The organism is Mycobacterium sp. UM_11 (assembly GCF_001414075.1).
Classification (GTDB): domain Bacteria; phylum Actinomycetota; class Actinomycetes; order Mycobacteriales; family Mycobacteriaceae; genus Mycobacterium.
In genome coordinates this window covers 56,414-140,750 of sequence record NZ_LATC01000001.1, presented here as the reverse complement: position 1 = coordinate 140,750, position 84,337 = coordinate 56,414, and the positions used below count along the sequence as shown (strand labels likewise).

The following is an 84,337-nucleotide window of genomic DNA, read 5'->3' as shown; positions in this document are numbered from 1 at the left end:
AGATGTGTATAAGAGACAGGCACCGCGATGTCGACGCCGCGCTTCGAAAAGAGTTCGCTGGCAACGAATTCCGGGTCCGAGCCGGGGTACTGGCGGTCCGGGCCCTCGGTGTCGGGCGCGTATTCACCGCCCGGTGCCCCGTACCAGTCCATCTCGTAATCGGGGAAGCCGCGGCTCTTGAACGGCTCGCGCAGGGTCTCCCGCAGCGCCTTGTTGGACGGAAAGAAGATGTGCACGCTCGCGTCGATGAGCGGTGTGCGGGTTCCGTCGGCGTGTTCGATCACGAAGGCCATCCATCGGCAGTCGAAGCGACCCCACTCGGGTCATATGATAGATAATCTAACATTTTCTTCAGCGGTCCATCAATGTGTTTCCCGTAAGCGTTTCGTTTAACCATCGTCCCTGGTGGAGGGCACTTTCGCAGTTAGCGTGCAAGTATCGTTCTTAAATCGGAATAATACCATTCTCGTCGTCGCGACCGCAGGTCCGGCGCCGGTCGAAGCGCGCCGACGGACTTACTCGTTCGGGCTGCCCACGGTCACCCCGGCGGCCTTCTCGAAAGGTTTGATCACCGCGGTGAAGTCGGAATCGGCGCCCTGGTCATCCGCGGTCCGCTCCCAGAGGCGGGCGATGGTTGCGGCGACGTCCGTCGGCACGCCGAGCGCCTCCGCCTCCTCCAGATACAGGCGCACGTCCTTGACCATCAACCCGGTGGCAAACCCGTAGTCGAAGGTCCGCGGGAGGATCGCGCGGGGGAATTTGTCGCGGCTCGCGCTGGTCGCGCCCGAGCCGGCGTTGAGCACCTCGATCATCACGCCGGGGTCGAGACCGGCCTTGACGCCCATCACGACGACCTCTGCGGTGGCGGCCAGGACGTTGGCCGCCAGGATGTTGTTGGCCAGCTTCATCGTCTGCGCCGAGCCGGGTTTGGGCCCGACGTAGAAGGGCCGGCCGATCACCGCGAGTGTGGTTCGCACAGCGTCGAATTCGGCGCGCGGGCCGGACACCATGACCGCGAGCGCGCCCTTCTCCGCTCCGCCGACCCCGCCGCTGACCGGACTGTCGAGTGCCGCGATGTTTCGCTCGGCGAGTCGGTCATGGATCTGCACGGCGGTGCGGCTGCCGACGGTGGACAGGTCGACATAGCGCTTGACCCGCGCCCCCTCGAGAACGCGCGTCGCGACCTCGAGCGAGGCGAGCGGCGTCGGGAGGCTGGCCATTACGGTTTCGGTACGGTCGGCGACTTCCTTCGGTGACGACGCGGCGCGCGCGCCGAGGTCGACGATGCGCCGCAGCGCCGCCTCGCGGGTGTCGAAGGCGACGACCTCATGGCTTTCCTGAATCAGGCGGCGCGCCATGGGAAAGCCCATGTTGCCGAGCCCGATGAATCCCACCTCCACGACGCGGCCCTAGTCCCCTAGCTCGGCGAAGGCCTCGCGCGCGATGCGGAAGCTGTCGACGGCCGCCGGCACCCCGGCGTAGATCGCCACCTGCAGGAAGATCTCGCGGATCTCCTCGCGGCTGACGCCGTTGGTCAACGCCGCCTTGACGTGCGTGCGTAATTCGTTCGGCCGGTTCAACACCGAGATCATCGCCAGGTTGAGCATGCTGCGCGTCTTCCGGGGCAGCTCTTCGCGACCCCAGATGGCTCCCCAGCAGTATTCGGTGACGAGATCCTGTAGCGGCCTGGTGAAGTCGTCCGCGTCGGCCAGGGCGCGGTTGACGTACTCCTCGCCGAGCACCTCGGAGCGGACGTGCAGTCCCCGCTGGTAGGTTTCGCGATCCAATGGTCTTCTCCTTCGTCGTGGAGGCGTCGGCGCTTGTAATCGCCCCGAGCGCAGTCTTCCATCGCGGCCCTTGCCGCGCGGTCTACAGTCGAGGGTCAATGCACCTTGTTCGAGCTTTCGCGGGCTCACACCACATCCGCCCCGGACTCGCCGTCGACCAATTCAGCTGTCCCCCTTCAGATTCGCGCGGTGATCGGAGCAAGCGCTGACGTCCGGGAAGTGATGTCGACGGCGCGGACCATCCGACGTTTCACCGACGAGCCGGTCGACGACGCGACGCTGGCGCGCCGCCCGGAGGCGGCCAGGTGGGCGACCTCGGGCGCGCGGTGTCACCTGCGGCTGGTGAGCCCATGACCGTATTCCGAGATTATTACTTTCACATCGGAGAATGTTATTCTCGCAATGGCGGTGACGACAGGAGGCGGCGCGGATGCTGTTGGAATTCGATGCTGATCAGCGGCTGTGGCAGAGCACCGTGCGCGACGCCGTCGCCAAGCAGTGCCCGCCCTCGCTGGTCCGGAGCGTGGCCGAGGACAAGGGCGACCCAACGCCCCGCTGGGAAGGATTGTGGAAGGCCTACGTCGACCAGGGTTGGACCGAGCTGAATGACCCCGAGAGCACGGTGGAGCTCGCCATCATCCTCGAGGAACTGGGGCACGCCACCGATCCCACCCCATTCCTGGCGACGATGAGTCAGTTCGCGCCGCTGGCGGCCGAGCACTTCGATCCGCACCAGTCGGGCACCGCCGTGTACGCCGGTGTCGTGGCGCACCGGGACGCCGAGGGTTGGGTGCTGGACGGGACCGCGCGCCATGTGCTCGACGGCGATCGGGTCGACCGGCTGGCGGTGGTGACCGACGCCGGGGTGTTCCTCGCCGGGGCCAATCAGGTAACCGCCCGGCGGGTCGCGGTGTTCGACCCCGTCCTGCACGTCGCCGACTTGTCGTTCAACGAAGTCCGCGTACCCGACACCGCCCGCCTCGCCGTCGATTGCGAGCGCGCGAGGCATATTGCCTTGACGGGCATGGCGATCACGATGGTCGGCGCCTGCCAACGGATCCTCGATCTGGCGCTCGAACACGTGCGTAGCCGTCAGCAGTTCGGTGTGCCGATCGGCTCGTTCCAGGCCGTCCAGCACAAGGCGGCCGACATGCACGTCGCGGTGGAACGCGCCCGCGCGCTTGCGTACTTCGCTGCGCTGACGATCGCCGCCAACGATCCGCGCCGCCGGCTGGCGGCGGCGATGGCCAAGGCGTCGGCGGGGGAATGCCAGTCGCTGGTGTTCCGGCACGGCCTACAGCTGCATGGCGCAATGGGATTCACGTGGGAGAACGATCTGCAGTTCGCGCTGAAGCGGGCCAAAGCGGGTGAGCTGATGCTCGGCGGCGCGGCCGAGCACCGGGCGCGGATCGCGGAGGAATACCGTGCAGCTGACTTTTGATTCCGACGTCGAGGAGTTCCGGGCCGAGTTTTCGGCGTTCCTCGACGAAAACCTGCCCCCCGCAAGCGAAACGCTCGAGCGACCGCGCTCCGTCTCGCACATGCCGCAGTGGGCGCGCGACTGGCAGCGGCTGCTGTTCGACAACGGCTGGCTGCTGCCGAGCCAGCCGCCGGAGTTCGGCGGCCGCAACGCGACGGTCATCCAGCAGTTCGTTTACCTCGAGGAACTCAGCCGCCGACGGATCTACCACAGCTTCAACCCGCAGGGCGTGAATATCGTTGCCGCTTCGCTGTTGTCGTTCGGAAGCGACGAGCAGAAGCGGCGCTGGGCCGTGCCCATCCTGCGGGCCGAGATCACCGCGTCGCTGGGGATGAGCGAACCCAGCGCGGGCTCCGATTTGGCGTCGCTGCGCACGCGCGCGGTGCTGGACGGTGATCACTTCGTGGTTAACGGGCAGAAGGTGTGGACCTCGGGCGCCCACGATGCCGACGTCCTGCTGACGTTCGTTCGGACCAATCCAGATGTGCCGAAACACAAGGGAATCAGCGTGCTGATCATCTCCACCGACACCCCCGGTGTGGTGCGCCGGCCGTTCCCGTCGATCTGCGGTGCCGACGACCTGGATTTCAATGAGGTCTTCTTCACCGATGTCCGCGTGCCGGCGGAGAATCTGGTCGGTGAACTCGACCAGGGCTGGCGGGTCGCCAACGGTTCGCTGGGCCACGAACGCACGATGATGTGGCTGGGTTTCGCCGATCGACTCGACAACATGATCGACGACTTCCACCCCAGCACGGAGGTCGAGCGCGATCAGTACGCCAGCACGATCATGGACAAGCAGGCGCTGCGGCTGCTGGGTTCAGTGGCCCTGGCCCGCGCCGCGCGCGGCGAAGATGACGTGGCGGCGATCTCGGTCCTGAAGCTGCTCGGATCCGAGGCCGAGCTGCGCGGCATGGAGCTCGCGCTCACGTCGGCGGGATCCGACGGGCTCGTCCATCCCGGGCTGACGGGGCCGTACGCGCACATGAACCTCGACCACTACTTCGCCAGTTGGTTCGAGCGCTACGCCCGCAGCTTCTCCGGCACGATCGCCGGGGGCACCTCGGAGATCCAGCGCAACATCATCGCCCAACGGGTGCTCGGGCTCCCGCGAGGCTAGCCGCCCCGGGCAACGCGGCTGGCTAGACCGGGTCGAATTTGGTGATCAGCCACTGGCCGTTGACCCGGGCCAGACTCACCAGCACGCTGCTGGACGCCATCGCGGGGTCGGGGTTGTCCTTGCTGGTGGTGCTCTGGTCGACCAGCACCAGCACGACCGCCGAGTCGGGCCGCAACTCCGAGACCGCGGCGCCTATCACCCGGGCGCTGGTTTTCAGCGACTTCTGTTTGGCCGCCGGAGCGACGATCTGGTCGGTGAACTGGTTGTAGTACGACAGGAAATCGCCGGACAGGTGCGTCTTGGCGGCGGCGAAGTCCTTGTCGAGGGTGTCGGGCGAATACGACAGCAAGGCGACCGTTCCGTCGGACGCCGCGCTTACGACCGTGTTCGCGACGCGGGTGTCGGTTTGTTTATCGGGCCGGTATTGCTTGAAATACAGCCAGGTCGCCACGCCACCGGAAATCAACAGCAGTGAAATCAGGATGACGGGAACGGCTTTCACTTGCCGCCGCGCGCGAGGCTCGCTGCTTTCACCGCGGTCGGTCTGTTCGGCAGAGTCGTCGGCGGTGTCGGTGCTCTGCTTGTCCTCGCTCATGGGATGAACTCCACGTTGGACATCTTGTATTGCCCGGCTTCGTCTTTGACGGTCACCTTGAGTCGCCAATTGCGCGGTTCGTCTTTGGCGCCCGCTGCGTTGGTGATGTGCGATGTCGCCGCGACGAGAACCAACGCGAAATCCCCGTTTATGGATTGCACGGCCGCCGCATTCACGGTTCCCTGCGTGACCACTTTGGACTGCTCGACGACGGTCGTGAAATCCTTTGCACGGGCCTGGAAGTCGTCCCGGAACTGGCCGGTCGAGCTGTCGATCACCCGCTGGACATCCTCCTTAGCCTTGTTGAAGTCCATAGAGGTCAAGTTGACGACACCCTGGCGGGCCCCCGCGATGAAGTTCGCGGCGCGCTGATTGCGCTCGACGGTTTCATGGCGGTTCCACATCATGTATCCGCTGGCCGCGGTGAAGGCAACGATGAGCACGATGGCGGCCGCTTTCCACGCCGCCGACAGCGATGGCAGGTGCAGCCGCCGCCGGGACCGTGCGGGCTCGGCCTCCGATTCCGCGTCTTCCGGGGGCTCGTCGGACGCTTCCTCCTCGGTCTGCGGTTCGTCGCCATCCGTGGCTTCGACAGTTTGGGTGACGTCGTCCTCGATCTCCGCTTCGGCGGTGCCGGTTGCGTCCTGGCCGGCGTCGGGCGATTTGTCCTCGCCGGCTTCGGCGGCCGCAGCGTCCTCGGCCGCCTGCGCTTCGCGGCGGAGCCGGGCGGCACGAGCGCGGGCGCGCGCCGCGGCGGCCAGCGCTTCGGCTTCGGCTGCCTCGGCCTCGGCTTCCTCGAGTAACGCCTTCACGTCAGTTTTCGAAGTGGCCGAATCGTCCCGCGTTTTCTTTGCCTCAGCCATCGTGCTTACTGCCCGCAGCCCTCATGATCAACCGACTCCTGTACCTCTCACGCGGCTACCATCGCACGAGCGAGAAGGGCCAACTGCTGGTGCCCCCCGGTCCGCCGCCGCAGCCGGTGTCGAACGTCGAGTCGACTTGACCCGCCAGCGTCACCGCATCCCACGAGTACACGTCGTGCGAGGGAAAGAACTGGACCACGCAGCGCACACCGTCGGGCACATCAACGGACAGGGTGTAGCGGCCGTTGGACAGACGGGCGTCTCCCCGGTAGGGCGCCGCTTGCCCGTTGGGCTGCGGAGTTGCGTACACGCTCACGCATTCCGGCTCCGGGTGGGCGCACGGGTTGATCGACCAAATCCAGCTGTGGCCGGGGTCCCGGGTCGTGTCCACCCTGTAGTTGGCATACGGCATGCCCGCGTGGGCGCTGGGCGGGACAGTCAGCGCGACCATGGCAAGCGCAAGGCTCACTGCGAAAGTCTTCACCGATGCGTCTCCCATCTCTGCATACGCGCTTGGCCCAAATATAGGGTGCGGCCACCGTGAACATGGCTACTCGTAATAATTGGCGCCGTCGGCGTCCGGCTGTCGCCGGGGTGAAGTCGCGCGCCCACCTAGTCGATAACCGCGGCTTCCTTGCGTTCGGTGATCGGCCTGGCGAGCTCTTGTTCGTCGCAGATGCGCTGCAGCTTCTCCAGCGTCGCGTCCAGGCCCTCGCCGATTTTTCGGCCGGGGGTGAAGGTGGCCGGCAACTTGCGCATGCCCTGGATGACGCCGATGGTCTCGTAGTGAACGGTGCCCTCGGGGTCGCACTTGTAGTCGGGTATCCGGTCCAGAACCGCGGTCAGCATGGATTTGAACACGGTGCGTGCCACGTTCGATCCGGCGCACCGGTGCACGCCCAATCCGAAGCTGAAGTGGCGGTTGCCTTTACGGTCCAGGACGATGTCGTCCGGGTCGTGGAACACCGCCGGGTCGCGGTTGGCCATCGCCCAGGAAATCCATAGGCGCTCCCCCTCTTTGAATCGCGTGCCGTCGAGTTCGACGTCGTCGGAGAATGTCCGGCCGTCGCCGGGCGCGGGGGTGAAGTAACGCAGGAATTCCTCGGTCGCGGGGTCCAGCAGCGTCTTGCGTTGCTCGCTGAGCAGTTCGCGTTCGGCGGGATGCTCGGAGAGCCATTCCAGCGAGTGGGCGGTCAGCGCGGTGGTGGTGTCGAATCCACCCCCGATGACCAGGCCGAGGTTGCCGAGGATCTCCAGATCCGGGGCGGGCTCGCCGTCGATGCGCATCTGCAGCAGCGCGTTGACGATTCCAGGCCGCGGGTTCTCGCGAATCTCGATCATGGTGTTGACCATGTCGAGCCCCATCTGGCGGTGCATCTCGGTGACGCGCTCGATGTCCGGGGAGTGCTCGGGGGTGTAGACCGCGGCGTGCACCGGCTCGCTGTACATGTTCCACTTCTTCAGCGGAATGCCCAGCATGGCCAGCGTCAGGACGGCCGGCACGATGTTGGCCAGGTCGTCGACGAAGTCGATCCTGCCCTCCTCGATCTTCTCGTCCAGGCAGGCGCGCGTCACGTCGTCGATGAAGGGTTCCCAGCGCTTGACTGCGGCGGGCGACAGGTAGGGGTTGAGCACCGTGCGATAGATGCGGTGCTCGGGTTCGTCCATCTCGAGGATGCCGCCCCGGACCGCGCTGACGCGGCTGGCGGTGGGGATCGAAATGCCTTTATAGCCGCGGCGTTCCCCGTGGATGTCGTGATCGTTGGACACCGCGGGGCAGCGGGCCAGCTCGAAGACCTCGTGGCTGCCGGCCGCGACCCAGTGCCCGCCGTAAGTGTCACTCCATGCCATCGGGCACTTGGCGTGCATCTCCTTGGTGATCGCCTTGAACTGCGACCGGTACTCCGGCGAATGCCGGTCGAAGTGGAAGGTGTTTTTCTTGCGGTCGCTGCCGCTGACGACGTCGTCGACACTCAACGCTCTGTCTCCCTACGTGTTTCGTCGGTCAGTATCTGCCGGCTCAGGCGTCGTCGGTGATGATGATGGCCTGCTCCGGGCAGGATTGCGCGGCTTCACGAACCTGGTCCTGCCGATCTTCCGGCACCACTTCGTCGACCGCGGACGAGCTGCCGTCGATGTCGCTGAGCTCGAACGACTCCGGCGCGATCATCGCGCACAGGGTGTGGCCCTGACAGCGCTCCGGATCAACCCAGACCTTCACGGTGTCTCCTTGCGGTGGTTCGTTGGGGCTCGAGTACGTAGCCGAGGCCGGACGGCTCAGGTGTTGCGCCCGCCGTTGACGCCCAAGATCTGCCCGGTGATGTAGCCGGCTTCCTCGGATATCAGGAAGGCGCAGGCCGCCGCGATGTCTTCCGGCCTGCCGATCCGGCGGACAGGCGTTCGGGCGATGGTTTCGTCGATGTCGCCCAGGAATCCCTTCTCCGCCGCGGCGCGCAGCATCGGGGTGTCGATGAAACCGGGTGGCACGGCGTTGACGGTGATGCCGCTGGGGCCGTATTCGAGTGCCAGGGATTTGGTGAGCCCGTTGACGGCGGACTTGGCCGCCACGTAGTGACTCATGTAGGGCGCGCCGGAATGCGTGCTCGACGACGAGATGTTGACGATCCGCCCCCACTTCGCCTCGAGCATGTCGGGCAACACCGCCTGGATGGTGTGGAAGACCCCGTTGAGGTTGACGTCGATCACCCGCTGCCAGTCGTCGAAGGTGATGTTGTTGAAGCGCTTGAATCCGTCCAGCCCGGCCGCGTTGACGAGCACGGTGACCGGCCCGAGCTGGGCGCGGATCGCCGCCAGGGCGGCATCCACCTGCGATCGGTTGGTGACGTCCGCGGTGAAAGAGTGGTCGTCGTCCGAGGGCCGGAGGTCGATCGTGGCGACGTCCAGCCCGTCGGCGCGCAGCCGTTGCACGACGGCAAGACCGATGCCGGACCCGCCACCGGTGACCACCGCAGTCTTCACGTTGAGACCTTTACTCCCGAGGTGACCGTCTCAGCCACAAAGAATCTCGCTTACAATTATGAGAACCTTACTCTCAGGCCGAAGCGGCGTGCAACACACTCGGGAAACCGTGTTTGGCCTGCGTCAAACTGCGTTGTCCGGCGCCCCGCTTGCGGTTGCGGCGCTGGTCAGTGGCCCGGTCCCATTCCTGAGAGTTTCTTGAATTATCGAGACTCGAATGTAAGATTCGCCGGGAAGGAGAATGAAATTATCGTGACCGTCACCACATTAGGGAGTGCGGATGCCGGCCCAGAACACGGCAGAGCCTGCGATCACCGCGAGCATTGAGAACGCCGCGCCCGAGTCACCCGTCGACCGCCGGCTCTTGATCGGTGGCCGACTGGTCGCCACCGACAGGACGTTCCCGTCCAGCAATCCCGCGACCGGCGCCGTCATCGGGTACGCCCCTGACGGGGAGTTCCTGGAGCGCAAGACGTTTGCGGTGCCGGCGGCGGTGGCCCGGGCATGAGGCCGCTGGAGGGGATCCGCGTCCTGGAAGTGGCCATGTACGGCTTCGTCCCTTCGGCCGGCGCCGTGCTCGCCGAGTGGGGCGCGGACGTGGTCAAGGTCGAGCACGCGGTGACGGGCGACCCCCAGCGCGGACTGCGCCAGACCGGCATGCTGCGCGTCGAGGGCGACCCGAACCCCAACATCGAGCACGCCAACCGGGGCAAGCGCAGCATCGGCCTGGACATGTCCGTGCCCGAGGGCAAGGAGGTGCTCTACGAGCTTGCCCGCCGGGCCGATGTGTTCTTGACCAGTTTTCTTCCCGCTCACCGGAAGAAATTCGGCATCGACGTCGAGGACATTCGTACGGTCAACCCGAAAATCGTCTACGCCCGCGGGAGCGCGCTCGGTCCGCGCGGCCCCGAGTCAGAAAAGGGCGGCTACGACATGACCGCGTTCTGGTGCAGGGCCGGAACCGCCGCGACCATCACCCCGGCGGGAATGCCCGGCATGATCGCGCCCCCCGGCCCGGCCTACGGCGACACCATCTCAGGCACCAACCTCGCCGGCGGCATCGCGGCGGCGCTGCTCAAGCGCGAACGCACCGGCGACCCGTCGGTCGTCGATGTGTCGCTGCTGGGCAGTGGCTTCTGGGCGATGGGCCACACGGTCGCGCTGACAAAGCACTTGGGACAGCGGATGGAAGCGCCGCCGCCGGGCGTGCACGGCGCTCCGAACAATCCGTTGGTGGGCCTGTACACCACCTCCGACGGCCGCTACATCTCGTTCGTGATGATGCAGCCCACCAAGTTCTGGGCCGACGTCTGCCGGCATGTCGACCTGCCTGAGCTGGCCGATGATCCCCGCTTCGTCACCGTGGAATCGATCGCCGCGAACACCGCGGACGCCGTGGAGATGCTGACGAAGGCGATCGCGACCCGCACGCTGGCCGAGTGGAGCGAACGCTTCGCCACGCTCGCCGGGCCGTGGGCCCCGGTGCAGGACACCCTGCAGGCCGCGGACGACGCGCAGATTCGGGCGAACGACTACCTGGTGCGCGCGGGCGAGCTGGAACTGGTCGCCAACCCGGTCCAGTTCGACGTGGCGGCGCCGCAGACCGGTCCCGCGCCCGGCTTCGCCGAGCAGACCGACGAGATCCTGATGGAACTCGGGCTGGACTGGGATCGAATCATCGAACTGAAGACGGCCGGCGCCGTCACTTGAGTACGACAGCGACCGGAGGTGTCCCACATGTTCGAGCCAACCGTCGCGCCGGTTGCGACCAAGCTGCCCCGGATAAGCGGTGTGCTGATGGCTTGTCGGATAACGGTTATGCGTTTTCCATTCCGCCCGGACTCGGCATGAGTCATAATCGCCGGACGCTTCAAGACATGGGGCCCCACGTTTTGATGCGGCGACTCACGCAACAGAACGGAGGGCCTGGCGTGAGGATGGACAGTGCTGTCATGCCCGACGAGGTCGCTGAATTCGGGCTGCCGACTGGGCTTTTCACCGTCGACCGCTCGCCCTCTTGGCTGTTGCTTGAGCCGAATCTACCGCAGCACGCGGCGCACAACAAGACCATCGGTCTCATAACTCAGGAAAGGGTTTGAGGCCGATGGCAACCAGGGGAGCAGACCGCTGGTCGGCGGGATTGCCTCAGCTGAAACTGAAATGGGACATTTCGGGGCCCATGCAGGCCGTCGGAGCCTTATTCGCGATGTCGGCCGATGCGGTCAAGTTCGCATTCCGCCGACCGTTCCAGTGGCGCGAGTTCTTGGAGCAGTCCTGGTTTGTCGCGCGAGTGTCGCTGGCCCCCACCTTGTTGGTCGCGATCCCGTTCACCGTCCTCGTCAGCTTCACGCTCAACATCCTCCTGCGGGAACTGGGCGCCGCGGACCTATCGGGTGCGGGCGCCGCGTTCGGTGCGGTCACCCAGCTCGGACCACTGGTCACGGTGCTGATCGTGGCGGGCGCGGGAGCCACCGCGATGTGTGCAGACCTGGGGGCGCGAACAATTCGCGAGGAAATCGACGCGATGGAAGTGCTGGGCATCAACCCGGTGCAACGGCTCGTCACCCCGCGCATGCTGGCCTCCGGGTTGGTCGCCTTCCTGCTGAACAGCCTCGTCGTCATCATCGGCGTGCTGGGCGGCTACGTCTTTTCGGTGTTCGTGCAGGACGTCAACCCCGGCGCTTTCGCCGCGGGCATCACCTTGCTCACCGGCGTGCCCGAGGTCATCATTTCGTGCGTCAAGGCAGCGCTTTTCGGCCTTATCGCGGGCTTGGTCGCCTGCTATCGGGGTCTGTCGATCACCGGCGGGGGCGCCAAAGCCGTTGGCAACGCGGTCAATGAAACCGTGGTTTATGCCTTCATGTCCCTGTTCGTCGTCAACGTGGTCGTCACCGCGATCGGCATCAAGATGACGGCGAAGTAGGGGCTGCCAATGGCGCTGAGGGCCGCATACCCGCGTTTGTTCCGCCAATTCGAGAGGCCGGTCGCCTCGTTGGGCCGGATTGGCGACCACACCCTGTTCTACGGCAAGGCACTCGCCGGGGTGCCGTTCGCGGCCACCCACTACACGCGCGAGGTCGTTCGGCTGGTGGCCGAGATCAGCATGGGCGCGGGCACTTTGGCGATGATCGGCGGCACCGTGGTGATCGTCGGCTTCCTGACGCTGGCGGCGGGCGGCACCCTGGCCATTCAGGGTTACACCTCGCTGGGCAACATCGGGATCGAGGCGCTGACGGGCTTTCTGGCCGCGTTCATCAACGTGCGCATCGCGGCGCCGGTGGTTGCCGGGATCGGCCTGGCGGCGACCTTCGGCGCCGGGGTGACCGCTCAGCTGGGCGCCATGCGGATCAACGAGGAAGTCGACGCGCTGGAAAGCATGGCCATTCGGCCGGTTTCGTACTTGGTCAGCACCAGGATCCTGGCGGGAATGATGGCGATCACGCCGCTGTACAGCATCGCCGTGATCCTATCGTTTTTGGCCAGTCAGTTCACCACGACGTTCCTGCTCGGTCAGTCGCAGGGGCTGTACCAGCACTACTTCAACACGTTCCTGAACCCGATAGACCTGTTGTGGTCGTTCCTGCAGGCCATCCTGATGGCGCTCACCATCCTGCTGATCCACACGTACTACGGCTATTTCGCCTCCGGCGGGCCGGCCGGTGTCGGCAACGCGACCGGCAACGCCGTGCGCACCTCGCTGATCGTCGTGGTGTCGGTAACGCTGTTGGTCTCGCTGTCTATCTACGGTACGAACGGCAACTTCAACCTGTCCGGTTAGTAAAGGAGGTGAAAGGGCAGTGACGCAGAGTGTGCCAGCGGGTCGCGGCGCCGTCGGCGGCCGGCACCCGCGCGCCGGTCACGCCCGGCCACCGGTCGGACGCAACTACCTGCCGCCCCTGCTCGGGTTGGCCACGGTTCTCATCATTGGCGTGATTTTCGCCGTGGCGGTCGGTCTGTTTCAGGGCTCCTTCACCGAAACCGTGCCGGTGACGGTGATCTCGCAACGAGCCGGCCTTGTCATGAATCCCGACGCCAAGGTCAAGATGCGCGGCGTGCAGGTGGGCAAGGTCTCCTCGATCGAGCCGCTGCCCAACGGCGAGGCCGCCATTCATCTGGCGATGGACCCGTCGCAATTGCGCTTCATCCCAAGCAACGTGCTCGTCGACATCGCGTCGTCGACAGTGTTCGGCGCGAAGTCCGTCCAGCTGGTGGAGCCCGCCCAGCCCGCGGCCCAGCGTCTGCACGGGGGCCAGACGCTGCAAGGCCAGCACGTCATGGTCGAAATCAATACCGTGTTCCAGCAACTGGTTTCGGTGCTCAGCCACATCGACCCGCCCAAGCTCAACGAGTCACTGGGCGCCCTCGCCCAAGCGTTCAGCGGGCGGGGCCCACAGCTTGGTCAGTCGCTGAGCGACCTGGATTCGTTCCTGGCCAAACTGGAGCCGAGCCTGCCCGCGTTCCGTCATGACTTCTCGGTCTTACCGGCGGTAGCCAACGCCTATGCCGACGCGGCACCCGACCTAGTGAAGACCGCGGCCAACGCGACCCGAATCAGCAAGACGATTGTCGATGAGCAGCACAACCTGGATGCGTTGCTGATCAGCACGATCGGCTTGGCCGACATCGGCAACGACGTCCTGTCGACGAACCGCCAACCGCTGACGGACGTCATGCATCTGTTGGTGCCAACCACCGATCTGACCAATGAGTACAACCCCGCGCTTACCTGCGCTTTTGGCGGACTCGTACGCCTATCGCACGCGGCGCCACTGTCGGAACCCAGTATCAACATCTCGGCGAGTCTCGTCTGGGGTGCCGAACGTTATCGGTATCCGACGAACCTGCCCAAGGTTGCGGCGACGGGCGGTCCGCGCTGCGTGGGTCTGCCGTCGCTGCCGTTCAATACGGCTCCCCCGCAGCTGATTGCCGACATCGGCGCGGACCCGGTGGTGTACGGAAATCCGCAGCTGATGATCAATTCCGATCTGCTCAAAGAGCTGCTGTACGGACCGATCGCCGGACCGCCGCGCAACTCCGCCCAGATCGGACAACCGGGATGAGAACACGCGCCACGCTGGTCAAATTCACGATCTTCGCGATCGTGATGGCGACGCTGACCGCCTTCCTGTTCTTCATCTTCGGCCAGTACCGGACGGGTGCGACGAACGGGTATTCGGCGGTGTTCACCGATGTTTCGCGTCTCAAGCCGGGGCAGTCGGTGCGGGTCGCCGGGATCCGGGTCGGCACCGTCAACGGCGTCTCTCTGCAGCCGGACAAGAAAGTCGTGGTGAAGTTCGACGTCGACCGCAACATCGTCTTGACGGAGGGCTCCCGGGCGGCGGTCCGCTACCTGAACCTGGTGGGCGACCGCTACCTCGAACTCGTCGATGGCCCGGGCTCGACCAAGCGGCTGCCGGCCGGCGGGCAGATCCCCGTCAACCGGACGGCGCCAGCGCTAGACCTCGATCTGCTACTCGGTGGACTCAAACCCGTCACCCAAGGCCTGAATGCGCGTGACGTCAACGCGTTGACCGCGGGATTGTTACAGGTTTTCCAGGGGCAGGGCGGGACCCTCGACTCGCTGTTCGCCAAGACGACGTCGTTCTCAAACGCTCTGGCCGACAACGATCAAACCGTGCAGCAACTGATCGACAACCTCAACATCGTGATCGGCACGGTTTCCAAAGACGGCAAACAGTTCTCTGGCACGATCGATCGACTCGAGCAGCTTGTCAGCGGCCTGTCGAATGACCGCGACACGATCGGCTCCGCCATCGACGCCTTGGACAAGGGAACCGCGTCATTGGCGGATCTGCTTGCCGAGGCCCGCCCGCCGCTGTCTGGCACAGTAGCTCAGCTGAATCGGCTGGCGCCGATTCTCGACGGCGACAGGGACCGCCTCGACGGCGCACTTCAGAAGGCGCCGAAGAACTACCGCAAGCTGGTCCGGCTGGGCGTGAACGGCGCCACCATCCCGTACTACCTCTGCCAGTTCGGGATCCGCGGCACAGATCTTCAGGGCAAGACAGTGCGCGCCAACATCTATCGGTCAGATGCAGGAAGGTGCACGGAACCCTGATGCTCAAGTATCGCGGAGCTCAGCTCGTCAAGCCTGGCTTCATCGGCGTCATCCTGGCGGTGATGGTCATCCTGGTCGGCCTGTCACCCGACCGATTCATCCAGTGGGCGACGATGGTCAGGTACCAGGCGCTGTTCACCGAGGCCGGCGGCCTTGCGAAGGGCAATCCGGTAATCGTGTCGGGGATGAAGGTCGGCACGGTGTCGGACGTGAAGCTGCGGCACGGCGACGCTCTGGTGACGTTCGCGATGAAGGGCAACGTCCTGCTCGGCTCGGAAACGTCCGCCCACATCCGCACGGGCACGCTGCTCGGCGAGCGCATGCTGACGGTGGAGTCCGCCGGCACCGGCACGATGCACCCGATGGCTCTCATCCCCGTCTCGCGCACCTCTTCTCCGTACTCGCTGACGGAAGCGGTCAGCGACTTCACGTCGGATACGGCCGGCACCAACACCGCCGCGCTGAATCAATCGTTGGACACGCTGGCGGCCACGCTCGACCAGATCGCACCCCAAATGGGGCCGGCCTTCGACGCGCTCACCCGGCTATCGCGAACCCTCAACAGCCGCAACAAGAACCTGGGCGAGTTATTTAAAAGCGCCAGTGATGTCACCGGGATACTTTCCGAACGCAGCATGCAGGTCAACAAGCTCATCCTCAACTCCGATTCCCTGCTCCAAGTGCTGGTCGCACGCCGGCAAGAGATCGTGGACCTGCTGGCCAACACCTCGGCAGTGGCCAAGCAGCTGACGGGCTTGGTGCACGACAACGAAAGCACCTTGGCGCCAACGCTGGAGAGGCTGAACAGGGTCCTCGCGGTCTTGGAAAAGAACCGCGACAACATCGGCAAGGCGCTGCCGGGCCTCGCCAAATTCCAGATCACGGTCGGTGAGGCCATCGCCGGTATGTACGCCTACCAGGCGTTCGTCCCCAACTTCCTTGTCCCGCAACTTTTCCAGGAGTTCTTCGACTACCTCTGGGGATTCCGCACCTTCGATACTTCAAAGGGTCCGGGCTTCCCGTCACCGGTACCTCGGGCGCTGACCCCCTGGCCGTACAACTCCATTCCGCAGTGCCCTGGCTGCACGTTGGGCGGACGGATCGGGGGATCACAATGACCTCCCGGATTCCGCGCAAGCGGCTGGCGGCCGTCACGGCGGTTGTCTTGGTCGGGCTGACAATTGCCGCCGCCGCCGTGCTCGTCCGTAATACGTTTTTCGGCCCACGAACGATCACCGCCTACTTCACCACCGCCACCGCGATCTATCCCCATGACGAGGTACGGGTCTCGGGCGTCAAAGTCGGCAGCATCAAGTCCATTGCGCCGCAAGGCACCCAGGCCAAAATGGTCCTCACGGTCGACCGCGGCGTGCCCATCCCGGCCGACGCGAAGGCCGTTATCGTCGCCCCGAATCTGGTGGCTTCCCGCTACGTCCAGCTCACGCCGGCTTACCGCGACAGCGGGCCGGTGATGCGCGACGGGGCGGTCATCGGAGTCGAACGGACCGCGGTGCCGGTTGAGTGGGACGAGGTCAAAACCCAATTGATGCGGCTGGCAACGGATTTGGGGCCCAAGAGCGGGGTATCGGGCACGTCGGTGGGCCGATTCATCGACAGCGCCGCCAATGCGCTCGACGGCAACGGCGACAAGCTGCGCCAGACACTCGGTCAATTGTCGGGCGTGGGCCGGATCCTCGCCAACGGCAGCGGCAACATCGTCGACATCATCAAAAACCTGCAGACCTTTGTCGGCGCGCTGCGCGACAGCAACGTCCAGCTCGTGCAGTTCAATGACCGCCTGGCCACGCTCACCAGTGTGGTCAATGACAGCAAATCCGAACTGGACGCGGCTCTGACCGATCTGTCGACGGCGGTCGGCGAGGTGCAGCGATTCATCGCCGGGACTCGCAACCAGACCAGCGAGCAAATCGCCAGGCTGGCCGATGTCACGCAGAACCTGGTCGATCACCACATGGCCCTGGAAAACATTCTGCACGCGGCGCCGAACGCGTTCGGCAACTTCTTCAACGACTACAACGCCGACACCGGAACCATCATCGGAGGATTCGGGCTCATGAATGCGGCGAATCCGACATGGGGCGGTCAGGTTCTGCTGTCCGTACCGGGCTGCACGCAAATCGGCGCCATCGAGAACATCACGGCGGTCGAATCCGGCAAGCTGTGCTCGCTGTTCCTCGGACCCGGACTGCGGCAGACCAACTGGAATAACTCGCCCATTCCCATCAACCCGTTCCTACACAAGTCGATTGACCCGTCCAAGGTTCTCTACACCGAACAGCGCCTGGCGCCCGGCGGCGAGGGTCCGAAACCCGGACCGCCCGAGATCCCGCCCGCGGTGTCGGCCTACACCGGGCTGCCGGGCGATCCGGTCGGCCCCCCGGGGGCGGTGCCGCCGGAGCGGATACCGGGCGCGGCGATGCCGCTGCCGCCCCCGCCTTCGACACCGCCACCACCGCCGGCGCCCAGCGTGTCGGGCATGCTGCTGCCAGACGGAGGGCCACAACAATGAGCGCACGGGTTGCGGCCAAGCGGGTATTCGCCACCGGCTGTTGCGTGGTGGTGACGGCCACGGGATGCGCATTCCACGGCCTGAATTCGCTACCGCTGCCCGGCGCGGTCGGACGCGGGCCAGGGGCCAACATCTACCACGTCGAACTCCCGAATGTCGGTACGATGGAGTCGAATTCGCCGGTGATGATCGATGACGTCGTCGTCGGCAGTGTCGGTGCGATGAAGGTGCAAGGCTGGCACGCGGACGTCGAGATCTCGGTCAAGCGCGATGTGGTGGTCCCAGCCAATGTGGTAGCCACCGTCGGTCAGACGAGCCTGCTGGGCTCGATGCATGTGGAGCTCAATACTCCGCCGGGTCAGCAGGGAAGCGGACGGCTGCAGCCGGGCGCCACCATCCCGCTGAGTCGGTCATCGGCCTACCCGTCGACCGAGCAGACGCTGTCGTCGCTGGGCGCGGTCGTCAACGGCGGTGGACTGGGACAGATCGGGGAGGGCATCCATAACTTCTCGGCCGCCCTGTCCGGGCACGAGGGCGCCGTGCGTGATTTGATTACCCGCCTGGACACGTTCGTCGGGACTTTGGACGACCAGCGCGACGACATCGTCGCCTCCATCCAGGCGCTGAATCGGCTGTCGGCAACGTTCGCCGACCAACGCGACGTTCTTACCGATGCGCTGCGTAAAATACCGCCGGCGCTCGAGGTGTTGACCAGGGAGCGGCCTCGTCTGACGGCCGCCCTGGACCACCTCCGTGTGTTCAGCAACACCGCCAACAGACTGGTCAACGATGCCCAGGCCGATCTGGTCACGAACCTCAAAAACCTGGAGCCGACCATCAAGGCGCTCGCCGACGTCGGACCGGAGTTCGGCGCGGCCATCGCGGGGTCGTTCGTGTTCCCGTTCACTCAGAACTTTGTCGACCGAGCGGTCCGAGGCGACTTCTTCAACCTGCATTTCGACTTCGACCTGACGATTCCCCGGCTTAAGCGAGGACTGATGCTGGGGACGCACTGGGGACAGCTGGATATGCCCGAGCCGCCGGTGCCCGGGGACCCGTATCGCCTGAATTACACACTCGATCCGCTGCATAACCCGCTACGGCCGCCGTGGATCGATCCCAATGCATTACCGCTGCCCCCGCCACCGCCGGGTGCGGTACCCGGACCGGGGCTGGGGAATTATGGACCGCTGCCCGGACCTCCGCCGGCTGCGGCCTCGCCGCCCGACGCGGGTCCTGGTCAGACGCCGGCGCCCGCAGAGGCGCCTGGAACGGGAGCCGGTGGTTAGATGCTGACGCGCTTCGTTCGGATCCAGCTGGCGATCTTCGCGATCGCCGGGACCATTGGCGTGATCGCGATGGTCCTGTTCTACATCCAAGCGCCGACGCTACTGGGCATCGGTCGGATGACGGTGACGCTGGAGCTGCCGGCCACCGGCGGCCTGTATCGGTTCTCCAACGTGACCTATCGTGGAGTTCAGCTCGGCAAGGTCACCGCCGTGGGTTTGACGCCGACCGGCGCCAAAGCGACGCTGTCGCTTAGCACTTCACCCAAGGTCCCGGCGGACTTGACCGCCGAGGTGCTCAGTGTCTCCGCGGTGGGTGAACAGTACGTGGACCTTCGGCCCAGGAACGACTCGCCGCCCTACCTGCACGACGGCTCGGTTATTGCCATGCGCGACACGACAATTCCGCAACCGGTCGCCCCAATGCTCGAGCAGGTCAATGCGTTGGTCCAGAGCATCCCGAAGACCAAACTCGGCCAATTACTCGACGAGTCGTTCCAGGGCTTCAACGGTTCCGGTTACGACCTGGGGTCACTGCTCGACTCGTCACAGACGTTGTCCCGCGACGCCAACGGCGTGGTCGATCGCACCCGGGCCCTCACCGAAGACACCGGGCCGCTGCTGGACAGCCAGGCGCGCACCCTCGATTCGATAAGAACGTGGGCGCGTAGCTTCGCGGGCATTTCGGATACGCTGGTGACCAACGATTCTCACTTCCGCACCATCCTGCAAACGGGTCCGGAGACTGCGAACGAAGCATCCCGGCTTTTCGAACAAATCAAACCGACGCTGCCGGTGTTGCTTGCCAACCTCACCACCATCGGCCAGATCGGCGTCACCTACCATCCCTCGCTCGAGCAGCTGCTCGTATTGCTTCCGTCGGGCGTGGCAATCGAGCAGGCCGCTGCGGGTGAGAACCACCCCGACGGTAGGGCTTACGGTGACTTCGCAGCCACGGTCGAGGATCCACCCATCTGCACGGTCGGCTTCATGCCGCCCAACACATGGCGATCCCCGGACGACCTCACCGACATCGACACACCGGACGGGTTGTATTGCAAACTCCCGCAGGATTCACCGATCGCGGTTCGCGGCGCCCGCAACTACCCCTGCATGGGTCACCCGGGTAAGCGGGCGCCGACCGTCGAAATCTGTAACAGCGACAAGCCGTTCATGCCGCTGGCGATGCGCCAGCACGCCCTCGGTCCCTATCCGCTGGATCCGAATCTACTATCCCAGGGCGTCCCGCCCGATGACCGGATCACCACCAACGACAGGATTTTCGGCCCAGTCGAGGGAACGCCGCTGCCGCCTGGGGCCGTACCGCGCGGCTCACCCGCGGGGCCCCGGGGCGAAAATCCCCCACCGGGCACGGTGGGAGCTGCTGTACCGCCCGTGCCGTCGTCCGGACCCCCTGCGCTGGCGCCCATGTCGAGAATGTCGGCGGACCTTCCGCCCTTCGCGCCACTCGACGTCCCTGCGCCGGGAGAGCTTCCCGCACCGCCCGCTGCGCCAGCACCGCCGCCGGCCCCGCCCGTTCCTTCCGATCCGGCACCGGCAGACACAGCTGGCGGCGGAGGACCCCAGGCTGCGCCAAGCTCGTTCGGAGCCAACGCATCCAAACCCGCGCCCTCGGTCGTGGTGGCAAAGTACGATCCGCGCACCGGTCGTTATATCGGCCCGGACGGGAAGCTGTATCAGCAGTCGGACCTCGTTGCTCCAAAAGCGCCCAGGACGTGGAAGGACATGCTCCCCACCTGAATTCGCCCCGACATGAAGCGGTCGGCAGGGCCGGCCTGCGGCTACGACCGCCCGGTCAGGAGAGCTGGTCTAGGCGCAACGGCATCGTGATATCAAGCCAATTGTTCTGCCCGCAGGCGCCGCTTGGGCCGACCGTCTTGTCCTTGCCCGAGAAGACGCGCGACCCGAGTTGGAATCCACCATTGTCATTCACCGGATAGAAAAAGAAGGCCTGCATCCCGGAAAACGCGGTACCGTCTTCGCACCGCTCCCAGTTCGGCACTTCGTGTTTCACCTTCCACATCTGGCCATCATTCATATACATGGGCGCGCTCCAGCCCTGGTCGCTCGTGACCGTGCCATGGCATTCCTGGGTGGTTTCGCACGTCGAGTTGATGGTCCACACTTGGTAGACCGTCGGTTCGCCGAAGTACTGGTCATTTCTCTGGGCCCAGTCGCCGATGGACGTGGCACGGTAAGTCCCGTTGATCGCCACGTCTTCCTTGGTAATAGCCTTGGCCGTGGATGCAGTGCTCAGACCGCCGAAGGCGGTGAGAGCCACCAGCGTTGCAGTGCTGAGTGCTTTGGCTGGACGCATCGGCTGCTCCTCGAACCGGGTAATCCGAGAGTGCCTGTGGCACCTTTTCGCCGTCGGTTGCGGCGCTCTTGAGCGATGACGTTACACCGCTTCGGGCCGCCGGTTAACGGTTAGGGCAAGATCAGCCGCGCTTATCCGGAGGGGTCGAATTTCGCGATCAGCCAGGAGCCGTTGACTTTCGACAGCGTGACCAGGACGCTGCTCTGCGTGTTCTCAGGATCCTTCTTTTGCTCGCTTTTCGTCGTCTGGTTGACGAAAACCAGCACGACGGCCGAATCGGGATGCAATTCCGAGACCGCGGCCCGAATCACCTTGGCAGACGCCGTCAGCTGTCCCTTCTGCGCCGTCGGCGCGACGACATCGTCGCTGAATTTGCTGTAATACCGTAGAAGGTCACCGGTGAGATGTGACTTCGCGTTGGTGAAATCGCGGTTCAAATGGTCATAGGAATACGACAACACCGCCACGGCGCCATCTGACGCCGCCTGGATCGCCCGGTGCGCCGCCACATCGTCGACCTGCTGATCCGGCCGGTACACGATGAAGTACACGCCGCCAGCGACTCCCAGTGCGGCAATAACCAACGTTGTCGCGACGATCGAACGCCAACTCGCCGCATACCGGCGGGCGCGGCGCCCGATCTCGGCCAGCCGGTGCAAGCGCGCCGGTCCCACTCCAGCGCGCGCCAGTTCGTCCTCGCCGTCGGGCGAAGTATGGGCGCCGTCAATCGCCTTTCCGGTCCCGTCCGGCGGCGAGCCGGGTTCGACAGTCATCGCACGAATTCAACTTTCGACATCTTGAGCTGGCCGCCGTCGCGGTCCATATTGACGCTGAGCCGAAACAGTGCGGGCGGCGGTTTGGCGGTATCTGGCCCAATGGGATCGGTTTTCGCCGCCACAAGCACGACTCCGGAATTGTCGCTAAACGACTGGACGGCGACGGCTTCGATGGTGACCTTGGCGCCGACCTTAGTCTCCTCGGCCCTCTTGACCATCAGGGGCGACAGCACGGAGAGCTGGTCCTTTTGGTCGCCCGTGGAGGCATCGATGGCGCGCTGGACGCTCTCCTTGGCGCGATCGGGGTCAATCGACATGAAGGCCGTAATCCCTTGCCGGGCGGCTGCACTGAACTCCGCGGCGAGTTGGCGATTATGCAACGCGGTGTGATGCTGCCACAGCATGTAGCCGCTCGCGGCGAGAGAAGTGGAGAAGAGAACGATGCCGATGCCGGCGGCTACAGTCTTCCGCCCTGGGCGCCGTAGCCACCGTGGCCGCCTGGGTCGTCGCGGCAAACGTAGCCGTTTCCGGGTGGACGTCGCCGATCGCTGCTCGACGTCGTGGGCGTGGTCCTCCGCGTCCTCGGTTTCGGCTGCCCCGCGCAGGCTTTCCAAGCGCGCCCGAGCCGCCGCGGCACGCGCTTCGGCGTTGGCAACTTCGTCTTCTTCCGGATGCTCTCCGGATGCGGCCGCTACGTCGCCGCTCTCAGCCCCTGCGTTTGACTGCGGTTCGTCGGGATCGGTCACATCCGTCGGGTCACCACAATCGTCGGTGTCGGGTCCCACCGGATCGTGCACGGGGAGGAAGCTTATCACTCCGACCTGGGGTCAACGCCTTCACCGGACGGCTGGGTTGCGCCCCTGACATGCGGAACTGCTCCCCCCGGGAGGCGCGCGGAGCGGCGTTCGAGACGGCCCGGCGCCCACCCCCGGTCGCCCGAAGTGATCTTCTCCAAGCAGGAGAATTTTCTTTTCGGGTGTGGCAAAGTAATTGGGTGCGATTCATCGTGGCGATGGCGGCCGCGTTGGTCGGCGTCGGCCTGCTGGCGGCGCCGCCATCCTTTGCGGGGCCAACGGTCTGCGACTACCCCGCCTGCACCCCGGGGATCATGCCCCACCAGGTTCTAGGTGCTCCTTGCGAAAACACCACCTACTACGCCTTCGGTGTCGCCGACGGATACGTGTCGTTCGCCTCGGAGCCCGGACGGCTGATGTTCTGCGGTTCCCCTAGGAGGTACCAGCCCCGATGGTTCCGCTCACCTCCGATGGCGGGGGTCAAGGATGAGAACGCAAACTGCCAGAACTACCTCAACTACGTCGCGCAGGCACCTGACGGTCTGTTCCTGATCTGTATCGCTCACGACGGCATAGCGAGTTGGGTCCGCGCCGACACCTAGCCACTGCGTTTCCGGTCAGCCGGGCCCGCCCCGGGGCAAACCGAGCAGGCGCCGGCTCAAATCGGTGACCCTGTCGAGCAACGTCTCGTCGTCGATGTCGGCGACCAGCGGATGCATGACGGCGGTGCTGAGCGCGCCAGAGAACATGGCCGCCTCGATCCGTCCGTCAAGGCCCGCGTCGCTGAGCAGCACCCGGTACAGGCGGTCCATGAAGACCTGAAAGGGCTTGTGCTCGGCCAGCAATCGGACGACGACGGGATCGAATTGCAGCGTGCGCACTAACCGGCGGTCGCGCACGGCCATCTCAATCACGCTGACCAGCAGGGCATCTCGCGCTTGCGGCCCGTCGCCGTAGGCCTCGGCCTCCTCGAGCGCCGGCTCGAGCCGGCCGAGCTCGCGCTCGGTCACGGCGATGACGATCTGCTCCTTGGTCCGGAATTGGTGGTAAACAGCGGCTTTGGTGATACCGACGGCGTCGGCGATCATCTGCAGCGACGTACCGCTGACGCCGTGAGTGGCGAACAGATCCAGCGCGGCGTCGAGTACCCGCGTCCGGGCCGGGCTGTGCTCGATCAGCCAGAATTGCTCAGCGGTAACTGGTCGCCGTGCTGTTCCCACGCACCGAGACTAGACGACTCTCTTGACCCAGGCTAGCCGATCGGCTAGCTTCGCAGACGAACCGTGTGGGGTGCCGATCTGAAGGGGTGCTGATGTCCGACGCTGACGGGGGGGATGCACCGGGCCGGGGGGCGACGCGGGCCGCGCCGCGGCGGACCGACGGTGAGCTGATCCTGCTGTGGACGCTGCCCGCGGCCCTGATCCTCTGGATCGCGGCGTTCTTTCTCTTCCCGGGTTTCAACCCGCCGATGTCGCCGTCGATGCCCGCGGAACAGGTCGCCGCGTTCTACCGCGATCCGGCCCACCTGCCGGAGATCCGTTACAGCATGATCGTGTTCAACTGGTTCGGCGTATGCCTGGTTCCGATCCTGGCCCTGATCGTGCTGCAGATCCGCAGGATGGCGCACCGGACGCCGATCTTCTCCTACGCGATGCTGGGTTGCGCGGCCGGCGGCCCGACCCTGTTCCTCGTCGCCAACGTCTGCTGGTTACTGGCGGCCTTTCGGCCGGAGCGCAGTCCCGGGCTGACCCAGCTGCTCAACGACCTCGGCTGGATCACCTTCACGATCCTGGTTCCTTTCCTGATCGGCCAGAGCGTGATCCTCGCCCTGGCAATCTATTTCGATGATCAGCCGCGCCCGGTGTTCGGCCGCTGGGTGGCTTACTTCAACCTTCTCGTGGCCGCCGCATTGGTGCCCGCCGCGTTCGTCGGCGTTTCGCTGACCGGGCCGCTGGCGTGGGACGGCTTTCTGTCGTTCTGGGTGAAGAACACCGCGATCGCCGTCTGGATCGTCGTAATGGGCGTCGTCCTGGCGCGCGCCGTTTATCGCGAGCGCGCCGAGAACCTCGGGCGCTCAGGCGAACTGGTTGGCGCATGAGCGCGGTGATCACATCGCCGACATCCGCCGCCCCACCACCCACGGGGGCGCTGTACCGGCGGATCCGCTGGCACGTCAGGCATAACCCCAAGCGAGAACTGTGGCTGGCTTGGGGCTTCCTGATGGTGTTCTACACCCTCTTCTTCCCGATGTTCTTCATCGTGGCGCAGGTCCAGCCCCCGCCGGAGCCCAGCTGGGATCTCGCCACGCAGGCGCACTGGTTCTCCGAGCGCCACCTAGGGATACCGGTCGGCTTCGGCGTCATCTTCGCGATCAGCGGCATGATCGCGTTCAACAATGCGATCATCGCGTACTCGATGCGGCGCATGTCGGTGAGCCGCGCCTTCGCGTATTCGTATCTGCTCATCTATTCGCTCAGCGCGGTTCCCGGCATGCTGCTGCTCAACATCGCGCTGATCGTCGGCACCCTGCGACCCGAGCGCGACCCCGAGGCGATCGGCTGGCTGTACGACTTCGCCTTCTTGTCCTTCGACGGCACCATGGGGGTGTTCCTGATCGGCTCGCTGATCTGGATGCTCGCCATCCTGCTCGACAAGAATCGGGTGTTCCCCAAGTGGTTCGGGTATTTGAACCTGTGCAACGCGCTGACCGAGGTGGTGGTGGCGCCGTGCTGGATCTTCCGGCGTGGCGTGTTCGCGTGGGACGGCGAGATCGCCTGGTGGCTGGACATGGTCGTATTCGGCGTCTACCAAGTAACTTTCATCGTGATGCTGTTTCGAATGATCCGCCGCGAAGACTTCGGTACCGGACCACTGCCCGAGCTGCCGGCAAAAGAGGCGCCCGCCTGATGACCGAGACGGCCGACGGGAACCGACGGGTCAGATTCGTGCCCGGTCAACCCGACATGTGGGCGTTCGTGCTGTTCGAGACCCTGGTCTTCACCGCGTATTTCGGCTTCTACCTGTTCTCCCGGGCTCGCAACCCCGAGCTGTTTCTGCAATCGCAGGCGCAGCTAGACCTTCGCGTGGGCGTCGTCAACACCCTTGTGCTGCTGCTGAGTTCGTGGTCGGTGGCGCGGTGTGTCCAGTCCGCCCGCGCCGGCGCCTACCCGGCGGCGCTGCGGGACGCCTTCATCACGGCCGGGTTCGCGGTGCTCTTCCTGCTCGGCAAGGTTTTCGAATGGGCCCGGTTGGTCCGCATGGGAAATGGCCTGGGCAGTAACGATTTTTTCACCTACTATTTCTTCCTCACCGGCATCCACTTCGTGCACCTGCTGATCGGTTTCGTTGCCCTCGGCGTCATCGTCTACCAACTTCGCGTCAAGGCGCGAAAAGCCCACGAGTCGAAGGAGTCTCAGCAGCTCGTCGAAACCTGCGCGACCTACTGGCACACCGTCGATTTCCTGTGGGTGCTCATCTTCGCGCTGCTCTACGTGGTGAGGTGATCGGAATCAAATTCAACAAACGTTTGCTGGTGGTGTGGCTGATCCTGGCGTCGCTGACGCTGGCGTATCTGTGGATAGACCATTCCGCCGGCGGATCGCTGAGATCCAGCGCGGTGGTCACGTCGAGCGTCATCGTGATCGCACTTGTCAAGGTGCGCATCATCTTTCGCGAGTTCATGGAGGTCCGCAACGCTCCGGTGGTGCTGTGCCGGCTCACCGACGCGTGGGTTGCGGTGATGGCCGCCGCGATGCTCGGCTGCTACTTCGTCGGCTTGAACCTCTGAGTCAGCCCGCGACCGCTACCGCGTCCGCGGTGGTGAACCTCAGGTGCAATTCGCTCAGGCCGCGCAGGATGTACGTCGGCTCGTAGGTGTAACGACGGCCGGCGCTCGGCCCGTGGTGGGCTTCGTCGATCTCGATGTGCGACATCCGGTCCAGCAGGCGCTCGATCGAGACGCGGCCCTCCACCCGGGCGAGCGGTCCGCCGGGGCAGGAATGCACGCCGCGGGCGAACGCCATGTGCTCGCGCACGTTGCGCCGGTGCAGGTCGAATTCGTGCGGGTTGGAGAACCGGCGCGGGTCGCGATTGGCCGCCCCCGGCAGCACCATGACGACCGTGCCGGCCGGAATGTCGACTCCGCCAACGGTGGTGGCCCTTCTGGCCAGCCGGGAGTCGCTCTTGACCGGGCTGTCCATCCGCAGCGATTCCTCGATGAACCCGGGGATGAGGCTGCGGTCGTCACGCAGCTCCTGCTGGATGTCCGGCCGGTCGCCGAGCACCTGCAGCGCCGCGCTGAGCAGCTTGGCCGTGGTTTCCTGGCCGGCGGCGAAGAGGAACGTCGCCGAGCGGACGACTTCGATCACGGGCGGCGTCGAGCCGTCGGGGTACTTCGCCGACGCCAACGAGGTCAGGACGTCGTTGCGCGGCTCGCGCCGCCGATCCTCGATGTAGTCGCAGAACTTCTCGTCGAGCCACTCCAGCGGGTTGATACCGACCGACTCGTGGTCCAGCGCTCCCACCCGGGCCTCGGGGCGATCGGCACCCAACACGCTGCGGAACTCCTTGTGGTCGGATTCCGGCACGCCCAGCAGGTCGGCGATCACCAAGGTGGCGAACGGCTTTGAGTATTCGGCGATGAATTCGCATTCGCCGTTGTCCAGGAATTCGTCGAGCTGCCGGTCAGCCAGGCGCCACATGAACTCCTCGTTGTGCTTCAGCCGGCTTGGGGTCAGCAGCTTCGCCAGCACCGACCGCGCCTTGGTGTGGTCGGGCGGATCCATGGTGACCATGTGCTCGTTCATCGGGAAGGAGCTGCGGTGCGCATCGATCTGGGCGCTGATGTCGTCGCCCTCGGGCTGGAACGGCAACGGGGGGAACGGCCCACCGAGCGCGACGATGTTGGAGAACGTCTCCGGGTCCTTGTAGACCTCGCAGGCCTCGTCGTACCCGGTGACCGCGACGACGCCGTAATGGGGCAGCCGCAAGACCGGGTTTTGACTGCGCAGGTAGTCGAAATAGGGGTGCGGGTCGGGGACGAGAGACGGATCGGTGAAGAAGTCGATCGACTCGTAGTTACTCATCGGATTGCGTCTCCCTGGGCTGGGTTACCGGTCATGTTCGGCGGCAGGAAGTGGCGCCGCGGTCATTCCGAGATCGAAAAATCTGCTGAGCACCTGCTTAGCATGGCGGTAATGTCAGGGTCAAGGTCGGGGCCGGCGCGCCACGATACGATCCGAGTGGTCGGCACGGGATGGCACACAGTACGGAGCGGGGACATGACATCTGCCTCTTCCGGGGCCCGCAGGATCGGGGCACCGGACGCGAAAAATCGCGGCCTGTTGCTCGATGCCGCCGAGCAGCTGATGCTCGAGGAGGGCTATGCCGCGGTGACGTCGCGACGCCTGGCGAGCAAGGCGGGGCTGAAACCTCAGCTCGTGCACTACTACTTCCGCACCATGGAGGAGTTGTTCGTCGAGGTCTTCCGCCGCCGCGCCGAGGAGGGCCTCGAAGTGCAGGCCCGAGCGCTGCGGTCGGACCAGCCATTGTGGGCGCTTTGGCGGTTCGGTACCGATCCGGGGTTCACCCGGATTTCGATGGAGTTCATGGCGCTGGCCAATCATCGCAAAGACATGCGGGCCGAAATCGCTTACTACGCCGAACGTTTTCGCGACGAGCAGCGCAAGACGGTGGCCGCCGCGTTACAGCGCTACGGCGCGGAGAACGAAGATGTGCCGGCGGTGGTCTGGACGGTGCTGATGACCAGCTTGTCGCGAATGCTGGTGCTCGAGCAGGCGATCGGCATGTCCGGCGGTCACGCCGAGACCGTGGCGTTGGTCGAGGAATACCTCCGCCGCCTGGAAGGCGACCCGCGACCGATCGAAGGTGTCCCGCCGACCTGGGTGGTTCACCAGTTGCGCAGTGAGCAGAGCACGCCTTTGGGGCCGTCTTTGGATACGACGACCGCTCCGTCCACCGCCAGATCACAGTGAAGCCCAGGCGTGCCGGGCTCGGTGCCCGTGCTCGCCACGACCATCGCGTAGTCATCGGGGTTCGACATGTCCAGATCGAAGCTCCACGGTTTGCCCGGGCCGAGATCAACGTCGACGTGCGGTGTGAACGAGTAGGGGTTGTGGCTGTAGTCGGAGAACTTCTCCGGCTGGTGGTCCAGGTAATAGATGTCGGTGTAGATCGGATTCTGCGCCATGACGGTGTATCTCACGTGGTGCATCACCGGGTCGGCCAGGGCGTGGCCGGCGCTCACGACCGAACCGGTCGCAGCGGCCAGCAACGCCGACAGGGTCGCGGCGCCCACGCCCAACCGTCTGCCCGTCATCTCGCTCCTCCGACGGCCCGTGGCGCACTTGCGGTGCGGTTCATCACCCGCTCTGCGGCCCGCCAGTGCGCGTCGGCAACCCACAGCCGTGCAAAGGATGCTATCGCTTCGTCCGCCGAAACCCCGCTGATTACGCGCTTTATCTCGACCCCCGGATGGCGGGCCAGCGACCTGGCAACCGACTGCCAACCCTGGTCGAACGAGGCGCGGGGCAGCACCCGGTCCACCAGGCCCACCCGCTCGGCCTCCTGTGCGGTGAGGGCGGTTCCGGTGCCGGCCAGCAGCAGCGCCCGGCTCTTCCCGACGAGCGCGGCCAGCCGCTCGGCGCCGCCCCAGGCCGGCATGATCGCGAGTTCCACCTGGTTGAAGGCGATCTTGATGTCGTCGGCCGCCAGCCGGATGTCGGCCGCGACGGCGACCTCGGCGCCACCGCCGAAGGCGTGGCCGTTCAGCGCGGCGATCACCGGCGCGGGGAAGCTGGCCAGCTGATCGCAGATCGCGCGCATCCGCTTGGCCATCGCCGCGGCATCCTCCTCGGTGCGCAGCGCGCGCAACTCCTTGAGGTCGCCGCCGGATACGAACGCCCGATCGCCCGCGCCCTTGATCACCAAAGTCCTGGCGCCCGCCGCCGCGTCCAGCGCCTTCTCCAGCTGCTGCATGGTGTCCAGCGCGATCGCATTGCGTGCGTGCGGCCGATCGATGGTCAGCACCGCCAACCCGTCATCGATCTCCAGGTCCACCATGCGTTATTGCTCCTTGGACGAGAACGGACGATATTGGCATTCTCCCGGTGCGAGAATAACATCGTCGCTGCAGGCCGAAGAGCTATCGGCAGCGAAGATAGGAGTGCCGGGTGCCGGACCGAAGGACGGCCGCGGTTGTCGCGGCACTCGCCGTCGCGCTGCTTGGGGCGTGCTCCTCGCGACCACCATCCCAGATCGCCAGCACGGCGTCGGTGACCATCGACGGCAACGATCGGAATTTCCACATCGTCAAGTGCGGCCAGTTGGAGTGGACCCGGACGATCGACATCGGCGGCGACTTTGCCGGGGCCAAGGTCGTCATCGACGAGAGCGGGCAACAGCCCGCAGCCACGTCCGTACACATCCGAAACCTGGGCGGGTTCAGCGGGATGTACTCCCGGGGCGGCGACGGCACCGCCGATACGAGCATGAGTGGCGGCAAGTACACCATCAGCGGCACCGCCAACGGTTACAAGACCGACAAACCCGGTGAACCAGCTAGCGCGCCGTTCAAAATCGTCGTGACGTGCTGACGACGTAGAACCCGATTTCAGGGGGCGCGTTGCGGTCGGGCGCCCGTAGAGAATACAATTCTCAAAAATCGCGAAGGAGGATCTCATGGGCCAGTTGTCGCACCGGGAGGACGTCCCGTTTCCGATCTTTGACGCGGACAACCACCTCTACGAGCCGCCGGAGGCGCTGACCAAATTCCTGCCCAAGGAGTACAAGGACTACGTCCAGTACGTCCAGATCAACGGGCGGACGAAGATCGCGATCCGCGGCCACATCAGCAACTACATCCCCAATCCGACCTTCGAGGTTGTCGCCCGGCCGGGTGCCTGGGAGGAGTACTTCAAGTACGGCAACCCCGAGGGCAAGAGCAAGCGCGAGCTGTTCGGCGAGCCGATGCGCGCGATCCCGGCGTTCTTCGAGCCCGGCCCGCGCCTGGAGAAGATGAACGAGCTGGGTCTGGACCGCACCCTGATGTTCCCGACGCTGGCCAGCCTGCTCGAGGAGCGGTTGCGCGACGACCCGGTCGCCATCCACGTCCTGATCCACGCGCTGAACGAATGGCTTGACGAGGTCTGGGGCTTCAACTACCAGAACCGCATCTTCACCACCCCGGTCATCACCCTGCCGATCGTCGAGAAGGCGATCGAGGAGCTGGAGTGGGCCGTCAAGCGCGGTGCGCGTTGCATCCTGATCCGCCCGGCGCCGGTTCCCGGCTTCCGCGGCCCCCGGTCGTTCGCCGTGCCCGAGTTCGACCCGTTCTGGGAGCGGGTCGTCGAGCACGACGTGCTGGTCGGCATGCACTCGTCCGACAGCGGCTACTCCCGCTACACCTCGGAGTGGGACGGTGCCGAGCAGGAGATGCTCCCGTTCCAGACCAACGCGATGGGCATCCTCAACGAGTGGCGGCCGATCCAGGATGCGGTGGGGTCGTGGGTGATTCACGGCGCGCTCTACCGGCACCCCAAGCTGAAGGTCGCGATCGTCGAGGCGGGCTCGAAGTGGATGACCCCGCTGTTGGACGGTCTGACCGAGGTCTTCCGAAAGGCCCCGGAAGCCTTCCCGAGCGACCCCGTCGAGATGGTCAAGAACCGGATCCACGTGAGCCCGTTCTTCGAGGACGGCATCGACGACCTGATCAACCTGGTCGGTGTGGATCAGGTGCTGTACGGCTCGGACTGGCCGCACCCCGAGGGACTGGCCGAGCCGACCTTCTACGTCAACGCGTTGTCCCACCTGTCCACCGACGACCAGGCAAAGATCATGGGCGGCAACCTCGGTCGGCTCGTCACGGTGTGACACGCCGACCAAATCAGGTATGGCAGACCATCCCCGAGATGGTCTTGAGCGCGGCGGACCGCTTCGGCGACGCGGAGGCGGCCGTCGACGGTCCGCTGCGCTTCACTTTCACCGAGCTCGTCGAGCGGATTCGTTGTGCCGCGGGCGCATTCGCGGACCTCGGCGTCGGCAAGGGTGACCGGGTCGCCGTTTGGGCGCCGAACTCCGTCGAGTGGATCATCGCGGCCTTCGGGCTGCTCACCGCCGGCGGTGTGCTGGTGCCGGTCAACACTCGGTTCAAGACGGAAGAGGCCGGCGACATCATCGCCCGCAGCGGCGCGAAGGCCGTCCTGGTGCAGAAGGGCTTTTTGGGCCAGGACTACACCGCGCCCGCCGGGACGCCGGTCATCGATCTGAAATCCGACTTCCTTTCCAGCGGTTCGCCGTTCGAGCGGGCGGTGAGCGGGACCGACATCTGCGACATCATCTTCACCTCGGGCACGACCGGTCGCCCCAAGGGCGCGATGATGAATCACCGCCAGACGCTGCGCATGTACTCCGAATGGGCGACGCTCGCGGATCTGCGCGAGGGTGACCGCTACCTACAGATCAACCCGTACTTCCACACGTTCGGCCTCAAGGCGGGACTCGTCACCTCCTTCCTGCGCGGTGCGACGATGCTGCCGGTCGCGGTCTTCGACGTCGACACGGTGGTGGATCTCATTGACCGCGAACGCATCACGATGCTGCCCGGCCCGCCGACGCTGTATCACTCGCTGCTGACGGTGCGTGACAAGGCCAGGCTGTCGACGTTACGGGCCGGCGTGACCGGCGCCGCCGACATTCCCGTCGAACTGGTGCGCCGCATCCACGGCGAACTGCCCTTCCAGACGCTGATGACCGGCTACGGGCTGACCGAGGCCGGCAACGTCACCCTGTCCCGGCCCGGCGACTCGTTCGAGGACGTGGCCACCACGGCGGGCCTGCCGTGCGACGGGGTCGAGGTGCGCATCGCCGACGACGGCGAGGTGCTGGTTCGCGGTTACGGGGTCATGCAGGGCTACCTCGACGACCCCGAGGGCACCGCCGCGGCGATCGACCCCGACGGCTGGTTGCACACCGGCGATCTGGGCCGCCTCGATGCCGCCGGCCGGCTGCGGATCGACGGCCGCAAGAAGGACATGTTCATCGTCGGCGGGTTCAACGCCTACCCGGCGGAGATCGAGGGCTACCTGCTTCAGCATCCGGCGGTGGCGCAAGCCGCTGTCATCGGGGTCCCCGACGACCGCCTCGGCCAGGTCGGCAAGGCATTCGTGGTGGCGAAAAGCCAGGTCTCCGAGGAGGACCTGCTGCTATGGTGCCGAGAGCGGATGGCTGGATTCAAGGCGCCGAGATCCATCGCGTTCCTCGACCAGCTGCCGCTCAACGCCACCGGAAAAGTGATGAAGGACCAACTCCGTTGACTGACGGCGACATTCATTCGATGGTGATCGCGTCGGACTATCGCGTTCCCGATCCCAGCCGGGTATGGCCGCTGCTCGAGCGCCGCAAGGCGGCCTTGGCCGACATCGGCGCCCACCACGTGCTCGTCTACACCTCGACGCATGACTACGGCCGCGTGCTGGTGATGATCGGAGTGCACAGCCGCGAGCCGATCGTGGAACTGCTGCGCTCCCGGGTCTTCTTCGACTGGTTCGACGCGGCGGGCGTCGACGACATTCCCGCGGTCTTCGCCGGCGAGATCGTCCACCGGTTCGTCCCGGCGCCCACGGCCAGCCCCGAGGCACCCGGCGTCGTGGTGGCCACCATCGCCTCGGTTCACGACGTGTCGGCGCTGACCGCCGAAGTCGCCTCGGCCACAGACAGATTCGTAGCGGCCGGCATCCGCAAGACCTGGATCTTCCAAGCCTTCGACGATGAGCACGAGGTGCTGATCATGTCGGAGTTGCCCGACGAAGAGAGTGCGCAGCGGTGGATCGAGCATCCGGACGCCGCGGCCGAGTGGATGTCCGGTGCCGGGGTGGGGCCCTATCCGCCGATTTTCGTCGGCCAATTCACCAACATGATGCGCATCGAGGCGGACTGAGCGGCCACCTGGATGTTCGTCTGCCTGTGTAACGGAGTCACCAGCCAAACGGTGGCCGAGGTGGTAGAGGCCGGGGCCTGCACGACCAAGGACGTCGCCCGGGCCTGCGGGGCGGGCGCCGACTGCGGGCGCTGCCGGCGAACCGTGCAGGCGATACTGCGATCGTCCGATCCGAACGGCGCACCCAGCAGATCCTGACGCGGCGGCCTCAGCGGCGAACGCTGCCGTCCGGTGACATCGGCTGGACGAGTTCGACTAGCAGCGGCGGGATTTCGAGCCGCGGCAAGACCACCTCGACGAGCACCATCCGGTCCTGGTGCAGCGCGGCGGCGGTCAGGGCGTCATCGAGCTCACCGAAGGTCCGCACCCGGAACGCCAGGTGGTCGGCGACGCCCAGCGCGTTCGGGATGTCCGTCCACCTCCAATTGACAATGTCGTTGTAGGGCGCCGACTCTCCGTGGATCGCGCGCTCGACGGTGTACCCGTCGTTGTTGACCACCACGATGACCGGGGACAGCCCCTCCCGCGAGAAGTTGCCGAGTTCCTGGACCGTTAGTTGCGCCGCGCCGTCGCCGATCAGCAACACCGTCCGTCGCTCCGGATGCGCCACCCCGGCCCCGAGCGCCGCGGGCAGCGTGTAACCGATTGAGCCCCAAAGCGGTTGACCGATGAAGGTCACGCCCTGGGGCAGGCGGTGGTCGGCCATGCCGTAGAACGAGGTGCCTTGATCGGCCAGGACCACGTTGCCCGGCGTCAGGGCTGTGCACAGGCGGTCCCACAGCAGCTGTTGGGTCAGCGGTTGATCGCGCGGCGGAGGCGGGGGCAGGGCGGCGGCGGGCGGCGACACCACCGGCGGCGACGCGATTTTTCGCCGGGACAGGATGGTGGCCAACGCTTCCAGTGCGGCTCCCATTTCCAGCGGCGCGAAAACCTCGCCCGCCACACTGCTTTGGTACTGCCCGACGTCGATCGTCCGCGCCGGGTCGATCCGCTGGCTGAAGAAGCCGCTGACCATGTCGGTGAACACGACCCCGGCGGTCACCAGAACCGGCGCCTCCTCGATCGCGGCGCGCACCGCCGGGGCGCTTGCCGATCCGGCGTAGATCCCCAGGTAGTTCGGCGAGCTCTCGTCGAGCAGGCTCTTGCCCCACATCAGAGTGGCGTAGGGCACCACGTCGGCGGCCAGCAGGGCTTCGAGTTCCTTGACCACCTGTAACCGATGGACCAGCAGGTCGGCCAGCACGGTCAGTTGGTGATCGGCGATGAGATCGGAGGCGGCCTCGACGAACAGCGACAGCGCGCGGGGGCTGGTGCCACCGGTGTAGCGGGGTAGCGGCGCGCCGGGGGGCTCGGTGGGGAAACGGGCCACGTCTGTGGACAGCAGGATGTAGCCCGGCCGCTTCTGCTCGCGCACCTCGGACAACACCCGGTCGATCTCGCGGCGGGCGGTCGCGGGCATGAGGTTGGCTTGGGCACAGGTGATCTCGCGGCTGACGCGCAGGAAGTGCTCGAAGTCCCCGTCGCCCAGCGAGTGGTGCAGCGCGCGCCTGGTGCCCTGGGCGTCCTTGGAGGGCCCGCCGACGATGTGCACGACGGGCACCTGCTCGGCGTAGCTGCCGGCGATGGCGTTGGCAGCCGACAGTTCACCCACCCCGAAAGTCGTTACCACTGCCGACATTCCGCGCAGGCGACCGTACCCGTCCGCGGCGTAGCCGGCGTTGAGCTCGTTGGCGTTGCCCACCCAGCGGATCGCGGGATGGGCGACGATGTGGTCCAGGAATTCCAGGTTGTAGTCCCCGGGTACGCCGAAGATCTCGGTGACGCCGAGTTCGGCGAGGCGGTCTAGCAGATAGTCGCCGACGGTGTAGAGGGGCTGGTTGACGGCGTCAGTCACAAGCACGACGGTACCTGCCGAATTCATTCCGAGCGGGACGCCGTTTCAGTATCGTGCGGGCCATGGCACTCAAAGAATCCCGCGACATCGTCATCGAAGCCAGTCCGAAGGAGATTCTGGACGTCATCGCCGATTTCGAGGCGATGCCCGAATGGTCCGAGCCGCACCAAAGCGCGGAGATCTTGTCGACCGGCGACGACGGGCGGCCAAGCCAAGTGAAGATGAAGGTGCGGGTCGCCGGCATCACCGACGAACAGGTGGTGGCCTACACCTGGACCGACGACGCGGTGAGCTGGAAGCTGGTGAGCTCCTCCCAGCAGAAGGCGCAGGACGGGAAGTACACCCTGATCCCGCAGGGGGACGCCACGCTGGTCAAGTTCGAACTGCTCGCCGACCCGAACGTGCCCTTGCCGGGCTTCGTCCTGAAGCGGGCGGTGAAGGGGACGATCGATTCGGCGACCAAGGCGCTGCGCGAGCGGGTGCTGCAGGTGAAGAAGGGCAAGTAGCCGCGGTGGGCGGCGGCGGGCCCCTGGCCGGGGTGAGGGTGATCGAGCTCGGCGGAATCGGACCGGGACCGCACGCGGGCATGATGCTGGCCGACCTGGGGGCCGACGTGGTGCGGGTGCGCCGGCCCGGCGGGTTGACGATGCCGGCCGAGGATCGCGATCTGCTGCACCGCGGGAAGCGGGTCGTCGACCTGGACGTCAAGACCCAACCGGGGGTCCTGCTCGAGCTGGTCGCCAAGGCCGATGTGCTGCTGGATTGCTTCCGGCCCGGCACCTGCGAGCGACTCGGCATCGGTCCGGACGAATGCGCGGCGGTCAATCCGCGGTTGATCTACGCGCGGATCACCGGCTGGGGGCAGGAGGGACCGCTGGCCCGCACGGCGGGCCACGACATCAACTACCTGTCGCAAACCGGCGCCCTGTCCGCCCTGGGCTACGCGGACCGGCCGCCGATGCCGCCGCTGAACCTGGTCGCCGACTTCGGTGGCGGTTCGATGTTGGTGCTGCTCGGCATCGCGGCCGCGTTGTACGAGCGGGAACGTTCTGGCAAGGGGCAGGTCGTCGACGCGGCGATGGTGGACGGCGTCAGCCTGCTGGCCCAGATGATGTGGACCATGAAGTCGACCGGGTCGCTGCGTGACCGGCGCGAGTCGTTTCTGCTCGACGGTGGCGCCCCGTTCTATCGCTGCTATGAGACCGCCGACGGCGGGTACATGGCGGTCGGCGCCATCGAGCCGCAGTTCTTCGCGGCGTTGCTGAGCGGGCTCGGGCTCTCGCCCGAGGAGGTGCCCGGCCAGCTCGACATCGGCTCCTACCCGCGGATGTACGACGTCTTCGCGAAACGCTTCGCCAGCCGCACCCGCGACGAGTGGACGGCCACCTTCGCCGGCACCGACGCCTGCGTCACCCCGGTGCTGACGTGGAGCGAAGCGGCCACCGACGAGCACTTGCGGGCACGGTCCACGGTGATCACCGCCCACGGCGTGGACCAGGCCGCGCCCGGACCGCGCTTCTCGCGCACCCCGGCGGCTCCGGTCGGGCGGCCGCCGGCGGCCACCACGCCCCTTTCCGAAATCGATTGGTAGCCAACGTCTTAGACGGTATCGACCCCGCCGGCGCTCCGATGTTGCTAGGTTGAGCTCAGTGGCCGTAAAAGCATCACGCGAATTCGTCGTCGACGCGCCGCCAGAAGTGGTCATGGAGGCGCTGACAGATGTCGGCGTCCTGTCGACGTGGTCACCGTTGCACAAGAACATCGAAGTGATCGACCGTTATCCCGACGGTCGGCCCCACCACGTCAAGACCACGATCAAGATTCTGGGCCTCGTCGACAGGGAGATCCTGGAGTATCACTGGGGCCCCGATTGGGTTGTCTACGACGCGAAAGGGACCTCCCAGCAGCACGGCCAGCATGTCGAGTACAACCTCAAACCCGAGGGCCTCGACAAGACCCGGGTGCGCTTCGATGTCACGGTCGAACCGGGCCGGCCCATGCCCGCCTTCATCGTCCGGCGCGCCAGCGAAAGCGTGCTCGACTCGGCGGTAAAGGGATTGTGCGAATTGGTAAAGCGCGGCAACGACGCGGAGTCGGAATAGCCTTCGGGAGGGCCTGAGCGGTTGCTAACTTATTAGCAGTGGCCGTCCAAGCATCGTCGGAAATCGTGATCGACGCGCCTCCGGAAGTGATCCTGGAGGCGCTGGCCGACATGGACGCCGTCCCGTCATGGTCGTCGGTGCACAAGCGGGTCGAGGTCGTCGATAAATACCCCGACGGTCGCCCGCACCATGTGAAGGTCACCATCGCCGTCACGGGCATTCACGACACGGAACTGCTCGAATACCACTGGGGCCCGGACTGGATGGTGTGGGACGCCGCCCGGACGGCTCAGCAACGCGGCCAGCACGGGGAGTACAACCTGAGCCGGGTGAGCGACGACAAGACCCGGGTCCGATTCACCATCACGGTCGAACCGTGGGCGCCCCTGCCCGAGTTCTGGGTCAACCGGGCCCGCAAGAAGATCCTGCATGCCGCGCTGGAGGGTCTGCGCAAGCGCGTGCTCGAGGGCTTCGGGCCGGCGAGCTAGGCGGACGTCACCGCAGGACGGCCAGCCGCCGGATCGCCTCGTCGAGGGTGTCCATTCGTTTGCAGAAGGTGAAGCGCACCAAGTGATTCCACACTTGGGCCTGTACCGAGGCGTGCGCGGCGGCCGGGTCGCAGAAGGGTGAAAGCGGGATGGCGGCCACGCCCGCCTTCTCGGGCAGGGCCGCGCAGAAGGCGGTGCTGTCGTCGTAGCCCAGGGGGCGCGGGTCGGCGCACAGGAAGTAGGTGCCGGCGCTGTCGTGCACCTCGAAGCCGATGTCGGACAGCCCGGCGGCCAGCCGGTCACGTCGCGCCGCCAACGAGTTGCGCAGCTCGGCCACCCACGCGTCCTCGGTGTCGAGCGCCAGGGCCACCGCGGGCTGGAACGGTGCGCCGCCGACGTAGCTCAGATACTGCTTCGCCGCGCGCACCCCGGCGATGAGTTCCGCTGGGCCGCAAGCCCATCCGATCTTCCAGCCGGTGCAGTTGAACATCTTGGCCGCGCTGGAGATGGTGACCGTGCGCTCGGCCATCCCCGCGAATCCGGCCAGTGGCAGATGCCGGTGGGCGTCGAACACCAGGTGCTCGTAGACCTCGTCGGTGATCACCAACAGGTCAGCGGCGACCGCGACCTCGGCGATGGCCCGCAGCTCCGCCTCGCTGAGCACGGTGCCGGTCGGGTTGTGCGGCGAGTTGACGATCAAAGCGCGGGTACGCGGCGTCACCGCGGCGCGCAGGGCGTCGGCGTCCAGGGCGAAGCCGCGGCCGTGCGGGACCAGCGGCACGGCCACCCGGTGCGCGCCGGCCATCGCCAGCACCGGCGAGTAGGAGTCGTAGAACGGCTCGACGAGCAGGACCTCCGAGCCGGGTTCGATCAGGCCGAGCACGGCGGACGCGATCGCCTCGGTGGCCCCAACCGTCACCAGCACCTCGGTGTCCGGGTCGTACTCGATGCCGAAGTGCCGCCGCCGCTGGGCGGCGATGGCGTGCCGCAGCGACGCCACCCCGATGCCGGGCGGGTACTGGTTGTTGCCCTCGGCGATGGCGTCCTGGGCGGCCTTCAACATGGCCGCGGGCCCTTCCTCGTCGGGAAAACCCTGACCGAGGTTGACCGCACCGACGCGCGCGGCCAGCGCCGACATCTCGGCGAACACCGTGGTGGCGTACGGACGCAGGCGCGAGACCGTCATGGGGGTCGAGCTTAGGGGGCCGTCATGCTCGAGCGTCACGCCAGTGTGGCGTGCGTGCGTCGCGGCCACGCTGGCGTGACGCTCGTGACCGGGGGACGCCCGCGCTCGAGCTGCGCCGATCGGCCCAACCAACAGGTTGGCCGGGCACTTTGTTAGGGTGCGGTATCTGGACCTACCTTTAATACGGATCCGAACCCCCATTTGCGAAGAGGAACTCGACATGTCCGAAGAAGCCTTCATCTACGAGGCGATCCGCACGCCCCGCGGCAAGCAGAAGAACGGCTCGTTGAACGAGGTCAAGCCGCTTAACCTGGTCGTCGGCCTGATCGAGGAGCTGCGCAGGCGCCACCCCGATCTGGACGAGAGCCTGATCAGCGACGTCATCCTGGGCTGCGTCTCGCCCGTCGGTGACCAGGGCGGCGACATCGCCCGCACCGCGGTGATCGCGGCCGGCATGCCCGACACGGTCGGCGGCGTGCAGCTCAACCGGTTCTGCGCCTCCGGGCTGGAGGCCGTCAACACCGCCGCCCAGAAGGTCCGCTCCGGCTGGGACGACCTGGTGCTCGCCGGCGGCGTCGAGTCGATGAGCCGCGTCCCGATGGGCTCCGACGGCGGCGCGATGATGGCCGACCCGGCCACCTCCTACGACGCCTACATCGTCCCGCAGGGCATCGGCGCCGACCTGATCGCCACGATCGAGGGCTTCTCCCGCGACGACGTGGATGCCTACGCGCTGCGCTCGCAGCAGTTGGCGGCCGAGGCATGGTCGGGCGGCTACTTCGCCAAGTCGGTGGTACCGGTCCGCGACCAGAACGGTTTGCTCATCCTCGACCACGACGAGCACATGCGGCCCGAGACCACCATGGAGGGCCTGGCCAAGCTGAAGCCCGCGTTCGAGGGCCTCGCCGCCATGGCGGGCTTCGACGACGTGGCGCTGCAGAAGTACCACTGGGTCGAAAAGATCAACCACGTCCACACCGGGGGTAACAGCTCGGGAATCGTGGACGGCTCGGCCTTGGTGCTGATCGGCTCGGAAAAGATGGCGAAGGCCGGCAGTTTGACCCCCCGCGCCCGCATCGTCGCCACCGCCACCACGGGCGCCGACCCGACGATCATGCTGACCGGCCCGACGCCGGCCACGCAGAAGGTGCTCGACCGCGCCGGGCTGACCGTCGACGACATCGACCTGTTCGAGCTGAACGAGGCGTTCGCGTCGGTCGTCCTGAAGTTCCAGAAGGACCTGAACATCCCTGACGAGAAGCTCAACGTCAACGGTGGCGCCATCGCGATGGGCCACCCGCTGGGCGCCACCGGCGCCATGATCCTGGGCACCATGGTCGACGAGCTCGAGCGCCGCGGCGCCCGGCGCGCGCTGATCACGCTGTGCATCGGCGGCGGCATGGGTGTCGCCACCATCATCGAGAGGGTTTAAGACCATGGCAGAGAACACCATCCAGTGGGACAAGGACGCCGACGGCATCGTCACGCTGACGTTGGACGACCCGACCGGGTCGGCCAACGTGATGAACGAGCATTACAAGGAATCGATGCACAAGGCCGTCGAACGTCTTGTCGCCGAAAAGGATTCGATCACCGGTGTGGTGATCACCAGCGCCAAGAAGACGTTCTTCGCCGGCGGTGACCTCAAGAGCATGATCACCGCCGGACCCGAGAACGCCGGTGAGGTCTTCGCCGAGGTCGAGGACATCAAGCGCGACCTGCGCACCCTGGAGACCCTGGGCAAGCCGGTGGTGGCCGCCATCAACGGCGCGGCGCTCGGCGGCGGTCTGGAGATCGCGCTCGCTTGCCACCACCGCATCGTCGCCGACGTCAAGGGCGTCCAGCTGGGTCTGCCCGAGGTCACGTTGGGCCTGCTGCCCGGCGGCGGTGGCGTCACCCGGGTGACGCGGATGCTCGGCATCCAGAACGGCTTCCTCAACGTGCTGAGCCAGGGCACCCGGTTCAAGCCGGCCGCGGCCAAGGACAACGGCCTCGTCGACGAGATCGTCGGCAGCGTAGACGAATTGGTGCCCGCGGCAAAGGCGTGGATCAAGGCCAACCCCGAGTCGCACACCCAGCCGTGGGACGTCAAGGGCTACAAGATTCCCGGCGGCACGCCGTCGTCACCGGCGCTGGCGGCCATCCTGCCGTCGTTCCCGTCGCTGCTGCGCAAGCAGCTCAAGGGCGCGCCAATGCCGGCGCCGCGGGCCATCCTGGCCGCGGCCGTCGAGGGCACGCAGGTGGACTTCGACACCGCCACCCGCATCGAGAGCCGCTACTTCACCGAGCTGGTCACCGGCCAGGTCGCCAAGAACATGATCCAGGCGTTCTTCTTCGACCTGCAGCACATCAACGGTGGCGGTTCGCGGCCGGACGGCATCGCGCCGGTCAAGATCAACAAGATCGGTGTGCTCGGCGCGGGCATGATGGGCGCCGGCATCGCCTACGTGTCGGCCAAGGCCGGCTACGACGTGGTGCTCAAGGACGTCAGCCTCGAGGCCGCGCAGAAGGGCAAGGGCTACTCGGAAAAGCTTGAGGCCAAAGCCCTTCAGCGCGGTAAGACCACCGAGGAGAAGAGCAAGGCGCTGCTGGACCGCATCACGCCGTCGGCCGACCCCGCAGATTTCAAGGGCGTCGACTTCGTGATCGAGGCGGTGTTCGAGAACCAGGAACTCAAGCACAAGGTGTTCCAGGAGATCGAGGACATCGTCGAACCCAACGCGCTGCTCGGGTCCAACACCTCCACGCTGCCGATCACCGGCCTGGCGACCGGCGTCAAGCGGCAGGAGGACTTCATCGGGATCCACTTCTTCTCGCCGGTCGACAAGATGCCGCTGGTCGAAATCATCAAGGGCGAGAAGACTTCCGACGAGGCGCTGGCCCGCGTGTTCGACTACACGCTGGCCATCGGCAAGACCCCGATCGTGGTCAACGACAGCCGCGGTTTCTTCACCAGCCGCGTCATCGGCACCTTCGTCAACGAGGCGCTCGCGATGCTCGGCGAGGGTGTCGAGCCGGCCAGCATCGAGCACGCCGGCTCGCAGGCCGGCTACCCGGCGCCGCCGCTGCAGCTGTCCGACGAGCTCAACTTGGAGCTGATGCACAAGATCGCCACCGCCACCCGCAAGGGCGTGGAGGACGCCGGTGGCACCTACGAGCCGCACCCGGCAGAAGCCGTGGTGGAGAAGATGATCGAGCTCGGCCGCCCCTCGCGGTTGAAGGGCGCCGGCTTCTACGAGTACGTCGACGGCAAGCGCACCGGCCTCTGGCCGGGCCTGCGCGAGACGTTCAAGTCGGGCAGCGCTGAGATTCCGTTGCAGGACATGATTGATCGCATGCTGTTCGCCGAGGCGCTGGAAACCCAGAAGTGCCTCGATGAGGGCGTGCTGACGTCGACCGCCGACGCCAACATCGGCTCGATCATGGGCATCGGCTTCCCGCCGTACACCGGTGGTAGCGCGCAGTTCATCGTCGGTTACCAGGGGCCGGGCGGCATCGGCAAGGAGGCCTTCGTGGCCCGCGCCCGCGAGCTGGCCGCCAAGTACGGCGACCGCTTCCTGCCGCCGGACTCGCTGACGTAGTTCTGCCGAGCAGACGCAGAATCGCGTAACGCGGGGCCTCCGCGTGCGATTCTGCGTCTGCTCGCGGTCGGAGGGGTCGGAGGGGTCACCCCTTGAGGGCCGCGGCGATCCGGCGCCATTCCTCGCGCGGAAAGGCCTTCGGATCCGCCAGCAGCACTTGCACGCAGACGTGGTCGGCGCCGGCCGCACGGTGGTCGGCGACCCTGCGCATGATCGCGTCCTCGTCCCCCCACGCGATGATGGCGTCGAAGAGCCGGTCGCTGACCTGCGCCACCTCGTCTTCGGAGAAGCCGCTGCGCAGCAGGTTGTTGGCGTAGTTGGGCAGCGCCAAATACGAACGCAGCCAATCCGTTCCGAGGCGGTGCGCCTCGTCGGCGCTGTCGGTGAGGATCACCGTCTGCTCGGGCAGCAGCAGCGGGCCCTCGCCGAGCGTCGAACGCGCGGAGGCGGTGTGCTCCGGGGTGACCAGGTAGGGGTGCGCCCCGGCGGCGCGGGTGGCGGACAGGGTCAGCATCTTCGGCCCCAGCGCGGCGAGGACCCGTCGCCCGGTGGGGACGGGCCGCGGGGCGGCGTCCAGCCCGTCCAGGAACGACGCCGTCGCCGCCAGCGGCTTGCGGTAGCGCCCGGGTTGGCCGGCGTCGATCAGCGGTGCGTGGCTGACCCCGATGCCGAGCAGGAAGCGGTCCCCGTGCTCGCCGGTGAGCGCCGCGTACGAATCGGCGACGTCGCCGGGCGAATGCATCCACAGGTTGAGGATCCCGGTGGCGATCACGGTCCGCTTGGTCGCGGCGAGCAGGTTGCCGACCGCGTCGAACACCGGTCCGCCGACGTCGGGGATCCACAGCGCAGGGAAGCCCAACTCGTCCAATTCCGCTGCGGCCTCGGCGGATTCGGACGAGTCGCCGTAACGCAGTTGGCTGCTCCAGATTCCGACACCGGTCAGTTCCATGGGGCGTCCTTCCTCTCGTCGTCTTCGCCGTAATCGGGTACCGGCATCGAATCGTGCATCCGGAGGCCGCTGGTGTTCAGCTTCGCCAGCGACCGGGACAGGGTCCCGGGCAGCCGCGACACCAGCTGGGCGCCGCGGGTCAAGGCCCACACCCCCAGTCGCGAGCCGGGAATGATGCCCTTGGCGGCGCCGCGCGCGAAGGCCCGGCTGCGGTGCACCGGTTCGCGCATCTGCAGTTCGTAGGCCGCGAACGCGCGCAGGTGGTCGCCGTCCGCCCGGGCCAGCTCCCCGGCCAGCACGTAGGCGCCGAGCACCGCGAGGCTGGTGCTGCCGCCGACCGCGGGCCCGGGGCAGTACCCCGCGTCGCCGACGAGGGTGACCCGCCGCCGCGACCACCTGTCCAGCCGCAGCTGGCTGATCGCGTCGAAATAGAACGCCGGCGTGCGGTCGATTTCGCCCAGCCAGCCGTCCACCTGCTCGTGCATGCGCGCGAACGCGTCGCGCACGAATTCCTTCTGCCGCAACGCATCCCGATGGTCGTAGTCGAGTTCCCGCTCGCTGCGGAACAGGAAGACCGCCCGCGCGTCGGCCAAGTGCTCGGCGGTGTAGATGCCGGCGAGGCGGCCCGCGCCGACGTGGCAGGTCATCTCGCCGGCGCTGGCCAGTGCCTTCGGTGCCGACGCCACCGCCAGGTAACCGCCGAGGAACCGGGTGAGGCCGGCTTCGTCGCCGAACGTCAGCTGCCGGACGTTGGAGTGCAGGCCGTCGGCGCCGACGATGACGTCGAATCGGCGGGCGGGGGCCCGTTCGAACGTTACGTCGCCGTCATGGTCGATCGCGGTGATCGAGTCGTCGAACAGGTACTCGACGTCGTCGCGGCCGGCGGTGTAGTAGATCTCGCTGAGGTCGTCGCGCATGATCTCCACGTGCCGGTCCGACGTGGCGGCATAGATCTTCGTGAGGTCGATCTCGAAGGGCCGCGACCGGCCCTCGCGGTGCATGGTCATCCGGTTCGTTCCGGTGGCGAGCGCCTCGATCTGGGGCAGGACACCCATGTTCGCCGAGATCTCCATCGCGGGGCGGAACAGGTCGACGGCGTGGCCGCCGGTCTTGCGCAGGGCGGGCGCCCGTTCGACGACGGTGACGTCGAAGCCGCGGCGGGCCAGCCAGTAGGCCAGCACGGGGCCGGCGATGCTGGCGCCCGAGACGAGGACCCGCACGACGACCTCCCGCTTGCCTGACGATGGACAAGCCTAGCGGCGGACCCCGCCGAACGATCGGGCTAGAGTCCGTTGCTATGCGCTTCGGTCTCTTCATCCCGCAAGGTTGGCGAATGGATCTGGTCGACATCGAACCGGAGCGGCACTGGGCGGTGATGCGCGACCTGGCCACCTACGCCGACAACAGCGCCTGGGACTCGCTGTGGGTGTACGACCACTTCCACACCGTCCCGATGCCGACGGACGAAGCCACCCACGAGGCGTGGTCGCTGATGGCCGCGTACGCGGCGGTCACGTCGCGGATCAAGCTCGGCCAGATGTGCACCGCGATGAGCTACCGCAACCCGGTGTATCTGGCCAAGGTCGCGGCGACCGCCGACGTCATCTCCGGTGGGCGGATCCAGATGGGCATCGGTGGTGGCTGGTACGAACACGAATGGCGCGCTTACGGTTACGGCTTCCCCTCGGCGGGTGTGCGGCTGGGCCGGCTGGACGAGGGTGTGCAGATCATGCGCGACGCCTGGCGCGACGGCAGGGTCAGCTTCGATGGCAAGCACTATCAGGTCGACGGCGCGATCGTGTCACCCAAACCCCTGCAGGACAACGGGATTCCGCTGTGGATCGCCGGCGGTGGCGAGAAGGTCACCCTGCGCATCGCGGCGAAGTACGCGCAGTACACCAACTTCGCGCCGGAACCCGAGGCGTTCGCCCACAAGTCGGAGGTGCTCGCGCGGCACTGCGAGCAGGTGGGCACCGACTTCGATGCCATCGTGCGCTCGGCCAACGTCAACGCGGTCGTAGGCACGTCGGACGCCGACGTCAAGGACCGGCTGCAGCGGGTGCGCGACCGTATCGTGCGCTACGTGCCCGAGGCCGCCGCCGACGCGATGCTCGCCGCGGGCAGCGGACCCGATTCGGCGACGGGCACCCCGGAACAGGTGATCGAGCGGCTCGCCGGGCTGCGCGACCTCGGATGCGAGTACGCCATCTGCTATTTCCCGGAGGCGGCGTACGACCGGTCCGGCATCGAGTTGTTCGAGCGCGAGGTGATTCCCGCGCTGAGCTAGATGTCGGTGGTCGCGTACCGCTTCTTGACGGGGGGCGCGGCCAGCAGTGGGGGCAGCTCGGTCAGTTTTCCTTCGCCGGCGCGGAACGCACGGTAGGCCTCGTCATGCTCGACCGAGTCCCACAGTTCGTAGATCAGCCAGTGGGCTTCGTCGTCCTCGTCGACGAGCACGTCGGTCTGGACGTTCCCGGCGAACGCGCGGGTGTCCCGCAGCGCCCGGCCCATGACGTCGCGCGCCTGCGGCACCGCATCGGGCTTGAACTTCAGTTCGAGTATCACCGTGACTGGCATGGTCTCAAGATATCCGCGGGGCCCGGCCGCGCGGCATCGGGCGCAACTAATGAGAATGCGGTTTCCACTTTTCGGAAAGCTGTTATACGGTTGCGTGAGCAACATTCTGTTCGGCGCTGCTGGAGGACCCCCGATGCAAAAGGCCCTTGCCCCCGAGATCTCTACCTGGCCCGACGAGAGCCCACAGCTGATCGGCAGCCGGTGCGGCAGCTGCGGCGCGACCACCTTTCCGGTGCAACAGTGGTGCCCGCGCTGCAGCCTCGGCGAGATGACCGACGTGCTGCTGCCGCGCCGCGGAACCCTGGTCGCGTGGACCACCCAGGGCTTCCCGCCCGGGGCCCCGTACGCCGGGCCCACCGGCAAGGACTTCGTCCCGTTCGGCGTCGGCCTCGTGCAGCTCGACGACGTGATCCGCGTCGAGGGCCGGTTGACCGAGAACGACCCGGCCAAGCTGCAGTTCGGTCAGGAGGTCGAGCTGACCATGGTGCCGTTTACCACCGACGGCGACGGCAACGAGATCGTCACCTTCGCGTTCCAGCCGGTATAAGGAGACCTGAGATGACCAACGATGTCGCCATCATCGGCGTGGGCCTGCACCCGTTCGGCAGGTTCGATAAGACCGCGATGCAGATGGGCGCCGAGGCCATCCAGTCCGCGCTGGCCGACGCCGGGGTGGACTGGAAGGACATCCAGTTCGGCTTCGGCGGTAGCCACGAGGTGTCCAACCCCGACGCGGTGACCCGCCTGGTGGGGCTGACCGGCATCACCTTCACCAACGTCTTCAACGCCTGCGCCACCGCCGCCAGCGCGATCCAGCAAACGGCGGACACCATCCGGCTGGGCAAGTACGACATCGGCATCGCCATCGGCCTGGACAAGCACCCGCGCGGCGCGTTCACCGACGACCCCGCCAAGCTGGCGCTGCCGCAGTGGTACGCGCAGAACGGTCAGTTCGTCACCACCAAGTTCTTCGGGATGAAGGCCAACAAGTACCTGCACGACCACAACATTTCGCAGGCCACGTTGGCGAAGGTGGCGGCCAAGAACTTCCGCAACGGCGCGCTGAACCCGAACGCGTTCCGCCGCAAGCCGATTCCCGAGGAGGAGATCCTCAACTCGCCCGTGCTCAACTACCCGCTGACGCAGTACATGTTCTGCGCGCCCGACGAGGGCGCCGCCGCAGTGATCATGTGCCGGGCCGACCTCGCGCACAAGTACACCGACAAGCCGGTGTACGTGCGGGCCTGCGAGATTCGCACCCGCCGCTACGGCGCCTACGAGGTGCACGCCACCTTCGCTCCGCTGGATGAGGACGTCTCACCGACGGTGTATGCGTCCAAGGCGGCCTACGAGGCCGCCGGCATCGGGCCCGAGGACGTCGACGTCGCGCAGCTGCAGGACACCGACGCCGGCAACGAGGTCATCCACATGGCCGAGACCGGCCTGTGCGCCGACGGCGAGCAGGAGAAGCTGCTGGCCGACGGCGCCACCGAGATCCACGGTTCGATGCCCGTAAACACCGACGGCGGGTTGATCGCCAACGGCGAGCCGATCGGCGCGTCGGGACTGCGGCAGATGCACGAGCTGGTGCGCCAGCTGCGCGGTGAGGCGGGCGAGCGTCAGGTGCCCGGCAACCCGCGCGTGGGCTTGGCCCAGGTGTATGGCGCACCCGGCACCGCATCGGCGACCATCCTGTCGCTCTAGGCGGCCGGTGCCGGCTATGCGGCGTATTCCGGTATCGGTATGTCGTCACGGAATTCGCTGCGGACGACCCAGTCGGCCAGTCGCGGGATGTTGAGCAGTTTGGAGGCCTGATTGCGGGTCAACAGACCCAGGGCCGTCTTTGGTGCGAATGTCGCCGCGAATGCGCGCGCCGAGCGCTGCCTGGCCTCGACAATCGGACGCAGTGTGCGCTCATAACGACGAAAGGCGTCCTGGTGGTCGTCCCCCGCGCGATTGAGCTCCCCCGCCAGCGTGTACGCCTGCACCATCGCCAGGCCCGTTCCCTCACCCGCGAGCAGGGAGACCGCGGCCGCGGCGTCCCCGATCAGCGCCACCCGCCCGTCCGACCAACGGTCCATGACGATTTGGCTGGTGCGGTCGAAGTAAACCTCGGACGCCCGGTCGAGGTGGAGCAGGATCTCCGGGCATTCCCAGCCCGCGTCGCCGAACACCCGACGCAGGGTCGCCTTGGCCTCTGACACACCCTGCGGATCGGGACCGCTCGTCTTCTCGGCGGTGAAAACGAAGAGAAACATGGTCTTTTCGTCGCGCATCGAGAATCGGGCGACCATGCGTCCCGGCATGGTGTAGGCGAGGTAGACGAGTTCGTCACGCGGCTGGTAGCCCTGGGCTTCGAATGCCGCGACTCGATAGCCCAGATCCGTCTCGAATCTGTTTTGGGGTCCGAACACCAAGCCCCGCACGGGAGAATGGATGCCGCCCGCGCCGATCAGCAGGTCGAAGTGCCTTGACCCGCCGCCCTCCAGGGTGACCGACACGCCCGAGTCGTGTTGCTCGACGGCCGAAACGCTTTCACCGAACAGCGTTTCAGCATGGTTCTCGATGGAGTGATAGATCATGGCCGCCAGGTCGCCACGCGGCACAGTGGTGAATCGGCCATCGAGGTTGCGCCGGAACGGCTCAGTCGAAAAGCCGCCCACCCGTTGCGAATTCCGGTTCACGAGTCGCACTTCGCGCACCTGGTATCCCTCGGCGTGCAGGTCGGTGGTGAGCCCCATGCGTTCGGCAACGGCATACCCGCCACCCCAGAAGTCGACCACGTAGCCGCCGGTGCGCAGGCCCGGTGCCTTCTCGATCAGAGTTGGCTCGTGGCCGTAGCGGGCCAGCCAGTACGCGAGCGTTGGTCCGGCGATACCTGCGCCGACGATGCCGATCTTCATGGGCGTACCTCCTCTGCGGGGTGACGCCTCCAATTATCATAGCTCTATGCAATAGTTGCAATAGGCAAGAAACTTGGCATGAGAGATCGGCGGAATCGGCGCCGCTCTCGTGACCTCAAATCGCCGGGCCCAGCAGGTCGTCCGCGTCGCGGATGATGTACCCGTAACCCTGCTCGGCGAGGAAGCGCTGCCGGTGCGCGGCGTATTCGGCGTCCAGGCTGTCGCGGGCCACGATGGAATAGAAGATTGCGCCGCCCCCGTCGGCCTTGGGCCGCAGCAACCGGCCCAGCCGTTGGGCCTCCTCCTGGCGCGAGCCGAAGGTCCCCGAAACCTGCACCGCCACAGAGGCTTCCGGCAGGTCGATGGAGAAGTTGGCGACCTTGGACACCACCAACGTCGACACCTCACCGCGGCGGAACGCGTCGAACAGCTCCTCGCGTTCCTTGGTCCGCGTCGACCCCTGGATCACCGGGGCGTTCAACTCGGCACCCAGCTCGTCGAGCTGGTCGAGGTAGGCGCCGATCACCAGCGTCTGCTCGCCGGGATGCCGGCTCAGCACCGACTTGACGACGGCGATCTTCGAATGCGCCGTCGAGCACACCTTGTAGCGCTCTTCGGGTTCCGCGGTGGCGTACAGCATTCGCTCGTTGTCGGTCATCGTGACCCGCACTTCGACGCACTCGGCCGGCGCGATCCAGCCCTGGGCCTCGATGTCCTTCCACGGCGCGTCGTAACGCTTGGGGCCGATCAGGGAGAACACGTCGCCCTCGCGGCCGTCTTCGCGGACCAGCGTGGCGGTCAGGCCCAAGCGTCGCTTGGATTGCAGGTCGGCGGTCATGCGGAACACGGGCGCCGGCAGCAGGTGGACCTCGTCGTAGATGATCAGCCCCCAGTCGCGGCTGTCGAAGAGCTCCAGATGCCGGTATTCGCCCTTGGTGCGCCGGGTGATCATCTGATACGTCGAGATGGTGACGGGCCGAATCTCCTTGCGCTCACCGGAGTATTCGCCGATCTCCTCCTCGGTGAGCGAGGTGCGCGCGATCAGCTCGCGCTTCCATTGCCGAGCCGCGACGATGTTGGTCACCAGGATCAGCGTGGTCGCGCTGGCCTTGGCCATCGCGGCGGCGCCGACCAGCGTCTTGCCGGCCCCGCACGGAAGCACCACCACTCCCGACCCGCCGGACCAGAACGAATCCGTGGCCATCTGCTGGTAGTCGCGCAGGTGCCAGCCGTCCTGCGCCAGGCTGATGGGGTGGGCCTCGCCGTCCACATAACCCGCGAGATCCTCTGCGGGCCAACCGATCTTGAGCAGCATCTGCTTGACGCGGCCGCGCTCGCTGGGGTGGACGACGACGGTGTCGTCGTCGATGCGGGCGCCGAGCATGGGCGCAATCTTCTTGTTGCGCAGCACTTCCTCGAGCACCGCGCGGTCCAGGCTTACCAGCGTCAGGCCGTGCGCTGGATGCTTGACCAACTGCAGGCGGCCGTAGCGGGCCATGGTGTCGACGATGTCGACCAGCAGCGGCTGGGGCACCGCGTAGCGGGAGAAGCTGACCAGGGCGTCGACGACCTGTTCGGCGTCGTGGCCGGCCGCGCGGGCATTCCACAGCGCCAGCGGTGTGATGCGGTAGGTGTGTACGTGCTCGGGCGCGCGTTCCAGCTCGGCGAACGGCGCGATGGCGGCGCGCGCCGCTCCGGCCTGCTCGTGGTCGACCTCGAGCAGCACCGTCTTGTCGGACTGCACAATCAACGGGCCGTCAGTCAATGGCGCCGCTCCTCCTCATCCTCTCGCGAGTCATCGAAACCCATTATCGGCCGTTGGCCGACACCACCGACGTGATGCGGTGGATGGCAAAGTCGCGCAACCGGCCGGACGCCGAGTCGAATGCGGTCAGCTGACCGCCCCGAACGCTGATCGGTGACACCACCCGCTGGGTGGCGACGCCGGCGGCATCCAAATAACCGATCACCAACGTCTCTTGTTCCTTGGCGGCGCGCTGCAAAAGCGACATGGTGATCGCCGGATCGATGCGAACGTTGCCGAACGGTGCGGCGGTCACCTTCCTCAGCACCGCCACCACCGCGTTCAGGCTCTCGTTGTTGGGGCGCGGCATCGGGCGATAGGGCCGGCGCTGCTGCGGCGTGGGCACCCGGGCCCCGCGTGGCCGGACGTCGACGATGGCGCCCGTGGAGTCCTCGGCCGCCGGGGCGAAGCCCGCCGCCCGCAGCGCGACCAGCACCTCGCCGATCGGTGCCGGGGACACCGCAACCGTCGGTGCCAGGGCGCGCAGTTGCACCCCTTCGGTCGCGGGCGCGGCCACGGCCTGCGCCAGGAGCGCGGGGTCCTCGCACCGCACGAACGATGCCGCCATGCCGATCCGCAGCTGGCCGTGCCGACGCGCGACATCGTCGATGAGGTAGCTAAGGCCCTGCGGCACAGGGGTTTTGGAGTGCTTGGCGAACAGGGCGTGCATCCAGTCGCGGGTCTTACCCACGTCCAGCGCGTGCCGGATCGACTGCTCGCTGATGCGGTACACCATCGCCGTGCCGGCCGATTCGACGGTGGCCACGGCGGCGAGTTGCTCGGCGAGGTCGCGTTGCAGCGGGCCCGGCACCACCACGGTCAGGTCGGCCTGGACCAGAAAGTAGTCGATCGGTTTGGGCAGGGCACGCGCCATCGCGTCAATCGCGGCCTGGGCGTCGGCACCGTCGTCGAGCAGGGCACGGCCCGCGGAGCTGAGCGCCCCGCGACCGACCAGGCCCAGCGCGTGGCTCTCGGCCAGCAGGTCACCCACCGGGCCGGGTTGCAGCCGCTTGGCCCAGCGGGGTCGCCGCCAGATCAGTGCCGCCGACGCCTCGACCGCGTTCACGCACGCGCCCGGGGGCAATTGGGCCAACATGCTCAGCAGCAGCCGGCGATCCAGCGGCGCGGCCGTCGAATACAGCGCATCCGTAAGGGCGCCATAGGGTTTGGCGTCGGGGCTCCGGGTCCCGATCAGGGCCGGCCGGCTCGGCAGGTCCAGCCAGCTGGTGGCCAGCAGGTGCCAGCGTTCCGCGGTGGACAGCGCCGTGAACCGGTCGGTGGCCACCGTCGGCGCCCAGTACGGCCCGTCGCCGGTGGCGGGCTCGGGATCGGGCATCCCGCTGGCGATCAACCCGGCCGCGACCGCCACCTCGAGGATCAGGCCCAGCCGCGACTCGTCGATGCCGGCCGTCTTGCTGAGCCGTTTGACGTCGCGAATCCCCAGGCCGCCGCTGCGCAGTTCGGAAACCGGTGCGGCCGCCAGGGTTTCGATGAGGACGTCGAGTTCCCGCAGCAGGTCGATGGTGGCACCGGCGGCTGCCGCGTCGACGTCGTCGACGGTGGTGGTCGACACCACCGGGTCGGGTGCCGTCAATTGCATGGGGCCGGGCTGTTCGCCGCGCAACACCTGCCCGACGTGGCGGGGCAGGATCACCGTCTCGGCGTCGATGCGGCGCAGCAGGCCCGACGCGAGCAGCTGGGGCACCGGCCGGTCCACAGGGGCGCCGGGTGCGGCGTCGCGGGTGCGGCCCATCGGGGAACCCTCGAGCAGCTTCTCCAGCACGTCGAGTTGGGCCCGGTCCAGGCCGTCGATGAGCGCGGCGATCTGTTCGCCGCTGCGGGAGGCGTCCTCGAGCGTGACCTGGCCCGGGTGCCATGGCAGCGCCGTGCCGGCGTCGGGCGCCACGCGCAGCGCCGCGTCGCCCCACACCAGAGCGCGCTCCCGCAGATCGTCCAGCGCCCCCACGACGTCGGCCTCGGGGGCGCGCTCACCGATCAGCGCCAGCAGTTTCGCGGTCGGCACCGGCGTCGCATCCGCCTGCAGCACCAACAGCGCGTCGAGCACCGCCAGTCGCAGGAAGTCGAGTTCGTCGGTGGCGGCCTTGACCGACTGGCGGGCCTGGGCGCGCGCGGCCAGCGCGGCGATGCTGCCGGGCGGCGGCTGGGCGAGGTCCGGCCGCAGCTCTAGCAGTCGGATCAGCCGCTCGTCGGGCAAGTCGGCCAGCCACGACCCCAGCGGGATATCCGGGGTGTTGTCGGTCATTGCTGACCAGCGTAAAACAGTCGGCGGGTCCCACGTAGGCCGCGAATGTCGGCAGCTTCCCGGTCGAACTGACGGTCTTGCAGGACGGGCGCAGGAGCGACCTGTCAGAATGGACGACGTGGCTGACACTGCTGAGGGCAAAGCCCGCAAAACCAGGTATGTCGACAACGGGTGGCCGACGACGGACCCCGACGACCACGCGGTGAGCGAACTCGTGACCGACCGGACGGGAGCGTTGTCGCCCTTCGGCGAGCTGGTGTTCCCGCTGCCCTCCACTGACCTGCCCTACCTGCACCCGGTCACCGTCGTTAACCGGTAGGCGCCACGATGGCTAGGGCCTCCGAGGCCGCCAAGCCCGCGGCGACCTGGGCGTCGGGAGAATCCCCCTCGGGTGCGCTGTCGCACCTGGACGAGCGGGGGGCCGCGCACATGGTCGACGTCACCGGTAAGGGAGCCACCAAGCGGACCGCGGTGGCCGCGGGAGCCCTGCATACTTCGCCGCGCGTGGTCGAGCTGATCTCGGCCGGCGGCCTGCCGAAGGGCGACGCGTTGGCCACCGCCCGGGTGGCGGGCATTCTGGCGGCGAAGCGCACCAGTGACCTGATTCCGCTGTGCCACCAGCTGGCGCTCACCGGAGTCGACGTCGATTTCAGCGTGGGGGAGTCCGTGATCGAGATTATCGCGACGGTACGCAGCACCGACCGCACGGGCGTGGAGATGGAGGCGCTGACCGCGGTCAGCGTGGCCGGTCTGACGCTCTACGACATGATCAAGGCGGTGGACCCCGCCGCGCGCCTCGACGACATTCGGGTGTTGCGCAAGGAAGGCGGCAAGACCGGGACGTGGGTGCGCTGATGAGCGCCCGGACCGCGCGCGTCATCATCGCCTCCACCCGCGCCTCCACCGGCGTTTACGACGACAAGTGCGGGCCGATCATCTCCGAATGGCTTGGTGAGCGGGAGTTTTCGTTGCCCGACCCGGAGGTGGTCGCCGACGGCAAGCCGGTCGGCGAGGCCCTGCGCAAGGCGATCGACGACGACGTCGACGTCGTCATCACCTCCGGGGGCACCGGCATCTCGCCCAGCGACAGCACGCCCGACCAGACGGTCGCGGTGCTGGACTACATGATCCCGGGGCTGGCGGACGCGATCCGGCGGTCGGGGCTGCCCAAGGTGCCCACGTCGGTGCTGTCCCGCGGGGTGTGCGGTGTGGCGGGGCGGACGCTGATCGTCAACCTGCCCGGGTCGCCCGGCGGGGTGCGCGACGGGCTCGGGGTGCTCGCCGACGTGCTCGACCACGCGCTCGACCAAATCGCCGGCGGAGACCACCAGCGATGACGCGCGTCCTGCGCGCCGCCATGACCGAACAGCCGATTTTCCTCGCCGAGCACGAGGAACTGGTGGGCCATCAGTCGGCCGGGGCCGTTGTCGGCTTCGTCGGCATGATTCGCGACCACGACGGCGGGCGCCGGGTGGTGCGGCTGGAGTATTCCGCGCACCCGTCGGCCGCGGAGGTCATCGCGGAGGTCGTCGCCGAGGTCGCGGAACAGTCCGGAGGGGTGCGCGCGATCGCGGCCAGCCACCGCGTCGGTGCCCTGCACATCGGGGAGGCGGCGCTGGTGGCCGCGGTCGCGGCCGACCATCGTCAGGCGGCGTTCACCACCTGCGCGCTTCTGGTGGACACCATCAAGGCGCGGTTGCCGGTGTGGAAGCACCAGTTCTTCGACGACGGAACCGAAGAATGGGTGGGTTCCGCCTAACCCCGTGACGCTTGGAATGCCGGCACGCCCCGAAGCGGAAACGTTCGAGGCGTGCCGGGCAGTCTGGCGGGTGGCCCCTAGGTGGTGGGGGCCGGCTGGGCGATCGCGTCGAGCGCGTCGTTGCCCTGGATGTCCTGCGCCCGAATGGCGTCCCACAGCTGCTTCGTGTAGCCCACCGAGGAAACCTCCTGCGGCATGTTGGCCGGCACGAAACCGTGGAAGCCGGTGTCGACGACGGGCGCGTCGGCCGGGGGCGCGGGGGGCAGGTCGGCCGGAGCGGCCGGCGGCGCGTCGGCGGGCGGCGCGGGCGGCATGGCGTCGGCCGGGGGGGCCGGGGGCAGGTCCGCGGGCGGCGCAGGGGGCATGGCGTCGGCCGGGGGTGCCGGGGGCAGGTCCGCGGGCGGCGCGGCCTGGCCGAAGGACGTCAACTGCACTGGCGCGGGCGCCGGCGGGGGAGCCGGCTGACCGTTCAGGCCGGGCGCATCCAGCGGCGCGTCCAGGCCCGCGGGCGCGGGGATCTCACGCGGCGTCGGGCCCGACAGCGGGCCACCGCACACCGGCCACGCGCCGCGGCCCTGGCTGGCCAGCACGCGCTCGGCGACGGCGATCTGCTGTTCCTTGGTGGCCAACTCGGCCGACGGGGCGTACTGGCCGCCGCCGTGCGAGGCCCAGGTGCTCGCGCTGAACTGCACGCCACCGTGGTAGCCGTTGCCGGTGTTGATCGCCCAGTTGCCGCCCGACTCGCAACGGGCTACCTGGTCCCACTCGCCATCGGTGGCCGCGGCCGCTTGGCCGGCCAGGGCGATGCTGCCGCCGCCGAGGACCGCGCCGGTGACGGCGATCTTGGCGACGCTGATGTTCGACGTGCTGGGCTTACGGTGACGTCCACTCATAGGCCGTGAAAAATCCTCTCTCGTCACGCGCCTGCGAGGTCAGCTGTCGGGTTCGGGTTGGAGAGGCCACCCGGCCGTCATCGCTTCTGCGAAACGATGTCGGCTTCACCCCAAGGGGCCGCACGCGGCCCCAGTCCGATCACGGTGGACCGGTGGGTCCCCCGTCTCCATCCACGTAGGTTCGGTGGGCCCCCGCCTATTGGATGGAGCTCGGCGCGATAGGGAGGGGAGGTTCGCCAATTCGGTTGTCTTGGCGAGCCTTCGGAGAAACGTAGCGGTTTCTGTTGGTCCCGTCACGTTCTGCGAAACCCGGCGTTTCCCTCTCGGCCACCTGCGAAAAGCCAAGGAACACACGCCATTCACGCAGGTCATAGCACTCGATATCGGAGCGTGATTGCGTCGTTATCGTTCCGTTACGTGAGATATTTCACAGTTTCAGCCCCCGGCGAAGGGGGGTAGAACGTCGATCGTGTTGCCGCTGCGTAACGGTGCGGTCTCGTCGCGTACGGCGACCCCGTCGCAGAGGTAGGAACACCGGCTCAGCACCGTCGCGAGCCGTGAGCCCCGCACGGCCAGGCGCTCGACCAGACCGCCCACGGTGGTGCCGGGACGCACCACCACCGTTTCCGCCTCGGCCCCCGCCGCCGCCCGCGCGGCCGCGAAGTAGCGCACCGTCACCGCAATCCCGTCTTGCTCGACGGCGGCCTCACCCATCGGGCTAGCCACCGATCGCGCTCATCGGACGGGCGGGCTGGATGAAGTTCGGGTCGTTGATGCCGTGACCGGCAGGCTTGCCCCACATCGCGACGCGCCACGCGCGTTCGATCGCGTCGTCGGACGCGCCGGTGCGCAACAGGGTCCGAAGGTCGGTCTCCTCGGCGGAGAACAGACAGCTGCGGACCTGGCCGTCGGCCGTCAGGCGGGTGCGATCACAGGCCGAGCAGAACGCGTGCGAGACCGACGCGATGACACCGAACTTGCCACTCGGCGTGTCCGGGCCGGTGTCGACCAGCCAGAGCTCGGCGGGCGCCGATCCCCGCGGCGCGGGGTCGGGACGCAGCCGGAAGTGCGGGCGCAGGGCGTCGAGCACGTCGTCGGCGCTCAACGCGGCGCCGCGCCGCCACTGGTGGCCGGCATCGAGCGGCATCTGCTCGATGACCCGCAACTGGTAGCCGTGCTCGAGGCAGAAGCGCAACAGCTTCACGACGTCCTCGCGCCCGGTGACCGGGTCGAGCACGGCGTTCACCTTGACCGGCGCCAACCCCGCGGTGTGGGCGGCCCGAAGGCCGGCCAGCACGTCGCCGAGCCGGTCGCGGCGCGTGATCGCCGCGAAGTGGTCGCGGTCCACGCTGTCCAGGGACACGTTGACCCGATCCAGGCCCGCCCGGGCGAGCGCGGCGGCCTGCCGCGCCAGCCCGACGCCGTTGGTGGTCAGCGAGATCTCCGGCCGCGGTCGCAGGGCCGCCGCCGCCGCGACCACCTCCTCGAGGTGTCGCGCCAGGAGTGGCTCGCCTCCGGTGAACCGGACGCTGGTCACGCCCAGCCGGGTGACGGCGATGTCCAACAGCCGCGCCAGCTCGTCGGCGCGCAGCAGCCGCTCGCCGGGTAGCCAGTCCAGGCCCTCGGCCGGCATGCAGTAGTTGCACCGCAGGTTGCAGCGGTCGGTCAGCGAGACGCGTAGATCGGTGGCCACCCGTCCATAGGTGTCGACCAGCGGGCCGGTGGTCGGCGCGTCGGGCACGCCGTCGGTGCGTCCTGGCACCGAGGGAACCCCGAGGGCGGTCAGCGTCATGCGGCCACCGCGGAGTATCGGGGCGGGGAGTCGACCGGAACGATCTGCTTGCCCAACGGCATCAGCGACACCGGGATCAGCTTGAGGTTCGCCAGGGCAAGCGGAATGCCGACGATGGTGATCGCCATCGCCGCCGCACTGATCAGGTGACCGATCGCCAGCCAGATTCCGAACAACACCACCCAGATCACGTTGCCGATCAGGGCGCCGGTCCCGGCGGTCGGCTTGTCGACGATCGTGCGACCGAACGGCCACAACGCGTACGAGGCGATGCGCAGCGACGCGAAACCAAACGGGATGGTGATGATCAGCAGGAAGCTGATGAGCGCCGCGACGACGTATCCGACGGCCATCCACAGGCCGCCGAACACGAGCCAGATGATGTTCAGGATCAGGCGCATATCTCCTCCACCGGTACCGCCCAGCGTACCGAGTGGGCAATAACGGGGGTGCTCGTCAGGCGGGCACCCGAGTAGGATCAAGGACCAAACGGCGTCCTGCGCAGGCGGGACGCTTATTGTGTTGGCCATTCTATTGATCCGTTAGACAAGCAGGTGAGACCAGTGCCGACCGGCAAGGTTAAGTGGTACGACGCCGACAAGGGGTTTGGCTTCCTGTCGCAAGAGGACGGCGAAGACGTGTACGTCCGCTCGTCGGCGTTGCCCGCTGGCGTCGAGGGGCTCAAAGCGGGCCAGCGCGTGGAGTTCGGCATCGCCTCCGGGCGGCGCGGGCCTCAGGCGCTGAGCCTCAAGCTGATTGAGCCGCCGCCCAGCCTCACCAAGGCTCAGGGCCGCCGCGAGACGCCCGTCGAGCACAAGCACAGCCCCGACGAACTGCACGGCATGGTCGAGGACATGATCACGCTGCTGGAGAGCGCCGTTCAGCCCGAGCTACGCAAGGGGCGCTACCCGGACCGCAAGACCGCTCGCCGGGTGTCCGAGGTGGTTCGGGCGGTCGCCCGGGAGCTCGACGCCTAGCTCGTCGGCGCCGGGTGCCGCCCGCTTGCGCACAAGGGGTGAGGAAGTGCCGGTCAGGGGGTACTCCCACCTCGCCACGGTCGTCGAGCAAGGAGGCTGCGATGGCACAGCAAGCGCAGGTCACCGAGGAGCAAGCCAGGGCACTGGCCGAGGAGTCTCGCGAAACCGGTTGGGATAAACCATCTTTCGCAAAGGAACTTTTCCTCGGTCGCTTTCCGTTGGAGCTCATCCACCCTTTCCCCAAACCGTCGGATGCCGACGAGGCGCGCACCCGCGCGTTTCTCGACACGTTGCGCGACTTCCTTCGCGGCGTTGATGGCAGCGTCATCGAACGCGATGCGCAAATTCCTGACGAGTATGTGAAGGGCCTGGCCGAACTGGGCTGTTTCGGCATGAAGATTCCGTCGGAATACGGCGGCCTGAACATGTCGCAGGTGGCCTACAACCGGGCGCTGATGATGGTTTCCTCCGTTCATCCCAGCCTGGGTGCGCTGTTGTCGGCCCACCAATCGATCGGGGTGCCGGAGCCGCTGAAACTTGCGGGAACCCCGGAGCAGAAGAAGAGATTCTTGCCCCGGTGCGCCGCGGGCGCCATATCGGCGTTCCTGCTGACCGAGCCGGATGTGGGTTCGGATCCGGCCCGGCTGGCTTCGACGGCAACACCCGTCGAAGACGGGGCCTACGAGCTCGACGGCGTGAAGTTGTGGACGACCAACGGCGTGGTCGCCGAACTGCTCGTCGTCATGGCCCGGGTGCCCCGCGGCGATGGGCACCGGGGCGGCATCAGCGCTTTCGTCGTCGAGGCCGATTCACCCGGAATCACCGTGGAGCGACGCAACAAGTTCATGGGGCTGCGCGGCATCGAGAATGGGGTGACCAGGCTGCACCGCGTCCGGGTGCCCAGCGAAAACCTGATCGGCCGCGAGGGCGACGGGTTGAAGATCGCGCTGACAACGCTCAATGCCGGGCGCTTGTCGATTCCCGCGATCGCGACGGGTTCGTCGAAGTGGGGTCTGAAGGTGGCGCGCGAGTGGTCGGGGGAGCGTGTCCAGTGGGGCAAGCCGCTGGCCGAGCACGAAGCGGTGGCACGCAAGATCTCGTTCATCGCGGCGACCAACTATGCGCTGGACGCGGTGCTCGAGCTGTCCGGGCAGATGGCCGACGAAGGCCGCAACGACATCCGGATCGAGGCGGCGTTGGCCAAGCTGTGGTCGAGCGAGATGGCGTGCATCATCGCCGACGAGGTCATGCAGATCCGCGGTGGGCGGGGCTACGAGACGGCGGAGTCCCTGGCGGCGCGCGGCGAACGGGCGGTGCCGGTCGAACAGGTAGCGCGGGACTTGCGGATCAATCGCATCTTCGAAGGATCCAGCGAGATCATGAGGCTGCTCATCGCCCGGGAGGCGGTCGATGCCCACTTGTCGGCGGCCGGTGACCTCGCGAAGCCCGACGCGGGTCTGCGGCAAAAGGCGACGGCAGCGGTAGGCGCCACTGGTTTCTACGCAAAGTGGTTGCCCCAGCTGGTTTTTGGAGAAGGACAACGCCCCAGCGCTTACAGCGAATTCGGACCGCTGGCGTCGCACCTGCGGTTCGTGGAACGCTCCAGCCGCAAGCTGGCCCGCAACACCTTCTACGGGATGGCCCGCTGGCAGGCCAAATTGGAGCAGCGCCAGGGGTTCCTCGGGCGGATCGTGGACATCGGTGCCGAGCTGTTCGCGATGTCGGCGGCCTGTGTGCGGGCCGAGGCGCAGAGGGCCGTGGACCCGGCGGTCGGTCAACAGGCCTACGAGCTGGCCGATACGTTTTGCCGGCAGGCCACCCTGCGGGTCGATGCGCTGTTCGATGCGTTGTGGAGCAATACCGACGGCTGCGACGTCCGGCTGACCCGCGAGGTGCTCCAGGGCCGTTACGCCTGGCTCGAGCAGGGCATCATCGACCAGTCGGAGGGCACCGGGCCGTGGATCGCCCGCTGGGAGCAGGGCGCATCAACCGAGACGAATCTGGCTCGGCGATTTCTGAGTTCCTGACCGACATTCGAGCGAAACGCGGGAGATATGGCCACCTATGTTGCCGGGACGGGTGAATTCACTCGTGACACCAAGTACATCACCACCCGCGTCACCGCCGACGGGCGCGACGGCTACCCCGTGGAGTCGGGCAGGTACCGGCTGATCGTTGCCCGGGCGTGTCCCTGGGCCAACCGCGCCATCATCGTTCGGCGGTTGCTCGGCCTGGAAAGCGTTATGTCCATTGGGTTTTGCGGGCCCACCCACGACGAACGCAGTTGGACGTTCGACCTCGACCCGGGCGGCGTCGACCCCGTGCTGCAAATCCCCCGGCTGCAGGACGCCTACTTCAAGCGCTTCCCCGACTACCCGAAGGGCATCACGGTGCCCGCGCTCGTCGACGTGCCGTCGGGCGCGGTCGTCACCAACGACTTCGCGCAGATGACACTGGACTTCTCGACCGAATGGACGGCCTACCACCGCGACGGCGCACCGCAGCTCTATCCCGAGCCGCTGCGCGCCGAGATCGACGAGGTCAACAAGCGGGTTTACACCGAGATCAACAACGGGGTGTATCGGTGCGGCTTCGCCGGCTCGCAGGAGGCGTACGACGCGGCCTACGACCGGCTGTTCGCGGCGCTGGATTGGGTGAGTGAGCGCCTGGCCAATCAGCGATATCTGGTGGGCGACACCATAACCGAGGCCGATGTTCGGCTGTTCACCACGCTGGCCCGCTTCGACCCGGTCTACCACGGGCATTTCAAATGCAACCGCAGCAAGCTGTCCGAGATGCCAGTGTTGTGGGCGTATGCGCGCGACCTGTTCCAGACACCCGGGTTCGGCGACACCGTCGACTTCGTCCAGATCAAGCAGCACTACTACATCGTGCACGCCGACATCAACCCCACCGGGATCGTGCCCAAGGGGCCGGACCTGACGGGCTGGCTCTCGCCGCATGGCCGGGAGGTGTTGGGCGGCAAGCCTTTCGGGGACGGCATCCCGCCGGGGCCGCCGGTCGAGGGGGAGCGGGTGCCCGCCGGCCACGGTGCGTAGGTTTTGCCCCTCGCGCGAATGTCGACTTTTCGGGCGGAATGGGTCAGATTCGTCGCAGAAAGCCGACGTTGGGCATCGATTAAAGCCGGCATCCCGCGACGAGCAGGGCGTTGCGCACGCGGGACACGACGACATCTGGACGATAGCGCAGCAGGTCGGCGCTGACTCGGACAATCGTCCACCCCCGCGCTTCTAGTTCGGCCAGCCGATCGATGTCTCGAGTTCGCTGCGCGGGGTCCGTCCAGTGCTGCGCACCGTCGAATTCCACGCCGACCTTGAATTCTTCCCAGCCCATATCTATGCGCGCAATCACCGCTCCCCATTCGTTGAGTACTTCTATTTGGGTCTGCGGCCGCGGTAAGCCGGCACCGATGATTACCAGGCGGGTCTTGGACTCCCACGGTGACTCGGCGCCGGCGTCGGCAAGCAACAACACCCGCCGCAACTGCACCAAGCCGCGCGCCCCGCGATGACGCTCGACCAGCAGCTCGACGTCAGCCGACTTCAGCTCTGTCGCATGCATAAGCGCATCCACCCGAATTACCGCTGCAGTGAGACCTTTTCGTCTTCCTAAGTCAAACGCCGTGCGCGCCGGCGTGGTAAGGCGGATGCCATCGCGTACACAGGTTTCGCCATCGTCCAGAGTGTCGCTGTGGAGGACGATATTCCTAGCCTTATCGCGGCTGGTCCGGTTGAGCTCGGCCGGCGACCAGTCGTCGATCCACTTCGTTCGAAGCAATGCTGCCGCGGATAGACCCACCACCGTCGCGGTACGGTCCGACCACAGCCAAGCCGCTACAGCTCGGGTCACGGGCGTCAACTTCTGGCCGCGTGGGACATACACATTGCGGTAGACCATCTCGAAGCGGGTCCGCAATTGATGCGGAGTGAGCATGCCGGCTGCCAACGCTTCGGTTCCTCTGAATGGCCACCCCAGGTTGTGCATGCCGACACATTGCCCGACCACACCGACAGGTTGGCCGAACGTCGGATTGTTGGGCCAGCAAAGCCTGAATCCGCCCAACAACTCGACGTTCGGCGTGCGAAGCGCTCAATAGGTCAGGCGCACAGACCATTCCGCGTGCGGGACGTCACGCAGCTGGCCGGCGGGATCCATCACGAGCGTCAGCAACTGGACGACGATCCCCACCAGGCGCCCGCGCTGCGGGTCGACCGGCGGGATGGTGACCGCGAACCGGGTGGCAGGCCGAAAGATGGTGCTGGTGGTGTTGGTTGGATCCTCGTAGACCTGCAGCAACCGCCACGGTGCCCGGTAGATCGCGTCGGGCACGGAGAGCTGGACCGGATAGCGCTCGCTGACCTTCAGTTCGCCCTGGGCTTGCGGCGTGTCACAGTCGTCGAGGTTGAGCACGCTGCAGTACAGGTACGGCCCCACCCTGGTGAGGTGGCCGTGCGAGTACGCGCTGATCTCCGGGCGTTGCGCACCGGACGGGCGCACCAGCAGCCAGGTGCCGACACCGACGGCCACGCACACCACCGTCATCAGGCCGGCGAGCAGCACGGCCATGCCGCGTTTCACTCGGGCACCACCGCCGGGCTGCCGCGGCGCGCGCCCTCCTGCTCGACCATGACGGGCCGGTTGCCCCCGAGGCCGGGGATCAACGAATTCCCTTGGAAGCTCACAAGTGTCTGCGCCAACCCGAGGATGAGTATCGCCGTGACCGCGGTGAAGCCGACCCACAGTTCGGTGTAGACCAAGACGCCGACGGCGCCGCCCAGCACCCAGGCCAGCTGCAGCGTCGACTCCGAGCGCCCGAACCCCGACGCCCGCGATTCCTCCGGCAGATCGTTTTGTAGGGAGGCGTCCAGCGAGGCCTTCGCGATGGCGCTCGAGCCCGACGTGACCAGCGTGGCGATCACGGCCGCCGCCAGGGTCCCCGCCACCGACGCCGCCAGCGCGACCGCCGAGACCGCCAGCGTGCAGCGCACCACCAGCACGGCCGGCCGGCCCAGCCGCAGGCGCGCGGCGGCGAAGTTGCCGGCGAAATTGCCGATGCCTGCGGCCGCGCCGATCATGCCGAGCATGCCCAGCTGAACCCAGCCGTTCGCTTGGTGCGCCTTGGCGACGAACGCCGGGTACAAGAACAGGAAGCCCACCATGACCTTGATGGTGCAGTTGCCCCACAACGAGGTGATGATGTTGCGGCCCAACGGTTGTCGCAGCGTTCCGCCGACCCTCTTGACTTCTTTGTGCCAGCTTCGCCGCTGCGGTTCGCTCTGCTGGCGGTAGCTCAACGTGGCGGGCACCTCACCCGCCGTCACCTCGACCCAACGGGGGATCCGCATGGACAGCGAGGCGCCGGCGACCGTCACCGCGATGACGACGAACAACGCGCCCGGCAGCTTGAACAGGTGGGTGCACACGAACTCGACCCCGGCCGCGATGGCGCCGCCGGCGATGGTGCCGCCGAGCAGACCGAACACGGTGAGCCGCGAGTTCACCCGCACCAGGTCGATGGTGGGCGGCATGACGCGCGGGGTCACCGCGCTGCGCAACACGCTGAACGACTTGGAAAACACCATCATGGCCAGTGCGCACGGATAGAGCACCCAGGACGGATAACTCCCGGTGGCACCGTCGTAGTTCATGATCAGCACCAGCGCCAACGCCGTCCGCAGGACGAACGACGCGGCCAGAGCGACGCGGCGGCCGTGCTGCAACCGGTCCAGCGCGGGGCCGATGAGCGGCGCGATGACCGCGAACGGCGCGATGGTGATCAGCAGGTACAACGCCACCCGGCCCTTGCTCTCCCCGGTGGCCGCCGCGAAGAACAGGGTGTTGGCCAGGGCCACCGCCATCGCGGCGTCCACCGCGAAGTTGGCCACCACCGGCCACGTCAGCGCGGTCAGACCGGACTTGTCGGCGCCGTCGGCGGTGGCGGCGCGCTGCACCATCCAGTACATCCGCGAACCCATCTCGCGGCTGCGCAGCGCGGCGGCGCGGGTGACGGTGATACGTTCGCCAGCCGCGGCGCCCCGCGGCGGCGGGCTGTCGATGGGATCCGGCTCCGACTCCTGGCCGATGGGCGGCAGGTAGCGGTTGGCGCTCGGCATCGGCGGGGGCCGGCGGGTCCGCCGGTCGGCGCCTTCGCCAGCGGGGTAGTTGGCCGTGCCCGGATGCTGATTGTGGGCCCCATTGCGGGGCCGGCGCCCCGGGTTGGAGGCCACGCGGCCCGGATCGTCACGCCGCCGTCCAGACACGTTGGAGATTCTCCCCTATGTCGACGACATGCGTCTGCAGGTACGGGGTGTGGCTCGCCAACCTAGTATTGGAACCGCAATGCAGGAAGGGGACAGCGTGACCGGGCCGATCGAGGAATCCGCCGTGGCGACCGTGGCCGAGTGGCCCGAGGGCCTGGCGGACCTACTCACGGGCGCGGTGGACCAGGCCAGGGCCGCCGTCGTGGAGTTCAGCGGCGCCGAGGCGGTGGGCGACTACCTGGGCGTCAGCTACGAGGATTCGGCCGCCGCGACCCACCGATTCCTGGCGCATCTGCCCGGTTACCAGGGCTGGCAATGGGCCGTCGTCGTCGCCGCGCACCCCGGCGCCGACCACGCCACCGTCAGCGAGGTGGTGCTCATCCCGGGGCCGACGGCCTTGCTGGCGCCCGAGTGGGTGCCCTGGGATCAGCGGGTGCGCCCGGGCGACTTGAGCCCTGGAGACCTGCTGGCGCCCGCGGCCGACGATCCGCGACTGGTCCCCGGCTACACCGCCAGCGGTGACCCGCAGGTCGACGAGACCGCCGCCGAGGTCGGGCTGGGCCGGCGTTGGGTGATGAGTGCCTGGGGCCGCGCCGAGGCGGCCGAACGATGGCACACCGGTGATCACGGCCCCGACTCACCGATGGCGCGCTCCACCAAACGGGTGTGCCGCGACTGCGGTTTCTTCCTGCCGCTGGCGGGATCGCTCGGCGCGATGTTCGGGGTGTGCGGCAACGAGCTGTCGGCCGACGGGCAGATCGTCGACAAGCAGTACGGATGCGGGGCGCATTCGGACACCCCGGCCCCGGCGGGCACCGGGTCGCCCGCCTACGAGCCGTACGACGACGGCGTGCTCGATGTCGCGGAGGCGCCGCCCGCGGCGCCCGAGCCGGTGGAGGCCCGCACCGAGGAGGCTGCGCCGGACGGTGGCGGGGAGCCCCAACCGGAGCCGACGGCGTTGACGCCCGAGACCCCTGAGTCCCAGCCCGAGGCACCCGAAACGCCGGAGCCCGAGCAGCCGCAGGCGGACTAGACCTTTTCGGCGGCGGCCTTGATTCTGGCCAGCGACGTGTTCATCCCGTCGACCAGTTCGCGTTCGAAGTTGGTGGTGCCGCCGAACAGCGCGTTCACCGACAGATTCGAAAACGCGGTGACGCCGTTTTCGGCGTGCCGGCTTTCGGTCACGCGGGTGCCCGCGCCGGTGGGTTCGAGTTCGTAGCTCCAGATCGTGCCGTTGGTCCGCACCCGGAAGGCCAGCTTCGTCTCGGGGATGACCTCGACGATGGTGCACGTGGTCGGCCAGAACATCCGGTTACGGCGATTGAGGTTCAGGGTGCGCGTGCCCTGGCGCAGCGGGCCGAAGCTCTTCATCCAGCGGCATTGCGGGCTCCACTCCGGCATCCGGCGAAGGTCGGATATCAACCCCCACACCTTGGAAACCGGTGCGTCGATATCGATTTGGGCTTGCAGCAGCGGGGCTACCATCGATCCTCCCGGGTTGGTGTCGAGTGCGGGTTAGTCGTGCTCGAAGTAGGTTTCGAGCCCGGCCTGTGCGCCGCGCGCGCCGCGGCGGGCCTCGGCGAGCTGTAACACGAAGATGCCGGTGCCGAGCGCCCCGACGCCGAGCCCGGCCAGGGTGACCGGGCGCCAGCTCTCCAGCGAGGGCACGAGAAACGCGGCGGCCAGCGCGGCCAGCCAGCCGAGCGCGCCGAGGGCGACGAACGGCCACGCGTTGAGTAGCGCGGGCGGCAGCGGCGGTGCTTCGCGGGCCCCGCCGGGTTCAACAGACATCGCGATCAACATAGCCCGCCGCGGGTGCGGGCCGCGGGACGGTGGTGCGGCCGGGCGAAAAGCGCGGGTTACGCGCCGGGGCAAGCGCTTCGGCGACCCGCCGTCGGCGGCGCTGAGCACAACATCCGACGTTCACGGGTTCGTATCCCGATTCCTCGACGTTGCGTGTAACCTCGCGCCATGCCTGACAGCGATGCGCGGCTGGCCAGCGACCTGTCGCTGGCGGTCATGCGGCTGGCCCGCCAACTCCGGTTCCGAAACCCGTCGTCCCCGGTGTCGTTGTCGCAGCTGTCGGCGCTGGCCACGCTGGCCAACGAGGGCCCGATGACGCCCGGCGCGCTGGCGATTCGCGAGCGGGTACGGCCGCCGTCGATGACGCGCGTGATCGCCTCGCTGGCCGACATGGGCCTGGTGGACCGCGCCCCGCATCCGATCGACGGCCGGCAGGTGCTGGTCTCGGTATCCCAGTCCGGCGCCGAGCTGGTGAAGGCCACCCGCCGCGCCCGCCAGGAGTGGCTGGCCAAGCGGCTGGCGACGCTGGACAGCGAGCAACGCGACACCCTGCGCAGCGCGGCCGACCTGATGCTGGCCCTGGTCGACGAAGGCCCGTGAGTCACGATGGCCTGAACGTTCAGGACGTCGACGATCCGGACGACCCGCGCCTCGACGATTTCCGCGACCTGAACAGCGTCGATCGTCGTCCCGACCTGCCGTCGGGCAAGGGGCTGGTGATCGCCGAAGGCGTGCTGGTCGTGCAGCGCATGCTGGCCTCCCGGTTCACCCCGCACGCCCTGCTGGGCACCGAGCGCCGGCTCGGCGAACTCGCCGCCGACCTCGCCGGCAATGCTGCGCCGTTCTACCGGGCCTCCGCCGACGTCATGGCGCAAGTGGTGGGCTTCCACCTCAATCGCGGTGTGCTGGCCGCCGCCCGCCGGGTGCCGGAACCCGGCGTCGCCGAATTGCTCGACCATGCCCGGACCGTCGCGGTGCTGGAGGGTGTCAACGATCACGAGAACCTGGGCTCGATCTTTCGCAACGCGGCCGGCCTCGGCGTGGACGCGGTGGTGTTCGGCGGCGGTTGCGCCGACCCGCTGTACCGTCGCGCCGTCCGCGTCTCGATGGGCCACGCGCTGCTGGTCCCGTACGCCCGAGCGACGGACTGGCCCGCCGAGCTGGCCACGCTCAAGGAGAAGGGATTCCGGCTGCTGGCGATGACCCCGGGCGCCAAGGCCTGCGCCCTGCCCGAGGCCATGGCGGCCGCGCGCGACGAACGCGTCGCGGTGTTGGTGGGTGCCGAGGGGCCTGGCCTGACGCCGGCGACCCTGCGCATGAGCGACGTCCGCGTGCGCATCCCGATGTCGCGCGGCACCGACTCGCTCAACGTCGCCACTGCGGCGGCTTTGGCGTTCTACGAACGGGCTAGGCTCGGCTCGTGACCGACGATTCCGTGCCCTGGGCAACGGGTTTGACGGTCGCGGGGTTCGTGGCCGCAGTGACCGGGGCCGCCATCGTGGTGCTCAGCCTGGGACTGGTCCGGGTGCATCCGTTGCTCGCGGTCGCGCTCAACCTCGTGGCGGCGGGCGGGTTGGCGCCGACGCTGTGGGGATGGCGCCACAAGCTGGTGCTGCGGTGGTTTTTGCTGGGCGCGGGAATCGGGGTCGCCGGGGCGTGGCTGACGCTGCTCGCTTTGATGGTGGCGCGGTAACGCCAAAAAAGGGCTGGCGGCGATCGCGAGCGCGGCGTAGCCGGGCGCTGCGGGTCGCCGCCTTGGATCTAGCGCTGTCCGCCCGAGCGCACGCCGAGCAGCACATCCTCCCAAGCCGGGATGACGGGCTTACCCCGCCGGGTGTGCACCGGCTGCTCGGGCCGGGCGGGCTCCTCTTGCGTGGCTTGCGCGGGGGCGGGGGCGGGGGCGGGTTTGGCCGGCTCCTCGAAGTCGACGTGCGACACCCGCGCGAGCGGCCGCAGCGGGCGGTCGAAGTTCGGATCGATCAGCTCCTTGGCCGCATCGTCGATGGCCGTGACCGTTCCGCCGTGCGCGCCGGGGGCGAAGGAGAAGTGCGCGATGTTGTCGGACCGGCCGGCCTTCCAGGCAAGCTGCACGGTCCAGCGGCTGTCCTCGTTGCGCCAGGCGTCCCAGCTGAGCCGGTCGTGTTCCAGACCGCGCGTCACCAGGGCCGCGCTCACGGTGTCCAGCAGGGTGAGCACCGCGGGGCCGTCGGCGAGCACCGGATGCGCGGCCGTGGCCAACTCCGCCGCGCGGGCGCGTTCCAGCAACACGGGGTGCGCGAACCGGCGGACCCGCGAGATGTCGGAGCCCGACGCCGCGGCCACCTGCTCGACGGACGCGCCGGCCCGGATCTTGGCCTGAATCTCCTTGGGGCTCAGCATGTTTGTCACCTGGATGTCGAGCTGCGGTTGCTCGGTCGGCATGGTCTCGCCGCGCACCGCGGCCTTCAGCTGATCGTCGACCGCCAGTTTGAATTGCTCCTCCGGGTTGCCGGCCTCGCAGATGACGTGTTTGCCGTCGGCGCCGATCCCAACCATTTTGAGTTCCCGCATGGTTTCTCCTCGCAGGCTCCGTGCAGGTCGACGGACCCGTCTCGTGCGCACTCTAGTGCAGCTAACGCCCTTAACCTGTGGTGACACGCTGGGCGGTTGCGCGCTGATTGCGAGGCGGTTACAGGTGTTCGACCACCCAGTCGATGCATTGCGTCAGGGCGCTCACGTCGTCGGGGTCGACCGCCGGGAACATCCCGACCCGCAACTGGTTGCGCCCGAGTTTGCGGTAGGGCTCGACGTCGACGATGCCGTTCGCCCGCAAAACCTTCGCGACGGCCGAGGCGTCGACGTCGTCGACGAAGTCGATGGTGCCGACGACCTGGGACCGCAAGGCGGGGTCGACCACGAACGGCGTGGTGTACGACCGCTCCTCGGCCCAGGAGTACAACCGCTGCGACGAGTCGGCGGTGCGCTTGACTGCCCACTCCAGCCCGCCGTTGCCGAGCATCCAGTCCAGCTGCTCGGCCATCAGCGCCAGGGTGCCGATCGCCGGGGTGTTGTAGGTCTGGTTCTTCAGGCTGTTGTCCACCGCGATCGGCAGCGACAGGAAGTCGGGCACCCAGCGGCCGGACCCCGCGATGGATTCGACCCGCGCCAGCGCCGCCGGGCTCATGATCGCCAGCCACAGCCCGCCGTCGCTGGCGAAATTCTTCTGCGGGGAGAAGTAGTAGGCGTCGGTGTCGCCGATCTCGACCGGCAGGCCGCCGGCGCCGGAGGTCGCGTCGATGAGAACCAGGGCGTCCCCGGCGTCGTCGGGACGGCGCACGGGCACCGCCACCCCGGTCGAGGTCTCGTTGTGCGCCCAGGCGATCGCGTCGACCGAGGGATCGCCCTGCGGCTCGGGGGCGCTGCCCGCGTCCGCCTTGATGACGATCGGGTCGCCGACGAACGGATTGCCCGCGACCGCCGAGGCGAACTTCGAGCTGAACTCGCCGAAGGACAGGTGCAGCGAGCGCTTGTCGATCAACCCGAACGCCGCGGCGTCCCAGAACGCCGTCGCGCCGCCATTGCCGAGGATGACCTCGTAACCGTCCGGCACCGAGAACAGTTCGGCGACTCCCGACCGGACCCGGCCCACCAGGTTCTTGACGGGCGCCTGCCGGTGCGACGTGCCGAACAGCGGGGCCGCGGTGGTGGTCAGCGCCTCCAACTGTTCGGGCCGGACCTTGGAAGGGCCGCATCCGAAGCGGCCGTCGCGGGGTTTGATGTCAGCGGGAACCTCGAGCTGGTCAGCCATGCTCAACAGGGTAGTGAGCGGACCTGACCGGCCACGCGGCGGTCCGATCGCGGGCGCGCCCGGCCGCGGCGAAAGCGCTGGCCGCGACCGCTCGGCGTTTCGCGCCCTGTGACGCAGGGCACACTAAAACCCTGACCACTGGTCAGCCCACAGTGCCGCCAGGGGGTCTGGAAGATATGCGGTACCTGCGGTACTGTCTGGACACAGCACGTCCAAATGTAAACCTCGTTGGGGAGGCTTGGATATGGCCAGGACACGCATGGTTCGGCGCTGGCGCCGCAATATGGAAGTGCGCGACGACACCGAATACGTCAACACGCTTGCCACACTGTCCGAGGGGTCGGTGCGGCGAAACTTCAACCCGTATACCGACATCGATTGGGATTCACCCGAATTCGCCGTCACCGAGAACGACCCGCGGTGGATCCTGCCCGAGACCGACCCCCTGGGTCGCCACCCCTGGTATCGGGCGCAGTCGGACGAGCGCAAGATCAAGATCGGCATGTGGCGCCAGGCCAACGTGGCCAAGGTCGGCTTGCACTTCGAGTCGATCCTGATCCGCGGCCTGATGAACTACACGTTCTGGGTGCCCAACGGGTCCCCGGAATACCGCTACTGCCTGCACGAATCGGTCGAAGAGTGCAACCACACGATGATGTTCCAGGAGATGGTCAACCGCGTCGGCGCCGACGTTCCCGGCATGCCGCGGCTGCTCAAGTGGCTCTCGCCGCTGGTTCCCCTGGTAGCCGGTCCCTTGCCGGTGGCATTCTTCATCGGCGTGCTCGCCGGCGAGGAGCCGATCGACCACACGCAGAAAAACGTTCTGCGCGAAGGCAAGTCGCTGCATCCGATCATGGAACGGGTAATGGCCATTCACGTGGCCGAGGAGGCGCGGCACATCTCCTTCGCCCATGAGTTCCTGCGCCGGCGGGTGCCGCAGTTGACGCGCCGCCAGCGATTCTGGACGGCGCTGTACCTGCCGCTGACGATGAAGGTCCTGTGCCGGGCCATCGTGGTGCCGCCCAAGGCGTTCTGGCAGGAGTTCGACATTCCCCGCGAGGTGAAGCGGGAGCTGTTCTTCCGCTCGCCGGAATCGCGAAAGTGGCTGAGCGACATGTTCGGTGACGTCCGGATGCTGGCCCACGACACTGGGCTGATGGAGACGCGCTCGGCGCGGCTCATGTGGCGGCTCTGCAAGATCGACGGCAAGCCGTCGCGCTACCGCAGCGAGCCGCAACGCCAGCACCTGGCCGCGGCGCCGGCCGCCTAGGGCCGCACGGGTAATCGCCTATGCCGCACGTTATTACCCAGTCGTGCTGTAACGACGGGTCCTGCGTTTTCGCCTGCCCGGTGAACTGCATTCACCCCACGCCCGACGAGCCCGGCTTCGCCACCTCGGAGATGCTCTACATCGATCCGGTGGCCTGCGTGGACTGCGGGGCGTGCGTGAGCGCCTGCCCGGTGGGCGCGATCGCCCCTGACACCCGCCTGGATACCAAGCAGCTGCCGTTCGTCGAGATCAACGCGTCCTTCTACCCGGAGCTGCCAAAGGGTGAGAAGTTGCCGCCGACCTCGAAGCTGGCGCCCGTGCTGCCGGCGGCCGAGGTGCGTGCGAGCCGGCGGCCGCTGACCGTGGCCATCGTGGGGTCCGGGCCGGCCGCGATGTACGCCGCCGACGAACTGCTCACCCAGCATGGCGTGCGCGTCAACGTCTTTGAGAAGCTGCCCACGCCGTACGGGTTGGTGCGCGCCGGCGTGGCGCCCGATCACCAGAACACCAAGCGGGTGACCCGGCTGTTCGACCGCGTCGCCGGTCACCGCCGCTTCCGGTTCTACCTCAACGTCGAGGTCGGCAGGCACTTGAGCCACGCCGAACTGCTCGCCCACCATCACGCCGTGTTGTACGCCGTGGGCGCCCCCGACGACCGTCGCCTGGAGATCGAGGGCATGGGCCTGCCGGGCACCGGCACCGCCACCGAATTCGTCGCGTGGGTCAACGGGCATCCCGAGTTCGCCCATCTGCCAGTCGATCTCGGCCACGAGCGGGTGGTGATCGTCGGCAACGGAAACGTCGCCCTCGACGTCGCCCGCGTGCTCACGGCCAATCCCGACGACCTGGCCCGGACCGACATCTCCGACCGCGCGCTGGCGGCGTTTCGTGGCTCCGCGGTCCGCGAGGTGGTGGTCGCCGCCCGGCGCGGTCCCGTGCAGTCGGCATTCACCCTGCCCGAACTGATCGGGCTCACGGGCTCTTCCGATGTCGTGCTCAGCGCGGCCGATCACGAGCTGGTCGCGGCCGATCTCGCCACGGCCAGGGACGGCTTGACCAGGCGCAAGCTGGAAATACTGAGCAAGCTCGGCGACGATTCGGCTCCGGCCCACAAGTCCCAGGCGCCGCGCATCAGGCTCGCCTACCAGCTCACCCCGAATCGGGTGCTGGGTGACCAACGCGCCACCGGCGTCGAGTTCGCCGTCACGGGCACCGACGAGCGGCGCCAACTGGAGGCGGGCTTGGTGCTGACCTCAATTGGCTACCGCGGCAAGCCGATTCGCGATCTGCCGTTCGACGAGTCGGCGGCCGTCGTGCCCAACGACGGCGGGCGCGTGGTCGACCCCGACTCCGGGGCGACGGTGCCCGGGGCGTACGTCGCCGGCTGGATCAAGCGGGGCCCCAGCGGGTTCATCGGCACGAACAAATCGTGCTCGCTGCAAACCGTTCATGCCCTGGTCGAGGACTTCAACGCCGGCAAGCTCGGCGATCCGGCGGCCGGGCCGGGGGCGCTGGACAAGCTGGTCTTGGCCCGGCAGCCCGACGCCCTCGACGCGCGCGGCTGGCAAGCCATCGACGCCGCCGAGATCGCCCGCGGCGGCGCCGACGGCCGCCCGCGCAACAAGTTGACCGACGTCGCCGACATGCTCGCCGCCGCTGCCGACGCCGAGCCCGCGCCGCCGCAGCGACGCGGGCTGCTGGACCGGCTGCTGGGCTAGCCGGCGCCCTGCCCCGCCATCGCGGCCTGGATCTCCTCGTAGGGGACCTCGCGGACCGGCTGCCCCATCGACCAGTGGTGGCCGAACGGGTCGGCGACTACGCCGTAGCGGTCACCCCAGAACTGGTCGTCCAACGGCGCGACCACGGTGGCGCCCGCATCCAGCGCCCGCTGGAACTTGGCGTCGACGTCGGTGACCGTCAGGTGGATGGTGACCGGGGTGCCGCCCAGGGATTTCGGCGTCATCGACTTGCCGCCGCAGACCTCGGGGAAGTCGTCGTTGAGCATGACGAGAAAACCGTTGATGCGCACCGCCGCGTGGACGAGTTTTCCGTCCGGGCGAGGCACCCGCCCTATCTCCTCGGCGCCAAAGGCCTTGACGTAGAAGTCGATTGCGGCGGCCGCGTCGTCCACCACCAGGTGCGGGGACAGGGCGGGTTCGATGTTAGGTGCCATTGTCGTTCTCCTTGCTGTCGGTCTCCCAGGCCGGCCCGGGACGGGCAGGCTCGCGAGTTATGACTGCTCCCGCGACGCAAACTCATCGCGGCGACACCCATTAAATCGCCGGGCACCGACAACTAGGCGTTGGTGAGGCTGCGATCCCAACCCTCGACGGACTCGGGGCTACGCGGGCCGGGACCCACGTAGATGGCCGACGGGCGAACCAGCTTGCCGAGCCGCTTCTGTTCGAGGATGTGCGCGCACCAGCCGGCGGTACGCCCGCAGGTGAACATCGCCGGCATCATGTTGGGCGGTACCTGGGCGAAGTCCAGGATCACGGCCGCCCAGAACTCGACGTTGGTCTCGATGGCGCGGTCCGGACGGCGTTCGCGCAGCTCGGCCAGGGCGGCCTGCTCGAGCGCGACCGCAACCTCGTGGCGCGGCGCGCCCAGCCGCTCGGCGGTCGCGCGCAGCACCCGCGCCCGCGGGTCCTCCGCGCGGTAGACGCGGTGCCCGAAGCCCATCAGCTTGTCGCCGCTGTCCAGGATCTTCTTGACCAGGCCGCGGGCGTCGCCGGTGCGCTCGACCTCTTCGATCATCGGCAGGACGCGCGCCGGCGCGCCGCCGTGCAGCGGCCCGCTCATGGCCCCGATCGCCCCGGACAGTGCCGCCGCGACGTCGGCCCCGGTCGAGGCGATCACCCGCGCGGTGAAGGTGGAGGCGTTCATGCCGTGTTCGGCGGCCGAGACCCAGTAGGCGTCGATCGCCTCGACGTGCCTCGGGTCGGGCTCGCCCTGCCAGCGCGTCATGAAACGGGCTGTGACGGTCGAGCATTCGTCGATGATGCGTTGCGGGACGGCGGGCTGGTAGATGCCGCGCGCGGACTGGGCGACGTAGGACAGCGCCATCACCGAGGCCCGGGCCAGCTGGTCGCGGGCGGTGGCGTCGTCGGTGTCGAGCAGGGGGCGGTAGCCCCAGATCGGGGCCAGCATCGCCAGGCCCGCCTGCACGTCGACGCGCACGTCGCCGGTGTGGATGGGCAGCGGGAACGGCTCGGCGGGCGGCAATCCGTGACCGAACTTTCCGTCGACCAGCAGGGCCCACACTTCGCCGAACGTGACCTGCTGGTTCACCAGGTCTTGGATGTCGACGCCGCGGTAGCGGAGCGCGCCGCCGTCCTTATCCGGCTCGGCGATCTCGGTGGTGAAAGCGACCACGCCTTCGAGGCCGGGGACAAAGTCTTCGGGGACCACAGTCATACCGAAAATTCTCGCACCCCAGGTTCGCGCCGACGCTACCGGCCGGTAGCAAGCCCCGGTAGCGTTGGCGCGATGGCCGGACCAGACCGTGAGCACCTGCAGAGAATGCGCGTGGAGTACGGATCGGTGGAAAAGGACGGCAGTCCGGATCTCGACGCGGATTGGCTCGACGACGGCTGGGTTGCCTTGCTGCGCAAATGGATCGACGACGCGGAGCGCTCCGGCGTCGCGGAACCCAACGCCATGGTCCTGGCCACCGTCGCCGACGGCAGGCCGACGAGCCGGACGGTGCTGTGCAAGAGCGTGGACGAGTCGGGGATCACATTTTTCACCAACTACGACTCGGCCAAGGGCGCCGACCTGGCGGTGACGCCCTACGCGTCGGTGACCTTTCCCTGGTACCTGCTGGGTCGGCAGGTGCACGTCCGCGGCGCGGTGAGCAAGGTCACTGAAGAGGTCACCGAGGACTACTGGTCCAAGCGACCCCGCGGCTCGCAGCTGGGGGCGTGGGCGTCGCAGCAGTCGCGTCCGATCGCCTCGCGGGCGGCCCTACTCGACCAGCTGGCCGAGGTGACCGCGCGCTTCGCCGACAGCGAGCAGGTTCCGGTGCCACCGGGGTGGGGCGGCTACCTGCTCGCCGCGGAGGAGGTCGAATTCTGGCAGGGGCGGGAGAACCGGTTGCATAACCGGATCCGGGTCATCGGCGACCGGGTCGAGCGCCTGCAGCCCTGACCCGAGCCGAGGGGCCGGTGCGACGCCGCAGACCCGACCCCGGGCAGGCACGCGAACGCGACAACGACTACCTTCACCTATAAGCACCTAGTCAGGGCAGCCATACCAGCCAGAGCGCAAAGGGGTTCTCGTGGCCGACACCGACGACACCGCAACTCTGAAGTACCCGGGGGGCGAGATCGACCTTGAGATCGTTCGCGCCACCGAAGGTGCCGACGGGATTGCGCTCGGTCCCCTGTTGTCCAAGACCGGGCACACGACTTTCGACAACGGCTTCGTCAACACCGCCGCCTGCAAGAGCTCCATCACCTACATCGACGGCGACGCCGGAATCCTGCGTTACCGCGGCTACCCGATCGAGCAGCTCGCCGAGAAGTCGACCTTCATCGAGGTGAGCTACCTGCTGATCTACGGCGAGCTGCCGGACAAGGATCAGCTCGCTGAATTCACCAAGCGGATCCAGCTGCACACCATGCTGCACGAGGACCTGAAGCGGTTCTTCGACGGCTTCCCGCGCAACGCGCACCCGATGCCGGTGCTGTCCAGCGTGGTGAACGCGCTGAGTGCCTACTACCCCGACGCGCTGGACCCGATGGACAACCGGCAGGTCGAGCTGTCGACCATCCGCCTGCTCGCGAAGCTGCCCACCATCGCCGCGTACGCCTACAAGAAGTCCGTCGGGCAGCCGTTCCTCTACCCGGACAACAAGCTGTCGCTGGTGGAGAACTTCCTGCGGATGACGTTCGGGCTGCCGGCCGAGCCGTACCAGGCAGATCCCGAGGTGGTCCGGGCTCTCGACATGCTGCTGATCCTGCACGCCGACCACGAGCAGAACTGCTCGACGTCGACGGTGCGGCTGGTGGGGTCCTCGCGCGCCAACCTGTTCACGTCGATCTCCGGTGGCATCAACGCGCTGTGGGGGCCGCTGCACGGCGGTGCCAACCAGGCGGTGCTCGAGATGCTCGAGCAGATCCGCGAAAGCGGCGACGACGTCAGCGAGTTCGTCCGCAAGGTCAAGAACCGCGAAGAGGGCGTCAAGCTGATGGGCTTCGGTCACCGGGTCTACAAGAACTACGACCCCCGCGCCCGCATCGTCAAGGAACAGGCCGACAAGATCCTGGCCAAGCTCGGCGGCGACCCACTGCTGGAGATCGCCAAGGAGTTGGAAGAGGCGGCGTTGACCGACGACTACTTCGTCGAGCGCAAGCTGTACCCGAACGTCGACTTCTACACCGGGCTGATCTACCGGGCGCTCGGCTTCCCCGTGCGGATGTTCACCGTGCTGTTCGCGTTGGGGCGGCTGCCGGGCTGGATCGCGCACTGGCGCGAGATGCACGACGAGGGCGACAGCAAGATCGGCCGTCCCCGCCAGATCTACACCGGCTACACCGAGCGCGACTACAAGACGATCGACGCCCGCTAGCCAGCTAGCCAGTCAGCGAGGCCAACACCGCCATCGCGGCGTTGTGCCCGCCGATGCCCGACACCGCGCCGCCGCGGCGGGCGCCGGAGCCGCACAGCATGATCCGCTCGTGCGCGGTGGCCACCCCCCATTGCCGCGCCGGCGTGTCCAGCGGGTCGTCGTCGTCGGCGAAGGGCCACGCCAGGCCGCCGTGGAAGATGTTTCCGGCGGTCATCCTTAGCGTGCGGTGCAAGTCCAGGGTGGTCGTCGTCTCGATGCATGGCCGGCCCTGGGCGTCGTCCATCAAGACGTCCTGAATCGGTTCGGCCAGAACGGAATTCAGCGACGCCAGCACCGATTCGGTCAGCCGGTCGCGCAGGGCGCCGGAGTAGCTGCCGTCGAACAGCGAGTGGGGGGTGTGCAGGCCGAACACGGTCATGGTGTGCGCGCCCGATTCGCGTAGGTCGGCCGGCAGGATGCTCGGGTCGGTCAGGGAATGGCAATACGCCTCGCAGGGTAGGGGATCCGGGATCTGCCCGGCGTCCGCGTCGGCATACCCGCCGTCCAGCTGGGCCCAGGTCTCGTTCGCGTGGAACGTCCCGGCGAAGGCCTGCTCGGGTGTGACGCCGCCGTCGCGCAACCGGGGCAGGCGCCGCAGCACCATGTTCACCTTGACCTGCGCGCCCTGGGCGGGGGCGGGCGGTCGTTCGCCGAGCAGCCCGGCGAGCACGGCCGGCGTGACCCCGGCGAGCACGAACCGGGCCCGGATCAGTCGCTCCTTGCCCCCGGCGCGATAACGGACCAGGCCGTCCGGTTCGACTGCGTAAACCTCTGCGCCGGTGGTGATTTCGGCGCCGTGGCCGACGGCGGCCCTGGCCAGGGCGTCGGTCAGCGCGCCCATCCCGCCGACGGGGACATCCCAGTCCCCGGTCCCCCCGCCGAGCACGTGATACAGGAAGCAGACGTTCTGGATCAGCGACGGGTCGTCGAGGCGGGCGAACGTTCCGATCAGCGCGTCGGTCGCGATCACCCCGCGCACCACGTCGTTGTCGACGGCCGCGGTGATGGCATGCCCGATCGGCTCCTCGATCAGGGTGTGCCACGCGGCCGCCGTTTCCGGGTCGCCCACGACGTGCCGGCGGGCCTGCTCGCGGGTGCGCAACGGCTCCAGCAGCGTCGGCCAGAGCCGCCCGGTCACCAGGCGGCAGCGTTGGTAGAACGCGGCGAACCCCCGCGCGTCGGTGTCGGCGCCGATCGCCGCGAACGTGTCGGCGCCCGCGCCGATCAACAGCCCACGGCGCCCACCGGTCTCCGGGTCGGGCGTGTACGAGGAATAACGTCGGCGCGCCAACCGCACTGCGGCGCCCAGGTCGTCGACGATGCGGGGTGGGAGCAGGCTGACCAGGTAGGAGTACCGCGACAGCCGGACCCCGACCCCGTCGAAGGCCTGCGCCGAGACGGCGGCCCCGCCCACGTGCCCCAGCCGCTCCAGCAACCGCACCCGAAGACCCGCCCGCGCCAGGTATCCCGCCGCCACCAGGCCGTTGTGGCCGCCGCCTATGACTACGGCGTCGACGTCTGCCGCGTCGCCGCTCAGTTCAGGTAGCCCTCGACCTCGTCGGCCGGACGCACTTCCGCCTCCCGCGGGTCACCACCGGTGTCGCGCAGCGCCCGGCGCTGTCGCAGCAGGTCCCAGCATTGGTCGAGCTCGACCTCGAGCCGGCGCAGGCGATCGTGTTCCTCCGACTCGGAGATGTCGCCCTGTTGCAGCTGCGCCCGCAGGGCCTTCTCCTCGGCGACCAGGTCGCGGATGTGTGCCAGCGTGTCGTTGTCGGTCGGTTTGTTGCCGTTACCCATCGCTCCAGTGTGCCCGACCCTCCGCGGACCGCGCCGGTCGGGCGGGCCTGGGCGCGGAGCCGGTCAAAAGCCTTGCGCCCCAAGCGAACTCGTTTAGCTCGGGCCGGGCAGGCGCAGCACCAGCCGCGCGCCGCCCAGCGGGCTGCTCTCCAGTGCGGCGGTCCCGCCGTGCAGGTGGGCCTGTTGGGCGACCAGCGCCAGCCCCAGCCCGGACCCCGAATGCGACGCGGTCGACCCGCGGGAGAACCGCTCGAACACCACGCTGCGTTCCCCTTCGGGAACGCCGCCGCCGTTGTCGTCGATGGCGATCTCCACCCCGGCGCGCGAGCTCACCGCCGACAGCTGCACCCGCGTCGCGCCGCCGTGCTTGACGGCGTTGGCGATCGCGTTGTCCACCGCCAGGCGCAATCCGGCGGGCAGTCCGACGATGATGCACGTTGGCGACGGCACCAGCGACACGTCGAGGTCGGGGTAGATGCGCATCGCGTCGTGGGCGGCGCGGTCGAGCAACTCGGTGATGTCGACCGGCACGTGGTCGTCGGACGTCGACAGTTCGCCCTGGGCCAGCCGTTCGAGGGCGCTCAGGGTGGCCTCGATGCGCGACTGGGTGCGGATGACGTCGCCGAGCACCTCTTTGCGTTGATCGTCAGACATGTCCAGGGTGGACAGCACCTCGAGGTTGGTGCGCATCGCGGTCAGCGGGGTGCGCAGCTCGTGCGACGACACCGCGGCGAAGTCGCGCGCCGACGCGAGCGCCTCCTTGGTGCGGTTCTGCTCGTTCCAGATTCGCTGCAGCATGCCCCGCATGGCTTCGGCGATCTCGACGGCCTCGGTGGCGCCGTGCACTTCCACCCGCGGGGCCTCGTCCCCGGCGTCGATCGATCGGGTCTGCTGTGCGAGCTGTTTGAACGGCCGCACCGCGAACGCGGCCAGCAGCCAGGCGAACACCGCCGCCGAGACGATGGCGAAGCCACAAATCAACAGCACTCGTCGGTGCAGGTTGTTGGTTTCGGCGAGCGTCGCGTCATACGTCGCGCCCACGGCCAGCGACGTCGGCTCCGGCGCGGGAATCTCCACCGTCCGCACGCGGTAGCGCACGCCGTTGACGTAGGCGTCGCCATAGTCGACGCCCAGCTTGGGCAGCGTCACGTCCGTGTTCGACTTGACCAGGTCGCCGCGGCGGACCGTCATGATCGCGTCGTTGTCGTTGGGGGAGCGGGGAATTTCGTCGAGGCCGCGCGGCAGGAAGGGGATCGCGAAGCCCGCCGCCTCGTCGAGCCGGCGGTCCAGCCGCTCCTTGCGGTCGTTGGTGATGCCCACCCAGACGACGACGCCGACGATGAGCACCGGGATCGCCGCCCCGATGACCGTCGCGACCACCACCCGGGCCCGTAGCGAGGGCGTACGGGTCAGGATCCGGGACAGAAAATTCATGGTCGCTCGACCTGGTTACTGCATGCGCAGCACGAACCCTACTCCGCGGACGGTGTGCAGCAGCCTGGGACCGCCGTTGGCCTCCAGCTTGCGGCGCAGGTAACCGATGAAGACGTCGACCACGTTGGTGTCGGCGGCGAAGTCGTAACCCCACACCAGCTCCAGCAGCTGCGCGCGGGACAGCACCGCGGTCTTGTGCTCGGCCAGCACCGCCAGCAGGTCGAACTCCCGCTTGGTCAGGTCGACGTCGACGCCGTTGACCCGGGCGCGCCGGCCTGGGATGTCCACCTCCAGCGGACCGACGGTGATTGTTTCCGACGACGAGGTTGCCGTCGCGCCGCGGCGGCGCAGCAGCGCCTTGACCCGCGCGACGAGCTCGGCCAACACGAACGGCTTGACCAAGTAGTCGTCGGCGCCGGCCTCGAGCCCGGCCACGCGGTCGTCGACCGAGCTGCGGGCGGAGAGCACGCAGACCGGGACGTCGTTGTCCATCGCCCGCAGCGCTGTGACGACGCTGACGCCGTCCAGGACGGGCATGTTGATGTCCAGCACGATCGCGTCCGGCCGGGTCTCGGTGGCGCTGCGCAGGGCTTCCGCGCCGTCGACCGCGGTCGACACCTCGAACCCGGACAGCCGCAGGCCGCGCTCGAGCGAGGCGAGCACATCGGAGTCGTCGTCGACGACCAAGACGCGAGGTGAGATCCCACCGGTGTCCATGCCGCCCATCTTGCCTGATTGTTCGCGGCGGCGGCGCCCAGGATGGGCCGCCGGTGCCCAAAAGGTTACGGTTTCGACGCTGCGCCGCAACTGCCCGCTGGTATCGGCGTGCGGACGAAATGGGGTGCCGGCCTTCGGGATTCGCTCGGATGCGGCGGGTCACGCCGGGCTGATGCGGAGTTGGCTTATCGGGCCGCGAGCCCGCTCAACCGCAGCGCCAGCTGCCGCCGCACCGCGGGAAACCGTGCGGCCAGCCGCATTCCCGCGTTGCGCAGGGGACGCAACGGGCGAGGCAGGGTCGAGACCCGGGTCAGCCGCCCCGTCAGTTTCAGCACACGCTCGGCGCGCTCGCGCTGGGTGGCGCTGTAGACGTCCAGCGCCGCCTCCGGGCCGCCGCGCAGGACCTCGGCGAGCGCCCCCGCCAGCGCCGACGCATCGGCGATGCCCAGGTTCATGCCCTGGCCCCCGGCGGGGCTGTGCACGTGGGCCGCGTCGCCGGCCAGCAGCAGCCGGCTGGCCCGGTAGCTGTCGGCGACGCGGTGATGGATGTGGAACCGCGAGCCCCAGATCAGTTCGGTGACCACCGTTCGCCCCGGCCCGAAGCCCCGGGCATCCAGCAGCGCCTGCACGAACTCGGCCGACGGCCGCTCGGGCGCGTGGACCGTTGGCGCGACGACGCGGAAGATGTCGCCGGGCAGCGGCGCCAGCACCGTCAGGCCGTCCTTGGCGTAGAACAGGATCACCTCGTTGCGCGGCGCCTCGCCGGTCACCCGGACGTCGGCGAGCGTGAATGATTCGGCGAATTCCCCGCCCCGGAAGCCGATTCCGGCTTGCGCGCGCACGGTGCTGTGCATGCCGTCCGCGCCGACGGCATAGCGCGCCCTGATGGTGTCGCCGTCGTCGAACGTCGCCGTGACGCCGTCGGCGTCCTGGATGATGCGGCTCAGCACCTTGGGCCGGACCACGTCGCCGCCGAGTTCGCGGAGCCGCTCGAGCAACAGCCGCTCGGTGTCGGCCTGGGACAGCATCAGCGTGTACGGGTGGGCCGAGGGCAGCTGGTCGAAGTCGACGGGCATCAGGATGCGCCGGCCCTGCCGCATGGTGAATCGCGGTGCGATCAGCCCCGCCTTGACCATCCGCCGGGACACGTCGAGCTCTTCGAGCACCTCCAGGGTGCGGGAGTTGACGGCGGCGGCGCGCGACGTGTGGGCGCCGGCCGCCATTTTGTCGACCACGGTCACCCCGATCCCGCGGCGCAGCAGTGCCGCCGCGAGCGTCAGACCGGTCGGACCTGCGCCTACCACCAGGACATCGGTGTCTTGCATGGCCGGCTCCTCTCCCTCGTGGGTTGGTCAACGCTTGTTGACATACCTCCATGCTGGCGCGCCGGTCGCGCGATGTCAACAGTTGTTGGCCTACAATCGTTGGCATGAGAAGGTCGTCGGACGAGACGAAGGCGGTAATCCTGGCGGCGGCCCGCGAGCGATTCGGCGCCGTGGGTTTTCAGGGCGCGACCATTCGGGCGATCGCCGCGGACGCCGGGATCGATCCCGCGATGGTCATGCGGTACTACGGCAGCAAGGACAAACTGTTCGCCGCCGCGGCCGAGTTCGACTTGCGCTTTCCCGACCTGGCCGCGGCCGACCCGGCGCAGGTCGGGCGCTCGCTGGTCCGGCACTTTCTCGAACGCTGGGAGGGTGACGAGGCGCTGGTGATCCTGTTGCGGTCCAGCGCCACCAATGGCGAAGCGGCGCAACGGATGCAGGAGATCTTCGGAAGCCAGATCGAACCGCTGGTGGCGTCCTTCGTGCCGCCGAGCGACATCGGTGTGCGGGCCGGGCTGATCGCTACGCAGATCCTCGGAATGGCCTTGTGCCGCTTCGTGTTACGGCTGCCGCCGGTCGTCGGGATGAGCCGAGACGAGATCGTGGAGTGGCTGGGCCCGACGATCCAGCGCTACCTCGGGCTGCCGGAGGGCTGAGTCGCGAGACGTCGGGGCGTCACGGCAGCCCGATGCGGCGGTAGCGCCGCAGTCGGGCGGACAGGCGCTCGTCGCCGGGGAGCGCGCTCAGCCCCCGCAGTTCGGCGGCGATGGCGCGCGAGAGCCGCCGGCAGAACTCGACCGGCTCGTCGGCCGCGTCGGGATGCTCGGGCACGACTGCGTCGACGATGCCCGATGCCAGCAGGTCGGCTGACCGGATGCCTTGCGCCGCAGCGAGGTCCGCGGCGTGGTCGGTGTCACGGAAGACGATCGCGCTCGCGCCTTCCGGCGGCAGCGGCGCCAGCCAGCCGTGCAACGCACACAGCACCCGATCGGCGGGCACCATCGCCAGCGCCGGCCCGCCGCTGCCCTGCCCGAGCAACACCGACACCGTCGGGGTGTCGAGGGTCACCAGCTCGGCCAGGCACTGGGCGATCTGCCCGGCCAACCCGCCCTGTTCGGCCTCGGCCGACAGGGCGGGGCCGGCGGTGTCGATCACCAGCACCAGCGGCAGGCGCAGCTCGGCGGCCAGCGCCATGCCGCGCCGGGCCTCGCGCAGCGACGCGGGCCCCACCATCCCGCCCGTCACCCGCTGCTGGCCGAGCACCACCGCGGGCTGGCCGGCGAACCGGGCCAGCGCCAACAGCGTCGTCGCCGCCTCGCCCTGTTCCGTGCCCGACAGCAACACCAGGTTGGTGGCGCCGTGGCGCAGCAGCAGCCCCACCCCCGGGCGGTCCGGGCGGCGGGAGGCCACCACCGAGTCCCACGCCGGCACGTCGGGGATCGGCTCGGGCGGCGGCGCCGCCGGCAGGGGCTCGGGCGGGTCGGCGATCACCGTCAGCGCGCGGTCCAGCATCCGGCGCAGCTCACCCACCGGGACGACGCCGTCGATCACGCCGTGGCGCTG

At 67.6% G+C, this 84,337-nt stretch carries 90 protein-coding genes, 3 pseudogenes and 1 riboswitch (1 of these 94 only partly in view); of the genes and pseudogenes, 50 read left to right on the top strand and 43 right to left on the bottom strand.

Features of this window, described 5'->3' with window-relative positions:
- From WU80_RS00720 to WU80_RS00710, 3 genes and pseudogenes are all read right to left on the bottom strand, one after another.
- Positions 1 to 284, bottom strand: a pseudogene (locus tag WU80_RS00720) (amidohydrolase); the annotation flags it as partial.
- 231 nt (positions 285 to 515) lie between these two features.
- Positions 516 to 1,400 carry an NAD(P)-dependent oxidoreductase gene (locus tag WU80_RS00715; protein ID WP_055405386.1) on the bottom strand — a complete coding sequence of 295 codons (885 nt, stop codon included), beginning with the start codon at positions 1,398 to 1,400 and terminating at the stop codon, positions 516 to 518.
- A gap of 9 nt (positions 1,401 to 1,409) precedes the next feature.
- On the bottom strand, positions 1,410 to 1,787 hold the full coding sequence (locus tag WU80_RS00710) for a carboxymuconolactone decarboxylase family protein (RefSeq protein ID WP_055405385.1): 378 nt from the start codon (positions 1,785 to 1,787) through the stop codon (positions 1,410 to 1,412).
- Positions 1,788 to 1,976: 189 nt separating this feature from the next.
- On the opposite strand from WU80_RS00710, the pseudogene WU80_RS25175 reads away from it, so the two are divergent.
- The 3 genes and pseudogenes from WU80_RS25175 to WU80_RS00700 all read left to right on the top strand — a co-directional run.
- Positions 1,977 to 2,111, top strand: a pseudogene (locus WU80_RS25175) (nitroreductase); the annotation flags it as partial.
- 106 nt (positions 2,112 to 2,217) lie between these two features.
- On the top strand, positions 2,218 to 3,228 hold the full coding sequence (locus tag WU80_RS00705; RefSeq protein WP_055405384.1) for an acyl-CoA dehydrogenase family protein: 1,011 nt from the start codon (positions 2,218 to 2,220) through the stop codon (positions 3,226 to 3,228).
- Positions 3,212 to 4,387 carry an acyl-CoA dehydrogenase family protein gene (locus WU80_RS00700; RefSeq protein ID WP_055405383.1) on the top strand — a complete coding sequence of 392 codons (1,176 nt, stop codon included), beginning with the start codon at positions 3,212 to 3,214 and terminating at the stop codon, positions 4,385 to 4,387. Before WU80_RS00705 ends, WU80_RS00700 begins: the two co-directional genes overlap by 17 nt.
- Before the next feature lie 22 nt (positions 4,388 to 4,409).
- On the opposite strand, the gene WU80_RS00695 is transcribed toward WU80_RS00700, so the two are convergent.
- The 6 genes from WU80_RS00695 to WU80_RS00670 form a co-directional block, all read right to left on the bottom strand.
- Entirely contained in the window at positions 4,410 to 4,982 is a 573-nt protein-coding gene (locus tag WU80_RS00695; RefSeq protein WP_055405382.1) for a hypothetical protein, read from the bottom strand.
- Positions 4,979 to 5,845 (bottom strand): hypothetical protein, encoded by an 867-nt coding sequence (locus WU80_RS00690; protein ID WP_055405381.1) that lies wholly within the window; start codon positions 5,843 to 5,845, stop codon positions 4,979 to 4,981. Before WU80_RS00690 ends, WU80_RS00695 begins: the two co-directional genes overlap by 4 nt.
- A 55-nt stretch (positions 5,846 to 5,900) precedes the next feature.
- On the bottom strand, positions 5,901 to 6,344 hold the full coding sequence (locus WU80_RS00685; protein WP_197281331.1) for a hypothetical protein: 444 nt from the start codon (positions 6,342 to 6,344) through the stop codon (positions 5,901 to 5,903).
- Between the two features lie 113 nt (positions 6,345 to 6,457).
- Complete coding sequence (locus WU80_RS00680) at positions 6,458 to 7,822, bottom strand: cytochrome P450 (protein ID WP_055405379.1); 1,365 nt, start codon at positions 7,820 to 7,822, stop codon at positions 6,458 to 6,460.
- 43 nt (positions 7,823 to 7,865) lie between these two features.
- A complete protein-coding gene (locus WU80_RS00675) occupies positions 7,866 to 8,066 on the bottom strand; it encodes a ferredoxin (protein WP_055405378.1) in 201 nt (66 codons plus the stop codon).
- A gap of 56 nt (positions 8,067 to 8,122) precedes the next feature.
- Positions 8,123 to 8,824: an SDR family NAD(P)-dependent oxidoreductase gene (locus WU80_RS00670; protein ID WP_055405713.1), complete on the bottom strand. Its 702-nt coding sequence runs from the start codon at positions 8,822 to 8,824 to the stop codon at positions 8,123 to 8,125.
- 280 nt (positions 8,825 to 9,104) lie between these two features.
- Between WU80_RS00670 and WU80_RS00665 the strand changes: the two are divergent.
- From WU80_RS00665 to WU80_RS00620, 11 genes and pseudogenes are all read left to right on the top strand, one after another.
- A pseudogene (locus WU80_RS00665) lies at positions 9,105 to 9,329 on the top strand (aldehyde dehydrogenase); the annotation flags it as partial.
- On the top strand, positions 9,329 to 10,534 hold the full coding sequence (locus WU80_RS00660) for a CaiB/BaiF CoA-transferase family protein (protein ID WP_055400318.1): 1,206 nt from the start codon (positions 9,329 to 9,331) through the stop codon (positions 10,532 to 10,534). The pseudogene WU80_RS00665 and the gene WU80_RS00660, both read left to right, overlap by 1 nt.
- Before the next feature lie 242 nt (positions 10,535 to 10,776).
- Complete coding sequence (locus tag WU80_RS25735) at positions 10,777 to 10,923, top strand: hypothetical protein (RefSeq protein WP_156349438.1); 147 nt, start codon at positions 10,777 to 10,779, stop codon at positions 10,921 to 10,923.
- 5 nt (positions 10,924 to 10,928) lie between these two features.
- Positions 10,929 to 11,747, top strand: a complete 819-nt coding sequence (locus WU80_RS00655) for an ABC transporter permease (protein ID WP_055400316.1) — start codon at positions 10,929 to 10,931, stop codon at positions 11,745 to 11,747.
- A gap of 9 nt (positions 11,748 to 11,756) precedes the next feature.
- Positions 11,757 to 12,602, top strand: coding sequence for an ABC transporter permease (locus WU80_RS00650; protein WP_055400314.1), 846 nt, complete (start codon positions 11,757 to 11,759; stop codon positions 12,600 to 12,602).
- 19 nt (positions 12,603 to 12,621) lie between these two features.
- Positions 12,622 to 13,884: an MCE family protein gene (locus tag WU80_RS00645; RefSeq protein WP_055400313.1), complete on the top strand. Its 1,263-nt coding sequence runs from the start codon at positions 12,622 to 12,624 to the stop codon at positions 13,882 to 13,884.
- Positions 13,881 to 14,903 (top strand): MCE family protein, encoded by a 1,023-nt coding sequence (locus WU80_RS00640; RefSeq protein ID WP_055400311.1) that lies wholly within the window; start codon positions 13,881 to 13,883, stop codon positions 14,901 to 14,903. The genes WU80_RS00645 and WU80_RS00640 overlap by 4 nt, the downstream gene beginning before the upstream one ends.
- A complete protein-coding gene (locus WU80_RS00635) occupies positions 14,903 to 16,021 on the top strand; it encodes an MCE family protein (RefSeq protein WP_055400339.1) in 1,119 nt (372 codons plus the stop codon). The genes WU80_RS00640 and WU80_RS00635 overlap by 1 nt, the downstream gene beginning before the upstream one ends.
- Positions 16,018 to 17,433, top strand: a complete 1,416-nt coding sequence (locus tag WU80_RS00630; RefSeq protein WP_055400309.1) for an MCE family protein — start codon at positions 16,018 to 16,020, stop codon at positions 17,431 to 17,433. Before WU80_RS00635 ends, WU80_RS00630 begins: the two co-directional genes overlap by 4 nt.
- Positions 17,430 to 18,722: an MCE family protein gene (locus tag WU80_RS00625; protein WP_055405712.1), complete on the top strand. Its 1,293-nt coding sequence runs from the start codon at positions 17,430 to 17,432 to the stop codon at positions 18,720 to 18,722. Before WU80_RS00630 ends, WU80_RS00625 begins: the two co-directional genes overlap by 4 nt.
- Positions 18,723 to 20,480, top strand: coding sequence for an MCE family protein (locus WU80_RS00620; protein ID WP_055400306.1), 1,758 nt, complete (start codon positions 18,723 to 18,725; stop codon positions 20,478 to 20,480).
- Between the two features lie 55 nt (positions 20,481 to 20,535).
- Here WU80_RS00620 and WU80_RS00615 read toward each other — a convergent pair whose 3' ends face one another.
- The 3 genes from WU80_RS00615 to WU80_RS00605 all read right to left on the bottom strand — a co-directional run bounded on the left by WU80_RS00615 (position 20,536) and on the right by WU80_RS00605 (position 22,630).
- Complete coding sequence (locus WU80_RS00615) at positions 20,536 to 21,057, bottom strand: hypothetical protein (protein ID WP_055400304.1); 522 nt, start codon at positions 21,055 to 21,057, stop codon at positions 20,536 to 20,538.
- 131 nt (positions 21,058 to 21,188) lie between these two features.
- Positions 21,189 to 21,830 (bottom strand): hypothetical protein, encoded by a 642-nt coding sequence (locus WU80_RS00610; protein ID WP_055400302.1) that lies wholly within the window; start codon positions 21,828 to 21,830, stop codon positions 21,189 to 21,191.
- Positions 21,827 to 22,630 (bottom strand): hypothetical protein, encoded by an 804-nt coding sequence (locus tag WU80_RS00605; protein WP_055400337.1) that lies wholly within the window; start codon positions 22,628 to 22,630, stop codon positions 21,827 to 21,829. The genes WU80_RS00610 and WU80_RS00605 overlap by 4 nt, the downstream gene beginning before the upstream one ends.
- Positions 22,631 to 22,845: 215 nt before the next feature.
- On the opposite strand from WU80_RS00605, the gene WU80_RS00600 reads away from it, so the two are divergent.
- Positions 22,846 to 23,229 carry a hypothetical protein gene (locus tag WU80_RS00600; protein WP_197281097.1) on the top strand — a complete coding sequence of 128 codons (384 nt, stop codon included), beginning with the start codon at positions 22,846 to 22,848 and terminating at the stop codon, positions 23,227 to 23,229.
- Positions 23,230 to 23,244: 15 nt separating this feature from the next.
- Here WU80_RS00600 and WU80_RS00595 read toward each other — a convergent pair whose 3' ends face one another.
- A complete protein-coding gene (locus WU80_RS00595) occupies positions 23,245 to 23,847 on the bottom strand; it encodes a TetR/AcrR family transcriptional regulator (protein WP_055400300.1) in 603 nt (200 codons plus the stop codon).
- A 92-nt stretch (positions 23,848 to 23,939) separates the two neighbouring features.
- Between WU80_RS00595 and WU80_RS00590 the strand changes: the two genes are divergently transcribed.
- From WU80_RS00590 to WU80_RS00575, 4 genes are read left to right on the top strand one after another with little or no spacing between them, the layout of a single operon-like run.
- The gene (locus tag WU80_RS00590; protein WP_055400333.1) at positions 23,940 to 24,725 is read left to right on the top strand and encodes a hypothetical protein; all 786 of its coding nucleotides are present in this window, start codon (positions 23,940 to 23,942) and stop codon (positions 24,723 to 24,725) included.
- Complete coding sequence (locus WU80_RS00585) at positions 24,722 to 25,534, top strand: hypothetical protein (RefSeq protein WP_055400298.1); 813 nt, start codon at positions 24,722 to 24,724, stop codon at positions 25,532 to 25,534. Before WU80_RS00590 ends, WU80_RS00585 begins: the two co-directional genes overlap by 4 nt.
- The gene (locus WU80_RS00580; RefSeq protein ID WP_055400296.1) at positions 25,534 to 26,130 is read left to right on the top strand and encodes a cytochrome c oxidase subunit 3 family protein; all 597 of its coding nucleotides are present in this window, start codon (positions 25,534 to 25,536) and stop codon (positions 26,128 to 26,130) included. Before WU80_RS00585 ends, WU80_RS00580 begins: the two co-directional genes overlap by 1 nt.
- Entirely contained in the window at positions 26,130 to 26,414 is a 285-nt protein-coding gene (locus WU80_RS00575) for a cytochrome C oxidase subunit IV family protein (RefSeq protein ID WP_055400331.1), read from the top strand. Before WU80_RS00580 ends, WU80_RS00575 begins: the two co-directional genes overlap by 1 nt.
- A gap of 1 nt (position 26,415) precedes the next feature.
- Here the strand turns inward: WU80_RS00575 and WU80_RS00570 are convergent, their stop codons facing one another.
- Positions 26,416 to 27,711 (bottom strand): cytochrome P450, encoded by a 1,296-nt coding sequence (locus tag WU80_RS00570; protein ID WP_055400294.1) that lies wholly within the window; start codon positions 27,709 to 27,711, stop codon positions 26,416 to 26,418.
- A 195-nt stretch (positions 27,712 to 27,906) separates the two neighbouring features.
- Between WU80_RS00570 and WU80_RS00565 the strand changes: the two genes are divergently transcribed.
- Positions 27,907 to 28,620 (top strand): TetR/AcrR family transcriptional regulator, encoded by a 714-nt coding sequence (locus WU80_RS00565; protein ID WP_055400292.1) that lies wholly within the window; start codon positions 27,907 to 27,909, stop codon positions 28,618 to 28,620.
- Here the strand turns inward: WU80_RS00565 and WU80_RS00560 are convergent.
- Positions 28,536 to 28,859: a hypothetical protein gene (locus WU80_RS00560; RefSeq protein WP_082459735.1), complete on the bottom strand. Its 324-nt coding sequence runs from the start codon at positions 28,857 to 28,859 to the stop codon at positions 28,536 to 28,538. The genes WU80_RS00565 and WU80_RS00560 overlap by 85 nt on opposite strands.
- 101 nt (positions 28,860 to 28,960) lie before the next feature.
- On the bottom strand, positions 28,961 to 29,707 hold the full coding sequence (locus WU80_RS00555) for an enoyl-CoA hydratase/isomerase family protein (RefSeq protein WP_055400288.1): 747 nt from the start codon (positions 29,705 to 29,707) through the stop codon (positions 28,961 to 28,963).
- Between the two features lie 110 nt (positions 29,708 to 29,817).
- Between WU80_RS00555 and WU80_RS00550 the strand changes: the two genes are divergently transcribed.
- From WU80_RS00550 to WU80_RS25165, 5 genes are all read left to right on the top strand, one after another.
- Positions 29,818 to 30,240, top strand: coding sequence for a lipoprotein LpqH (locus WU80_RS00550; protein ID WP_082459732.1), 423 nt, complete (start codon positions 29,818 to 29,820; stop codon positions 30,238 to 30,240).
- An 85-nt stretch (positions 30,241 to 30,325) separates the two neighbouring features.
- A complete protein-coding gene (locus WU80_RS00545; RefSeq protein ID WP_055400286.1) occupies positions 30,326 to 31,516 on the top strand; it encodes an amidohydrolase family protein in 1,191 nt (396 codons plus the stop codon).
- A 38-nt stretch (positions 31,517 to 31,554) separates the two neighbouring features.
- Complete coding sequence (locus WU80_RS00540; protein WP_055400284.1) at positions 31,555 to 32,958, top strand: FadD3 family acyl-CoA ligase; 1,404 nt, start codon at positions 31,555 to 31,557, stop codon at positions 32,956 to 32,958.
- Positions 32,955 to 33,581 (top strand): hypothetical protein, encoded by a 627-nt coding sequence (locus WU80_RS00535; RefSeq protein WP_055400282.1) that lies wholly within the window; start codon positions 32,955 to 32,957, stop codon positions 33,579 to 33,581. The genes WU80_RS00540 and WU80_RS00535 overlap by 4 nt, the downstream gene beginning before the upstream one ends.
- Before the next feature lie 12 nt (positions 33,582 to 33,593).
- Positions 33,594 to 33,779 carry a bacterioferritin-associated ferredoxin gene (locus WU80_RS25165; RefSeq protein WP_082459730.1) on the top strand — a complete coding sequence of 62 codons (186 nt, stop codon included), beginning with the start codon at positions 33,594 to 33,596 and terminating at the stop codon, positions 33,777 to 33,779.
- A 10-nt stretch (positions 33,780 to 33,789) separates the two neighbouring features.
- Here the strand turns inward: WU80_RS25165 and WU80_RS00530 are convergent, their stop codons facing one another.
- Positions 33,790 to 35,502, bottom strand: a complete 1,713-nt coding sequence (locus WU80_RS00530) for an alpha-keto acid decarboxylase family protein (RefSeq protein WP_055400280.1) — start codon at positions 35,500 to 35,502, stop codon at positions 33,790 to 33,792.
- A gap of 35 nt (positions 35,503 to 35,537) precedes the next feature.
- On the opposite strand from WU80_RS00530, the gene WU80_RS00525 reads away from it, so the two are divergent.
- The 4 genes from WU80_RS00525 to WU80_RS00510 are packed head-to-tail and all read left to right on the top strand — an operon-like array spanning position 35,538 to position 38,065.
- Positions 35,538 to 35,981: an SRPBCC family protein gene (locus WU80_RS00525; protein WP_055400277.1), complete on the top strand. Its 444-nt coding sequence runs from the start codon at positions 35,538 to 35,540 to the stop codon at positions 35,979 to 35,981.
- Positions 35,982 to 35,986: 5 nt separating this feature from the next.
- Positions 35,987 to 37,066, top strand: coding sequence for a CaiB/BaiF CoA-transferase family protein (locus tag WU80_RS00520; protein WP_055400275.1), 1,080 nt, complete (start codon positions 35,987 to 35,989; stop codon positions 37,064 to 37,066).
- 58 nt (positions 37,067 to 37,124) lie between these two features.
- Positions 37,125 to 37,577: an SRPBCC family protein gene (locus WU80_RS00515; protein WP_082459729.1), complete on the top strand. Its 453-nt coding sequence runs from the start codon at positions 37,125 to 37,127 to the stop codon at positions 37,575 to 37,577.
- 38 nt (positions 37,578 to 37,615) lie between these two features.
- Positions 37,616 to 38,065, top strand: coding sequence for an SRPBCC family protein (locus WU80_RS00510; protein WP_082459728.1), 450 nt, complete (start codon positions 37,616 to 37,618; stop codon positions 38,063 to 38,065).
- A gap of 7 nt (positions 38,066 to 38,072) precedes the next feature.
- Here the strand turns inward: WU80_RS00510 and WU80_RS00505 are convergent, their stop codons facing one another.
- Positions 38,073 to 39,251, bottom strand: coding sequence for a pyridoxal phosphate-dependent aminotransferase (locus tag WU80_RS00505; RefSeq protein ID WP_055400271.1), 1,179 nt, complete (start codon positions 39,249 to 39,251; stop codon positions 38,073 to 38,075).
- Positions 39,252 to 39,471: 220 nt separating this feature from the next.
- Here WU80_RS00505 and WU80_RS00500 point away from each other — a divergent pair, with 220 nt between their 5' ends.
- On the top strand, positions 39,472 to 40,683 hold the full coding sequence (locus WU80_RS00500) for an acetyl-CoA C-acetyltransferase (RefSeq protein WP_055400269.1): 1,212 nt from the start codon (positions 39,472 to 39,474) through the stop codon (positions 40,681 to 40,683).
- A gap of 4 nt (positions 40,684 to 40,687) precedes the next feature.
- Positions 40,688 to 42,832, top strand: a complete 2,145-nt coding sequence (locus WU80_RS00495) for a 3-hydroxyacyl-CoA dehydrogenase NAD-binding domain-containing protein (RefSeq protein WP_055400267.1) — start codon at positions 40,688 to 40,690, stop codon at positions 42,830 to 42,832.
- A gap of 85 nt (positions 42,833 to 42,917) precedes the next feature.
- On the opposite strand, the gene WU80_RS00490 is transcribed toward WU80_RS00495, so the two are convergent.
- Positions 42,918 to 43,781, bottom strand: coding sequence for an LLM class F420-dependent oxidoreductase (locus WU80_RS00490; protein WP_055400265.1), 864 nt, complete (start codon positions 43,779 to 43,781; stop codon positions 42,918 to 42,920).
- A complete protein-coding gene (locus WU80_RS00485; protein ID WP_055400263.1) occupies positions 43,772 to 45,001 on the bottom strand; it encodes an FAD-dependent monooxygenase in 1,230 nt (409 codons plus the stop codon). Before WU80_RS00485 ends, WU80_RS00490 begins: the two co-directional genes overlap by 10 nt.
- 77 nt (positions 45,002 to 45,078) lie before the next feature.
- Here WU80_RS00485 and WU80_RS00480 point away from each other — a divergent pair, with 77 nt between their 5' ends.
- Entirely contained in the window at positions 45,079 to 46,068 is a 990-nt protein-coding gene (locus WU80_RS00480; protein WP_055400261.1) for an LLM class F420-dependent oxidoreductase, read from the top strand.
- Here the strand turns inward: WU80_RS00480 and WU80_RS00475 are convergent.
- Positions 46,065 to 46,358 (bottom strand): putative quinol monooxygenase, encoded by a 294-nt coding sequence (locus tag WU80_RS00475; protein WP_055400259.1) that lies wholly within the window; start codon positions 46,356 to 46,358, stop codon positions 46,065 to 46,067. The two genes, WU80_RS00480 and WU80_RS00475, sit on opposite strands and share 4 nt — an antisense overlap.
- A gap of 133 nt (positions 46,359 to 46,491) precedes the next feature.
- On the opposite strand from WU80_RS00475, the gene WU80_RS00470 reads away from it, so the two are divergent.
- Both WU80_RS00470 and WU80_RS00465 read left to right on the top strand, forming a co-directional pair.
- On the top strand, positions 46,492 to 46,905 hold the full coding sequence (locus tag WU80_RS00470) for a Zn-ribbon domain-containing OB-fold protein (RefSeq protein WP_055400257.1): 414 nt from the start codon (positions 46,492 to 46,494) through the stop codon (positions 46,903 to 46,905).
- A gap of 11 nt (positions 46,906 to 46,916) precedes the next feature.
- A complete protein-coding gene (locus WU80_RS00465) occupies positions 46,917 to 48,062 on the top strand; it encodes a thiolase family protein (protein WP_055400255.1) in 1,146 nt (381 codons plus the stop codon).
- Between the two features lie 14 nt (positions 48,063 to 48,076).
- On the opposite strand, the gene WU80_RS00460 is transcribed toward WU80_RS00465, so the two are convergent.
- From WU80_RS00460 to WU80_RS00450, 3 genes are all read right to left on the bottom strand, one after another.
- Positions 48,077 to 49,261, bottom strand: coding sequence for an FAD-binding domain (locus WU80_RS00460; protein WP_055400253.1), 1,185 nt, complete (start codon positions 49,259 to 49,261; stop codon positions 48,077 to 48,079).
- 115 nt (positions 49,262 to 49,376) lie between these two features.
- Positions 49,377 to 51,026, bottom strand: a complete 1,650-nt coding sequence (locus tag WU80_RS00455; protein ID WP_055400251.1) for a DNA repair helicase XPB — start codon at positions 51,024 to 51,026, stop codon at positions 49,377 to 49,379.
- 43 nt (positions 51,027 to 51,069) lie between these two features.
- Positions 51,070 to 53,328, bottom strand: coding sequence for a helicase-associated domain-containing protein (locus tag WU80_RS00450; RefSeq protein WP_055400249.1), 2,259 nt, complete (start codon positions 53,326 to 53,328; stop codon positions 51,070 to 51,072).
- A gap of 118 nt (positions 53,329 to 53,446) precedes the next feature.
- Here WU80_RS00450 and WU80_RS00445 point away from each other — a divergent pair, with 118 nt between their 5' ends.
- From WU80_RS00445 to WU80_RS00430, 4 genes are read left to right on the top strand one after another with little or no spacing between them, the layout of a single operon-like run.
- Positions 53,447 to 53,647, top strand: coding sequence for a hypothetical protein (locus WU80_RS00445; RefSeq protein ID WP_139273158.1), 201 nt, complete (start codon positions 53,447 to 53,449; stop codon positions 53,645 to 53,647).
- Positions 53,648 to 53,655: 8 nt separating this feature from the next.
- Positions 53,656 to 54,183 carry a cyclic pyranopterin monophosphate synthase MoaC gene (gene moaC / locus WU80_RS00440; protein ID WP_055400245.1) on the top strand — a complete coding sequence of 176 codons (528 nt, stop codon included), beginning with the start codon at positions 53,656 to 53,658 and terminating at the stop codon, positions 54,181 to 54,183.
- Complete coding sequence (locus WU80_RS00435) at positions 54,183 to 54,665, top strand: molybdenum cofactor biosynthesis protein B (protein ID WP_055400325.1); 483 nt, start codon at positions 54,183 to 54,185, stop codon at positions 54,663 to 54,665. Before moaC ends, WU80_RS00435 begins: the two co-directional genes overlap by 1 nt.
- On the top strand, positions 54,662 to 55,087 hold the full coding sequence (locus tag WU80_RS00430; protein WP_055400243.1) for a molybdenum cofactor biosynthesis protein MoaE: 426 nt from the start codon (positions 54,662 to 54,664) through the stop codon (positions 55,085 to 55,087). Before WU80_RS00435 ends, WU80_RS00430 begins: the two co-directional genes overlap by 4 nt.
- 77 nt (positions 55,088 to 55,164) lie before the next feature.
- Here WU80_RS00430 and WU80_RS00425 read toward each other — a convergent pair whose 3' ends face one another.
- From WU80_RS00425 to WU80_RS00410, 4 genes are all read right to left on the bottom strand, one after another.
- Positions 55,165 to 55,980, bottom strand: coding sequence for a transglycosylase family protein (locus tag WU80_RS00425; protein ID WP_055400241.1), 816 nt, complete (start codon positions 55,978 to 55,980; stop codon positions 55,165 to 55,167).
- Between the two features lie 12 nt (positions 55,981 to 55,992).
- Positions 55,993 to 56,206: riboswitch (cyclic di-AMP (ydaO/yuaA leader) on the bottom strand.
- Between the two features lie 209 nt (positions 56,207 to 56,415).
- Complete coding sequence (locus WU80_RS00420) at positions 56,416 to 56,694, bottom strand: MoaD/ThiS family protein (protein ID WP_055400239.1); 279 nt, start codon at positions 56,692 to 56,694, stop codon at positions 56,416 to 56,418.
- 4 nt (positions 56,695 to 56,698) lie between these two features.
- Positions 56,699 to 57,772, bottom strand: coding sequence for a GTP 3',8-cyclase MoaA (moaA, locus tag WU80_RS00415; protein ID WP_055400237.1), 1,074 nt, complete (start codon positions 57,770 to 57,772; stop codon positions 56,699 to 56,701).
- On the bottom strand, positions 57,769 to 58,173 hold the full coding sequence (locus WU80_RS00410) for a YccF domain-containing protein (protein WP_055400236.1): 405 nt from the start codon (positions 58,171 to 58,173) through the stop codon (positions 57,769 to 57,771). Before WU80_RS00410 ends, moaA begins: the two co-directional genes overlap by 4 nt.
- A gap of 162 nt (positions 58,174 to 58,335) precedes the next feature.
- On the opposite strand from WU80_RS00410, the gene WU80_RS00405 reads away from it, so the two are divergent.
- The 3 genes from WU80_RS00405 to WU80_RS00395 all read left to right on the top strand — a co-directional run bounded on the left by WU80_RS00405 (position 58,336) and on the right by WU80_RS00395 (position 61,808).
- On the top strand, positions 58,336 to 58,749 hold the full coding sequence (locus WU80_RS00405) for a cold-shock protein (protein WP_055400234.1): 414 nt from the start codon (positions 58,336 to 58,338) through the stop codon (positions 58,747 to 58,749).
- Between the two features lie 101 nt (positions 58,750 to 58,850).
- Positions 58,851 to 60,776 (top strand): acyl-CoA dehydrogenase family protein, encoded by a 1,926-nt coding sequence (locus WU80_RS00400; protein WP_055400232.1) that lies wholly within the window; start codon positions 58,851 to 58,853, stop codon positions 60,774 to 60,776.
- 27 nt (positions 60,777 to 60,803) lie between these two features.
- The gene (locus WU80_RS00395) at positions 60,804 to 61,808 is read left to right on the top strand and encodes a glutathione S-transferase family protein (protein WP_055400230.1); all 1,005 of its coding nucleotides are present in this window, start codon (positions 60,804 to 60,806) and stop codon (positions 61,806 to 61,808) included.
- Between the two features lie 79 nt (positions 61,809 to 61,887).
- Here WU80_RS00395 and WU80_RS00390 read toward each other — a convergent pair whose 3' ends face one another.
- From WU80_RS00390 to WU80_RS00380, 3 genes are all read right to left on the bottom strand, one after another.
- On the bottom strand, positions 61,888 to 62,754 hold the full coding sequence (locus WU80_RS00390) for an endonuclease domain-containing protein (protein ID WP_055400228.1): 867 nt from the start codon (positions 62,752 to 62,754) through the stop codon (positions 61,888 to 61,890).
- Between the two features lie 105 nt (positions 62,755 to 62,859).
- Entirely contained in the window at positions 62,860 to 63,348 is a 489-nt protein-coding gene (locus WU80_RS00385; RefSeq protein WP_156349437.1) for a DUF2771 domain-containing protein, read from the bottom strand.
- Positions 63,345 to 64,997, bottom strand: a complete 1,653-nt coding sequence (locus WU80_RS00380; RefSeq protein WP_055400224.1) for an MFS transporter — start codon at positions 64,995 to 64,997, stop codon at positions 63,345 to 63,347. Before WU80_RS00380 ends, WU80_RS00385 begins: the two co-directional genes overlap by 4 nt.
- Before the next feature lie 130 nt (positions 64,998 to 65,127).
- Between WU80_RS00380 and WU80_RS00375 the strand changes: the two genes are divergently transcribed.
- The gene (locus WU80_RS00375; RefSeq protein WP_156349436.1) at positions 65,128 to 66,063 is read left to right on the top strand and encodes a DUF3027 domain-containing protein; all 936 of its coding nucleotides are present in this window, start codon (positions 65,128 to 65,130) and stop codon (positions 66,061 to 66,063) included.
- Here the strand turns inward: WU80_RS00375 and WU80_RS00370 are convergent.
- Together WU80_RS00370 and WU80_RS00365 are read right to left on the bottom strand one after the other, a co-directional pair.
- Complete coding sequence (locus WU80_RS00370; RefSeq protein ID WP_055400220.1) at positions 66,060 to 66,515, bottom strand: SRPBCC family protein; 456 nt, start codon at positions 66,513 to 66,515, stop codon at positions 66,060 to 66,062. The two genes, WU80_RS00375 and WU80_RS00370, sit on opposite strands and share 4 nt — an antisense overlap.
- Before the next feature lie 30 nt (positions 66,516 to 66,545).
- Complete coding sequence (locus WU80_RS00365; RefSeq protein WP_055400322.1) at positions 66,546 to 66,821, bottom strand: DUF2530 domain-containing protein; 276 nt, start codon at positions 66,819 to 66,821, stop codon at positions 66,546 to 66,548.
- Between the two features lie 180 nt (positions 66,822 to 67,001).
- Here WU80_RS00365 and WU80_RS00360 point away from each other — a divergent pair, with 180 nt between their 5' ends.
- The 3 genes from WU80_RS00360 to WU80_RS00350 are packed head-to-tail and all read left to right on the top strand — an operon-like array spanning position 67,002 to position 68,526.
- Entirely contained in the window at positions 67,002 to 67,433 is a 432-nt protein-coding gene (locus WU80_RS00360; RefSeq protein ID WP_055400218.1) for a MarR family transcriptional regulator, read from the top strand.
- The gene (locus tag WU80_RS00355) at positions 67,430 to 68,257 is read left to right on the top strand and encodes an RNA methyltransferase (RefSeq protein WP_055400216.1); all 828 of its coding nucleotides are present in this window, start codon (positions 67,430 to 67,432) and stop codon (positions 68,255 to 68,257) included. Before WU80_RS00360 ends, WU80_RS00355 begins: the two co-directional genes overlap by 4 nt.
- Positions 68,254 to 68,526 carry a DUF2537 domain-containing protein gene (locus tag WU80_RS00350; protein WP_055400214.1) on the top strand — a complete coding sequence of 91 codons (273 nt, stop codon included), beginning with the start codon at positions 68,254 to 68,256 and terminating at the stop codon, positions 68,524 to 68,526. The genes WU80_RS00355 and WU80_RS00350 overlap by 4 nt, the downstream gene beginning before the upstream one ends.
- Positions 68,527 to 68,594: 68 nt before the next feature.
- Here the strand turns inward: WU80_RS00350 and sepH are convergent, their stop codons facing one another.
- Positions 68,595 to 69,383: a septation protein SepH gene (gene sepH / locus WU80_RS00345; protein WP_055400211.1), complete on the bottom strand. Its 789-nt coding sequence runs from the start codon at positions 69,381 to 69,383 to the stop codon at positions 68,595 to 68,597.
- A 118-nt stretch (positions 69,384 to 69,501) separates the two neighbouring features.
- Positions 69,502 to 70,620: a phosphoserine transaminase gene (gene serC, locus WU80_RS00340; protein ID WP_055400209.1), complete on the bottom strand. Its 1,119-nt coding sequence runs from the start codon at positions 70,618 to 70,620 to the stop codon at positions 69,502 to 69,504.
- Positions 70,621 to 70,864: 244 nt separating this feature from the next.
- On the opposite strand from serC, the gene WU80_RS00335 reads away from it, so the two are divergent.
- Entirely contained in the window at positions 70,865 to 71,890 is a 1,026-nt protein-coding gene (locus WU80_RS00335; protein ID WP_055400207.1) for a diiron oxygenase, read from the top strand.
- A gap of 20 nt (positions 71,891 to 71,910) precedes the next feature.
- Positions 71,911 to 73,608, top strand: a complete 1,698-nt coding sequence (locus WU80_RS00330; RefSeq protein ID WP_055400205.1) for an FAD-dependent oxidoreductase — start codon at positions 71,911 to 71,913, stop codon at positions 73,606 to 73,608.
- Here WU80_RS00330 and WU80_RS00325 read toward each other — a convergent pair.
- The gene (locus WU80_RS00325; protein ID WP_055400203.1) at positions 73,605 to 74,063 is read right to left on the bottom strand and encodes a VOC family protein; all 459 of its coding nucleotides are present in this window, start codon (positions 74,061 to 74,063) and stop codon (positions 73,605 to 73,607) included. The two genes, WU80_RS00330 and WU80_RS00325, sit on opposite strands and share 4 nt — an antisense overlap.
- 122 nt (positions 74,064 to 74,185) lie before the next feature.
- Positions 74,186 to 75,307: a citrate synthase 2 gene (locus WU80_RS00320; RefSeq protein WP_055400201.1), complete on the bottom strand. Its 1,122-nt coding sequence runs from the start codon at positions 75,305 to 75,307 to the stop codon at positions 74,186 to 74,188.
- 72 nt (positions 75,308 to 75,379) lie between these two features.
- Here WU80_RS00320 and pdxH point away from each other — a divergent pair, with 72 nt between their 5' ends.
- Both pdxH and WU80_RS00310 read left to right on the top strand, forming a co-directional pair.
- Positions 75,380 to 76,039 carry a pyridoxamine 5'-phosphate oxidase gene (gene pdxH / locus WU80_RS00315; protein WP_055400199.1) on the top strand — a complete coding sequence of 220 codons (660 nt, stop codon included), beginning with the start codon at positions 75,380 to 75,382 and terminating at the stop codon, positions 76,037 to 76,039.
- 130 nt (positions 76,040 to 76,169) lie between these two features.
- Complete coding sequence (locus tag WU80_RS00310) at positions 76,170 to 77,462, top strand: citrate synthase (protein ID WP_055400196.1); 1,293 nt, start codon at positions 76,170 to 76,172, stop codon at positions 77,460 to 77,462.
- Between the two features lie 4 nt (positions 77,463 to 77,466).
- Here WU80_RS00310 and WU80_RS00305 read toward each other — a convergent pair whose 3' ends face one another.
- From WU80_RS00305 to WU80_RS00285, 5 genes are all read right to left on the bottom strand, one after another.
- Positions 77,467 to 79,038 carry an NAD(P)/FAD-dependent oxidoreductase gene (locus WU80_RS00305; RefSeq protein ID WP_055405711.1) on the bottom strand — a complete coding sequence of 524 codons (1,572 nt, stop codon included), beginning with the start codon at positions 79,036 to 79,038 and terminating at the stop codon, positions 77,467 to 77,469.
- Positions 79,035 to 79,298: a DUF2630 family protein gene (locus WU80_RS00300; RefSeq protein ID WP_055404141.1), complete on the bottom strand. Its 264-nt coding sequence runs from the start codon at positions 79,296 to 79,298 to the stop codon at positions 79,035 to 79,037. Before WU80_RS00300 ends, WU80_RS00305 begins: the two co-directional genes overlap by 4 nt.
- Positions 79,299 to 79,391: 93 nt before the next feature.
- Positions 79,392 to 80,732 (bottom strand): HAMP domain-containing sensor histidine kinase, encoded by a 1,341-nt coding sequence (locus tag WU80_RS00295; RefSeq protein ID WP_055404142.1) that lies wholly within the window; start codon positions 80,730 to 80,732, stop codon positions 79,392 to 79,394.
- Between the two features lie 15 nt (positions 80,733 to 80,747).
- Complete coding sequence (gene prrA / locus WU80_RS00290; RefSeq protein ID WP_156349628.1) at positions 80,748 to 81,458, bottom strand: two-component system response regulator PrrA; 711 nt, start codon at positions 81,456 to 81,458, stop codon at positions 80,748 to 80,750.
- A gap of 176 nt (positions 81,459 to 81,634) precedes the next feature.
- The gene (locus tag WU80_RS00285; protein WP_055404143.1) at positions 81,635 to 82,774 is read right to left on the bottom strand and encodes an FAD-dependent oxidoreductase; all 1,140 of its coding nucleotides are present in this window, start codon (positions 82,772 to 82,774) and stop codon (positions 81,635 to 81,637) included.
- A 104-nt stretch (positions 82,775 to 82,878) separates the two neighbouring features.
- Here WU80_RS00285 and WU80_RS00280 point away from each other — a divergent pair, with 104 nt between their 5' ends.
- Positions 82,879 to 83,430 (top strand): TetR/AcrR family transcriptional regulator, encoded by a 552-nt coding sequence (locus WU80_RS00280; RefSeq protein WP_055404144.1) that lies wholly within the window; start codon positions 82,879 to 82,881, stop codon positions 83,428 to 83,430.
- A 19-nt stretch (positions 83,431 to 83,449) separates the two neighbouring features.
- Here the strand turns inward: WU80_RS00280 and WU80_RS00275 are convergent, their stop codons facing one another.
- Positions 83,450 to 84,337: the 3' portion of a carboxyl transferase domain-containing protein gene (locus tag WU80_RS00275; RefSeq protein ID WP_055404145.1), read on the bottom strand. It continues 585 nt past the right edge of the window; only the last 888 of its 1,473 coding nucleotides appear in the window; the start codon falls outside the window, past its right edge; its stop codon occupies positions 83,450 to 83,452.

What these genes read in the sequence shown, in the direction of transcription:
- WU80_RS00705 (WP_055405384.1), top strand. Translation starts at nt 2,218, where the DNA reads ATGCTGTTGGAATTCGATGCTGATCAGCGGCTGTGGCAGAGCACCGTG.
- WU80_RS00695 (WP_055405382.1), bottom strand. Translation starts at nt 4,982, where the DNA reads ATGAGCGAGGACAAGCAGAGCACCGACACCGCCGACGACTCTGCCGAA.
- WU80_RS00690 (WP_055405381.1), bottom strand. Translation starts at nt 5,845, where the DNA reads ATGGCTGAGGCAAAGAAAACGCGGGACGATTCGGCCACTTCGAAAACT.
- WU80_RS00685 (WP_197281331.1), bottom strand. Translation starts at nt 6,344, where the DNA reads ATGGGAGACGCATCGGTGAAGACTTTCGCAGTGAGCCTTGCGCTTGCC.
- WU80_RS00660 (WP_055400318.1), top strand. Translation starts at nt 9,329, where the DNA reads ATGAGGCCGCTGGAGGGGATCCGCGTCCTGGAAGTGGCCATGTACGGC.
- WU80_RS25735 (WP_156349438.1), top strand. Translation starts at nt 10,777, where the DNA reads ATGCCCGACGAGGTCGCTGAATTCGGGCTGCCGACTGGGCTTTTCACC.
- WU80_RS00655 (WP_055400316.1), top strand. Translation starts at nt 10,929, where the DNA reads ATGGCAACCAGGGGAGCAGACCGCTGGTCGGCGGGATTGCCTCAGCTG.
- WU80_RS00650 (WP_055400314.1), top strand. Translation starts at nt 11,757, where the DNA reads ATGGCGCTGAGGGCCGCATACCCGCGTTTGTTCCGCCAATTCGAGAGG.
- WU80_RS00640 (WP_055400311.1), top strand. Translation starts at nt 13,881, where the DNA reads ATGAGAACACGCGCCACGCTGGTCAAATTCACGATCTTCGCGATCGTG.
- WU80_RS00635 (WP_055400339.1), top strand. Translation starts at nt 14,903, where the DNA reads ATGCTCAAGTATCGCGGAGCTCAGCTCGTCAAGCCTGGCTTCATCGGC.
- WU80_RS00630 (WP_055400309.1), top strand. Translation starts at nt 16,018, where the DNA reads ATGACCTCCCGGATTCCGCGCAAGCGGCTGGCGGCCGTCACGGCGGTT.
- WU80_RS00625 (WP_055405712.1), top strand. Translation starts at nt 17,430, where the DNA reads ATGAGCGCACGGGTTGCGGCCAAGCGGGTATTCGCCACCGGCTGTTGC.
- WU80_RS00620 (WP_055400306.1), top strand. Translation starts at nt 18,723, where the DNA reads ATGCTGACGCGCTTCGTTCGGATCCAGCTGGCGATCTTCGCGATCGCC.
- WU80_RS00615 (WP_055400304.1), bottom strand. Translation starts at nt 21,057, where the DNA reads ATGCGTCCAGCCAAAGCACTCAGCACTGCAACGCTGGTGGCTCTCACC.
- WU80_RS00610 (WP_055400302.1), bottom strand. Translation starts at nt 21,830, where the DNA reads ATGACTGTCGAACCCGGCTCGCCGCCGGACGGGACCGGAAAGGCGATT.
- WU80_RS00600 (WP_197281097.1), top strand. Translation starts at nt 22,846, where the DNA reads ATGGCGGCCGCGTTGGTCGGCGTCGGCCTGCTGGCGGCGCCGCCATCC.
- WU80_RS00590 (WP_055400333.1), top strand. Translation starts at nt 23,940, where the DNA reads ATGTCCGACGCTGACGGGGGGGATGCACCGGGCCGGGGGGCGACGCGG.
- WU80_RS00585 (WP_055400298.1), top strand. Translation starts at nt 24,722, where the DNA reads ATGAGCGCGGTGATCACATCGCCGACATCCGCCGCCCCACCACCCACG.
- WU80_RS00580 (WP_055400296.1), top strand. Translation starts at nt 25,534, where the DNA reads ATGACCGAGACGGCCGACGGGAACCGACGGGTCAGATTCGTGCCCGGT.
- WU80_RS00570 (WP_055400294.1), bottom strand. Translation starts at nt 27,711, where the DNA reads ATGAGTAACTACGAGTCGATCGACTTCTTCACCGATCCGTCTCTCGTC.
- WU80_RS00565 (WP_055400292.1), top strand. Translation starts at nt 27,907, where the DNA reads ATGACATCTGCCTCTTCCGGGGCCCGCAGGATCGGGGCACCGGACGCG.
- WU80_RS00560 (WP_082459735.1), bottom strand. Translation starts at nt 28,859, where the DNA reads ATGCACCACGTGAGATACACCGTCATGGCGCAGAATCCGATCTACACC.
- WU80_RS00555 (WP_055400288.1), bottom strand. Translation starts at nt 29,707, where the DNA reads ATGGTGGACCTGGAGATCGATGACGGGTTGGCGGTGCTGACCATCGAT.
- WU80_RS00545 (WP_055400286.1), top strand. Translation starts at nt 30,326, where the DNA reads ATGGGCCAGTTGTCGCACCGGGAGGACGTCCCGTTTCCGATCTTTGAC.
- WU80_RS00540 (WP_055400284.1), top strand. Translation starts at nt 31,555, where the DNA reads ATGGTCTTGAGCGCGGCGGACCGCTTCGGCGACGCGGAGGCGGCCGTC.
- WU80_RS25165 (WP_082459730.1), top strand. Translation starts at nt 33,594, where the DNA reads ATGTTCGTCTGCCTGTGTAACGGAGTCACCAGCCAAACGGTGGCCGAG.
- WU80_RS00530 (WP_055400280.1), bottom strand. Translation starts at nt 35,502, where the DNA reads ATGAATTCGGCAGGTACCGTCGTGCTTGTGACTGACGCCGTCAACCAG.
- WU80_RS00525 (WP_055400277.1), top strand. Translation starts at nt 35,538, where the DNA reads ATGGCACTCAAAGAATCCCGCGACATCGTCATCGAAGCCAGTCCGAAG.
- WU80_RS00505 (WP_055400271.1), bottom strand. Translation starts at nt 39,251, where the DNA reads ATGACGGTCTCGCGCCTGCGTCCGTACGCCACCACGGTGTTCGCCGAG.
- WU80_RS00500 (WP_055400269.1), top strand. Translation starts at nt 39,472, where the DNA reads ATGTCCGAAGAAGCCTTCATCTACGAGGCGATCCGCACGCCCCGCGGC.
- WU80_RS00495 (WP_055400267.1), top strand. Translation starts at nt 40,688, where the DNA reads ATGGCAGAGAACACCATCCAGTGGGACAAGGACGCCGACGGCATCGTC.
- WU80_RS00490 (WP_055400265.1), bottom strand. Translation starts at nt 43,781, where the DNA reads ATGGAACTGACCGGTGTCGGAATCTGGAGCAGCCAACTGCGTTACGGC.
- WU80_RS00480 (WP_055400261.1), top strand. Translation starts at nt 45,079, where the DNA reads ATGCGCTTCGGTCTCTTCATCCCGCAAGGTTGGCGAATGGATCTGGTC.
- WU80_RS00475 (WP_055400259.1), bottom strand. Translation starts at nt 46,358, where the DNA reads ATGCCAGTCACGGTGATACTCGAACTGAAGTTCAAGCCCGATGCGGTG.
- WU80_RS00470 (WP_055400257.1), top strand. Translation starts at nt 46,492, where the DNA reads ATGCAAAAGGCCCTTGCCCCCGAGATCTCTACCTGGCCCGACGAGAGC.
- WU80_RS00465 (WP_055400255.1), top strand. Translation starts at nt 46,917, where the DNA reads ATGACCAACGATGTCGCCATCATCGGCGTGGGCCTGCACCCGTTCGGC.
- WU80_RS00460 (WP_055400253.1), bottom strand. Translation starts at nt 49,261, where the DNA reads ATGAAGATCGGCATCGTCGGCGCAGGTATCGCCGGACCAACGCTCGCG.
- WU80_RS00450 (WP_055400249.1), bottom strand. Translation starts at nt 53,328, where the DNA reads ATGACCGACAACACCCCGGATATCCCGCTGGGGTCGTGGCTGGCCGAC.
- moaC (WP_055400245.1), top strand. Translation starts at nt 53,656, where the DNA reads ATGGCTAGGGCCTCCGAGGCCGCCAAGCCCGCGGCGACCTGGGCGTCG.
- WU80_RS00435 (WP_055400325.1), top strand. Translation starts at nt 54,183, where the DNA reads ATGAGCGCCCGGACCGCGCGCGTCATCATCGCCTCCACCCGCGCCTCC.
- WU80_RS00430 (WP_055400243.1), top strand. Translation starts at nt 54,662, where the DNA reads ATGACGCGCGTCCTGCGCGCCGCCATGACCGAACAGCCGATTTTCCTC.
- WU80_RS00425 (WP_055400241.1), bottom strand. Translation starts at nt 55,980, where the DNA reads ATGAGTGGACGTCACCGTAAGCCCAGCACGTCGAACATCAGCGTCGCC.
- WU80_RS00420 (WP_055400239.1), bottom strand. Translation starts at nt 56,694, where the DNA reads ATGGGTGAGGCCGCCGTCGAGCAAGACGGGATTGCGGTGACGGTGCGC.
- moaA (WP_055400237.1), bottom strand. Translation starts at nt 57,772, where the DNA reads ATGACGCTGACCGCCCTCGGGGTTCCCTCGGTGCCAGGACGCACCGAC.
- WU80_RS00410 (WP_055400236.1), bottom strand. Translation starts at nt 58,173, where the DNA reads ATGCGCCTGATCCTGAACATCATCTGGCTCGTGTTCGGCGGCCTGTGG.
- WU80_RS00400 (WP_055400232.1), top strand. Translation starts at nt 58,851, where the DNA reads ATGGCACAGCAAGCGCAGGTCACCGAGGAGCAAGCCAGGGCACTGGCC.
- WU80_RS00395 (WP_055400230.1), top strand. Translation starts at nt 60,804, where the DNA reads ATGGCCACCTATGTTGCCGGGACGGGTGAATTCACTCGTGACACCAAG.
- WU80_RS00390 (WP_055400228.1), bottom strand. Translation starts at nt 62,754, where the DNA reads ATGCACAACCTGGGGTGGCCATTCAGAGGAACCGAAGCGTTGGCAGCC.
- WU80_RS00370 (WP_055400220.1), bottom strand. Translation starts at nt 66,515, where the DNA reads ATGGTAGCCCCGCTGCTGCAAGCCCAAATCGATATCGACGCACCGGTT.
- WU80_RS00365 (WP_055400322.1), bottom strand. Translation starts at nt 66,821, where the DNA reads ATGTCTGTTGAACCCGGCGGGGCCCGCGAAGCACCGCCGCTGCCGCCC.
- WU80_RS00360 (WP_055400218.1), top strand. Translation starts at nt 67,002, where the DNA reads ATGCCTGACAGCGATGCGCGGCTGGCCAGCGACCTGTCGCTGGCGGTC.
- sepH (WP_055400211.1), bottom strand. Translation starts at nt 69,383, where the DNA reads ATGCGGGAACTCAAAATGGTTGGGATCGGCGCCGACGGCAAACACGTC.
- serC (WP_055400209.1), bottom strand. Translation starts at nt 70,620, where the DNA reads ATGGCTGACCAGCTCGAGGTTCCCGCTGACATCAAACCCCGCGACGGC.
- WU80_RS00335 (WP_055400207.1), top strand. Translation starts at nt 70,865, where the DNA reads ATGGCCAGGACACGCATGGTTCGGCGCTGGCGCCGCAATATGGAAGTG.
- WU80_RS00330 (WP_055400205.1), top strand. Translation starts at nt 71,911, where the DNA reads ATGCCGCACGTTATTACCCAGTCGTGCTGTAACGACGGGTCCTGCGTT.
- WU80_RS00325 (WP_055400203.1), bottom strand. Translation starts at nt 74,063, where the DNA reads ATGGCACCTAACATCGAACCCGCCCTGTCCCCGCACCTGGTGGTGGAC.
- WU80_RS00320 (WP_055400201.1), bottom strand. Translation starts at nt 75,307, where the DNA reads ATGACTGTGGTCCCCGAAGACTTTGTCCCCGGCCTCGAAGGCGTGGTC.
- pdxH (WP_055400199.1), top strand. Translation starts at nt 75,380, where the DNA reads ATGGCCGGACCAGACCGTGAGCACCTGCAGAGAATGCGCGTGGAGTAC.
- WU80_RS00300 (WP_055404141.1), bottom strand. Translation starts at nt 79,298, where the DNA reads ATGGGTAACGGCAACAAACCGACCGACAACGACACGCTGGCACACATC.
- WU80_RS00295 (WP_055404142.1), bottom strand. Translation starts at nt 80,732, where the DNA reads ATGAATTTTCTGTCCCGGATCCTGACCCGTACGCCCTCGCTACGGGCC.
- prrA (WP_156349628.1), bottom strand. Translation starts at nt 81,458, where the DNA reads ATGGGCGGCATGGACACCGGTGGGATCTCACCTCGCGTCTTGGTCGTC.
- WU80_RS00285 (WP_055404143.1), bottom strand. Translation starts at nt 82,774, where the DNA reads ATGCAAGACACCGATGTCCTGGTGGTAGGCGCAGGTCCGACCGGTCTG.
- WU80_RS00280 (WP_055404144.1), top strand. Translation starts at nt 82,879, where the DNA reads ATGAGAAGGTCGTCGGACGAGACGAAGGCGGTAATCCTGGCGGCGGCC.